The 115343-nt window shown below is 63.8% G+C and carries 100 protein-coding genes and 2 pseudogenes (1 of these 102 running past the window's edge); 44 read left to right on the top strand and 58 right to left on the bottom strand.

Features of this window, described 5'->3' with window-relative positions; translation table 11 throughout:
• Positions 1 to 1414, top strand: the 3' portion of a protein-coding gene (locus tag P9220_RS21005) for a malate synthase G (RefSeq protein WP_309767396.1). Its footprint begins 761 nt before the window's first position; only the last 1414 of its 2175 coding nucleotides appear in the window; its start codon lies beyond the left edge, outside the window; its stop codon occupies positions 1412 to 1414.
• A gap of 47 nt (positions 1415 to 1461) precedes the next feature.
• Here the strand turns inward: P9220_RS21005 and P9220_RS21000 are convergent, their stop codons facing one another.
• From P9220_RS21000 to P9220_RS20980, 5 genes are all read right to left on the bottom strand, one after another.
• Positions 1462 to 1647, bottom strand: a complete 186-nt coding sequence (locus P9220_RS21000; protein WP_035960104.1) for a 4-oxalocrotonate tautomerase — start codon at positions 1645 to 1647, stop codon at positions 1462 to 1464.
• A gap of 24 nt (positions 1648 to 1671) precedes the next feature.
• Positions 1672 to 2448 (bottom strand): class II aldolase/adducin family protein, encoded by a 777-nt coding sequence (locus tag P9220_RS20995; RefSeq protein WP_309767394.1) that lies wholly within the window; start codon positions 2446 to 2448, stop codon positions 1672 to 1674.
• Positions 2411 to 3334 carry an urea transporter gene (locus tag P9220_RS20990; protein ID WP_309767392.1) on the bottom strand — a complete coding sequence of 308 codons (924 nt, stop codon included), beginning with the start codon at positions 3332 to 3334 and terminating at the stop codon, positions 2411 to 2413. The genes P9220_RS20995 and P9220_RS20990 overlap by 38 nt, the downstream gene beginning before the upstream one ends.
• Positions 3335 to 3427: 93 nt before the next feature.
• Complete coding sequence (locus tag P9220_RS20985) at positions 3428 to 3631, bottom strand: hypothetical protein (protein WP_309767391.1); 204 nt, start codon at positions 3629 to 3631, stop codon at positions 3428 to 3430.
• Between the two features lie 94 nt (positions 3632 to 3725).
• Positions 3726 to 4865, bottom strand: coding sequence for an iron-containing alcohol dehydrogenase (locus P9220_RS20980; protein WP_309767390.1), 1140 nt, complete (start codon positions 4863 to 4865; stop codon positions 3726 to 3728).
• A 96-nt stretch (positions 4866 to 4961) separates the two neighbouring features.
• On the opposite strand from P9220_RS20980, the gene P9220_RS20975 reads away from it, so the two are divergent.
• The 4 genes from P9220_RS20975 to P9220_RS20960 all read left to right on the top strand — a co-directional run bounded on the left by P9220_RS20975 (position 4962) and on the right by P9220_RS20960 (position 10473).
• Positions 4962 to 5900, top strand: a complete 939-nt coding sequence (locus tag P9220_RS20975; protein WP_309767389.1) for a LysR family transcriptional regulator — start codon at positions 4962 to 4964, stop codon at positions 5898 to 5900.
• 103 nt (positions 5901 to 6003) lie between these two features.
• The gene (yiaA, locus tag P9220_RS20970) at positions 6004 to 6423 is read left to right on the top strand and encodes an inner membrane protein YiaA (protein WP_309767388.1); all 420 of its coding nucleotides are present in this window, start codon (positions 6004 to 6006) and stop codon (positions 6421 to 6423) included.
• A 123-nt stretch (positions 6424 to 6546) separates the two neighbouring features.
• A complete protein-coding gene (locus P9220_RS20965) occupies positions 6547 to 7731 on the top strand; it encodes a GGDEF domain-containing protein (protein ID WP_309767387.1) in 1185 nt (394 codons plus the stop codon).
• Positions 7732 to 7953: 222 nt separating this feature from the next.
• Complete coding sequence (locus P9220_RS20960) at positions 7954 to 10473, top strand: PAS domain S-box protein (protein WP_309767386.1); 2520 nt, start codon at positions 7954 to 7956, stop codon at positions 10471 to 10473.
• A 6-nt stretch (positions 10474 to 10479) separates the two neighbouring features.
• Here the strand turns inward: P9220_RS20960 and P9220_RS20955 are convergent, their stop codons facing one another.
• Positions 10480 to 11253: a DeoR/GlpR family DNA-binding transcription regulator gene (locus tag P9220_RS20955; RefSeq protein ID WP_309767385.1), complete on the bottom strand. Its 774-nt coding sequence runs from the start codon at positions 11251 to 11253 to the stop codon at positions 10480 to 10482.
• A 278-nt stretch (positions 11254 to 11531) separates the two neighbouring features.
• Here P9220_RS20955 and P9220_RS20950 point away from each other — a divergent pair, with 278 nt between their 5' ends.
• From P9220_RS20950 to P9220_RS20935, 4 genes are all read left to right on the top strand, one after another.
• Positions 11532 to 12539, top strand: coding sequence for a 2-keto-3-deoxygluconate permease (locus tag P9220_RS20950; protein ID WP_309767383.1), 1008 nt, complete (start codon positions 11532 to 11534; stop codon positions 12537 to 12539).
• The gene (locus P9220_RS20945; protein ID WP_309767382.1) at positions 12536 to 13849 is read left to right on the top strand and encodes a four-carbon acid sugar kinase family protein; all 1314 of its coding nucleotides are present in this window, start codon (positions 12536 to 12538) and stop codon (positions 13847 to 13849) included. Before P9220_RS20950 ends, P9220_RS20945 begins: the two co-directional genes overlap by 4 nt.
• A 10-nt stretch (positions 13850 to 13859) precedes the next feature.
• Positions 13860 to 14861 (top strand): 4-hydroxythreonine-4-phosphate dehydrogenase PdxA, encoded by a 1002-nt coding sequence (pdxA, locus tag P9220_RS20940; RefSeq protein ID WP_309767381.1) that lies wholly within the window; start codon positions 13860 to 13862, stop codon positions 14859 to 14861.
• Between the two features lie 73 nt (positions 14862 to 14934).
• Positions 14935 to 16314: a CoA transferase gene (locus P9220_RS20935; protein ID WP_309767379.1), complete on the top strand. Its 1380-nt coding sequence runs from the start codon at positions 14935 to 14937 to the stop codon at positions 16312 to 16314.
• Here P9220_RS20935 and P9220_RS20930 read toward each other — a convergent pair whose 3' ends face one another.
• The 5 genes from P9220_RS20930 to P9220_RS20910 all read right to left on the bottom strand — a co-directional run bounded on the left by P9220_RS20930 (position 16315) and on the right by P9220_RS20910 (position 20528).
• Positions 16315 to 16665 (bottom strand): DUF1801 domain-containing protein, encoded by a 351-nt coding sequence (locus P9220_RS20930; RefSeq protein WP_309768210.1) that lies wholly within the window; start codon positions 16663 to 16665, stop codon positions 16315 to 16317.
• Between the two features lie 29 nt (positions 16666 to 16694).
• Complete coding sequence (alr, locus tag P9220_RS20925; RefSeq protein WP_309767378.1) at positions 16695 to 17804, bottom strand: alanine racemase; 1110 nt, start codon at positions 17802 to 17804, stop codon at positions 16695 to 16697.
• A gap of 115 nt (positions 17805 to 17919) precedes the next feature.
• Positions 17920 to 19578, bottom strand: a complete 1659-nt coding sequence (locus P9220_RS20920) for a PQQ-binding-like beta-propeller repeat protein (protein ID WP_309768209.1) — start codon at positions 19576 to 19578, stop codon at positions 17920 to 17922.
• Positions 19579 to 19891: 313 nt separating this feature from the next.
• Entirely contained in the window at positions 19892 to 20215 is a 324-nt protein-coding gene (locus P9220_RS20915; RefSeq protein WP_309767377.1) for a hypothetical protein, read from the bottom strand.
• Positions 20216 to 20279: 64 nt separating this feature from the next.
• Positions 20280 to 20528 (bottom strand): hypothetical protein, encoded by a 249-nt coding sequence (locus P9220_RS20910; protein WP_309767376.1) that lies wholly within the window; start codon positions 20526 to 20528, stop codon positions 20280 to 20282.
• Positions 20529 to 20836: 308 nt separating this feature from the next.
• Here P9220_RS20910 and P9220_RS20905 point away from each other — a divergent pair, with 308 nt between their 5' ends.
• Entirely contained in the window at positions 20837 to 21040 is a 204-nt protein-coding gene (locus P9220_RS20905; protein ID WP_309767375.1) for a hypothetical protein, read from the top strand.
• 21 nt (positions 21041 to 21061) lie between these two features.
• Here the strand turns inward: P9220_RS20905 and P9220_RS20900 are convergent, their stop codons facing one another.
• Together P9220_RS20900 and P9220_RS20895 are read right to left on the bottom strand one after the other, a co-directional pair.
• Positions 21062 to 22258: an amino acid aminotransferase gene (locus P9220_RS20900; RefSeq protein WP_309767374.1), complete on the bottom strand. Its 1197-nt coding sequence runs from the start codon at positions 22256 to 22258 to the stop codon at positions 21062 to 21064.
• A gap of 34 nt (positions 22259 to 22292) precedes the next feature.
• Positions 22293 to 23696, bottom strand: a complete 1404-nt coding sequence (locus P9220_RS20895; RefSeq protein WP_309767372.1) for an amino acid permease — start codon at positions 23694 to 23696, stop codon at positions 22293 to 22295.
• A gap of 354 nt (positions 23697 to 24050) precedes the next feature.
• Between P9220_RS20895 and P9220_RS20890 the strand changes: the two genes are divergently transcribed.
• Together P9220_RS20890 and P9220_RS20885 are read left to right on the top strand one after the other, a co-directional pair.
• Positions 24051 to 24302, top strand: coding sequence for a hypothetical protein (locus P9220_RS20890; protein WP_309767370.1), 252 nt, complete (start codon positions 24051 to 24053; stop codon positions 24300 to 24302).
• A 50-nt stretch (positions 24303 to 24352) separates the two neighbouring features.
• Positions 24353 to 24514 (top strand): hypothetical protein, encoded by a 162-nt coding sequence (locus P9220_RS20885; RefSeq protein WP_309767369.1) that lies wholly within the window; start codon positions 24353 to 24355, stop codon positions 24512 to 24514.
• A gap of 19 nt (positions 24515 to 24533) precedes the next feature.
• On the opposite strand, the gene aroQ is transcribed toward P9220_RS20885, so the two are convergent.
• The 9 genes from aroQ to P9220_RS20840 form a co-directional block, all read right to left on the bottom strand.
• The gene (gene aroQ, locus P9220_RS20880; RefSeq protein ID WP_309767368.1) at positions 24534 to 24971 is read right to left on the bottom strand and encodes a type II 3-dehydroquinate dehydratase; all 438 of its coding nucleotides are present in this window, start codon (positions 24969 to 24971) and stop codon (positions 24534 to 24536) included.
• A 103-nt stretch (positions 24972 to 25074) separates the two neighbouring features.
• Positions 25075 to 28368, bottom strand: a complete 3294-nt coding sequence (locus tag P9220_RS20875) for an ATP-binding protein (protein ID WP_309767366.1) — start codon at positions 28366 to 28368, stop codon at positions 25075 to 25077.
• On the bottom strand, positions 28368 to 29033 hold the full coding sequence (locus P9220_RS20870; RefSeq protein WP_309767364.1) for a response regulator transcription factor: 666 nt from the start codon (positions 29031 to 29033) through the stop codon (positions 28368 to 28370). Before P9220_RS20870 ends, P9220_RS20875 begins: the two co-directional genes overlap by 1 nt.
• Positions 29034 to 29330: 297 nt before the next feature.
• Positions 29331 to 29678 (bottom strand): hypothetical protein, encoded by a 348-nt coding sequence (locus tag P9220_RS20865; RefSeq protein ID WP_309767362.1) that lies wholly within the window; start codon positions 29676 to 29678, stop codon positions 29331 to 29333.
• A 401-nt stretch (positions 29679 to 30079) separates the two neighbouring features.
• Positions 30080 to 31849 (bottom strand): methyltransferase domain-containing protein, encoded by a 1770-nt coding sequence (locus P9220_RS20860; RefSeq protein WP_309767360.1) that lies wholly within the window; start codon positions 31847 to 31849, stop codon positions 30080 to 30082.
• 7 nt (positions 31850 to 31856) lie between these two features.
• Positions 31857 to 32090 (bottom strand): hypothetical protein, encoded by a 234-nt coding sequence (locus tag P9220_RS20855; RefSeq protein ID WP_309767358.1) that lies wholly within the window; start codon positions 32088 to 32090, stop codon positions 31857 to 31859.
• Positions 32091 to 32092: 2 nt separating this feature from the next.
• Complete coding sequence (locus P9220_RS20850) at positions 32093 to 33829, bottom strand: ShlB/FhaC/HecB family hemolysin secretion/activation protein (protein ID WP_309767357.1); 1737 nt, start codon at positions 33827 to 33829, stop codon at positions 32093 to 32095.
• Between the two features lie 263 nt (positions 33830 to 34092).
• Entirely contained in the window at positions 34093 to 35979 is a 1887-nt protein-coding gene (locus tag P9220_RS20845) for a peptide transporter (protein ID WP_309767356.1), read from the bottom strand.
• A 278-nt stretch (positions 35980 to 36257) separates the two neighbouring features.
• Entirely contained in the window at positions 36258 to 36905 is a 648-nt protein-coding gene (locus tag P9220_RS20840; protein WP_309767354.1) for a hypothetical protein, read from the bottom strand.
• Here P9220_RS20840 and P9220_RS20835 point away from each other — a divergent pair.
• A complete protein-coding gene (locus P9220_RS20835; RefSeq protein WP_309767353.1) occupies positions 36890 to 37693 on the top strand; it encodes a hypothetical protein in 804 nt (267 codons plus the stop codon). The genes P9220_RS20840 and P9220_RS20835 overlap by 16 nt on opposite strands.
• Here the strand turns inward: P9220_RS20835 and P9220_RS20830 are convergent.
• The 13 genes and pseudogenes from P9220_RS20830 to P9220_RS20770 form a co-directional block, all read right to left on the bottom strand.
• The gene (locus tag P9220_RS20830; protein WP_309767351.1) at positions 37641 to 38867 is read right to left on the bottom strand and encodes a filamentous hemagglutinin N-terminal domain-containing protein; all 1227 of its coding nucleotides are present in this window, start codon (positions 38865 to 38867) and stop codon (positions 37641 to 37643) included. The genes P9220_RS20835 and P9220_RS20830 overlap by 53 nt on opposite strands.
• 619 nt (positions 38868 to 39486) lie before the next feature.
• Positions 39487 to 40170, bottom strand: a complete 684-nt coding sequence (locus tag P9220_RS20825) for a response regulator transcription factor (RefSeq protein WP_309767349.1) — start codon at positions 40168 to 40170, stop codon at positions 39487 to 39489.
• A gap of 387 nt (positions 40171 to 40557) precedes the next feature.
• Complete coding sequence (locus P9220_RS20820) at positions 40558 to 42882, bottom strand: EAL domain-containing protein (RefSeq protein ID WP_309767348.1); 2325 nt, start codon at positions 42880 to 42882, stop codon at positions 40558 to 40560.
• Position 42883: 1 nt separating this feature from the next.
• Positions 42884 to 43492, bottom strand: a complete 609-nt coding sequence (locus P9220_RS20815; protein ID WP_309767346.1) for a methylamine utilization protein — start codon at positions 43490 to 43492, stop codon at positions 42884 to 42886.
• Entirely contained in the window at positions 43489 to 43923 is a 435-nt protein-coding gene (locus tag P9220_RS20810) for a group 1 truncated hemoglobin (protein ID WP_309767344.1), read from the bottom strand. The genes P9220_RS20815 and P9220_RS20810 overlap by 4 nt, the downstream gene beginning before the upstream one ends.
• An 8-nt stretch (positions 43924 to 43931) precedes the next feature.
• Complete coding sequence (locus P9220_RS20805) at positions 43932 to 44825, bottom strand: DUF3034 family protein (RefSeq protein ID WP_309767343.1); 894 nt, start codon at positions 44823 to 44825, stop codon at positions 43932 to 43934.
• Positions 44826 to 45018: 193 nt separating this feature from the next.
• Positions 45019 to 45627 carry a CDP-diacylglycerol--serine O-phosphatidyltransferase gene (pssA, locus tag P9220_RS20800; RefSeq protein ID WP_309767341.1) on the bottom strand — a complete coding sequence of 203 codons (609 nt, stop codon included), beginning with the start codon at positions 45625 to 45627 and terminating at the stop codon, positions 45019 to 45021.
• 248 nt (positions 45628 to 45875) lie between these two features.
• On the bottom strand, positions 45876 to 46097 hold the full coding sequence (locus tag P9220_RS20795) for a hypothetical protein (protein ID WP_309767339.1): 222 nt from the start codon (positions 46095 to 46097) through the stop codon (positions 45876 to 45878).
• The gene (locus P9220_RS20790; RefSeq protein ID WP_309767338.1) at positions 46094 to 46492 is read right to left on the bottom strand and encodes an ester cyclase; all 399 of its coding nucleotides are present in this window, start codon (positions 46490 to 46492) and stop codon (positions 46094 to 46096) included. The genes P9220_RS20795 and P9220_RS20790 overlap by 4 nt, the downstream gene beginning before the upstream one ends.
• A 108-nt stretch (positions 46493 to 46600) precedes the next feature.
• A complete protein-coding gene (locus P9220_RS20785) occupies positions 46601 to 48733 on the bottom strand; it encodes a DNA-binding protein (protein ID WP_309767336.1) in 2133 nt (710 codons plus the stop codon).
• Positions 48734 to 48856: 123 nt separating this feature from the next.
• Positions 48857 to 49891, bottom strand: a complete 1035-nt coding sequence (locus P9220_RS20780; RefSeq protein WP_309767334.1) for a PDDEXK nuclease domain-containing protein — start codon at positions 49889 to 49891, stop codon at positions 48857 to 48859.
• Positions 49892 to 49998: 107 nt separating this feature from the next.
• Entirely contained in the window at positions 49999 to 50421 is a 423-nt protein-coding gene (locus P9220_RS20775; RefSeq protein WP_309767332.1) for an NUDIX domain-containing protein, read from the bottom strand.
• 191 nt (positions 50422 to 50612) lie between these two features.
• Positions 50613 to 50987, bottom strand: a pseudogene (locus tag P9220_RS20770) (SDR family oxidoreductase); the annotation flags it as partial.
• 85 nt (positions 50988 to 51072) lie between these two features.
• Between P9220_RS20770 and P9220_RS20765 the strand changes: the two are divergent.
• Positions 51073 to 52278: a DUF6402 family protein gene (locus P9220_RS20765; protein ID WP_309767330.1), complete on the top strand. Its 1206-nt coding sequence runs from the start codon at positions 51073 to 51075 to the stop codon at positions 52276 to 52278.
• Positions 52278 to 52760 (top strand): hypothetical protein, encoded by a 483-nt coding sequence (locus P9220_RS20760; protein ID WP_309767327.1) that lies wholly within the window; start codon positions 52278 to 52280, stop codon positions 52758 to 52760. Before P9220_RS20765 ends, P9220_RS20760 begins: the two co-directional genes overlap by 1 nt.
• Before the next feature lie 118 nt (positions 52761 to 52878).
• On the opposite strand, the gene fabG is transcribed toward P9220_RS20760, so the two are convergent.
• The 3 genes from fabG to P9220_RS20745 are packed head-to-tail and all read right to left on the bottom strand — an operon-like array spanning position 52879 to position 55969.
• The gene (gene fabG, locus P9220_RS20755; protein ID WP_309767325.1) at positions 52879 to 53619 is read right to left on the bottom strand and encodes a 3-oxoacyl-[acyl-carrier-protein] reductase; all 741 of its coding nucleotides are present in this window, start codon (positions 53617 to 53619) and stop codon (positions 52879 to 52881) included.
• A gap of 29 nt (positions 53620 to 53648) precedes the next feature.
• Complete coding sequence (locus tag P9220_RS20750; RefSeq protein WP_309767323.1) at positions 53649 to 54983, bottom strand: MFS transporter; 1335 nt, start codon at positions 54981 to 54983, stop codon at positions 53649 to 53651.
• Positions 54984 to 55030: 47 nt separating this feature from the next.
• A complete protein-coding gene (locus P9220_RS20745) occupies positions 55031 to 55969 on the bottom strand; it encodes a 3-keto-5-aminohexanoate cleavage protein (protein WP_309767321.1) in 939 nt (312 codons plus the stop codon).
• Positions 55970 to 56136: 167 nt separating this feature from the next.
• Between P9220_RS20745 and P9220_RS20740 the strand changes: the two genes are divergently transcribed.
• From P9220_RS20740 to P9220_RS20700, 9 genes are all read left to right on the top strand, one after another.
• Positions 56137 to 57162 carry an AraC family transcriptional regulator gene (locus P9220_RS20740; protein ID WP_309767319.1) on the top strand — a complete coding sequence of 342 codons (1026 nt, stop codon included), beginning with the start codon at positions 56137 to 56139 and terminating at the stop codon, positions 57160 to 57162.
• Between the two features lie 197 nt (positions 57163 to 57359).
• Entirely contained in the window at positions 57360 to 58166 is an 807-nt protein-coding gene (locus tag P9220_RS20735; protein ID WP_309767317.1) for a class I SAM-dependent methyltransferase, read from the top strand.
• Positions 58167 to 58482: 316 nt separating this feature from the next.
• On the top strand, positions 58483 to 60729 hold the full coding sequence (locus P9220_RS20730) for a polysaccharide biosynthesis tyrosine autokinase (protein ID WP_309767315.1): 2247 nt from the start codon (positions 58483 to 58485) through the stop codon (positions 60727 to 60729).
• Positions 60730 to 60800: 71 nt separating this feature from the next.
• A complete protein-coding gene (tviB, locus tag P9220_RS20725; RefSeq protein WP_309767313.1) occupies positions 60801 to 62078 on the top strand; it encodes a Vi polysaccharide biosynthesis UDP-N-acetylglucosamine C-6 dehydrogenase TviB in 1278 nt (425 codons plus the stop codon).
• A gap of 23 nt (positions 62079 to 62101) precedes the next feature.
• Entirely contained in the window at positions 62102 to 63187 is a 1086-nt protein-coding gene (locus tag P9220_RS20720) for an SDR family oxidoreductase (protein WP_309767312.1), read from the top strand.
• Between the two features lie 85 nt (positions 63188 to 63272).
• On the top strand, positions 63273 to 64568 hold the full coding sequence (murJ, locus tag P9220_RS20715) for a lipid II flippase MurJ (protein ID WP_309767310.1): 1296 nt from the start codon (positions 63273 to 63275) through the stop codon (positions 64566 to 64568).
• Positions 64565 to 65731, top strand: coding sequence for a glycosyltransferase family 4 protein (locus tag P9220_RS20710; protein ID WP_309767308.1), 1167 nt, complete (start codon positions 64565 to 64567; stop codon positions 65729 to 65731). The genes murJ and P9220_RS20710 overlap by 4 nt, the downstream gene beginning before the upstream one ends.
• Positions 65732 to 65753: 22 nt before the next feature.
• Positions 65754 to 66929, top strand: coding sequence for a glycosyltransferase family 4 protein (locus P9220_RS20705; protein WP_309767307.1), 1176 nt, complete (start codon positions 65754 to 65756; stop codon positions 66927 to 66929).
• Entirely contained in the window at positions 66926 to 68122 is a 1197-nt protein-coding gene (locus tag P9220_RS20700) for a glycosyltransferase (RefSeq protein ID WP_309767306.1), read from the top strand. The genes P9220_RS20705 and P9220_RS20700 overlap by 4 nt, the downstream gene beginning before the upstream one ends.
• Before the next feature lie 95 nt (positions 68123 to 68217).
• Here the strand turns inward: P9220_RS20700 and P9220_RS20695 are convergent, their stop codons facing one another.
• The 3 genes from P9220_RS20695 to P9220_RS20685 all read right to left on the bottom strand — a co-directional run bounded on the left by P9220_RS20695 (position 68218) and on the right by P9220_RS20685 (position 71459).
• Positions 68218 to 68457 carry a hypothetical protein gene (locus P9220_RS20695; protein WP_309767304.1) on the bottom strand — a complete coding sequence of 80 codons (240 nt, stop codon included), beginning with the start codon at positions 68455 to 68457 and terminating at the stop codon, positions 68218 to 68220.
• A gap of 196 nt (positions 68458 to 68653) precedes the next feature.
• A complete protein-coding gene (locus P9220_RS20690) occupies positions 68654 to 69757 on the bottom strand; it encodes a right-handed parallel beta-helix repeat-containing protein (protein WP_309767302.1) in 1104 nt (367 codons plus the stop codon).
• A 559-nt stretch (positions 69758 to 70316) separates the two neighbouring features.
• Complete coding sequence (locus tag P9220_RS20685; protein ID WP_309767300.1) at positions 70317 to 71459, bottom strand: GNAT family N-acetyltransferase; 1143 nt, start codon at positions 71457 to 71459, stop codon at positions 70317 to 70319.
• 386 nt (positions 71460 to 71845) lie between these two features.
• Here P9220_RS20685 and P9220_RS20680 point away from each other — a divergent pair, with 386 nt between their 5' ends.
• Positions 71846 to 72940 carry a GNAT family N-acetyltransferase gene (locus P9220_RS20680; RefSeq protein WP_309767298.1) on the top strand — a complete coding sequence of 365 codons (1095 nt, stop codon included), beginning with the start codon at positions 71846 to 71848 and terminating at the stop codon, positions 72938 to 72940.
• Between the two features lie 54 nt (positions 72941 to 72994).
• On the opposite strand, the gene P9220_RS20675 is transcribed toward P9220_RS20680, so the two are convergent.
• Both P9220_RS20675 and P9220_RS20670 read right to left on the bottom strand, forming a co-directional pair.
• The gene (locus tag P9220_RS20675) at positions 72995 to 74077 is read right to left on the bottom strand and encodes a hypothetical protein (RefSeq protein WP_309767296.1); all 1083 of its coding nucleotides are present in this window, start codon (positions 74075 to 74077) and stop codon (positions 72995 to 72997) included.
• Positions 74078 to 74165: 88 nt separating this feature from the next.
• Positions 74166 to 75080, bottom strand: a complete 915-nt coding sequence (locus P9220_RS20670) for a right-handed parallel beta-helix repeat-containing protein (protein ID WP_309767294.1) — start codon at positions 75078 to 75080, stop codon at positions 74166 to 74168.
• 207 nt (positions 75081 to 75287) lie between these two features.
• Here P9220_RS20670 and P9220_RS20665 point away from each other — a divergent pair, with 207 nt between their 5' ends.
• Together P9220_RS20665 and P9220_RS20660 are read left to right on the top strand one after the other, a co-directional pair.
• Positions 75288 to 75842 carry a DapH/DapD/GlmU-related protein gene (locus tag P9220_RS20665; protein ID WP_309767292.1) on the top strand — a complete coding sequence of 185 codons (555 nt, stop codon included), beginning with the start codon at positions 75288 to 75290 and terminating at the stop codon, positions 75840 to 75842.
• 422 nt (positions 75843 to 76264) lie between these two features.
• On the top strand, positions 76265 to 77392 hold the full coding sequence (locus tag P9220_RS20660; protein ID WP_309767291.1) for a glycosyltransferase: 1128 nt from the start codon (positions 76265 to 76267) through the stop codon (positions 77390 to 77392).
• 24 nt (positions 77393 to 77416) lie between these two features.
• Here the strand turns inward: P9220_RS20660 and P9220_RS20655 are convergent, their stop codons facing one another.
• Positions 77417 to 78436, bottom strand: a complete 1020-nt coding sequence (locus P9220_RS20655; RefSeq protein WP_309767290.1) for a polysaccharide deacetylase family protein — start codon at positions 78434 to 78436, stop codon at positions 77417 to 77419.
• A 187-nt stretch (positions 78437 to 78623) separates the two neighbouring features.
• On the opposite strand from P9220_RS20655, the gene bluB reads away from it, so the two are divergent.
• Complete coding sequence (bluB, locus tag P9220_RS20650) at positions 78624 to 79292, top strand: 5,6-dimethylbenzimidazole synthase (protein WP_309767288.1); 669 nt, start codon at positions 78624 to 78626, stop codon at positions 79290 to 79292.
• Positions 79293 to 79295: 3 nt separating this feature from the next.
• Here the strand turns inward: bluB and P9220_RS20645 are convergent, their stop codons facing one another.
• The 5 genes from P9220_RS20645 to fae form a co-directional block, all read right to left on the bottom strand.
• Positions 79296 to 80510: a YeeE/YedE family protein gene (locus P9220_RS20645; RefSeq protein ID WP_309767287.1), complete on the bottom strand. Its 1215-nt coding sequence runs from the start codon at positions 80508 to 80510 to the stop codon at positions 79296 to 79298.
• Positions 80511 to 80958: 448 nt separating this feature from the next.
• Positions 80959 to 82056: a carotenoid 1,2-hydratase gene (locus P9220_RS20640; protein WP_309767285.1), complete on the bottom strand. Its 1098-nt coding sequence runs from the start codon at positions 82054 to 82056 to the stop codon at positions 80959 to 80961.
• Positions 82056 to 84617 carry an FtsX-like permease family protein gene (locus P9220_RS20635; protein WP_309767284.1) on the bottom strand — a complete coding sequence of 854 codons (2562 nt, stop codon included), beginning with the start codon at positions 84615 to 84617 and terminating at the stop codon, positions 82056 to 82058. Before P9220_RS20635 ends, P9220_RS20640 begins: the two co-directional genes overlap by 1 nt.
• Positions 84614 to 85309, bottom strand: coding sequence for an ABC transporter ATP-binding protein (locus P9220_RS20630; RefSeq protein WP_309767283.1), 696 nt, complete (start codon positions 85307 to 85309; stop codon positions 84614 to 84616). The genes P9220_RS20635 and P9220_RS20630 overlap by 4 nt, the downstream gene beginning before the upstream one ends.
• 114 nt (positions 85310 to 85423) lie before the next feature.
• Complete coding sequence (gene fae / locus P9220_RS20625; protein ID WP_309767282.1) at positions 85424 to 85957, bottom strand: formaldehyde-activating enzyme; 534 nt, start codon at positions 85955 to 85957, stop codon at positions 85424 to 85426.
• A 268-nt stretch (positions 85958 to 86225) separates the two neighbouring features.
• On the opposite strand from fae, the gene P9220_RS20620 reads away from it, so the two are divergent.
• The 6 genes and pseudogenes from P9220_RS20620 (at position 86226) to P9220_RS20595 (ending at position 91363) form a co-directional block, all read left to right on the top strand.
• A complete protein-coding gene (locus P9220_RS20620) occupies positions 86226 to 87254 on the top strand; it encodes a toxic anion resistance protein (RefSeq protein ID WP_309767281.1) in 1029 nt (342 codons plus the stop codon).
• Between the two features lie 24 nt (positions 87255 to 87278).
• A complete protein-coding gene (locus P9220_RS20615) occupies positions 87279 to 88064 on the top strand; it encodes a VWA domain-containing protein (protein ID WP_309767279.1) in 786 nt (261 codons plus the stop codon).
• 14 nt (positions 88065 to 88078) lie between these two features.
• Positions 88079 to 89116, top strand: a pseudogene (locus P9220_RS20610) (DUF475 domain-containing protein).
• 32 nt (positions 89117 to 89148) lie between these two features.
• Positions 89149 to 89814 (top strand): TerD family protein, encoded by a 666-nt coding sequence (locus tag P9220_RS20605; RefSeq protein ID WP_309768208.1) that lies wholly within the window; start codon positions 89149 to 89151, stop codon positions 89812 to 89814.
• 62 nt (positions 89815 to 89876) lie between these two features.
• The gene (locus P9220_RS20600) at positions 89877 to 90737 is read left to right on the top strand and encodes a hypothetical protein (RefSeq protein ID WP_309767278.1); all 861 of its coding nucleotides are present in this window, start codon (positions 89877 to 89879) and stop codon (positions 90735 to 90737) included.
• The gene (locus P9220_RS20595) at positions 90734 to 91363 is read left to right on the top strand and encodes an HAD-IB family hydrolase (protein WP_309767277.1); all 630 of its coding nucleotides are present in this window, start codon (positions 90734 to 90736) and stop codon (positions 91361 to 91363) included. The genes P9220_RS20600 and P9220_RS20595 overlap by 4 nt, the downstream gene beginning before the upstream one ends.
• 3 nt (positions 91364 to 91366) lie before the next feature.
• Here the strand turns inward: P9220_RS20595 and P9220_RS20590 are convergent, their stop codons facing one another.
• Positions 91367 to 92752 (bottom strand): sensor histidine kinase, encoded by a 1386-nt coding sequence (locus P9220_RS20590; RefSeq protein ID WP_309767275.1) that lies wholly within the window; start codon positions 92750 to 92752, stop codon positions 91367 to 91369.
• Positions 92742 to 93419: a response regulator gene (locus P9220_RS20585; protein WP_309767274.1), complete on the bottom strand. Its 678-nt coding sequence runs from the start codon at positions 93417 to 93419 to the stop codon at positions 92742 to 92744. The genes P9220_RS20590 and P9220_RS20585 overlap by 11 nt, the downstream gene beginning before the upstream one ends.
• Before the next feature lie 163 nt (positions 93420 to 93582).
• Here P9220_RS20585 and P9220_RS20580 point away from each other — a divergent pair, with 163 nt between their 5' ends.
• The 3 genes from P9220_RS20580 to P9220_RS20570 are packed head-to-tail and all read left to right on the top strand — an operon-like array spanning position 93583 to position 96299.
• Complete coding sequence (locus P9220_RS20580; RefSeq protein ID WP_309767273.1) at positions 93583 to 94617, top strand: ABC transporter substrate-binding protein; 1035 nt, start codon at positions 93583 to 93585, stop codon at positions 94615 to 94617.
• 8 nt (positions 94618 to 94625) lie between these two features.
• Positions 94626 to 95414 (top strand): ABC transporter ATP-binding protein, encoded by a 789-nt coding sequence (locus P9220_RS20575; protein ID WP_309767272.1) that lies wholly within the window; start codon positions 94626 to 94628, stop codon positions 95412 to 95414.
• A 24-nt stretch (positions 95415 to 95438) separates the two neighbouring features.
• On the top strand, positions 95439 to 96299 hold the full coding sequence (locus P9220_RS20570; RefSeq protein ID WP_309767271.1) for an ABC transporter permease: 861 nt from the start codon (positions 95439 to 95441) through the stop codon (positions 96297 to 96299).
• A 76-nt stretch (positions 96300 to 96375) separates the two neighbouring features.
• Here the strand turns inward: P9220_RS20570 and P9220_RS20565 are convergent, their stop codons facing one another.
• Both P9220_RS20565 and P9220_RS20560 read right to left on the bottom strand, forming a co-directional pair.
• Positions 96376 to 97038, bottom strand: coding sequence for a hypothetical protein (locus P9220_RS20565; RefSeq protein ID WP_309767269.1), 663 nt, complete (start codon positions 97036 to 97038; stop codon positions 96376 to 96378).
• A 649-nt stretch (positions 97039 to 97687) separates the two neighbouring features.
• The gene (locus tag P9220_RS20560; protein WP_309767267.1) at positions 97688 to 99958 is read right to left on the bottom strand and encodes a multicopper oxidase domain-containing protein; all 2271 of its coding nucleotides are present in this window, start codon (positions 99956 to 99958) and stop codon (positions 97688 to 97690) included.
• Positions 99959 to 100064: 106 nt separating this feature from the next.
• On the opposite strand from P9220_RS20560, the gene P9220_RS20555 reads away from it, so the two are divergent.
• The 3 genes from P9220_RS20555 to P9220_RS20545 all read left to right on the top strand — a co-directional run bounded on the left by P9220_RS20555 (position 100065) and on the right by P9220_RS20545 (position 102318).
• Complete coding sequence (locus P9220_RS20555; protein ID WP_309767265.1) at positions 100065 to 100265, top strand: hypothetical protein; 201 nt, start codon at positions 100065 to 100067, stop codon at positions 100263 to 100265.
• A 501-nt stretch (positions 100266 to 100766) separates the two neighbouring features.
• Positions 100767 to 101876: an NADH:flavin oxidoreductase/NADH oxidase gene (locus P9220_RS20550; RefSeq protein WP_309767263.1), complete on the top strand. Its 1110-nt coding sequence runs from the start codon at positions 100767 to 100769 to the stop codon at positions 101874 to 101876.
• Positions 101877 to 101925: 49 nt separating this feature from the next.
• Positions 101926 to 102318 carry a hypothetical protein gene (locus tag P9220_RS20545; protein ID WP_404980299.1) on the top strand — a complete coding sequence of 131 codons (393 nt, stop codon included), beginning with the start codon at positions 101926 to 101928 and terminating at the stop codon, positions 102316 to 102318.
• 25 nt (positions 102319 to 102343) lie between these two features.
• Here the strand turns inward: P9220_RS20545 and P9220_RS20540 are convergent, their stop codons facing one another.
• Positions 102344 to 104368 (bottom strand): glycogen debranching N-terminal domain-containing protein, encoded by a 2025-nt coding sequence (locus P9220_RS20540; RefSeq protein ID WP_309768204.1) that lies wholly within the window; start codon positions 104366 to 104368, stop codon positions 102344 to 102346.
• A 163-nt stretch (positions 104369 to 104531) separates the two neighbouring features.
• Here P9220_RS20540 and P9220_RS20535 point away from each other — a divergent pair, with 163 nt between their 5' ends.
• Entirely contained in the window at positions 104532 to 104708 is a 177-nt protein-coding gene (locus P9220_RS20535; RefSeq protein WP_309768262.1) for a hypothetical protein, read from the top strand.
• Between the two features lie 228 nt (positions 104709 to 104936).
• Here P9220_RS20535 and P9220_RS20530 read toward each other — a convergent pair whose 3' ends face one another.
• Both P9220_RS20530 and P9220_RS20525 read right to left on the bottom strand, forming a co-directional pair.
• Positions 104937 to 107645 (bottom strand): ATP-dependent Clp protease ATP-binding subunit, encoded by a 2709-nt coding sequence (locus P9220_RS20530; RefSeq protein WP_309767261.1) that lies wholly within the window; start codon positions 107643 to 107645, stop codon positions 104937 to 104939.
• Positions 107646 to 107775: 130 nt separating this feature from the next.
• Positions 107776 to 108945, bottom strand: coding sequence for a zinc-dependent alcohol dehydrogenase (locus P9220_RS20525; protein WP_309767259.1), 1170 nt, complete (start codon positions 108943 to 108945; stop codon positions 107776 to 107778).
• A 379-nt stretch (positions 108946 to 109324) separates the two neighbouring features.
• Here P9220_RS20525 and P9220_RS20520 point away from each other — a divergent pair, with 379 nt between their 5' ends.
• Entirely contained in the window at positions 109325 to 110200 is an 876-nt protein-coding gene (locus P9220_RS20520; RefSeq protein WP_309767256.1) for a manganese catalase family protein, read from the top strand.
• 179 nt (positions 110201 to 110379) lie between these two features.
• On the top strand, positions 110380 to 112770 hold the full coding sequence (locus P9220_RS20515; RefSeq protein WP_309767253.1) for an ATP-binding protein: 2391 nt from the start codon (positions 110380 to 110382) through the stop codon (positions 112768 to 112770).
• Positions 112771 to 112848: 78 nt separating this feature from the next.
• On the opposite strand, the gene P9220_RS20510 is transcribed toward P9220_RS20515, so the two are convergent.
• Positions 112849 to 114000, bottom strand: coding sequence for a porin (locus tag P9220_RS20510; RefSeq protein WP_309767251.1), 1152 nt, complete (start codon positions 113998 to 114000; stop codon positions 112849 to 112851).
• Positions 114001 to 114463: 463 nt separating this feature from the next.
• Here P9220_RS20510 and P9220_RS20505 point away from each other — a divergent pair, with 463 nt between their 5' ends.
• Positions 114464 to 114667 (top strand): CsbD family protein, encoded by a 204-nt coding sequence (locus P9220_RS20505; RefSeq protein WP_309767250.1) that lies wholly within the window; start codon positions 114464 to 114466, stop codon positions 114665 to 114667.
• Between the two features lie 21 nt (positions 114668 to 114688).
• Here the strand turns inward: P9220_RS20505 and P9220_RS20500 are convergent.
• On the bottom strand, positions 114689 to 115343 hold a 655-nt coding region (locus tag P9220_RS20500; RefSeq protein WP_309767248.1), incomplete at its 5' end, for a RecQ family zinc-binding domain-containing protein.

Here is a 115343-nt window from a genome sequence, read left to right as displayed (position 1 = left end):
TGCCCACGTCAAGGACGTGCTGATGGAAGCGGCCGTGAGCACGATCATCGATTGCGAGGATTCAGTCGCCGCCGTCGATGCCGCCGACAAGACCCAGCTCTACCGCAACTGGCTCGGGCTGATGCAAGGCCAACTGTCGGAGCAGGTCACGAAGAACGGCAAGAGCTTCACGCGCAGCCTGAACGCGGACCGCGAATACACCGCGCCGAACGGTTCCACGCTGAAGCTGCATGGCCGCTCGCTGCTGTTCATCCGCAACGTCGGCCATCTGATGACCAATCCCGCCGTGATCGATCGCGACGACAACGAGATCCCCGAAGGCATCCTCGATGCGGTGATGACCACGCTCGGCGCCATGCACGATCTGAAGAACAAGATCAACTCGCGCACCGGCTCCATCTATATCGTCAAGCCGAAGATGCACGGCCCCGCCGAAGTCGCATTCTCCGACGAACTGTTCACGCGCGTCGAAGACCTGCTCGGGCTGCCGCGTCACACGATCAAGATGGGCATCATGGACGAGGAACGCCGCACGAGCGTCAACCTCCGGGCGTGTATCGCGGCGGCGAAGGCGCGCGTCGCGTTCATCAACACGGGCTTTCTGGACCGCACCGGCGACGAGATGCATTCGTCGATGGAAGCCGGCCCGATGATGCGCAAGGGCGACATGAAGTCGTCGGCATGGATCGCCGCATACGAGCGCAATAACGTGCTCGTCGGGCTCAACACCGGCTTGCGCGGGCGTGCGCAGATCGGCAAGGGCATGTGGGCGATGCCCGACCTCATGCGGGCGATGCTCGAACAGAAGATCGCGCATCCGAAGGCCGGCGCGAACACCGCATGGGTGCCCTCGCCCACGGCGGCGACGCTGCATGCGCTGCACTACCATCAGATCGACGTGCAGCGCGTTCAGCAGGAAATGGAAAGCATCGACTATGAAGGCGTGAAAAGTGAGCTGCTCGACGGCCTGCTGACGATTCCCGTCGTCGAAAAGGCGACGTGGTCGGAAGACGAGATCAAGAGCGAGATCGAGAACAACGCGCAGGGCATTCTCGGTTACGTGGTGCGCTGGATCGATCAGGGCGTCGGCTGCTCGAAGGTGCCGGACATTCACGATGTCGGCCTGATGGAAGACCGCGCGACGCTGCGCATTTCGAGCCAGCACATCGCGAACTGGCTGCGGCATGGCATCGTGACCGAAGAGCAGGTACGCGCGACGCTCGAACGCATGGCGGCGGTCGTGGATCAGCAGAACGACGCCGATCCGTACTATCGCCCGATGGCGCCCGCGTTCGATAGCTCCTACGCGTTCAAGGCCGCGTGTGCGCTCGTCTTCGAAGGACGCACGCAGCCGAACGGCTACACGGAACCGCTCTTGCACAAGTTCCGTCTTGCCGCAAAGGAAACGATGTAATCGTCATCGAAACGCGGCGGCGCCGTGCCGTCGCGTTTTTTTCGGCGCTATTGATCCGACCAGAGCTTGCCTGCGGTCGCCCAGTTCTCGCGCTTCACGTCCGTCAGGATGATGTCCACCGAGCCCGGCTCGCAGCCGAGCGTCTCGCAGGTCGTGCGCGTGATCGCTTCGACGAACTTGCGCTTCTCTTCCGCCGTGCGGCCTTCGAAAAGCTGGATGTTGAAAGTCGGCATTGCGTTGATTCCTCCCGGAACGTGTTAATCGCGATATGAAGCATCGATGCGCTCGAGCTTGCGCAGAAGCGCGGGCCATTCCAGCGCGCCTTCGATGGCGTCGTCATCGTGCAGTTGCGCCGCCGTGCGGGTGACGACCTCTGGCGTAGGCACGAGCATCTTCCCCACGCCCGCCAGGGCGCGCAGTTGAATATCGCATGCCTTGACGAGCATATCCATCAGCACATAAGCCTCGGCAACCGTACGCCCGAGCGTGAGCGGCCCGTGGTTGCGCAAGAGCATCGCGCGATGCGCGCCCAGACTCGCGACCAGCCGCTCGCCTTCCGCGCGCGAGAACGCGAGTCCCTCGTAATCGTGATACGCGAGATGACCGTGAAAACGCATCGCGTGCTGAGACGCCGGCAGCAGACCATGCGGCTGCGTCGATACCGCGATCGCCTCGCGCACATGCAGATGCATCACGCAGGCCGCATCCGCGCGGGCGGCATGCACGGCGGCGTGCAGCGCGAAGCCCGTCGCGTTCACCGGATGCGCGCTTTCGCCGATCACATTGCCGTCGATATCGATCTTCACCAGATTCGACGCGGTGACTTCATCGAACGCAAGCCCGAACGGATTGATCAGAAAGCGGCCCGGCTCGTCCGGCACGCTTGCGGAAATATGCGTGTAGACGACATCGTCCCAGCCGTTCAGCGCGACGAGCCGGTACGCCGCCGCCAGATCGACGCGCGTCGCGGTTTCGGCGGCCGAGCGCGGTCCGCTTTCATCGATCCTGCGCTCGGACGTGTGGGTGAACGACATGCGATTCTCCTTTCGATGTTCTTTCGATGCGCCTCGCCACGGCGATCGCCGTCCACGACGCAAGCACGAAGGGCGCGGTCAGCGCCGCGATGCCGATGCAATCCGCGATGCGCTCGATCGATACCGCGAGCGCCATCGCGATGAACGCGTAGCGCGCACCGAGCGATGCGGTCGCGAGCGCGGCCAGCGCCGCGTTGAAGCCGCACGCGCCGGAAAGCACGACGGCGTCGCTCGCACCGCACAGTGCGTGCAGCGCCGCGCCGATCGCGCTGCCCGCAAGCGCCCACGCCGCGCGTGCCGGACGCGCCGCAAAAAGTCCCGCCGCGATGAACGCGCCCGCCATCGCTCCCGATGCGAACACGATCGGCGCGAGCCCCGCGAACGCGGCCTTCGTCAGTGCGGCGCCGCCGGACGAAACCGGCCCGAGCGCGCCGACTTCGCCGCGATCGGCGAGAAACGGCATCCAGCACCAGGTGACGATGATCGCCGGGCTGGAAAAGATCGGCAAGGCGCGAAGCGAAAGAATGCGGGTGAGCCGGCCGGCGAGCAGCGTGGCGAATGCCGCCGAGAGAATGGCGACGGCCGCCGCCTGCGATGCATCGCGAATGAAGGTGAACGCAGCAAGCGCGGCGAGCGCGCCGTTGAAGCCGTAGAGGTCGTCGCGGATGACGGGCGATCCGGCGTCTTCGGTGATGACCGCGATCACGTTGCCGACTATCGCGCCGATCACGAGCGCGCACGCGAGGCGCGGGCTAGCGCACGCGACGCCTGCGAGCAGCAGCGCGCCGGTCGCGGCATTGCGCTGAAGCACGATTTGCCCGATGGAACGGGCGAAACGGAGGAGCGAATCGCCGGGTGCGGCGTCGGTGTGGGAAGCGAGGGACATGCGCGGCGGCTACGCAAAGGAAGCCGCCAGCATAGGGGAAGCCGCGCGCGTCGTGCGACGCGGGGCCGTATAGCGAATATTCGGGGCTACGGGTTAGTTGAGCGCCAGCGGCATCATCGTGGAGCCGTCGATGGTGGCGGTCGCGTAGTTCAGGTCGGAGTTCATTTTCACGAATTCCGTGACGTTCTCGCGGAAATTCGGGTGCTTTTCCCACGTGATGTAGCTGGCATCGACGACGGCAGACAGCGTGAGCAACGTAAAGGCGATTTTTTCGAGAATGACGTAACGGGTGCGCATGACAGTAAATCCGGAATTTGCTGCGCATTGTAACAAAGACTAGGGTTTTCCCCTAGTCTTTGTTGCAATGCCGCAAATCGTCATGCGCCCGGCCTTACATCGATGCTTCGAGGATCGCGGTGTAATCGTCGCTCGACGCGTCGCGCGGATTCGTCTTGTGGCTGTGATCCTTCAGCGCGCCCGCAATGATGCGTGGGAACAGATCGCGCGTCACGCCGAGTTCCGCGAGACCGCGCGGCAAGCCGAGCGCCGCGGTCATCCGGCGGATGGCGTCGCCGACGTCGTCGCCGGCGGCGAGACCCATCGCCTGCGCGATGCGCGCGAGCTTGTCCTCTTCGACCATCGACGATGCCGTGCTGTTGAAGGCAATCACCGCCGGCAGAAAGATCGCGTTGAGCGTGCCGTGGTGCAGCTTCGGATTGATGCCGCCCAGCGAATGGCTCAGGCTGTGTACGCAACCCAGGCCCTTCTGGAACGCCAGCGCGCCCTGCATGGATGCGCTCATCATGTTCCAGCGCGCGGCGCGGTCGGAACCGTCGCGGGTCGCGCGCTCGATGTGCCGCCACGCGCGCCAGAGGCCGTCGAGCGCGATGCCGTCGGCGGGCGGGTTGAACGCCGGCGCCATGAAGGTTTCGAGGCAATGCGCGATGGCGTCCATGCCGGTCGCGGCCGTGAGCATCGGCGGCAGGCCGAACGTAAGTTCCGGATCGCAGATGGCGACCTTCGGCACCACATGCGGAGAGATGACGCCGACCTTGCGGCCATCGTCGAGAATCAGGATGGCGCCACGGCCCACTTCGCTGCCGGTTCCCGCCGTCGTCGGAATGGCGATGACCGGCGCCGTCGCCGCCGTGATGCGCGCGAGGCCGCCCTCGATCACCGCGAAGCTCGACATCGGGCCTTCGTGCGTCGCGCAGACGGCGACGCCCTTCGCCAGATCGATCGACGAGCCGCCGCCCGCCGCGATCACGCCATCGCAATCGTTCGCGCGATACAGGTCGACGGCCGCGCGCACCGCGGCTTCATTCGGGTTCGGGGGCGTCGCGTCGAAGACCGGCGCGGTGAATTGCGGACCGAGCGCATCGACGACCTTGTCCAGCAGACCCGCCGCGCGGATGCCCGCATCGGTCACGATCAGCGGGCGGCGAATGCCGAAGCGCTCGCACTCGCCGGCGAGCAGGCGCACCGCGCCGAAGTCGAACTGGATCTGTGTGATGTAATTGATGAGAGCCATGGTGGAATGACGAAAGGTTATAGCGCTTAACCGAGTATACGAGCGCATCCCCGTCCTCGATACTGACGGCATGTGATACCGGTATAACTTTCCCTCATGACGCCGTCGCTCAACTCTATCCTCTCGCGCCTGCATGTGCGGCAGTTGCGCTTGCTGATCGCGCTCGAAGAACGCGGTTCGCTGCTGGGCGCGGCGAAACAACTCGCGCTGACGCAGCCGGGCGCGAGCAAGGCGCTGCATGAGATCGAAACGACCTTCGGCACGCCGCTTTTCGTGCGGACACATCGCGGGCTGGAGCCGAACGCCGTCGGCCATTGCGTGATCCGCTATGCGCGGCTCATTCATACGGATATCGCGCATCTGCGGGAGGAGATCGTGGGCATCATGCGCGGCTATGGCGGGCGCGTGTCGGTCGGCGTGATCATGGGCGCGGTGCCGCTCGTCACCGATGCGATCACCGCAGTCAGCACGCGTCAGCCGGAGATGTCGGTGGAGATCGTCGAGGATACGAGCGCGAGCCTGCTCGGCCTCATCGACGCCGGGCGGCTCGATGTCGCCGTGTGCCGTACGAGCGTCAGCCAGACGCCGTATCTGTACGACAGCGTCATCGTGCAGCAGGAGACGCTTGCCGTGATCGCAAACGTCGATCATCCGCTCGCCAGGCGGCGACGCGTGGCGCTCGCCGACCTCGCGAAGCATCGCTGGGTGGTGTATCGCGCGAACATGCCGATGCGCCTGCTGCTGGAGCGCGAGTTCCACGATGCGGGGCTGCGCTTTCCATCGCATCTGCTGGAAACCACCTCCGCATTCGCGACGCTCGCGCTCTTGCAGAAGAATCCGTCGCTGGTCGCCCTCGTGTCCGTCGATGTCGCGCGCTTTTGCACGGCGCATGGCGTCGTGTGCACGCTGCCGCTTGCGTTCACGTCGAAAAGCGAGCCGTACGAGATGGTCACGCGCCGCGATGCGCAACTCTCCGCGGGCGTGCGCCTGCTGATGGATGAGATCGTGCAGGCGGGTAGCAGCGCGGGCGCGTGAAAACACCAGAACCGTAGCCTTTCTCTCATAAATCTTCCCTGTTAGAGTGCCAGCCCTTAAGCCGGCTTGCCGGCGTCTTTCGGGCATTCAAGGAACTCAACAAATGGTTAGCATCCCTTCGCAACGCCCCTCTCCCGCCTTCGTCGCTGCTTCGTGGGGCGCGCTGTTCGCGGGTTTCGCCGCCTATCTGGTCGGCCTGTGGAATGCGGGCATGCAGTTGAACGAGAAGGGCTATTACTTCACGGTCCTGGTCTTCGGCCTATATGCGGCAATCTCGTTGCAAAAGACCGTGCGCGATCGCACCGAAGGCATTCCGGTGACGACGCTCTATTACATGCTGAGCTGGATTGCGCTGACGCTCGCCGTCGCGCTGCTCGTGGTCGGCCTCGTCAATGCGACGCTCGAACTGAGCGAAAAGGGTTTCTATGCGATGTCCTTCGTGCTCGCCCTGTTCGGCGCAACGGCCGTACAGAAGAACACGCGCGACATTCAGGCGGCAGCAGAGCCATCCGCAAACGATTGACCATCGATTCGAACACGCACCGAACCGCGCAACCATAAAGTTCGATCCTTTCATTCCGTTATCCGATGTGTGGGACAAAGCTCCCGAAGGCCATGCACTTGCACGGCCGCGCACATCGCAGACATGGACCAACAGATCGAATCATTTACCCTCCCGCGCGGGCGCGCCGCGACGTGGCTGCTGCACGCGGGCCCGGACATTCCGCGTGCGATCCGCGCCGCGCTCGTCGGCAGCCTGTTCGGCACGCTGCCGATTTTCGCGGGCGGCGTGTTCAATACGATCGCGGTCGCGTGGGTGCTGCAGCGGCGGCATCCGTCGTTCGCCTTCGACGCCTGGCTCGCGCTCGAAATCGCCGTCTGCGTCGCGCGGCTCGCCGTGCTGATCGTCGCGCGCCGCCGCGCCCGCGCGGGCAAATCGACGCTCACCGACACGTACGTGCTGCTCGCGCCGCTGTGGGGCGCGACCGTCGGCTACGGGGCGCTCGTCAGCGTGCTGTCGGGCGACTGGGTGGCCGCGACGCTGTCGTTTCTTTCGGCGGCCGCGATGGTCGGCGGCATATGCTTCCGCAATTTCGCCGCGCCGCGTCTCGTCGCGGTGATGATCTTCCTGTCGCTCGGGCCGTGCTGCATCGGCGCACTGCTTTCGGCGGAACCGACGCTTCTTCTGACGCTGCTGCAAATCCCGTTCTATCTTTTCGCGATGAGCGCCGCCGCGTGGCGTCTCAACCGCATGCTCGTCTCGACGATGAAAGCCGAGCAGGAAAACGACCGCCGCGCGCGTCACGACGAACTGACCGGCCTGCTCAACCGCGCCGGGCTGTTTCAGGCGGTGCGCTTTCGCATGCGCTGCGGCCGTGCGGACGAACACGCGTTCGATGCGCTCCTCTATCTCGATCTCGACGGCTTCAAGGCGATCAACGACGCCCGCGGCCACGAAGTCGGCGATACGCTGCTCGCGCTCGTCTCGCGCCGCCTGCGGCAACTCGCGGGCGATGGCGCGCTGGTCGCGCGGCTGGGCGGCGACGAGTTCGTGATCGTCGCGCCGCCGCACGCCGATCCGCTCGCGCTCGCGGACCGGCTCGTCGTCGAATTGGGCAAGCCGTTTCATACCGATGGCGACGGCGAACTCACCATCGGCGCCAGCATCGGCATCGCCATGTTCGATCAGCATCACACCGAACTGGACGGCGTGCTGCGCGATGCGGACACCGCGCTCTACGCGGCGAAACGCTCCGGCAAAGGGCGCTGGGTGGCGGCGAGCCGCATAGAATCGACCTCCGACGCATCCGGCGAAACCGCGCTTGCCTGAGAGGAGGCGCCATATTGTCCGATGGACTGACGGAATGCGTCGTTATTACCGGATTGCAATGCCTGCGCGCCGCATTAAATCAGTACGCCTTTCCCCCTGACTTTCATGCGGACGATAAAAAGTACCCGTCGCATTATTAAGCAAACGTTTGACTGCCTTTTGTGTTTCAATTAGCGGACGATATACCGCTGCTAATCTCCGCGATTGAATCGCGTTTCACCGATGCATAAACGGGCCATGCGTTTTCAGTACGAGACTTCATCACCGGATAGAAGAACCAAGGCCCAACACAATCGTCGCGCTCATTTCGAGCGGTGGTTCGCCACGTTCGCGAGCCTCGCGCATTCCCGGCTGCCTCTGCCGGACTATCTGCAAAAAGTCACCGACACGCTGCGCGAAGTCGCGGGCGTCGCATCGTCGGTCATCGAATGGATCGAGGGCGACGAGCTTGTCTATCGCGCGGCGAGCGGCGCGGCAGCGAGACACGTCGGCACGCGACTGCCGTCCGCCGGCAGCCTCTCGGGGCTGTGCATCGCGCGGCAGGAGGCGCTGATCAGCCGCAACACGGCCACCGATCATCGCGTGGACCGCGCGGCGTGTCAGGCCGTCGGCGCGGCCTCGATGGTGGTCGCGCCCGTCATCTATGACGGCCGCTCGGTCGCGGTGCTCAAGCTCATCTCCAGCGAGCCGGAACAGTTCAGCCAGGCGGATATCGCGATCCTCAACGCGTTCTGCGCGTGCATCGCGGAGACCATCGCGCGCGAGGAAATCGCACAGGAGCATCGCCAGCTCGTCGAGCAGCACGCAAGCGTCAGCGCGACGCTGAGCGTGGAATCGTCGCTGCGCGTGGAGTTCGAGAAAAAGCTCGCGGATGCCCTGCGCCGCCGCCGGACGGTGCTCGACAACGCGCACATCGCGTTCGTTTCCATCGACGAAGCCGGCATGGTCATCTACTGGAACGAGGCGGCGACGAAGCTTTTCGGCTGGCGCGCGCAGGAAGTCATGAACCAGGACCTCGCGCTGTTCATCGTGCCGGAACGCCACCGCGCCGCGCATCGCGCCGGTCTCACGCGCTATCTGGCGACGGGCGAGGCGCGCGTCATCGACACGCGCGTCGAACTTCCCGCGAAGCGCCGCGACGGCAGCGAGTTCACCGCCGAACTGACCATCAGCGAGGTCTGGTACGAAGGGCAGCGTCAGTTCACCTGCTTCATCCACGACATCACCGACCGCCTGCGCGCGACGGAAGCGAATCATCGCCTGCGCCTGCTGATCGATTCGGTCAGCGACTACGCCATCTACATGCTGGATCCGAACGGCATCGTGCGCTCGTGGAACGACGGCGCGCACGCGCTCTACGGCTATACCGCCGACGAGGCCATCGGCCGGCATCTCGCGCTCTTCCATCCGCCCGACGAACTGGGCCGCGACCGTCCCGGCGACATCATCCGGCGCGCGAGCGAGCACGGCCGCGTCGAGCACGAAGGCTGGCGGGTGCGCAAGGACGGCTCCGAGTTTTGGGCGCACGTGACCTTGAGCGCGATGCCGTCCAAGGAGGGCGGCGCGCAGGATTTCGTCGCGATCACGCGTGACATGACCTCGCGCCGCCGCCTCGAAGAACTGGAGGCGTCGAGCCGGCGCATGAACGAGTTCCTCGCGCTCCTCGGCCACGAACTGCGCAACCCGCTCGCGCCGATCCGCAACGCGGTGAGCATTTTGAAACTGAAGGCATCGGACGATGCCGACGTCATCCGCAGCCGCCAGATCGTCGACCGGCAGCTCGCTCACCTGACGAAGCTCGTCGATGACCTGCTCGAAGCGGGCCGCGTGAGTTCGGGAAAGATCCGCCTGACGACCGATATCGTCGATATCGCGGAGGTGGTGCATCTGAGCGCCGAAGCCAGCCAGCCCTCGTTCGATGCGCGGCAGCAGCGGCTCGTCGTCGAGGAAAGCGGGCAGCGCGTCTATGTCAACGGCGATCCGACGCGGCTCGTGCAGGCGCTCAATAACCTGCTGAACAACGCATCGAAGTTCAGCCCGGCCGGATCGACCATCACGCTCGAAGCCGGCGCGCGCGGCGGCACGGCGCTGCTGCGCGTCACCGATCAGGGGCGCGGCATTTCCGCCGATGCGCTCGGCGCCGTGTTCGATCTCTTCGTGCAGGAACATCCGCCCGGCGCGCATGCGGACGAAGGCGGTCTGGGCATCGGGCTGACGCTCGTGCGGGCGATCGCCGAACTGCATGGCGGACACGTCGAGGCGCGAAGCGACGGGCCGGGCAAGGGCAGCGTCTTCAGCCTGTGGCTGCCGCTCGCGCAGGCGACAGCGCACGAACCGCCGAAGCCCGCCGCGCCGGAAGCGTCGGCGAACCGGCAACTGGAAGTGCTCGTCGTCGACGACAACCGCGATTCCGCCGACAGCATGACGCTCGTCGTCGACATGCTCGGCCATTCGGCGCGTTCCGCCTACGACGGCCAGGAGGCGCTGCAGCGCTTCGACGAACGGCGGCCCGACGTCGTGCTGCTCGATCTTTCGATGCCGGGCCTCACGGGCTTCGACGTGATTCGCGGCATTCGCGAGCGGGCGCAACAAGGCGGCGCGCACGTGGTCGTCGCCGCGATGACCGGCCTCGGTTCGGACGAAGACGTGGCGCGCACGGGCGCGGCGGGCTTCGACGCGCATCTGACCAAGCCCGTCGATCTCAACGAAATCGAAGCGGTGCTCGCGCTCGCCGCGCGATGAGCGCGCCTACTGCGCGTCCATCTCCGCCCGCTCCACCTTCACGCTGCCGCGCTGCTCGAAGCGTTCGATGGCGGCGTCATCGGCAAAGGAATCGGTGACGAGCGTCCACTCCCGCTCGAGCGGCGTCCAGTGCTGCTGGCTCGCGCGCTCCAGCTTCTCCGATGTCACCAGGACGAACACGCTCGCCGCCTGCGCGACGATGCACTCCTTCAGGAACGCCTGCTCCGCCGTCGCCTCGCATAGCCCTCGCCCCGCGACGACGCCATCTGCGCCGAGGAACGCCTTGTCGAAGGTAAGCCGCGATAGCGCGACCTGAGCGATGGGCCCGAGCGTGCTCATGCTCGAAGGCCGCACGTCTCCGCCGATGAGCGTGACGCGCACATCCGCCGAGGCGAGCGCACTCACCGCCAGCAGATTGTTCGTGATGACCTGGATCGCCTTGTGCCCCGCGAGACATCGCGCGAGCGCGGCGGTCGTCGTGCCGCCGTCGAGAAACAGCGTGTCGCCGTCCTGCACGTGCCGCGCCGCCGCCCGCGCGATGGCTTCCTTCTGTTCGCGGAAGCTCTCGCGGCGCGTATCGAGCGATTCCTCCGGTTCATGCACGCCGACCGACGCCGCGCCGCCGTAAGTCCGCACGATCCGGCGTTCGTCGGCGAGCGCGCGCAGATCGCGCCGCACCGTCGCTTCCGACATGCCGAAGTGCTCGCACAGCGCGGCGACATCGTTCATGCCGGATAGCACGGCCTGCAGCATCGCCTCGCGGCGTTTCTCGACTTTCATGCGATTCCTGTGGTTGGGCGTTGAGCGTTGCGCCTCGCGGGCGGCGAGCCGCCAAGTGTATCGAATCCCGCGCCACTCCCAGGCCCGCGCGATGCTGATACGGAGAAAGTGTCGCCGTGATCGTTCCGATCATTCATTGCGCAGCAAGTGCGCGATTCGATCAGTGTAAACGCTTAGACACCGATAATTGCGCGCGATCCGCGCAATCATTACACTACGGTTTGATTGCATCGATCATTTTCTGATCGGATCGACAGAATTCCTTCCCGGAGACACCCATGGTTCAGATTCCCATCAAGCGCGCAGTGGAGCGCGTACCCGGCGGCATGATGATCGTGCCGCTTCTGATCGGCTCGCTCATCGCAACCTTCCTGCCGGGCATGCCGAAATTCTTCGGCTCGTTCACGAATGCGCTCTTTACCGGCGCGCTGCCGATCCTCGCGGTCTTCTATGTCTGCATGGGCGCGGGCATCGACGTGAAAGCCACGCCGTACCTGCTCAAGAAGGGCGGCGCGCTCTTCGTCACCAAAGTCGGCATGGCGATCATCGCGGGCATCGTGCTCGGCCACTTCCTCGGCGAGCAGCCCATCAGCTCCGGCATGTTCGCGGGCATTTCGACGCTCGCCGTCGTCGCCGCGATGAACGACACCAACGGCGGCCTGTACATGGCGCTGATGGGGCAGTACGGCCGCAAGGAAGATGTCGGCGCGTACACGATCATGTCGCTCGAATCCGGCCCGTTCCTGACGATGGTCACGCTCGGCGTCGCGGGTCTTTCGGCGTTTCCGTGGCCCACGCTCGTCGGCAGCATCCTGCCGCTCGCCGTCGGCATGCTGCTCGGCAACCTCGACCGCGAGATGCGCGATTTTCTGGGCCGCGCGGTGCCGGTGATGATCCCGTTCTTCGCGCTCGCGCTCGGCGCGGGACTCGACCTGCACAAGGTATGGCAGGCGGGCCTGCTCGGCATCGGCCTGGGCCTCGCGGTGGTCGTGTTCACCGGCATTCCGCTTTATTTCGCGGACCGGCTGACCGGCGGCACCGGCGTCGCAGGCGCGGCGGCGGCGAATACGGCGGGCAATGCGGCGGCGGTTCCGGCGCTGATCGCGGCAGCCAATCCGGTCTATGAAGAAGCGGCCAGGTCGGCGACGCTGCTGGTCGCGGCCTGCGTCGTCGTCACGTCCATCGTCACGCCGATCCTCACGGCGGCGATTGCGAAGCGGGTGAACGCCCGCAACGACGCCCGCGCCACGCTCGACGCAAGCGCCAAGCGCGGAGCCGCTCAATGAGCGCGCAGTCCACGAGCATCCTGATTCTCGCCGACGACCTCTCCGGCGCCGCCGATTGCGCGATCGCGTTCGCCGCGGCAGGCCGCAAGACGGTCGTCACGCTGGACCCGCACGCGCCGGACGAAGGCGCGACGGTCATCGCCGCCGATACCGACACGCGCCGCCACGCTCCCGCCGATGCCGCCGCGCGCGTCGACGAGGCATTGCAGGCGCTGCGGGCGCCCGGCCGCCGCCTGTACAAGAAGATCGATTCGACGCTGCGCGGCAACTGGACCGCCGAAGTCGCGGCGCTCGCACGGCTCGCCGGTTGCGCGATCGTCGCGCCCGCGTTTCCGGCGACGGGCCGCGCGGTGCGCGATGGCGGCGTCTTCGTGCACGGCGTGCCGCTCGACGCGACGGAAACGTGGCAACTGGAACACGCGGGACAAGACGCACGCCTCGGCGCAATGCTCGAGGCAGCGGGCCTGAAATGCGCGCACATCGGGCTTTCGACCTTGCGCGACGCGCCGCACACGCTTGCCGCCCGCATTGCGGCGGCGGCGGCGGAAGGCATCAGCGCATTGATCGTCGATGCCGAAACAAGCGACGATCTCGCCGCACTCGCGCGCATCACGGCATCGCTCGATACGCCCTTCTTCTGGGTCGGCTCCGGCGGCCTCGCGCGCGAACTCGCCGCGCTGCCCGACCTGTTTGATGCGCCCGCTGCAACGACGGCGCGGCCCGCATCGGCGGATGTGGCGCACGGGCCGGTGCTCGCGCTCGTCGGCAGCCTGTCGGCGGTTTCCGAGCGGCAATGCGCGATGCTGCGCAGCGAAGCGGGCATCGCGGAGCTGATCGTGCCGCCCGCGGTGCTGCGCGACGGCGCGCGTCATCCGCAATGGAACGCCTGGGGCGACGACATCGGCTCGCGGCTGCGTGGCGGGCATGACCTGATCGTGCGAATAGGACGCGACGACGCCTTCGATCCCGCCGAAGGCGCGCATCTTTCGAACGCGCTCGCCGCGCTCGTCGCGCCGCACTTCGATACGCTCGGCGGGCTGATCGCGACCGGCGGCGAAACCGCCCGCGCGATGCTCGCGGCGGCGAACGTCGGCAGTCTCGAACTCGTGCGCGAGATCGAAGCCGGCGTGGCGCTGGGCCGTGCGACCACCGCGAACGCCGCGAACGCCGCCAACGGCGCGGCCATCGTCACGAAAGCCGGCGCGTTCGGCAGCGAGCACGCGCTATACGGCGCGTACCAGCATTTACGCGGACAGCCCGCCGTGGCCGAAGCCGCGCGGAAACAGAACGCACGCGAAACCTCTATCTGAACGAACGACCATGACCAACTATCTCCCCGTAATCGGCATCACGATGGGCGACGCAAGCGGCGTCGGCCCGGAAATCGTCGTCAAGAGCCTCGCGCATGAAGCCGTGTACCAGCAGTGCCGCCCGCTCGTGATCGGCGATGCGCGCCGTCTCGAACGCGCGATCGAAATTACCGCCGTGCGCGCGACCGTGCGGCGCATCGAGGATGCGTCGCAGGCGCAGTATCAGCCCGGCGTGATCGACTGCATCGACCTCGAACTGATCCCCGACGATCTGCCGTTCGGCCAGCTTTCCGCTGTCGCGGGCAATGCGGCCTACCGCTACATCGCGCGCGCCGTCGAGCTTGCGCAGGCCAATCAGATCGATGCGATCTGCACCGCGCCGCTCAACAAGGAAGCGCTGCACGCGGGCGGTCACAAGTTCCCCGGCCACACGGAAATGCTCGCGCATCTGACGGGCGTGGACGAAGTGTCGATGATGCTCGTCGCGCCGAAGTTGCGCGTGATTCACGTGACGACGCACATCGGCATCATCGATGCCATCCGCAAGATCGAGCCGGGCCTCGTGCGCCGCACGATCGAGCGCGGCAACGCGACGCTCGTGAAGGCCGGCATTGCGAAGCCGCGCATCGGCGTATGCGGGATCAACCCGCACGCGGGCGAAAACGGCCTCTTCGGCTACGGCGAGGAAGAAGAGAAGATCATTCCGGCGGTGAAGGCGCTGCAGCACGAGGGACTCGACGTGACCGGCCCGCTGCCCGCCGATACGCTGTTCTATCGCGCGGGGCGCGGCGACTTCGATCTCGTCGTCGCGATGTATCACGATCAGGGCCACGGGCCGGTGAAGGTGCTCGGGCTGGAAGCAGGCGTCAATGTGACGGTCGGGCTGGATGTGATCCGCACGTCGGTCGATCACGGCACGGCGTTCGATATCGCGGGCAAGGGCATCGCCGATGAAGGCAGCATGCTCGAAGCGCTGCGGCAAGGCGCGGAACTGGCGACGCGGCGCGGCTGAACTGCGCCGATCGGGAACGCGTCGCCATTCGGGGCGACAATGCGGCATCTCCCACGCCGACGCGATCCCGACCATGCCCGACTCTTTCGAGACACTGACGCATCTCTGGCAGCTCGCCGGCCTTCCCGGCGACGCGCTTTCCTACGCGGAATTGCCGGGCGAAGACCCGGTGTTCCCATCCACGTTCGCGGTCGGCACGGCGGCACAATCGACGATTGCAGCCGCCGCGCTCGCTGCCTGCGAACTCGCGCATGCGCGCGGCGTGGCCCGTCAAAGCGTGACCGTCGACATGACGCATGCGGCGGTCGAATGCACCGGCCACTTCATGCTCGACGGCAACGCGCCCGAAACGTGGGGCCCATTCTCGGGCCTTTACCGTTGCGCTGACGGCTACGTGCGCATTCACGCGAACTTCGCTCATCATCAGGACGGCGCGTTGCGCGTGCTGGGCCTCGATCCTGGCTCGGCCACGCGCGACGACGCCCAGCGTGCCCTGCTCGACTGGCGCGCCAGCGATTTCGAGGATGCCTGCGCCGGGCGGGGACTCGTCGTCACGATGCTGCGCAGCTTCGACGATTGGGACGCGACGGCGCAAGGACGCGCCATCGCCGCGCAACCGCTGATGACGATCACGCGTATCGGCGATGCGCCGCCGCGCGAATTGCCGGCGCTGTCGTCGAACGATCGCCCGCTCGCCGGCGTGCGCGTGCTGGACTTGACGCGCATTCTGGCCGGTCCGGTCGGCGGGCGCGCGCTCGCTGCGTTCGGCGCGGACGTGATGCTCGTGAACTCGCCGCATCTGCCGAACATCTCCGCCATCGCCGATACGAGCCGCGGCAAGCGCTCGGTGCAACTCGACCTGCGCAGCGGCGATGACCGCGCGGCGCTTTGGCGTCTCATCGACGACGCGCATGTCTTCTCGCAGGGGTATCGGCCGGGCGGGCTGGCGGCGCTCGGCTTCGCGCCGGAAGCCGTGGCGCAGCGCCGGCCGGGGATCGTGTATGTGTCGCTGACGGCGTACGGCACGCAAGGACCGTGGTCCGGGCGGCGCGGTTTCGATTCCCTCGTGCAAACCGCGATGGGCTTCAACGCAGCCGAAGGCGAGGCGGAAGGCGCAGGCAAGCCGCGCCCCTTGCCGATGCAGATGCTCGACATGGCAAGCGGCTTTCTGATGGCATTCGGCGCGGCGGCCGCGCTCTGGAAGCAGCAGCGTGAGGGCGGAAGCTGGCATGTGCAGGTGTCGCTTGCGCAGACGGGGCATTGGCTGCGCGCGCTCGGGCGGATCGAGGGCGGTCTGCGCGCGACCGTCCCCGATTTCGCGCCTTATCTCGAACGGCAGGCATCCGGTTTCGGCGAGCTTGAAGCGGTGCGGCCGAGCGCGCAGCTTGCACGCACGCCGGCCGGCTACGAGCGCGTTTCCGAGCCGCCGGGAACGTCCGAGCCGCGGTGGTGATCAGGGCTTCTTCTTCGCCTTGCTCCGATTCAGGTCGATGGCCGCGCGAACCAGAGCTTGGAGGCCGTCCACATCCACTTCGTCGCCTTCGAAGTAATCGATCGCGCGCCGCGTGTTGCCGTCCAGCCCGGCGTTGAAGAGCTTGCCCGGATCGGCGAGCATCGCGCCGTGCGCGAACGTCAGCTTCACCTTGCCCTTGTGTGCATTCGCGACGGCGATCATCCCGTCGCAATACCACACGGGGCTGCCCATGTACTTCCATTCTTCGACGATGCCGGGATCGGCTGCGAGAATCGCCTTTCGCATGTTCGCGAACGTCGCGCCGCGCCAGTCCGCGAGTTCCGCGATCATCCGGTCGATGCGTTCGGTCGCGTTCACGATCAGGCCTCCGCGGGCAGATCGACCGCTTCCGTCGACTGCACTTCGACGGGCACGCGCCGCGCGAGCGCGCACATCAGTTCATAGCCGATGGTCCCGGCCGGCTCCGCGACCTCATCGACGCGGACGTGATCGCCCCACAACTGCACCGGCGAACCGATGCCGGCCGCCGGGCACGGCGTGAGATCGACGGTCAGCATGTCCATCGACACGCGCCCGACGAGGCGCGTGCGCACGCCATCGACCGCGACCGGCGTGCCGGCGGGCGCGTGGCGCGGATAACCGTCCGCATAGCCGCACGCGACGACGCCGATGCGCATCGCGCGGTCCGCCGTGAAGGTGCGCCCGTAGCCGATGGTTTCGCCCGGCGCGAGCGTCTGCACGCCGATGATGCGGCTCGAGAGCGTCATGGCCGCGCGCAGCGGCAAGCCTTCGATGTGCCGCGCGCTGCCCGTCGGCGATGCGCCATAGAGGATGGTGCCCGGCCGCACCCAGTCGCGATGCGCGCGCGGATGCCAGAGCACGGCCGCCGAATTCGCGAGCGACCGCGTGCCGGGCAGGTTCCGGGTGGCGGCGTCGAATTCGTCGATCTGCCAGTCGATGCCGCCATCGTCCGCGTTGGCGAAGTGGCTCATCAAACCGATGCCGCCGATCTTGCCGATGGACGCCATATCCGACGCCCGCCGCCAGGCGCGGCTGAAGGCATCGGGCCGGAACCCGAGCCGGTTCATGCCGGAGTTCATCTTGATCTGAATGTCGATTGGCTGGCGCGGTCCGGAGGCATCGAGCAGATCGAGTTGCTCGTCGCAATGCACGGTCACCGTCAGCCGATGACGGTCCGCGATGTCCACGTCGCGCGCATCGAAGAGGCCTTCGAGCAGCAGGATGGGCTTGGTCCAGCCGAGTTCGCGCACGCGCACCGCTTCGTCGAGATCGAGCAGCGCGATGCCGTCGGCCTGCCCGAGCGCCGGGTAAATGCGCTCGATGCCATGCCCGTATGCGTTCGCCTTGACGACCGCCCACACGCGCGACGACGACGCCGTGCGCCGCACGAAAGCGATGTTCTCGCGGATCGAATCGAGGTGGATGCGCGCGGAAATCGGGCGAGGCATGGGCGGAACTCCTGTTTGGCTCGTTGTTAGTCGATTGTGCGATCGTATCGAGTCAAACGGAGTTCTTGTTATTCTTGTGCGGGGGGTTTTTAGGGGAAACGACTGCGCGCGACACCTACCGCCCAAGCAACCCGAACACCGCCACCCCGCCCTTCGTCCCCACATAAACCTTGCCATTCGCGATCGTCGGCGTGATGAACTTGTTGCCCGGACCGAACTGATCGCGCGCGCCCGCCTGATTGCTGTCGTACAGCGACCGCGCGAGATTCGACGCGTCGTACGCGTGCAGCGTCGCAATCGTCCCGTTACGCGCCGCCCACACGATGCCGTTCGCCGCGCCGTTCGCCGATATGCTCGGCGTCGCGCCCGGAAAGCCGAACGTGGTCGGCGTCTGGCTCGCGGGCGTGGCCGAGAGCCGCGCGTTCGTGATCGTGAACGCCTTGATGTTGTCGCCGATCGCGCCGAAATACACCGTGCGATTGAAGTACGCGGGCATGCCGAACATCGCGCCGCGAATCTGCCCGACCAGTTCCTGATAGATGTGATCGGCGTTCGAATCGAACTTGCCCATCGAATCGCGGTTGACCACGTAGATCACCGCGTTCTTCCCCGCCCCCAGCGCGAGCCGCCGCACCGCGCCGCTCGCGTCGGCCAGGTCGGGCAGCACGAGCGCGCCGCCCGAACCCAGATCCTCGTCCGCGTTCGACTGCTGCACCGTGTTCGACGGCTGGAAATAATCGGTGACGGCGAGCGCCGGCGTCGTGCCGAGCTTCAGAAAACCATTGCCGAAGTTGCCGTGAAGCGGCATCTCCTGCGCGTTCAGGGTAGCGTCGAACGTGCCGTTGCCATCGAGAAAATAGATCGACGCGCCATCCGACGCGAGCCCCGCGCCGCTCATCCAGATCGCGCCCATCTGCCCGTTCGGCGTCACGTTCAGCACGCTCGCCTGCTGCAGCGTGGCCGCGTCGTAGCCGATCACCCAGCCGGTGTAAGGCATGAAGTCGCAATGCGATGTCCACGCCGTATAGACGACGCCGTTCAGCAGCAGTAGCGACGCGCGCTCCGCATACTGGCCGGGATCGAACACCACGCGCCCGTTCTGACTCGCCGCGCCCGTCCCCGGATACGACGCGGCGATCTCCGTCGGCCCGCCGAACAACTCCGCGCCCGTCGCGATGTCGAGCGCGTGAATGCGCTGGTGATAGCGGCCCGCGCCGTCCTTCGACATGCCGACGACGTACATCGCGCCGTTCGGGCCGCGCGCGCGATCGATGACCGGTGTCGCGGTGATGCCGATCGTCGGCGTGATCTGCCCGCAGCCGTGATCGTCGCTGGGCGATTCGCCGTCGGCGAGCGTCGTGGCCTTCCAGAGCGTCGCGCCGGTGTCGGCGTCGAAGGCGTAGACGCTCGCGTTCTCTGTTGCGACGTACAGCACGTCATGCGTGCCGCCCGCAATCGATACGCTGGCGAGAAAGAGCGGCTGCGCGTCGACGGGGCCGTCGACCGGATAGACCGCGAGCTTGCCGAAAGTCGTCGAATTGACGTTGGCGGGCGTAAGCACCGTTTCCGCGAGTTGCTGGCCGGTGCGGCCGATATCGTTGTGGTAGGTGACGACGTCCATCGCGTTGGCGACGGCGCCCGAAGCCGCCGGCGCGCCGGATGCAGCCGGCGGCGCGGATGCACCGGCGCCCACGTTCGGCGAAGACGAGGAAGAGGAAGAGGAAGAGGAAGACCCGCCCCCGCTGCATCCCCCGGCAATAGCGAACGCGGTCATCAAAGCGAGCACCAGCGAAAGCAGGACGGCACGACCCGACAGATGCGGCTTCACTGCAGTCTCCTTCTCCCGACCGGCACGAACGATTGCGGCGTTTTGCCATCTTCCGACGCCTTTGCGGCGTTGCAATCAACCGTGCTAATATAGGGAAACTACCTAGGTAGTTAACCTAGTCTCACAGTTAATCAAGGAGTTGCGTCATGGGAGTGTTCCTTCCTTTTTTCTCGATGTTGTCCGCTGCGGTCCGCGACGCCCTTAAGGCACGCGCCAAGGTCAGCGCGTTGATGGCCGAGGCCTACCGCCGCGCGGGATACTAAAGCGGCCGCGGCCAGCGGCCGCCGTGAACGGTCGTCGCGTGCGCGTCCGAAAGCAGCGCGGCTTTAAGGTCTCGCCGCTCGGAGAAGCGCGGCGAGTCAAACCACAGCAGAAGTTCCTCGCGCCAGAAGCCCCAGGCGTTCTCGTCGAAATCGAAGTCCTCGTCGATGCAGCCGTTGTCGCGCAGATACGCGCCGACCACTTGCGTCCCGTTCCAGTACGCGACGGCCACATCGGTCAGATCGGCGGTCATGCCGCGCGGCAGATCGCGCAGCAGCATGGCGAGGTGCGCCCTGAACGATGCGAAGTTGGTCGGTCTCATCGCGTGTTCCGCCTCAAAAAGTGCGTTGTAAGACGATGCGGCGCGCGTTCTGTCCACGGCACGATCAGCCGAATGCGCCCTTGTTCAAGTCTTTCTCGAACATGGTCACCCATGCGGTGCCGTGCCCGATGCGATATTCGCGCTCTTTCAACGTCGAGCGCCGCACGATCGTGACGTGTCCCTGCAACGGATAAACATCGTCCACTACTTCGGATTCCCCCGCTTCCTGCACGAGAAAATCGTCCGCATCGATGCGATGCCGCGCGAGAATCGCCAGAAAGTCCGCTTTTTCGTCCGGTGCGATCACTGACATGGCGGCCTCCACGATCGAACGCTGCTGCATTCAAGGTAGCACACGCAAGGACGAACGGCGATGCCAATTGCCACACCCGTGGCACGCGCGCGCCGCACGCGAATTGCTTGCACTCGCGCGATGATTCGATGGAGACGCTCGCCGATGACGAACCCGACCTTTCGCCGCGCGCTGTGTTGCGCGGCGCTCGCCGCGTCCGCGCACGCACATGCGCAGGACCCGGGTTGCGGCGTGCTGCAAGGCGCGTCGGGCAATACGCTTTCGTTGCGCGAAGGTGAACGCGCCGATCTGATCCAGGGCGGCACGCCGTGCATGGCGCGCTGCATGTGTATGCCGACGGCGCGGTGTATCGCGTGTACTGGCAACCGGACGGGAGCGCCGAGCAATATGTGCTGGCGAATGCGGGAGAGAACGGCGTGCGGCTGGTTTCGACGCCGCCGCGCGGAACGAAAGTGGACGCGGGACCGGGCACGCTGCCGCCGCAGCAGGTGCAGTCGTGTCCCGCGTTGTGAAGCCGATCGTTGTAACGCCGATTACTTTGCCAGCACCTTGCCGATCGCATCGGCGACGGTCTGCACGTTGCTGTCGTTCAGGCCCGCCACGCACATGCGGCCCGAGCGCAGGATATACACGCCGAACTCTTCTTTCAGGCGATCGGCCTGCTCGGCCACGAGCCCCGTGTACGTGAACATGCCGCGCTGCTTCAGATAGCGCGTGAGCATTTCGCCGCGCACGTGGTCTTTCAGGCCATCATGAATGGCGCGACGCATCCGCGCGATGCGCTCGCACATCGCCGCGAGTTCATCGCGCCACGATTGCGCGAGTTCGGGCGTCGTCAGCACCTTCGTGACGATCTTCGCGCCGTGCGTCGGCGGATTGCTGTAGTTCGCGCGCACGGCGCTCGTCAATTGGCCGAGCACGCGGTCGGCTGCGGCGGCATCGTCGCAAATCACATGCAGGCCGCCGCAACGCTCGCCATACAGCGAGAAATTCTTCGAGAACGAATTGGCGATGAACGCCGGCACCCCGCGACGCGCAAGCTCGCGCACGGCGAACGCGTCGTCGTCGAGGCCGGAGCCGAATCCCTGATAGGCCATATCGACGAAGGGCAGCAACTCGCGCCGCTCGAGCACGTCGATGATCTTGACCCACTGCGCTTCGTCGAGATCGACGCCCGTCGGATTGTGACAGCACGCGTGCAGCAAGACGACGCTCTTCGCGGGCAACGCGTCGATGGCGTCCAGCATCGCATCGAAACGCAGGCCGCCGGTGGCTTCGTCGTAGTACGGATACGTGTTCACTTCGAAGCCCGCGCGCTCGAAGATGAAGCGATGGTTCTCCCACGTCGGATCGCTGACCCACAACTTCGACGCCGGAAAATAGCGCTTGATGAAATCCGCGCCCACTTTCAGCGCGCCCGAACCGCCGAGCGTCTGCACGCTGGCGATGCGGCCGTCGGCGCGCGCCGGGCTGTCGTTGCCGAACACGAGCGCCTGCACGGCATCGCGATAATGCGCGAAACCGGCCATCGGCAGATACGGCTTCGGGCCGGGATCGTTCAGGATCGACAGTTCGGCTTCGCGCACGGCCTGCATCACGGGCAGGCGGCCGGCGTCGTCGAAATAGATGCCGATGCTCAGATTGACTTTGTCGGTGCGCGGGTCCTTCTGAAAGTTTTCGTTGAGCGACAGGATCGGGTCGCCGGGGTAGGCATCGATATGTTCGAACATGGTGTCGGAATCGGATCGGAAGCGGAAGGAAGGATCAGCGAGACGGCGCACGGCGCGGCGCGCCCGCGTCGTCGCCGCGACTTTTGAGATAGTAGCCGATTCCCAGAACCGCGAGCCAGATGGGGATCAGGTACACCGACAGCCGCAGCCCCGGCGTCTCGAACATCACCCAGACGATGCCCGCGACGAACGCAAGGCAAAGATAGTTGGTGAGCGGAAAGCCGATGCTTCTGAACGACGTCGCCACGCCGCGTTCGCGCTTGTCGCGGCGAAACTTAAGGTGAATGACGCTGATCATCGCCCAGTTGATGACGAGCGCCGACACCGCGAGGCCCATGAGCAATCCGAACGCGCGGCCCGGAATGAAGTAGTTGATCAGCACGCACGCCGCCGTGACGAGCGCCGACACACACAGCGCCGCGATCGGAATGCCGCGCGCGTTCACGCCGCAGAGCGCACGCGGCGCATTGCCCTGTTGCGCGAGGCCGTAGAGCATGCGGCTGTTCGCATAGACGCCGCTGTTATAGACCGACAGCGCGGCGGTCAGCACGATCACGTTCAGCACGTTCGCCACGAGCGTGCTGTTCATCTCGCGAAAAATCAGCACGAAGGGGCTGCCGCCCGTCGCGACCTTGTCCCACGGATACAGCGACAGCAGCACGCCGAGCGCGCCGATATAGAAAATGAGGATGCGGTAGATGACCTGGTTCGTTGCGCGAGGAATGCTGTGCGACGGGTCTTCCGCTTCCGCCGCCGTGATGCCGACCAGTTCCAGCCCGCCGAACGAAAACATGATGACGGCCATCGACATGACGAGCCCGCTCACGCCGTAGGGGAAAAATCCGCCGAGCTTCCAGAGGTTCGTCACGCTGGCTTGCGGCCCTGCGTGACCTGAAACCAGCAGGTAGCCGCCGAACAGAATCATGCCGACGATCGCCGCGACCTTGACGATGGCGAACCAGAATTCGAGCTCGCCGTAGGACTTCACGCTCGTCAGGTTGATCGCGTTGACGATGACGAAGCACGCCAGCGCCGATACCCATGTCGGCAATGCCGGCCACCAGTACTGCATGTAGATGCCGACGGCGGAGAGCTCCGCCATGCTGACGAGGATATAGATGGCCCAGTAGTTCCAGCCGGAGATGAAGCCCGCCGCGCGGCCCCAGTACTTGTCGGCGAAATGGCTGAACGAGCCGGCGACGGGTTCGTCGACGACCATCTCGCCCAGTTGCCGCATGATGAAGAACGCCATGAGCCCGGCGATCGCATAGCCGAGCAGCACCGATGGGCCCGCCAGCCTGATCGTCTCCGCGACGCCGAGAAAGAGTCCGGTGCCGATCGCCCCGCCGAGGGCGATCAACTGGATGTGGCGGCTCTTGAGTCCGCGCCTGAGTGCTTCGGGCGATGTCGCCGTCGCGCCTGTATTGCCTGAAACCATGATCGATGCCTGCCTTCACTGCCCGTCCGCGCGTCGCCGCGACGCCCGCCGCCGCAACGTCTATAAAAACGCACGAAGTGTTGTTTTTCTGCGAGGAGAAATTCCCGCCGCCCCGCCATACGACCGCTTCGCTTCCCTTTCCGCCCGGACCAAAGTACGCGATTTTACAGCCCCACCGCCCGCAAAGCCTTGTGGAGCGGACTTGCGGCGGATTTCTAACCGTTTCGCGCCGTGCGTCGCGCGCGCCCCAAGCCGCGAAGAACAGGAAGTGAGGCCGGAATTGGGGCTTTTTCGGAGGATTGAGTTCGGGACCCGGCGCGCAGAATCACTTCATCCACTCAACGGGGAAGCGCCATGTTCCAGACGATGCAAAAAAACGCCGCGCCGCATCACATCGCGAATCTGAATGCATACGCGCACCTCGGCGCCCCGGCGGCCGAAGCCGATCTGCTTGCCCAGCTTCAGGCCGCCTCCGACAACGTGCTGCGCCTCGCCGGCGAACTGCATGCAAACGCGGACGCCGACGCCGATTCCCTCACCGAGCAGCACGCCATCGCGCAACGGCTGATCGGCCAGTTGCTCGCGATGCCCGCATCGCAACGCTGATTCATCGCCGCACCGCTCATCGCTCATCGCACTGAAACTGGAAGAACGAAATGAACTACTTGACCATCATCGCGGTTGTCTGGACGGTCTGCGCAATCTTCGCGGTGCTGTTCATCCGTGGAGCGACGGCGCAGGAACGCAAGCCGGCGCGCGTCGCCGCTCGCCGGGAGCGCGCTGCGGCCACGGTCAAGACGGCCGCTCGCATCTCCTGAGCGCGTTCCTGAAGCGGCATCACCGAATCGCGGATGCCGCCGCGCGCAAGCCGAGCAGATAGCTGTCCACGCCGAAGCCGCAGATTTGCCCCTTCGCGATTTCGGCGAAGACCGAGTGGTGACGGAACGGCTCGCGCGCATGAACGTTCGACATGTGCACTTCGACAATGGGCACGGTCAGAATGGCGAGCGCATCGCGAATGGCGACGCTGTAATGCGTCCACGCACCCGCGTTGATGACGACGGCATCGACCTTCTCGGCGAAAGCCTGGTGAATGCGCGCGCACATTTCGCCTTCGATGTTCGTCTGATAACACTCCACCTCCACGCCCAGTTCCTTGCCGAGCGCGTTCAGTTGCTCGTCGATTTGCGCGAGCGTCGCCGTGCCGTACTGCTTCGGATCGCGCTTGCCGAACATGTTGAGGTTGACGCCGTGCAGCGTCAGGATCTTTGCCATGATGTGTCCTCGAAGGTGGATGCCGCAGGCTGTAACGGGCAGATTCTGCAGTCCGTGACGCGCGATGACAATAGCCTCGACCCGGCGCCTCGCAATGCCGCCGCTATTTGTACTGCGCCTGCAGCGATGCGTGCAGCATGTCGCGAAGCTCGATCAGGTCGCCGCGCAGCAACGCGGTGAACGTGTCGACGTCCTCGACCCACTGGCCCGACTCCCGCAGCACCGTTCTCAGCTCTTCGCACTGGTCGTATAGCATCGACGGACCGAGCACCGTCATGCCGCCCGCCAGCTTGTGCGCCCATCCGCGCAATTGCTGCGGGTCCTTCGCGCGGCAGATGCGGTCGAGCGAAACGATATCCTCGTCCAGTTGCGTGACGAGATCGCGCATATACGCGGCGGGGATCGTCGGAAAGCGCGGCGGCAGGTCGTCGTCTTCAGCGTCGTCGAGCCGATGAATGTCCGCTTGACCGGCATGCTCCGCGCGCGCTGTCTGCAACACCCCTGCGAGCACGGCGAGCGGAAGCGGCTTCGTCAGATAATCGGTGAAGCCGCGAGCGCGGCCCGCTTCCACGTCCTGCGTGCTCGCGCTTGCGCTGACCGCGTAGACGCGCATCGACGGGTCCAGCGCGCGGGCGGCGACGAGCAGTTCCGCGCCCGACATCTTCGGCATGTCCATGTCGGTGAGCACGATATCCACGCGATTCTTGCGCAGCAGATCGAGCGCCTCTTCGCCATCGGCCGCCTCGAGCACGGTTGCGCCGAGCGTGAGCAACTGGTCGCGCAGCAGCCCGCGATTGAGCCGGTTGTCTTCAGCAATGACGACGGTCGGGCCTGCCGTGCGCCCGGACGGCACAGGCGTCGCATGGACGATGCCGGGCAGCGTGACGCCGCGCTCGCGTCCCCGGAGAATGTCGACCGCGTCCTTGAATCCTTTTACGCTGAAGATGCTCACTTCGAGCACGCCGTCATCGCTCTGCACGGGAACGAGCGGCCCGTTCTGTGTCATGCGGATCAGGCGTGCGGTGTCCTTCCAGGCCAACTGGATCTCCTTGTCAGTGAACTCGTCGGTGGCGATCAGATAGTCGCAACCGTCCGTCGACGCAGCGCCCGGCTGCGACATGAACGTGAGCGAGCTGCGTTCCGGGTCGTACAGATTCTCGAACCATTCGCGATACTCGTTCGCGCGGCACAGGATGGCAGGCCGGCCGCCGAGCATGACCGCATCGCTGGCCGCGCTCGCCGATACATCGACGGCGAGCGGCAGCGACACACGAATACGCGTGCCGACGCCTTCCGTGCTGTCCAGTTCGATGCGGCCTTTCATCAACTGGCAAAGCCGCACGCAAATGGATAGCCCGAGCCCGGTGCCGCGCGCCTGCGAGAGACGATGGGCGTCGCCCTGCATGAACGGCTGAAAGAGCTTTTCGCGCTGCGCTTCCGGAATGCCGATGCCCGAATCCGCGACGCTCAGCGCGAGCGCACCCTCGGCCCAGCGCGCCCGCACGACGACCTTGCCCGAATACGTGAACTTGAGCGCATTGCCGAGCAGGTTGTTGAGTATCTGGGAGACGCGGATCGGGTCGAAGAACAGCTTCGCCGGACACGAGCGGTCGATCACGACGAAGAGCCGCAAGCCCTGCCGGTTCGCGAGCGGCGCATGCGCGATCATCACGCGCACGACGAGATCGCGTATCGAGCCCCACTCCTCGGCGAGCTTCATTTCGCCGATATCCATCTTCGAGAAATCGAGGACATCGTTCACGACTTGCAGAAGCGCGCTCGCGGATGCCTGCATCGCCTGGACGCGCGCTTCCTGTTCGGCGACGAGCGGCCCGAGCGCGACGAGCTCCAGATTGCCGACGAGGGACGACAGCGGCGTGCGAATCTCGTGGCTCATCGATGCGAAAAAGCTCAGCTTGGCCTTCGCGGCGGCATCGCTCGTTTCCTTGGCCGCACGCAGAAGGCGCTCGACTTCGTGGTGCTCGGTGATGTCGGCGATTGCGCAGAAGAGCACATCCGTCTTGTTCACCACCGCCGACGCATACGAAATCTTGAGATGCACCGTCGCGGCGTTCGGCTTGTCGAGCGAATACTGAAGCTGTCGGATCATGGCTTCTTCGCCCTCTTTCGCCGGCGCGATGCCGTTCGCTTCGAGCGCTCCGCGCAGGCCTGCGGGCAGTCGCATGGACGCGTCGGTCAGATCGAGCACCGAGCGCGCGACCTGGTTCGCCGCGATGACGTTGAAATCGCTGCGAAGCGCGATGCACAGGCCAACGGGGGTAGCGTGTACGAGAAGGTGATTGAGAATGTCGCCTTCCACCGCGCGGCACGCCTGTTCGTAAGTTCGCGTGAGGAAGCGGTAGTTCCAGTATCGGTACATCGCGATCAGCATCGCGATGAGCGTTCCCGTCACGAGCGCGATGATGATGGCCGGCTCACGCTGCGATGCAAGCCGCGTCTTGATGGGCAGCACAGCGACGATATGGCCGATGCCGAGCGCGAGCGGTTCGAGCCGCATGCCCCATCCGTGGCCCGGCAGCCAGTGGTAGGAACCGACCTGACTCTTGGCCAGGCGTGCGTTGGCGTATCGCGTGTACTCGGTGTCGTCGCCGCCGATCACGCGTCCGTCCGCAGCGAAAACCGCAACCTGCGATTCGAGCGCGCGGGGCGCCACGCGGCGCAGCGCGACATCCGGCGCAAGGCTCGTGAACACGAAGCCGAACGGCTGCTCGTCCCGCGCGACGACCACGAACAAAACCACCGTGGGCTTGAGAAAGCCCAGCGATGGCGGCGCGAGGAACCACATGACGCGCCGGGCGTGCGCCGCATCGAGCGGTGCGATCTCGTGCGTGCTCATGTAGATCTTCGCTAACTGTACGAGCGCGGCGAGTCTTTTGGACGGAGCCACCTTGTCGTCGGTTTCTTCGAACACGCCGAAACCATGCGAGACGCTTCCGTCGAACGACACGTACTGAAGTCTCGGCGGCGTGCTTTCTTCCGGAATGAGTTGACGCGCGGCCTCGCATGCTTCGGCGAGCAGCTTGTCTTCCCGGCCGGAAGGGTATGCGTGGCAGCGGGGCTTGTTGGCCAGTGTCTGAACGTCCAGCTTCGGCGGGACTGCGCCCACTTCCAGCAGCAGGCTGCCGGGCGTGAGCATGTTGTAGCGGCTGAACACCGAGACGTTGATGCCGCGCATCGCGGCCTGCACCGCGTCCTGGTCGGTCTTCAACGAGGCGGTCAATACGAAGACCGCGGTCGCGGCGGCGCCGCACAGCGCGGCAAAGATCAGCAGCGCGACGGCGATCGCGAAGATGCGCCGCTCCCGCTTGAGGTTGTTTTCCAGCATCCGCAGCATCTGCAGAGGCGAGTTCTGCGATGCGGCGAAGAAACGCTCCATCAGGCCAGTCCTGTCTTGGCGGCGTACTTGACGAGGTCTACGTGGTTCTCGACATGCAGCTTGCGCATGGCGGAGCGCTTCTGAGTCGCGACCGTCGGCACGGACCGGTTGAGGGTGCGCGCGATCTCCGTGACCGAAAGCCCTTGCGCGAAGAGGCGCACGACTTCGAGTTCACGCGGAGAGAGCGGCTGGGCGCGCGCAAGGTCTTTCGTCGTCGATCCCTCGCGGGCCAGGCGATGCTGAATCTTCGGCGAGATGATGGTTTCCTTCGTGGCGAGCGCGCGCAGGCTGATCTGCGCGAGTTCGCTCGCAGGCTCTTCCTTGCTCACGATGGCGGCAACGCCCAGCTTGCACAGTTCATGGAACATGCCGCCGCTCGTGGTCATCGTCAGGATAACGAGCGGAATGTCGGGATAGGAGCGGCGCAGCCTGCTGACGAGGCGCAATCCGTCGAGTTCGACTTCCGCATCGCCCTGCATGACGAGGTCGGTGATGATGAGATCGGCAGGCTGCTTCTCGAGCACGCGGATGAGCTCCGCGCCCGAGTTCACCGTTGCGGCGATCTGATAGCCGGGAAGCTTCGCGAACTGGTCCGAGACGGCCATGAGAACGATGGGATGGTCGTCTGCCAGCACCACTCGGACCGTGCGGATGCTTTCGTTCATGCGCGCACCGTCGGGGAGGCTCTCAACGTCTGTATCGGAACCCGAAACAGACGCAGGGCTTCCCGCGAAAGAAGCAATAGACGAACAGGCCGGTTCATCAGTACGTCCCCCGAACGAGTATGCGCATTCAGGATTCATTCTAGGATAGCGCGCATCGCATTGAAAGACGTGCAGACACGCTCTCATACGTGTCATTTTGGCCCCTTCATCATGGACTCTTTTCATTCCGGTGTTCACAGTAAGCTCCACAAGTCTGTCGGTGAGACACGAGACGCACTCGCCGTTAGGGCAAAAGCTTCACCGCATGGGCAAGCCATTGCGTGATGCGTCGTTGTTCTTGCCCTTGCTGCCGTGATGCGCGCTGGACTGTCCGAGTTCATGAAGCGGCATGGATGTGATGCGGCGCGTCTTGTCCACTTTGCCTCGCCTGCTTTGCGCAAACAGCACGCACGTAATAAGGAGCATGCAGGCGATGAAGCCTGTCGCGATGGTCAGCACCGGCCACGAACGCCAGGTATCGAGTGCGAACACCGCAAGAAGGAAGAAGGACATCGCGAAGAATACCGGGACGAGCACCATTGAAGCGATGCCTGCAGCGTCGAAGGCCTTTTGCGCGATTCGGCGAATCGAATGGATTACGGACATACTGAGCACCCGGGAAGGAACGCGACAGGCGGCCGTTCGTGACGCCTGTCTGCAGAAGAGCAACGCAATCTGTAGTATCGAAACCTTCGCCGTACATCGACCGCGATCTTGAGTTGATTCGTTGGCTCGCAAAGCTTGACTGTATTCAACTGAGCAAGGCCGTTATATCGAAGAATGTCGAACCTGGTCCGCGTGCGTCACCCGCAAGCCTCGTTTTCGACCGGTCGGCGCTTTGCAAAAAAAAGCCGCCTGGACGGCGGCGAAAAGGGTCGATCGGTGATGAAGCCAGCGCGTCGCAGCGCCTCCTTGGGGGTCGGTCGCGCAGCTTTAAAGAACAGTTACATCTTCGCGCTTGACACCCCTTGCGGATATAGACGGAATTCGAAACACGCCGCTAGACATCAAGCTGTGAGCGTGCGTTCCGACTTCTCCATCACGAGTTGCCGCATGTGCCCGCCGATGCGCGCCACGACTTCCGACCAGTCGCATCCGAAGCGGCGGCGGAAAAGCCGCATCGTCGGATACCACGGACTGTCTTCACGCGTGTAATGCCAGCGCCAGTCGCCGAACGCGGGCAGCATGAGCCAGACGGGCTTGCCCATTGCACCAGCCACATGAGCGACGGATGTATCCACGGTCAGCACGACGTCCAGCGCTTCGATTGCGGTCGCGGTCTGCGCCATCGTGTTCAGGGCCGGGCCGATGTCGTGGAAGTTGCGATAGAGCTCGCCATAGCGTGCGGCTTCGTCTGCGCCTGCGCCTTTTTGCAGGCTGAAGAACTCCACGCCAGGCAACTTGATGAGGTTGTCGAGCACGCCGAGCGACGGCAGTGAACGCTGGCTGTCGTTCTCGTGCGTCGGGTTGCCCTTGAACACGAGGCCCACTTTCAGCTTTCGCGCATCCACGGACGGCAGCTTCGGCTCGATGCCTTGCGGCGCGCGCAGATAAGGAACCGTGGACGGCAGTTTGTCCAGGCTGAGCGGCAGATGCGCCGGAATGGCATGCGGGAACACCCAGTAATCGATGGCCGGCATCGAAGAGACATTGTTCACGTCGATGACGTCGTCCGCCGTGCCCGATGCTTCGTACAACTCGACGAGCGGCGACTGGCAGACGACGACCACGCGCTTCGCGCCGCATCGCTCGCGGAAAATCTTCGCGAATCGAAGGAAGAAGATTTCGTCGCCGAGACCGAACTCGCTCCAGATGGCGATGGATTTGCCCGCAAGCAGTTCGCCGTTCCATTGCGGAACATCGCGCGGCGGTTCGGCCGTGGTGCGGCGCTTCCAGCCCAACGGGCCCATGAGCGATTCGCGCAGCGCGAAGCCTTCCTGCAACTGCCCGCGGCCGATCGTGTGGAGCGCCTGATACAGCCGCGGCAGATGCTCGCCCGGCAGACGTTCGACGCATTGCTTCCAGAGCGCGTCGGCGGCTTCGGGCGTGTCCCAGCGCAGTGCATCCATCAGTCCGCGATGGTACGTCTCGAAGCGATACGGATACAGCCGCATGGCCGCCTCGCTCGCCGCGAATCCTTCCTCGCGGCTTCTGGCGATCCCGATGGCTGCGACCATTTCACCCGCCGTCGGCACCGCGCGCTTGCGCAGCACGATTTCGATCGCGCATTCGGCGACGCCATCGGCCGTCTGATCGGCTTGCGGGCGGCGCGCATCGTAGCCGTCGCGCACGAGCGTAATGCGCTCGCAGTCGGCTACCGGCGACATCGCCTGCACGAGTTCCAGCACGTTGATCGATTTCGGCAGCCGCTTGTCCGCCTTGCAAATGGTGAAGCTCGCCTTGTGCGAAGTATTGAAGCGGCTCGGCCACACGCCCTTGCCATAGAGGTCTTCGTCGGGCAGCGTGACGATTGCATGACCGCCGGGCTTGAGCACATCGAGCCAGCGCGCGAGGGCCTTGTGCGGATTGTCCTGCTCCGCCAGCAGATGGCTCGAATGAACGAAGTCGAGCGACGCGTCACGGATGCCATCGAGCGTCGTCGCGCTGCCTTGCGCCGGCGTCCACGACACGACCTTGCCGATCCGGGGAAACGCTTGTGCATGCGCCGAGAGAGGATCGTCGGCAGGGCCGATGTCGAGGCCGTCGCCGACCAGATAATGTTGTGCGAATGCGGTCTCGCGCGAGCGGCGCAGAACGGCTTTGCTGGTTTCTTTCATGATCGTTTCACTCCACTGCCGCTACGGGCGTTGCGTACTGCGCGTTACCGAGACGCGCGTCGATAAGCTCGCGGAATGTCGAGGTCGTCCCTCGGGCGAGCAGCTTGGGAAGCTCGCGGCTCGCCGACTCATCGTCGCGACGCTTGCCAGCGTATTCGTATCCGTCGATGCTGAATTGCGTGATCTTCTTGCGATGCTTGCCGCCAACGCGGCAAGCCCTGTCTGCGATGAACTGCATCACGATCAGTGGCTCCAGGTCACGGAGAGCCAGTACTGCGTCGGTCGCTTACCGGGTTCGATCCACGAGGTTTCGGAGAATCGATAGGGCTTCGAAACAGCTGCCGAGACGGTCGCACCGATCGGCGTGAGCCAGTCGACGCTCACGCCGTAGCCCGCGAGCACGCGATTGTTCGTCACGCCCGGAACGCCCGGATAACTCTTCTCCCAGCCATCCCACGGAGAATGGTTCACGCGTCCATAAGCGAAGTCGTTGAAGACGCCGAACTGCAACTGGTGTCCGGCCGCAACCGGCACACGCTGATACAGGCCCAGGCTCGCCACCGCGCCTTCGTCCGCGGAACCTTCATCGGCGCGATAGGCACGCACCGCGTCGGGACCGCCGAGACCGAGCTTCTCGCTCCCGTCGAGATTGCGGCTTGCCAGTTGCGTGCTGATGCGCGCCGACATGAAGGTGTTGCCGCTCTTCGACAGCGCATACGTGCCGAATGCGCTGCCCGCGAGCTTCGCGTAGTTGCCCGCGTGATGCACGGTGGATTCGAACGGGTCGTCGTTGCGTTGATGGCCGAGCGTCAGTGCAATCTGTCCGGTCGCGAGATTCGTGCGCATCGCGCGGGCGCGATCGCCGTTATCGGCTGTCAGCGAAAGTTGCAGCGAGTCGAGCTTACTGTGCGTGGCCGAGCTGTACTCAGGCAGATCCGTCGATGTCTGGCTATGCAGCACCGATGCGCCGCCCCACACGTTGGCGTCGAGCCCGCGTGCGAACGGGTATTGCACGCCGAGCTGGCCTGTCGTCGCGACGCCCTTCACCGGCGTGCCCGCATTGATGAAATACTGCTGGCGCGTGACGCCGCCCGTCATGCGAAGGCCATCGTCGAAAATGGGCACGCTGCCGGTGAGCGAACCCGTCCACATCTTCTTGTTGGTGCTGGTGATGGTGAACGCGTAAGCGTCGCCCTGGCCGAAGAGGTTATTCGCCGATGCCGTCACGCCCGCGCGATACGAGCCCGTCGACTCGACGCCCTTGTTATCGAGGATCAGATCCGCCGACACCGGCTTGCCGTTTTGCGCGATCTTGAACACGACATCGACATCGCCGACGCCTGCACCCGGCGAGAAGCTCGGTGCGCCATCGATTGCGACGCCGGGAAGGTCCTGAAGCAGCTGCGTCGCGCGTTCGAGATGCGACGTGCGCAACAGGCATACGTTGTTGATCGTCTCGCCGCCGCACAGTGCATGCGAGATGAGGCGTTCCAGCCGTGCATCCTTCACGCGCGACTTGTTCTTGACGACGATATTGCGGATACGGCCGGGAAAGACAGTGAATTGCACCTCGCCGCCCTTCTGCGCGGCCTGCCAGTCTTCCTGCGTCATCAGCACCTGGCCGAGCGGAAAGCCGCCCTGACGCAGCGCGACCGTCAGCACTTGCGACCAGTGATCGACGTCCTTCAGCGTCGCGGGAGCGTTGCCGAGCTTCTTGATGTCCGCGTCGAGCATCTGCTTCACCAGCAGCGCATCGGCGCCTTCAGCCGGCACGACCTTGACATCGACCGTGCGGATATCGGTGACCGGAGCCTGTTCCGCTGTTGCGGCGACAGGCGACTGAACAACAGGCTCCGCTTCTACCGCATCCACCGCTTGCGCCGCACCCGCGCGTTCGGCGCTTGCCACGCCCGCCAGCACCACTGATCCGACGCATAACATGCGGCGGACGGTCATCGCTATTTCGCTCATCTTCAACATTGCACGTATCCTTGCATTCGACCAGACGTTGGAACGTTCGCGCCTGGCTCATCGACTCTTGTCTGCGCATCGTTCTCAAATAGAAGGTTAAGGATTCGCTTGCTTCATTCGAATAGAACAAGTTCTAAAGTGGCGCGACGGCCCCGCGAAACGCGATGTTTCGGCACGCGAAGAAGATCGCCATGCGCACGCCCAATGAAGAAAGCCCGGCACGTGGCCGGGCTTTTGTTCGAATCGAAACGCAGTCGTTTCGATGCAGGTGCTTACGCGGTCTCCACTGCGCGCTCCGCCTTTTTGGCGCGGCCACGCGGCTTCGCACTCGGCAGTTGCTCCTTCCACAGCGCTTCCATGCGCTCGCCGAGAATCTCCGGACGGCCTGCGAAGATGAGCTTCTCGATGGCTTGCGGACCAGCGAGCTTCGCGGACAGTTCGAGACGCTCCTCCGCGTTTTCGATCAGACGCAGCGCCGATGCCTTGTACTCTTCGTTCGTCTTCGCGATCATCCAGTCGGGGAAGCCCAGGCGGCGGAACATGCCTTCGTCGATATGCTCGTGTACTTCGCGCCCGGTCTTGCACACGCCGACGAGCCCGGCCCATACCGTATCCACGATGCCGTTGGTATTGCCGAACGGGAACGGATTCAGGAACAGGTCGCAGCCCGCGATCACGTTCATGTAGCTGCCGTAGTTCTGATGCTTGTGCACAGTGGCCTTGTCGCCCATGAGGCGGCGCACCAGGTTGCGCACTTGCGGATAGATCAGGCCGTTCGCTTGTCCCATCAGGAAGTGGAAGTGCACCGGCACCTTGGAATCGCGTGCGATTTCGGCACACGTGTTGAGGAAGCCCGGGTTCTGCTTGATCGTGGTGCCCGCGACCGCGATTTTCACGACGCCATCCGACGGCTGCTTCTCCGGCAACTGAAGCTCGAGCAGCGCGGCCGGTGCGCGGTACGGCATGCCGTCCTTCGGCAGCTTGAGCAGCTTCTCGCTGAAGCAGGCTTCGTCGCCGACGTAGTCTTCTTCGACGACGACATAGTCCATTGCATGGCCGTGCGTGGTGGCCGGGTGGCCGAGCGCCATCATCTGGAGCGGCGCGACGCGCAGGCAGGCCAGCACCATCGTGATCGGGAACATGCCGACGCTCGGCATGTACATCATCTGCGCGTTGCGCGTTTCGCTCGTCTCACGCACATGCTTCGCGACTTCCCACAGATTCCCGCCTTGCAGCGGAATGAATTCGTGGAACACGGCTTTGCCCGCATCGTCCACGCGGCCGTCATAGCCCATGCCGACGAGATGGAACCTGTCGCGCATCGCGACCATCGTTTGCGAGTGCGTGCGATAGATCGAGTGATTCTTCGAGAACCATTCCAGCACGACGAGCACGACCGGCTTCTCGCCCTTCTTCGCCGGTTGCGGCTTGCGTTCGACGTCGTGGATGTCGAGGCTCTTCAGCTTGCGGCGGATGAGCGTGTTGATCGGCTTCTTGATGTCGTGCTTGCCGGAATAGTCAGCATAGCTCGAGTGCATGTACATGTCGTGGAAGACGCCCATCGGCAGCACGTCGAGGCTTTCGACTTCCGCGAGACGCTCGGGCAGCCAGCGCAGCAGCATTTCGCGCTTGGCATGAGCGGAAGGCGTGGCGAGAAAGCGTGACGACATGATGGTCGTCGCCATGCTCGCGGTCATCACCTTGTCGTGCTTCCACAGCAGGTCCCAGTCGAGACGCACTTCGGACTCGGGCATGTAGAAGAGCTGGAACTTGCGGAATTCACTGTTTCGCAGATTGATCGAGTTGCGCGATTCTTCGTCCGCGCTGAACGAACGCAGCACGTGGTCCGCGTTGCGGAACGGACTGGCGGCGAACATCGCGGCGAGCCAGCGCTGGAACAGCATGAGGCGGCTAATGCCGTGATCGGAGATGGTGAATTTCGGGTCCGAGACCAGCGTGCTGATGGCGGACGTCAGACGCGTGAGCAGGTGATCGTCCATGATGTCGAAGGCTTCCGCGGATTGCGCCCAGGTATCCACGTCCATCAGAACGCCGTAATTCTGGTCGATCTTGTTGAGCAACTCGATGAGCATCCGGCTCGCCGCTTCGTGTTCACGGCGATAGCACAAGTGTTCGAACTTTGCGATGCTGAATTTCATGTTTCGGTTCCTGAGTGGATTGATCTGGCGCGACGCTTGATCGCGATCCTGCTGGAGCCAGTTGCGTCCGGCTCTTCAATCTCGGATTCGCTCTAGCGCCCTCAGAAAGAAGATTAAAGTTTTGCCCGGTCGGATCGAATAGAAGAAGTTCTAATTTGAGAGAACACGCTTGCGCCGGATCGGCGTCAGAATTGAAAAAGCCCGGCGCTTAAGGCCGGGCCACTTACTGCTCGATGCTGGCGGAAGGCGGCGTTGCACCGCCTTCGCTTCGCCGATGCTTACTTCGCTGCGGCCTTCGCCGTTGCGTGCGCATGCACCGGATTCAGCGCGCCGGGCTTCAACCAGCCGTGCGACTTCACGACGTACGGCTGGCCGTTCTTCACGCCGCTTTCCGTGTAGAAGTACTCACGCGTCTGCATGTTCACCGCGAGATCCGCCTTCGTGTCCGACGACTTGTCTGCGTACGAATAGTGCTTCACGCCGTCAGCGCCGTCACGGTACGACATGTGACGCGACAGATCGCCCGAGCGGGTCACCAGGTTCACGTCGGCGGTCTGCGTTTGCAGATCGACCCACACTTCGTCGATGCTCGCATCGGCCCAGAACGCGGCATCGCCCGATTCCATCGTCAGCGGCAGCACTTCGTCCAGATACATGTGCATTTCGCTTGCGTAGATCAGGTACGACACGCCGCCTGCCACCGCGATACCGCCCGCCACCGCCGCCGCTGCGCCTGCGCCCGAGCCCGAGCCGCCGTGCGAAGTGGTGCCCTGGGCGGTGGTGCCGCCGGTGCCGGTGTCGGTCGCCGTACCGGTGCCGGTGCCGGTGCCGGTGTTGGCCGTACCGTTCCGCGCATGGCGACGGCGGCTTCGTGGAGACGTCGGGTCATAGTCTCGACGTGCAAGGTCAGGTGAGCGCAGCGGCACCGGAAGGCAAGGCTGGCGAGTGGCTGATCGATCCGACGGACGTGACGATCAGCACGGGCGCGGATGCCGGCTATAGCGGCAATGTCTCCGGCGGTACGGGCACGGACATCAACGGTTCGATCAACACGACGGATAACGGCACGATCAACATCTCGGGCAACAGCACGGATGGCACGGGCGTGATCGTCGACCCGAACGGCTCGATCAACACGACGGACAACGGCACGACGAACATCTCGGGCAACTCGACCAACGGTAGCGGCGCGGACATCAACGGCTCGATCAACACGAGCGGTAATGGTTCGACCAACATCGACGGCAACTCGACCGACGGCACGGGTGTGATCGTCGATCCGAACGGCTCGATCAACACCACGGACAACGGCACGACGAATATCTCGGGTAATTCGACGAACGGTGACGGCACGGACATCAACGGCTCGATCAACACGAGCGGTAACGGTTCGACCAACATCGACGGTAACTCGACCACTGGCAACGGTACCGTGATCGAGCCGAACGCGACGATCAACACGACCGACAACGGCACGACGAACATCTCGGGCAACTCGACCGATGGCACGGGCGTGATCAACGACGGCACGATCAACACCACGGACAACGGCACGACGAACATCTCGGGCAATTCGACGAATGGTGCGGGCGTGAACGATGCGAACGCGACGTACAACACCGATGAAAACGGCACGGTCAACGTGATCGACAACGGCGTCATCATTCACACGACGGGTGGCAACCCGGCGGTGAACGGCGGCAACCCGCGTTGATCGTCGCGCCCGCATCGACTTGCGTGAAGTTCGCGAACTGCACGCCGTCCTGCAGCATGCCTTGCGCTTGCGTGCCGTCGAGCTTGTGCAGGCTGTCGCCGCCCAGGATCACCTTGCCGCCTTCGGTCGCGCCGCTCGCATCGATCGATGCATTGCCGAACACGCCCACGCGGTCGCCCGACAGCACCACCGTGCCGCCCGCGCCCGTTGCGTTCGATGCATCGATCTTGCCCGTCACCGCCACATCGCCCGTGTTGCCGGCATCGGCCACGACCGTGCCGGCGCGCGTCACGCCCGACATATTCACGACCGTGTCGAGCAGCGTGTTCGTGCCGCGTGCGGTCAACAGCACCGAGCCGTTCTCGGCCTTGATCGTGCCGCTGTTCTCCACCAGCGCGTTGGCCGTCGCATTCGTCAGCGTCAACTGGATGCCCTGGCCGTTCGGCAGTGCAACCGTTGCGCTATCGCCTGCCGCGAGCACCACTTGACCGCCTTGCGCCGTCTCGATGGAGCCCGAGTTACGGACCTGATCACCGACCAGCGTCACATAGCCTTGCGCCTGAATCGCGCCGTCGTTCACGACGCTTGCATTCGTGCCCGTCGAGCTCAGTTGCAGCGAGCCGCCTGCCATGAAGGCATCCGGATTGATCGACTTGGTCGTCGCGAGCAGCGCGCCGACGTTGACCACCGAGCCCTTGCCGAACAGCACGCCGTTGGCGTTCTGAATCAGCACCTGACCGTTCGCGAGCAGCGAGCCCTGAATGTTCGATGCACCCGCGCCCGAGACGCGATTCAGTGCCTGCGACTGCGCGTTCGGCTGATTGAACTGAACCGTGTTGCCCGCGCCGACGTTGAACGAGTTCCAGTCGATCACGGTGCGCTGGCTACCCTGATTGATGGTCATCGTGTTGCTGTTCTGCGAGATCGACGCCTGGCCGGCGGTGACCTGACCACCCGTCGGCAATGCTTGCGCGAAGCTCACGCCGGGTTGCGTCGCAAGGATGGCGACAGCAAACGCCGTCATCGCGGAGACGACGCCGAGGCCCTCAGCCGACGATGCCTGCGGACCTGCGCCTTCGCCGGGCGCCTTGCCCTGGCTTGTGACGTCCTCGGCTACAGCGACCAACATACCAAGCCGCTTGCTAAACACGCGGCGAAACCGATTCTTGTTCATGAGAGACAGAATTAAGAAATAGAAGAACGTTCCGCATTGACTGATCAACGCAAAACCCAACGCGCCGGGGCGCGATTCCGGGAAGCAATGCAGGCCCAGACGCCTTGACACGTCTGGATTCGACGACGCCCTTGAAGGGTCTATTGATGCGCCCGGCGGCGTACGACTGACTCACACACCGATGACGGCGGTCATCTTGGAGAGCCGTTTTGCCGGGACTGCTATGCGAATCCAACGACGAATGCTAGGAAGAGACGAGTGAGTTCGATATAGAAGAAGTTCGAAAGAAGCGCGAAGCGAACGGCGCCACAGTTACGCAATGCTTTCGAACGATCCACCGATGCTTTTTTGCCACGCGGCAATGAAAACAACGGCGGGAACGACGATGAAGAGGGATTAATACAGCGTCCCGTATAGAAGAATTCCGAATGAATGAATGCGCGAAACAAGAACCGACTGATTAGAAGTATTTCTAGGAAACTTAATCCAATCAGTCAGCCTTATCAATTGAAGAGGCGCGGAGCCTGCGAGCGCGGAGCGTGATGCAAGGTGCTATCAACCTGTGCGCCGGCAGTATTCTCGATGTGGTAACTGGAGCAAGTGGCACCAAAAGAACAACTCAAGCCGCCCTCAAATCATGCTCGGATGACGAAGACCGATCCAGCCACAACCCATGTCCCACAGCAAACCGGTACATCTCCGATTCCCCGGAGAAGCCCAACCGCCGGCAAGCCTCAGTGCGCTGCGCACTAATGGTATTCACCCGCCGATGCAATAAGCGCGCCGTTTCGCAGACGGAGAGACCGCAGAGCATGAGGCCAGTCACTTCCATCTGCCTGCGCGTGAGCAGACCGAACCGCTTATACTCGGGCAGCGCCTCGAATTGCCGAAGCGATCCCTGAGCGACAGAAGAGAGATAGCGATCGCCGCGCGCGAGCGCCCGCACCGCCGCGATCACTTCGTGCATTTCATCGCGCTTGCTGACGAATCCGGCGACGCCGCGTTGAACCAGACTGCCCACGAGGAAGGGATCGTCGAACTCGCTATAGACCAGCACCGGCACTTCAGGAAAGTCACTCGAAACCGAAGCCAGAAACTGCCAGCCGTCGAGCCCCTGATCGCCGGGGCGCGAGTAATCCGTCACGACGACATCGCCTTCCGAGGCACTCAGCAATTCCACTAATTCATCGGGACTCGTGACCGTGCCCGATACATCGAAGCCCGCGTCCTCGAGCGCCTTCCGAAGTCCGCATAGCACGAGCGGATGATCGTCGACGACCGCAACTTTCGTACGTTTCATCATGGTTATCTCCTGACAGGCCTCTCGCGGCCCTCATCAACTGCTGTCGCAGGCCTCAGCGTTCGGCCCGGCTGCAAACGAGCGTCGAGCGCGGAGACGATGAACATTCGCTGCCACGTCGTCACGCCGGCAATCATTCAGTGCCTTTCAAAGACTCGCCTTCTCGCGAAAAGCTTTATTCGTGACTTGCTCAAACGATACAGCCGCGAAGTGGACCGTCATATAGAACGATGTTGAAAACCCATCGCAATGGTCCTTAAGCACTGAATCGAACAGGAGAGCGATGAAACAGCATCGCAATCAGTAATTATCCGGAGACGGACTGAACGGTTCGCTGATTGGGCCCGATTGTTATACATCGTTATACGGGCACGCAGCGAAGGGGATGAGTCAGACCGGCATCGGCAATGCGGCCGCCGGCCACGCAGCGAGCCAGTCGACAAGTTTCGCAGGCGGCAAGGGCCGACTCAGGTGATACCCTTGCGCGAGATCGCATCCGAGCGCCTTGAGACGCAGCATCATCGCTTCGTTCTCCACGCCTTCTGCCACGACCTTCATGCCCATGTTGTGCCCGAGGTCGATGGTCGATCGCACGATGGTCTCGTCGTCCTTGTGATGCGTCATGCCCATCACGAACGACTTGTCGATCTTCAGTTCGTCCACGGGCATGCGCTTCAGATACGAAAGCGACGAGTATCCCGTGCCGAAATCGTCGATGGAAAGGCGAATGCCGAGCGCATGCAGGCGGTCGAGTGTTTCTATCGCGTGATTCGGATCGTCCATGATCGCGCTCTCTGTAATCTCGATCCAGATGCAGTCCGGCGAGACGCCATGCTTCACGAGCAGGCTCTGAAACATGTCCGGCAGCGACGACAGAATCAGTTCGCGCGCCGACACGTTCACCGACACGGCAAGCTCGATACCCTGCGCCCGCCACGCCGCGCACTGCGCGATGGCCTTGTCCGCGACCCAGCGCGTGATGGTCTTGATATAGCCCGTCTGCTCCGCGAACGGAATGAACTGATCGGGCGACACGAAGCCGCGCGTCGGATGATCCCAGCGCACGAGTGCTTCGACATACTTCACGCGATGCGTCGCGAGATCGACTTTCGGCTGATAGTAGAGCGTGAGCTGATCGTGTTCGACGGCCTGCCGCAACTCGCCCATCAGCGACAGACGCTCGGCGCTGTTGTGATCGTGCCGCGCGTCGTAGAGCGCATGGCCGAGGTTGGCTCGCTTGGCTGCATACATCGCGATATCGGCGCGTCGCATCAGCACGTTGATGTCCGTGCCGTTGTCCGGAAAACTCACGATGCCGATGCTCGCGCCCACATCGACGAGTTGCCCTTCTATCGTGATCGGCTCTTCGAGCGCACGCAGCATGCGCGCCGCCACGCTGCGCGCCGCCGTGAGATCGCCATCGGGCAACAGCACCGCGAACTCATCGCCGCCGAGCCGCGCGACCGTATCGGTCTGCCGGTGCAGCGTCGCGCGCAAACGGCCCGCCACTTCGCACAGCAGCATGTCGCCGATGGGATGCCCCAACGTATCGTTCACGAGCTTGAAGCGGTCGAGGTCCATCATCATCACGCACAACGGGTGACGCTTCTGCGCGGCAACGGCAATCGCCTGTTGCAGACGGTCGTTGAACAACGCGCGATTCGGCAAGCCGGTGAGCCGGTCCATGTACGCGAGTTCCGTGATGCGCCGCTCGCGTTCGACAATGCCCTCCTGCATCTGGTTGAACGCGTTCGCAAGCTCGCCGATCTCATCCTGATGACGCACGTCAATGGACCCGCTGTAATCGCCACGCCCGACGCGCCGGGAAAACTGCGCGAGCGCCGCGAGCGGCCGCGTGACCGAACGCGCCGTCAACATGCTGCCGACGATAGACACGATCACGCCCAGTATTGTGATCAGCAGCAACGTCGATTGCAGCCGATGGAATGGCGCGAGCGCCTGGTTCAGCGAACGTTCGAGCAGCACCGCCACCGTGCGCCCTTCCGAATGCAGCCGGACGACGCGCGTGGCGTAACCATCGTCCGCGAGTTGGGCCTGATCGGTGAGCTTCGCGCGCGACGCATCGGGCAGCGAGCTTGCGACAACATCCCATCGGCCGCGCGCATCGACGGTGAGGAAGGACACATCGAGCGATGTGAGCGAGCTCATCTCCCGGGCGAGGGCGTCGTCGATGGCGAAACCCATCACGACCCACGCGATGACAATGGGCGCCTTCACCGGCACCGCGACCAACTGATACGCCTTACCGCCGATGATGCCGAACGACGACGCATCGCCCTTCTTCGCAACCGCGCGGATCAGATGCGGAAACGAAAAGGCCATGCCTTCGTGCGCCGAGCCTTCGTTATCGGCGACGAGCTTGCCGTCGAGATCGACGAGCATGACTACGTCCGCATGAATGCGGTCGCCGTGATTCTGCAGCGCGGACGCCACGGTCTTGCTGTCGTGCGTGGCGACCGCCTCGCGAAATCCGAAGTCGGACGCGGCCACGCTCGCGGCCTGCGTCAACTGCTGGCTATTGCTTCGCAACACTTGCCCGAAGACGCGCTCGGCCACCGACAACTGCTCCTCCGCGTTCTCGTGCGCATTCTTCAGGATGACAGAATTAATGACGACGTAAGCCGCAGCCTGCGCAGCAAGCATCAGAACGACGAACACCAGCGCGATGCGCGCTCGCAGGCTGTGCAGGCGCATGCTATTCGGCGGCCCTCAGTTGCAATGCGAGCTTCACCGGCGCGTCCGTGGCAGCGTTGATCTTCTGCGACGGCAACGCGTTCGGATCGCCGAGGCGGTAGTGCCATGCAGTAAGCTTCAGCGCATCGGCAGGCACATTGTCGATGACGGCCACGCCCTTTGCATCGGTCTTCGCGAACCAGGGAGTATCGACGATCAGCAGATACGCCACCATTTCGTCGTGGATATTGCAGCCCATCACGACGAGGCCCGGCTTGTCGAACACGACCGGGTTCGCCGGAATGCCGTGGTACAGGTTCAACTCGAAACGCTTCGCGGGCGAGAAGGAGTACACGTCATGCTCGATGTTGTCCTTGTTCGGAAACGTCACCGACGCGCCCGTCTGCACGACGGAGACGCGCGGCACGAAGCGCCGCTTCACCTGATCGATGATCGCGCCGGCAGGCTTCGTCGCGGGCGGCTTGCCTGCGACGGGCGTTGCATAGACCACGGCATCGGCGACGGGCGCGCCCGCCTGATCGACCACCTGAACGTGAACGCTCGCTGCCTGCGCAAGCGATGCGAGAAGCGCCAGCAAGGGCGCGAGGAAGAATCGGTAGGCTTTCATCATTCACGGTCCTGCACATCGCGGTACATCGGCGCGAGTTTCGCGAGCAGCTTGTTTTGCGCGTGAAACGGCACGCCGTTCTTGTCCATCGCGGCCTGGAGGTCTTCGACGAGCGCATTGAACGCCGCGCGATCGATATTCTGGCCTTCGTGCGTGCGCTTCATCGGACGGCCGGTATAGACGCACGGTCCATCGAGCAGCACGCAGAACTGCTCGACGAGCTTCGTCTTGATGCGCCGTATCGGGGCGTTCTCGAAGTACGGCGCGGTGCGAGGATCGACGGTCACGGTCGCGTACATGTCGTCGACGATGCGCGTGAGCCCTTCTCTTTCGCCGAATTGCCGATACAGCGCGTTGTCCTCTGCATGCGCGTTCATGCTTGCCAGCGCGGCGAGCAGGCAGCAGGCCGCGAGCGCGGCGTGTCGAATAGTCATGGTCATGATCAGAAGCCCGCCTGCAGCGAAACATAGAATCCGCGCTGATTTCTGATGGTCGCGATATCGCCGAGCGATACATACGCGGCCGTCAGCGAGACATGCTTGTTCGGCGCCCACGCGATGAACGCATCGTAGGCGTCCTGTTCGCGGGCGAACGAGAGGTTGTCGGGCTTCATGCGATATTCGGCCCCGACGGCGATGTTCTTCGTCAGCAAGTACGCCACCGACGATTCGAACTCCGGCTTGTAAGCGTTGGATTTGTCGCCGCCGAAGCCGAGCAGGCCGAACTGGTTCGCTTTCGTCAGGCGCACCGCGCCGTTGAGAAGCAGGCTTTGCGCGAGCAGCAGCTTCGTGGCGGACAGATAAAAGTCCGTGCCCGAATTGCTCGCCGCGCCGATCGCCTTCAAGACGCCGCCTTCTTCGTTGTGCTTGAACTGGATGCCGGCTGCGATCTGCGGCATCCACGTGTCCTGATCGAGCACGGCGTCGCCCAGCAGGCGCACCTTCAGGCCGAAGATGTTCTGACTGAACGCATAGCCCGCGCCCAGGCCGAGCTTCGCGCCGGCATCGCGTGTGTCGAAACGCTGGCGGGCGAGCGACAGCTCGACGCGGTTCGCCACGCCCACGGTCAAGCCCCATGAGCCGAGCGCGTAGTCCTGCGTGCGGATGAGCGTGCCGTGAGCGTTGGCGCCGAGCTGGCCCGCCGTGCCGTAACCGCCGATCACGGCCCACGGCGCGAGACCGCCGCCCGCCGCGCCTTCGATCTGCGATACGCCGCCCGTGAGCAGCAGCTTGCCGCCGGTGAGCGGGACGTTCGGCGATTCGGGGGCGTCGTCGGCCAGCGCGGACGGCGAATACGCCGCGAGCGCGGCCATTGCGCAGGCCAGGCTCGCGGTCATGCGAGAAAAGTGCATTACGTGGATGGGCTCTCGAAACGGGTCCATGAGATTCCCGTTCATCGCCCTGGGAGTGGCGCGTGCGACGTCGTGCGTCTACGCGGCGAGCCTGGCGCTCGGGGACGGACGCGGCTTCATGCGCCGCGCCGCTTCATCCACGTGTATACGGCGGGGCTGGTCGAAACTTGATGGAAGCCTAGGGCTTCGGAATGCGGATGCGGCTGATCATCAGCGAACCGGAGATGGCGTAGACAAAGACGAGCGGATGCAGCGTGAACCCGGCGATGCGCCATTCGCCGAACCACATGCGCGGCCCCAGTGCATCGAACCATGCGGCGATGCCGAGCATCAGCACGATGGCGAACGATGTCGGAATGGGCGTGCCCTCGAAATGCGTGACCTTGCCCGTGCCGGCCGACATCTCTTCGGTCGTGACGTTATAGCGCGCGAGACGGGACACGCCGCACGCGACGAAGTACGCGAGCATCACGCGGTCATAGAGGCCGCGCATGCCGCATCCGTAACCAATGATGGCCGGCGCGACGCCGAACGAGATCACGTCGGCGAGCGAATCGAGTTCCTTGCCGAGCAGCGACGCCTTCTGACGCCACCGGGCGATGCGGCCGTCGAGCACATCGAACACGAGCGCCGCGAACACGAGCGCGCACGCCAGATAGATATGCATGACGTCGGAGTCGTCGATATAGCTGATCGTCGAGAACAGTGCGCCCGTGCCGCAGACCGCGTTGCCCAGCGTGAACCAGTCGGCGAGATGGAAGTCGCGAATCATCGAGAAACGTTTCATGCTTGTTGTCTTTGCTGTTCTTGCTGTTGTTGCGTTGGATTCGGGCAGCGCCAGGCGGGCGGCCGCAGGACGGATCGAGTCTATCATTACGCCTCGCCGTCATCGCCGCACGCAAGAGTCGGACCGCATCAGTCGACCGGCTCGCCGTTTCTGAGAACGCGCGCGTTGGCGAGCGCCTCGTGCGGCATCATCCGCGTGTTGACGCCCATGACCGGCCGGTCCGGATCGACCGCGCGCCAGTGCGTGACTCATCCGCACGACGCGCAGCGATGAAACACGAGCCTGCGCGCCCCCCACGTGTAGGTATCGGCCATGCCGTTGCCGGGAGCGAAGCGCACGCGCGACGGGTCGTAGTAGGCCCGGGGCACGCCGTATCGACGGCACAGGGAGCAATCGCAGTCGTTCACTTCGGCGGGCGCGGCATCGACGGTGAAGCGCACTGCGCCGCAATGGCAGGAGGCATCGATCATGGGAGCGTGCGAAGCTGGGCTTCGATGGCGGCTTTATCGATCACGGACCACACCTGCGCGATCTTCCCCTCGCGGAACTCGTAGAACACGTTCTCCGCAAACGAGACGCGCCTGCCGTCGATGGCGAGGCCGAGGAAATCGCGCGCCGGCGTGCAGTCGAACCACAAGCGGCACGCGACGAAAGGCGGATCGGCGGCGAGGAGCCGGATATTAAAGCGAAGGTCGGGGATTTGCCGGAAGTCCCGTTCGAGCATCTGCCGGTAATCGGCAAGGCGAACGGACTGGCCGTTGTAATGGAGGTCGTCGTGAACGAACGTGCCGAGCATCGGCCAGTTCTGTTCGTTCAGGCAAGCGATGTAGCCGCGATAGACGCCGGCGAGGTCGGTTCTTTCCATATGAACGGTCCTTTGCGAGGCATGGCTCGTTCGTATGGTCTCACATCGGGTTCGCGGCGCGCACCGCTCGCGTGACGAGCTGTGGCGATGCGCGCGCGACGCCGGCTTTCAGCCTTCGATCTTCGACATGACCGCCGTCGCCGGATCGTAGCGATAGCCTTTCTGCGCGAGCTGCTGCGCGATCTTGTCGCCGATCACGCGTTGCTGCGCCTCGCGGAACACGAGTTCGTGATCGGGCTTCAGGCGTTCGAGTTCGGTCGACAGGCGACGCAACAGCGCGACTTCGCCGGTGCTGCGGGCGTCGATGAACAGGATCTTTTCGTTGGCCACATCGAGGCGCTGCTTGAGATCGCGTGCATACATGACCCACTGCTCGGCGTTGGAACGAAGCTCGTCGTAGGCCTTCGCGTGCGTCTGCGCCTGAGCGGAGATGCGGCGCTGCAGTGCGGCGAGTTCCTCTTCCTTCGCCGCGCCTGCGGTCTGCAACGCGATCTTGTGATCGCGCAGCTCGTCGCGCATGGCGGCTTCGCTCTTTTCGCGCTCGGCGAGTTGTTCCGCGAGACGCGCGGCGTGCTGCTGCGCCTCTTCCGCACGCGTCAGCGCGGCGGTGGCGTCCTCGGACACACGCGCCAGCTCGGCTTGCACGGCAGCCCTTTCCTCGCTGACGGCGTTGAGTTGCGCGCGGGCTTCGTCCAGTTCACGCGCGATGCGAGCCAGCGCCTCTTGTCCCGCCGATGCCTCGGCCTGGCGCGCCGCGTTCGCCTCGCGATCCGCCGCGAGTTCGGCTTCGAGCGACGCGACACGCGAACGGCTTTCCTCGATTTGCGCGTGCGCTTCCTCGAGTTCGCGCGTGGCGCGCTGCAACGCTTCTTCCCGCGCCGATGCCTCGGCGTGGCGCGCCGCGTTCGCCTCGCGATCCGCCGTGAGTTCCGCTTCGAGCGACACGACGCGCGTGCGGCTTTCCTCGATCTGCGCGCGCGCTTCCTCGAGTTCGCGCGTGGCGCGCTGCAAGGCTTCTTCCCGCGCCGATGCCTCGGCCTGACGCGCTGCGTTCGCCTCGCGATCCGCCGCGAGTTCCGCTTCGAGCGACACGACGCGCGTGCGGCTCTCTTCGGTCTGCGCGCGCGCTTCCTCGAGTTCGCGCGTCGCGCGCTGCAAGGCTTCTTCCCGCGCCGATGCCTCGGCCTGACGCGCCGCGTTCGCCTCGCGATCCGCTGCGAGCTCGGCTTCGAGCGACACGACACGCGTGCGGCTCTCTTCGGTCTGCGCGCGCGCTTCCTCGAGTTCGCGCGTCGCGCGCTGCAAAGCTTCTTCCCGCGCCGATGCCTCGGCCTGACGCGCCGCGTTCGCCTCGCGATCCGCCGCGAGTTCGGCTTCGAGCGACATGGCACGCGCCCGGCTTTCGTCATTTTGTGTGCGCGCCTCGTCCAGCTCGCGCTTGACGCGCTGCAATTCTTCGTCGCGGGCGGATGCATCGGCGTGGCGGGCCGCGTTCGCTTCGCGTTCAGCCGCGAGTTCGGTGCGCGCCGTCTGCAAGTCGGCTTCCAGGGCCGCCATGCGGGCGGCGCTTTCCTCGCGCACCGCGTCACGCTCGCGAGCGATGCGGTCGATTTCCGCGCTCCTCGCCGTCACCTCGGCCTTGAGGGCTTCGCGGGAATTACGTTCCTCCTCGAGCGACACCCGCGCGGCGGCGAGCACGGCGTCCTGCGTCGACGCGCGCTCGGCCAGTTCGGCCGCGCGCGCCTGCGATGCCTCGGCGCGCTCCGTCGCGCCGGCGACCTGCGCGTGCAGCCGCGCGACCGTCTCCTCCGACGCCCGAAGCGCGCGTGTCAGCTCGTCGTGCTGCAGGCGGATGTCGGCGGCGGCGCCTTCGGCGGTCTGGAACACGGCGAGCGCTTCGTCGCGTTCCGCGAGCGCCGTTTGCAGCCGCTGGCTCAGGCTGTCGGCGTGCTGCCCGATCGCGTGTTGCGCGTGGTCCCACGACGCCTTTCTGATGCCGTGCGCCGCGTTCAACAGCGCGTCGGCGAATTCCGGGGGCATCTCCGCCGGCAGTTGCGCGGCAGGCATCGCGGGCTGGCGGGCGTCGCGCCAGCGCTGCAGTGCGGCCGCGATCGATACGGCCGATCCGCGGCGCACCTCCGACCAGACGGTGACGGGGGTGACCGGCCGCCCTTCGTCGGTCAGACGCTGGGCGATCGAGATGATTTCTTCATCGGTGATGGTGTCTGCTTCAGTGAACATAAACGCCTCGTGTTACAGGCATCGGGCACGGCGTGCCGGACGAGAGGAATGATTATCCAACAACTTGGCAAGGCTTCCCGATTTTGCCCGACGAAAACGTTGCACATGCGGCGAAAGAGGAACTTATTCCACATTTTTTTCGAGCAGCCGGGATCGCGCCGCCGCGATCGACTGCTGCAGCTTCGCTTCCAGCGTCTCGCGCGGCGGCAGCACCGTCAGATACTCCGCGACGTGGATGCCGCTCTTGTCCAGCTCCAGCAGCTCGATCTGCTCCTGTTTCTTGCCCGCGCACAGGATGATGCCGAGCGGCGGCAACTCGTCGGGTTCCTGTTCGTGCCTTGCGAGCCAGCGCAGATACAGCTCCATCTGGCTCTTGTATTCGGCCTTGAACGCGCCGAGCTTCAGTTCGATGGCGACGAGCCTGCGCAGCTTGCGGTTGTAGAACAGCAGGTCGATGTAGAAATCGTCCTCGTCGATCTGCAGGCGCTTCTGCCGCGCGACGAACGTGAAACCGGCGCCGAGTTCGAGCAGAAATTGCTCCATCTCCCGGAGAATCGCGTCTTCGAGGTCTTTTTCGAGATAGTGGTCGTTGAGCCCGAGAAAATCGAGCACATACGGGTCTTTTAGCAGCGTTTCGGGTGTGAGGCGGCCTTCGTCGCGCATGACGGCGATATCGTGCGCGATGGCGTCCTGCGGTTTGCGGGAGATGGCGCTGCGCTCGAACAGCATCGACTGGATGCGTTCCTGCAACTGCCGCGACGACCAGCGTTCGACGCGCGCCAGTTCGATGTAGAAGTCGCGCTTGTGCGGATCGTCGATATAGATGAGCGTCTTGAGGTGCGTCCAGCTCAATTGTCTCCGCACTGCGGAGACACTCGCCTCGTCGGCGAAGACTTCGGCGAGGCGGATGCAGTGGCGCAGCTGCTTGTCGCTCCAGCCGCGGCCATAGCGGGTGCTCAGTTCGTGCGCCAGCGTCGCGACGACTTGCCGGCCATATTCGGCCCGCTCGCCGCGCAGCACTTCGGCGCGGACCCGGTTGCCAACCTGCCAGTAGAGCAGCGTCAGTTCGGCGTTGACGGCGGCGGCAGCGCGTTCGCGCGCTGAATCGATCAGCCGTCTGACTTCATCGAAAAGGGAGGAAGGAATGAGGTCGGTCATGGAGCAGGTTCGGATCGGCGGTGATGATTGTCTCCGCGCTGCGGAGACAATTCCCGTGAAGCGCGATGCCCCGCGCATAAACCGATCCTAACGCAAGCGCCGAATCCTCAGAAACCCGGCGACGCCCCCGCGCCGCCGCGCCAGTCGGGCCGCGACACCGTGCCGGTCACGCCGGCCGCGCGTTCGAGGATCGCACGGGTGCCGGGCGTCACCGACATCCGCGCGAGCTGCGATAGTTCGACCCAGCGTACATCGTCGATGCCGGCACGCACGTTCGCACGCGGACGGGCATCGGCGGGAATCGCGACGCGGAAGACCTGATGCATGTGATGAGCCGACACGTGCTGCCACAGGAAAGCGGCCGCGCTTGCTTCGACGCATGTTTCTTCGTGCAGCTCGCGGATTGCGGCGGCCATCGCCAGTTCGCCCGGCCGGAGATCGCCTCCCGGCAGAAACCACGGGCCGCCACGTTCCTTCACCAGCAGCACCGCGTGTTGGCGCACCAGCAGCGCCGTTGCCCGAACCCTCATTCCCCCGTCTCCAAGATGAATTGCCGCGCCAGCGTGTCAACGCGTGCGGCGGTGTGTGCCAGCGTCGAGCGCCCTTATGGTCGGATTGTTGTAACGCATAAGGGGCGCATGGCGCAATCGGTTACACCGCTATTTCGGCATCGCAATGGAGAAGTTGAGGGAGGTGAATGCGGCGTCAATCGTCTGCTGATTTACAGGTACTCGACGTTGCCATCCACGCTGATGGCCTGCCCCGTGATGTTTCGCGCCGCCGGCGATGCGAGGAATAGGGCCATTGCGGCGATATCGTCGACGGTCACCATGCGTCGCAGCGAAATGCGCTGCAGGTACTGCGCGCGCATTTCATCGAAACCGATGCCGAGCGATTCCGCCCGCGCCGCGATCACGCGATCCATGCGCTCGCCCTCGACGACGCCGGGAAGGATCGCGTTGACGCGGATATCGATCGGGCCGAGTTCGACGGCAAGCGACTTCACGAGCCCGACGATGGCCCGTTTCGTCGCCGCGTAAGGCGTGCGGAAGGCATAGCCGAGCCGCCCGGCCACCGACGCCATCGCGATGATGCCCACAAAAATGACAGTCGGAAGGAACTGAAAACCGAGACGGCGTTGATAAGGTATTCGTAATAAGAAAATCTGCGAGAGAGACCCGGTGCGAATTTCCGACTTTACGATTCCATACTACAGTTCCGACTTCCTGCGACGCTGGAAACGGCGCGACGGATGCAACGCCATTCTTGGCTTGAACGTTTCCCTTCAGCGCCAACCGCCCGACTGCCAGTTCCACGTTGCACCGCCGCCACCGCCCCCTCCTCTCGCAAAGCCTGACCCGGCAATCGCTTTTATCGACACTCTTCAGAAGGTCTACGATTTCTTCCACGAGCCGCCGAAGGCGCGCCCGCCTGCTCCGCCGAAACCAGCGATTCAAATTCCGCCGTTCGATTTGCAGGAGATCCCTGGGGCGATGCGCATGGTGAATATGCCGATGTCGGCCAAGCTCATGGAACGATGGTTCGCTGGCGCACTCAATTATTCGCCGACTGAGGACGATGAAAAGGCGCTGGTAAATCAAGACGGCAACCCGTATCCGCCGTCGATGTATGAAATGTCGATGGTTAAGCTCGATTGGGTACTGAGTTTTCCGCGCGCCAAAGAAGCCCATGATCAACTGTTGAGCCGAAGCGTGCTAGCCTCGCCTCGGGCACTGGACGGTTTGCAAAGCATTTTGGCTCCTTTTAGTGCGGCGGACCGTTGTTTCAACACGCTCGCTCTGTGTAACGGCAGCCTCATCGAAACGCATAAGCGCTTCCAATATCAATATCGCTCCGTCGAGTCGTCGTTCAATCAAAAAATACGGCAATTCGCGAATAGAGAATACGCATTTCGGGGCGTTCCTGATGATCTGACAGGTGCGTTGGGGTCGTTCAATATCTACGCCGCGCCCAGTGACGTCCGATTTAATTGGAACGGAACTGAAGCATCGATATCGAGCGTGGTGGTTTATGTGAGAGACAACTATACGTTCACAGATAAGGCGGGCGATGACTCGCAGTATCTCGGTCACTGGAATCGAGACCGCATCATCGTTGTTCCCTATAACATCGCGATGAGCACACTTAGCTGGCATCTGCCGGGGGTGGGCGAACTTCAGCCTCCCGATGAGGTGAACTTTAACTCGCTTTGGGCCAAAGCAGCGGTGGCCGTTGCCGATCCGCGCAAGCGCGGGAATGTTTATTACCCGGTCTATAACTCATCGTATCGTGATTGGCAACGCACACATAAGCGCGGCGGCGACTTCGTGATCTTCACGGATTACGAGACGATCAGGCTTAATCCCCCACTGGCGGTGAAATTCTGATGCAGGGAATCGGAAACTATGCGGTGACGCGGGCAATCGTGGCTCTTATATTCATCGCGGCGACCATCGTAATCGCCGTAGCCTACTATTCAGTGAAACATGGACTGCGGGAAACGGTGAAGCGAACTCTGCTTGCGATCTTGCTGCTTGTAGTGGCAACCATCGTCATCAACTACTCGCTAGAAGCTCGGACGCGCGCACGGATTGTCACCGCCAAGTGCGCGAAGTCGGTGTCTCCGACTTCGCGATACGTCGCGCGAACATGCTATTCGGGCGGTCGAGTGGTGTTGCGCGTGTTGACGGCGGATGAGTCGAGCTTGCTGGCAGAAAGGACGTTCTGGAGCTACGGCGACGACCCTGCCCGGTTGTATTGGGAGGATGGCAGGCTGAAATACGGGGATGGCGACGAGAACGGTGTCCACTTCAGCTCAATCACATTACCCCCCAATCTGAAAGATCGGCTGCTCGCTCATCTTCCGTGAGACTAAGCGCCGTCCACAATCACTATGAGGTTCGCGCCGCGCCCGACACGACCACGCGCAGTCCTGGCGCGGGCTTCAACAGATCGAATGTATTCATACTGCCGATGCCTTTTGAAAATCAGAGCGTCATGCCGCCCGACGCTTCGATCACCGCGCCGTTGATATAGCTCGCTTCGTCGCTCGCGAGGAACGCATAAATGTTCGCGATTTCCTCGGGCTTGCCGAGACGCCCGAGCGGCACTTGCGCACGCATCTTCGCGAGCACTTCCTCGGGCATGGTGGCGAGAATGGGCGTGTCGATGAACCCCGGCGCGACCGCATTCACGCGCACGCCCTTCGGCCCCAGCTCGCGGCTCCACGTCTTCGTGAAACCGATCACGCCGAACTTCGCGGCGGCGTAATTGGTCTGCCCGAAGTTGCCGTAGATGCCGACGACCGAACTCGCATTCAGGATCACGCCCGCGCGCTGCGCCACCATGTGGTCCGCCACGGCCTGCGTCGCATGAAACACGGCGCGCAGATTCACGTCGATGACCGCATCGAACTGCTCGAGCGTCATCTTCTGCAAGCGCGCATCGCGCGTGATGCCGGCGTTGTTCACGAGCACGTCGATCCGTCCGTACTGCTCGCGCACCGTCGCCACCATCTCGTCAACGCGCGCGCGATCCGACATGTCGATGCAAAACGCACTCGCCTGTCCGCCCGCCTCGCGGCATGCATCGGCGACACGCGTCACGGCATCGTTGTTCAGATCGCACGCCGCGACGATCGCGCCTTCGCGTGCGAACTTCAGTGCCGTCGCCGCGCCGATGCCTTGTCCCGCTCCGGTGATGATCGCTATTTTTCCTTGTAACCGCATCGTCTCAACCCTGGTCGTTGGTCATACGTTCATGAGTGGGCACCCGCGGCCGCGCCGACGGCCGGCCGCGGGGCCGCTTCGCGCCTGATTGCGCGACCCAGCAAGGGTACCAGCAGCAGGCCGAGCACCGATGCGACGACGATCACCATGAAGCCCGAATCGCTGCGTCCCGTCGCCGTCTCGGTCATGCCGAAGAGATACGGGCCGACGAATCCGCCGATCAAGCCGATCGTGTTGATGAACGCCAGTCCCGCCGCGGCCTGAATGCCTTGCAGGCGCTTCATCGCGATGGCCCAGTACGAAGGCAGCACGCCGCCCGCGAAGAATGCCGTCACCGCGAGCAGCACCATGCGCGCCGCCGGGCTTGCCGTCGCGACGAACGCGCAAGCGCCGGCGACCAGTCCCGCAGTCAGCACGCCGAGATAGACGCAGTCGTTCCCATAGCGCCGATGAATGCGCGGCAGGATCAGCACGCCCAGCAGAAACCCGATGCCGACGCTGCTCGACAGCAGACCGACGATGAAGGGCGTCTTGATCTGCATCTGCTGGATCATCGCGGGCGTGAAGAAATACAGGCCGACGAACGCCACCTGGTTCAGGAAGTAGATGAGCCCGATGAGCACGGTCGTCGGGCGCTTCAGCGCAGCGATCCAGTCTGCCGACGTGAGTTCGGGATGCCCCTGTGCATCGATGACGGCGCGCTGTTCGAGCGCATCGACTTCTTCTTTCGAGAGCCAGCGTGCATTGCGCGGCCGCTCCGGCAGCTTGAAGAACAGCACGATGCCCACGATGACGCTCGGAATGCCTTCGATCATGAACATCCACTGCCAGCCGTGCAGCCCGCCGATGCCGCCGAGTTGCATCAGCGCGCCGCCGAGCGGATTGCCGAGCATCAAGGCGAGCGCGGGCGCGGTGTAGATCCAGCCGACCGCAACGGGGCGGTCCTTCGGCGCGAACCACAACGTGACCATGTACATCAGTGCGGGAAAGAGCCCGGCTTCCGCGATGCCGAGCAGCACGCGCAGCACATAGAACGACCACACGCCCTGCACGAACATCATCGCGGTGGACAGGATGCCCCACGTGACTGCGATCCGCGCGATCCACCGTCGCGGCCCCACGCGATGCGCGGCCAGGTTGCTCGGCACTTCGAGCAGCGCATAGCCGATGAAGAAGATGCCCGAGCCGAGTCCGAACGCCGCCGCGCTGATGCCCACGTCGGCCGCGAGTTGCGCCTTCGCGAGCGCAACGTTCGTGCGGTCGAGGAAAGACATGAAGTAGATCGCGCACATCAGCGGGATGAGGCGCAGCATCGCCTTGCGTGTGGCGATGCGGTGAGTTTCGTCGATCGATAGGGATGTCATGGTGTCTCCGTATATGTCTTTATCGTTATGCCTCGTTCGATGTCAGGTCATGGCGTGACCTTGTCGCGGCCCTTCAGGCCGAGCATCTCGCGCGCGTCGTCGGGCGTCGCGATGTCGAACGACAGTTCCTCGAGAATCCGCCGGATCTTGCGCACCTGTTGCGCGTTTGATTCCGCCTTCACGCCCTTCGCGATATACACGCTGTCTTCGAGACCGACGCGCACGTTGCCGCCCATGATCGCGCCCATCGTGACGAGCGACATCTGATGCCGCCCCGCGCCGAGCACGGAGAACTGGTAGTTCTCGCGTCCGAACAGACGGTCGGCCGTCGAACGCATCACGGTCATGTTCTCGGGGTCCGCGCCCATGCCGCCGAGAATCCCGAACACGGACTGGATGAAAAACGGCGGCTTCACGAGCCCTTCATCGACGAAATGCGCGAGGTTGTAGAGATGCCCGAGGTCGTAGCATTCGAACTCGAACCGCGTGCCCTTGCCGCCGAGTTCGAGCAAGATGTGCCTGATATCCCGGAAGGTATTGCGAAAGATCATGTCCTCCATGCCTTCGACGTAATCCTTCTCCCAGCCATAACGCCACGACGAAATCTTCGAGGCGAGCGGGTGAATCGAAAAGTTCATCGAGCCCATGTTGAGCGAGCACATTTCAGGCGCCGCGAGCAGCGGATACGCCAGGCGCTCGCCGAGCGTCATGCGCGTGCTGCCGCCTGTCGTGATGTTGATGACCGCATCGGTCGCTTCGGCGATCTGCGGCACGAACTGCCGGAAGATATCCGGGTTCGGCGTGGGGCGTCCGTCCTGCGGATCGCGTGCATGAAGATGGATGATGGCCGCGCCGGCTTCGGCGGCTTCGATGGCCTGCGTGCGGATATCCGATGGCGTGAGCGGCAGATGCTCCGACATCGACGGCACGTGGGTGGCCCCTGTGACCGCGCACGAAATGATGACCTTGCGGCCCTTGGTGTTCATCTGGCGTCCCTCCGTCCCTATCGTCCATGCCGCGCATTCGTCGCGCGTGACATCTTGTGAGAGCGATATTAGTGGGATAGCATCGCGCTGGTAAGGTCATTTTCGGACACGCGAAAGTCCGCCGAGGACAACGCGCAATCCCGCTCACAGCAGCGAAGAGAGATGCCGTGGCAACGAGCCGCCCGCCGTACAACGAGCGCATCTACGCGCCTTACAAGATCGCCGCGCTGGTGGAAGTGCTGGCGGAGCAGGGCATCGCGCCCGCCGACACCCTGCGCGGCACCGACGTGCGTCCCGACCAGATTTACGATGCCGCCGTGCTGACATCGGTCGCGCAATACGCGACGGCATGCAGGAACGCGGTGTCGCTATCGTGCGATCCCGCCACGCCGTTCAAGGTCGGCACGCGGCTGCATCTGTCGGCTTACGGGATGTACGGGTATGCGCTGATGTCTTGCCTGTCGCTGCGTGAGTACTTCAAGCTCGGCGTGAAGTATCACCGTCTCGCGACCCCGACCGTCGCGATCGAATGGACCGAGTATCCGGACCGGATGGTCTGGACCTTCCCCGATGCGTTCGTGTCGAGCCCTTCGCGCGAGTTGCGCGAGTTCATCATCGAGCAGCAGTACACGCAGCATGTCACGCATCTTCAGGATGTCGCCGGAAGCCGCTGTCCGCCGGTCAAGGCGTGCTTCTCCTATCCCGCGCCCGCGCATGCCGACCTGTATTCGAAGTATCTCGACTGTCCGTGCTTCTTCGACCAGCCGCAATGCGAGCTCATTTATGACAGCACGATTCTCGACCGCAAGCCGCAGCTCGCGCACAAGCTCACGGCCACGCTGTTGCAGGAGACCTGCGACCGGCTGATCGGGCAGGCGAAGACATCGTCGGGCGTTGCCGGTGAGGTCTATCAAATTCTGATGAGCACGCCCGGCACCTTCGCCGGCATGGAGGCCGTGGCCCGGATGCTCAACATGACGACGCGTACGCTCAGGCGGCGTCTGGAAGCGGAGGGCACGTCGTTCCTCGCTATCGTCGATGACGTGCGCCGCTCGCTCGCGCTCGAATATCTCAAGACCACGAAGATGAGCACCGACGACGTCGCGATGCTGCTCGGCTTCAGCGATGCCGCGAACTTCCGCCGCGCGCTCAAGCGCTGGACCGGCAAGGGGCCGGGCGAGCTGCGTCGCTGACGCCGCCTTTGATACGGACTGCGATTCGACGCATCCATTCCTCACACGAACCGCGTGCCGAAGCGCTCTGTGCGCAAAGGCACATTCACGAAAGTAACTGAAAGCTATAACGTGCGAAGCCCGCGCGCTGCCGGCTAATCGTTGATCCCGTTCGTCCGTAAGCAATCCCCTTGCGACCACTCACCGAGGCATCGGCAATGAACACGTCTTCGATTAGCGGATTCAAGACGCGCGTGAAGCGCAGCATCAAATGGCCGTTGATCGCTGCAGTCGCATCGCTTCCGGACTCGGTGCAGACGCTGCTCTTCGCGCCGTCAATCCGCAAATACGCGCAACGCGTGCCGATACTCAGGGTCGTGTATTCCGGCTGCTATCGCACGCATCCCATCGACCGTTTGCTCGGCACGAATACCGGCGGCATCGAGCCGCCCGAAGCGATTTACGGTGACGGCGTCGATGCGACGAGCTTTCCCTATATGGGCTCGCAACCGAGCCTCATTCGATGCGCGCTCGCTCAACTCGGCGACTTGCGCGATCACACTTTCATCGACATCGGTTGCGGCAAGGGCCGGCCGATGATCGTCGCCACCGAGTTTCCGTTTCGCGCGGTGATCGGTTATGACCTCGCCGCGCATCTCGTCGATATCGCCAATCGCAATGCGCAGATCGTCGCGCGACGCTTTCCCGACCGCGTGCCGATGCGCGCTCATGCCGCCGATGCGCTCAAACTCGACTTTCCGCCGGGCAAGCTGGTCGTCTTCATGTTCAATCCTTTCGGCGCGCAACTGATGGCGCGGCTGCTCGAGAATCTTTCGTCCGCCTTTACGCGCGGTTCGATCGAAGCGTTCTCGGTCATCTACTTCAATCCCATTTGCGCACACGTGTTCGATTCATCGCCATTGCTCGAGCGCCGCTTCGCTTCGGCGGTCGACTACGCGCCCGAAGAAATAGGCTATGGCGCGGAAACACGCCAGGACGTATTCATCTGGACAACGAAAGCCTGAATGTTTAGATGAAATGTCCGATACGGATAAACACCGATACTGAATGCGCTTGCTTCTGTCACGAGAAATAGATTAGGCATACCCACATTAATCTATTTCTCAATCAATTTTTACTGCCGAAACTCAACCGCGGGTCGCAATGTGGTCTTCCGCGCATACCGGCAAAATGCAGGCTGATACGGTTTCACCACGCGCAATTTTCTCTCACGCATCCGGGCTTCGATCATTTGCTTTCCTTATGAAACTGAATGGGAAAAGCATCGCAACACGTGCCCAATCCGTTTGAGCCAACCACACGCGCCGGGACCTGCTCAACATGATTTCCAAAGTCAAAACGTCTGACGAAGCCGCTTCGGATAACGGCGATGAGATTCCCTTCGCGTCGCTGATCGATACGATGATCAACCATCGCGTATTGATTGCGGTGGTGGTCGTGTTCACCGTGCTGCTCGGCGCCGCTTACGCATATCTGAGCCCGCCCATCTATCAGTCCGCGATCCTGATCAAGGTCGAGGACAACAAGGACGTTTCCAATTCGCGCCCCGGCGATCCGCTCAGCAACATGCTGCCGACGCTGGACGACCGCTCGTCGGCGGAAGGGGAAATCCAGGTGCTCGGTTCGAAGCTCGTCGTCTCGCGCGCCGTCGATGCGCTCAAGCTCTATATCAGCGCCTATCCGCGGCGTTTTCCGGTGGTCGGCAACCGGCTCGCCCATCGTGACGGCAAGCTGTCCGAGCCGGGCCTCTTCGGCTTCGGCAACTACGCGTGGGGTGACGAATCGATCACGGTTCCCGACTTCGACGTGCCGCGCCAGCTGGAAGGCGCGAAGTTCATCGTCATCGCGCGCAAGGACGGCCAGTACGAGCTCAGCAACCCCGCGCTCGGCACGCCGGTGGTCGGCACCGTCGGCGAAGTGCTGCTCGTGCAGACGCCGCAAGGTCCCGTGCGGCTGCTCGTCACCGCGATGAAGGGCAACCCGGGCGTGGGCTTCGATGTCGTTCACTATTCGCGGCAACTGACCATCGACGCGATTCAAAGCCAGCTCAAGATTTCCGAACAGGGCAACAAGTCGAGCGTGCTCAAGGTGACGCTGGAAAGCGCGGACCCCGTGCAGGTCGCCGCGACGATCAACGAAATCGGACGCCAGTATGTGAGGCTGAATGGCGATCGTAAGGCGGTGATCGCGGAAAACTCGCTGACCTATCTGCAAAAGCAGTTGCCGGTATTGAAGCGTCAGATGGAAGACGCGGAGAACGCGTACAACTCGTATCGCGACAAGAACGCGATGCTCGATACCGACGAGACCAATCGCCTGCTGCTGAAGCAGACCGCCGATGCGAACGCGCAACTGCTGTCCTTGCGCCATACGCGTGACGATCTCACGACCACGTTTTCGAGCGCGCACCCGCGCATCACATCGATCGACAAGCAGATCGCCGCAACGGAACAGTTCCTCGCGAAGCTCAACGACCGCACGCGCTCCATGCCGATGGAAGAGCAAGGCGCGCTGCGTCTCTTGCGCAATGTCCGCGTAAGCACGGACCTTTATACGGCGCTGCGCAACAACATCGAAGAGATGATGCTGATCAAGGCGGGCAAGGCGGCGTCGGTGCAACTGATCGATACCGCCGACGTGCCGGAGCTGCCGGTCAAGCCGATCAAGTGGCTGGCCATCGCGATCGGGCTCGCGCTCGGACTGTTCCTCGCCGTCGGCCTCGCGATGCTGCTCGACCGCATCTTCCGCGGCGTCACCGATACGCAGGAGATCGAGATCGAGACCGGCCTCAGCGTGTTCGCGACGATTCCGCAGAGCGCGCGCCAGCCGGCGCTCTCCAGCGTCGTCAACGGCACGGCGCCGCGTCAGGCGGTGCTCGCGTCGCAGTTTCCGAAAGACCCGACTGTGGAGGCACTGCGCATCCTGCGTTCCGCGCTGCAGTTCACGCTCGTCGGGGCGCGCAACAACGTGGTGATGATCGCCGGTCCGCTGCCGGGCGTCGGCAAGTCGTTCCTTTCGGCGAATCTCGCGACGGTGCTCGCATCGGGCGGCACGCGCGTGTTGCTGATCGATGCGGACTTGCGCAAGGGCTATCTGCATCGGCAATTCGGGATTCCGCAAGGGCCGGGGCTCGCGAACATCCTGCTCGGCACGCATGCGCTCGAAGGCGCCATCCATCGCGAGGTGCTGCCCAATCTCGACGTGCTGCAAGGCGGCCCTTATCCGTCGAGTCCGGCCGAGCTGCTGCTGAGCGCGAAGTATCGCGACGTCATTCAGGAGGCGTCATCGCTCTATGACATCGTGCTGGTCGATGCGCCGGCCGTGCTCGCGGTCTCCGATGCCGGCGCGATCGCCCCTGCCGCGGCATCGATCTTCCTCGTCGGCCTGTATGGACAGACGCGCGTCGGCGAGATCAAGGAGTCGATGAAGCGGCTCAACCAGACCGGCGCGCGCGTGACCGGCGTGCTGCTCAACGGCGTCTCGCTGCATACGGCGAACAAGGCGCTCGCGGGACGCTATGGCAGCAGCGCCTACGTCGCGCACAACTACGAATCCGCGCCCGAATAAGCGCTTTTCGCGCGAAGCAGGCCATCCGCAGCATCCTATCTACGCGTAGCTTCGAGACTGGAGAGACCTTCATGCGTTCGCTTACTGACCAGAAAATCGCTGTGATCGGCCTGGGCTATGTCGGCCTGCCGCTCGCCGTCGAGTTCAGCAAGCATCATCAGGTAGTCGGATTCGATGTGAACCGCCATCGCATCGACTCGCTGCGCGAAGGACACGACGCGACGCTCGAGGTCGCGGACGACGAACTGCGCGCCGCCGAATCCCTCGCCTTCACCGACGATCCCGCCGCGCTCAAGGACTGCACCGTGTTCATCGCGACAGTGCCGACGCCGATCGACCGTCACAAGCGCCCGGACCTCGGCATGTTGCTGCGGGCGAGCGAAACCATCGGTTCGGCGCTGAAACCGGGCGACGTGGTCATCTATGAATCGACCGTGTATCCCGGCGTGACCGAAGAAGAATGCGTGCCGGTGCTCGAACGCGTGTCGGGGCTGCGCTTCAACGTCGACTTCTTCGCGGGCTATAGCCCCGAGCGCATCAATCCGGGCGACAAGCTGCATCGCCTGCCCGATATCAAGAAGGTCACGTCCGGCTCCACGCCCGAAGTCGCCGATGCGGTTGATGCGCTCTATCGTCAGATCATCACGGCGGGCACGCACAAGGCCAGCAGCATCCGCGTGGCCGAAGCGGCGAAGGCCATCGAGAACACGCAGCGCGACGTGAATATCGCGCTCGTGAACGAGCTGTCGATCATCTTCAACAAGATGAACATCGATACCGAAGCCGTGCTGCTCGCAGCCGGCACGAAGTGGAACTTCCTGAACTTCAGGCCGGGGCTGGTCGGCGGGCATTGCATCGGCGTCGATCCTTATTATCTGACGCACATGGCGCAGTCGATCGGCTACAACCCCGAGATCATCCTTGCGGGACGGCGCCTCAACGACAGCATGGGCACGTACGCGGTGTCTCAGCTCGTCAAGGCGATGACGAAGGCGCGCATCTATATTCCCGGCGCGCGCGTGCTGGTGATGGGTCTCGCATTCAAGGAGAACTGCCCGGACATGCGCAACTCGCGCGTCGTGGATATCGTCACCGAATTGAAGCAATACGGCACTAACGTCGATGTCTACGACCCCTGGATTTCGCGCGAGGACGCGTTCCACGAATACGGCATCCAGCCAATCGAAGAGCCGGCCCAAGGCGTGTATGACGCGATCGTTCTCGCGGTATCGCATCGCGAGTTCGCGGAAATGGGCGCAGCGGCGCTGCACGCGTTCGGCAAGGATCAGCACGTGGTCTATGACCTCAAGTACGTGCTTCCCGCCGAAGCCAGCGACCTGCGCCTGTGATGCCCGCAAGTTCGGAGAACCCGATGCCCGACCGATACGACTCCGTATGCGAAGCGTTGCGCGCCCGTCCGCGAACATGGCTCGTCACCGGCGTGGCCGGCTTTATCGGCTCGAATCTGCTGGAAGCGCTGCTCTCGCTCGATCAGCATGTCGTGGGACTCGACAACTTCGCGACCGGGCATCAGCGCAATCTCGATGAAGTGCGCGGCGTCGTCGATGAGCGGCAATGGCGGCGCTTTCGTTTCATCGAAGGCGACATACGCAGCCTCGACGATTGCAGACGCGCGACCGAAGGCGTCGATCACGTGCTGCACGAAGCGGCGCTCGGCTCGGTGCCGCGTTCCGTGCGCGATCCCATCGCGACGCACGAGGTGAACCTGAGCGGCTTCCTCAACATGCTGTGCGCCGCACGCGATGCGCAGGTCGAGAGCTTCACGTATGCGGCTTCGAGCTCGACTTACGGCGACCATCCGGGCTTGCCGAAAGTGGAAGACCGCATCGGGCAACCACTCTCGCCGTACGCGGTGACGAAGTATGCCAACGAGTTATATGCATCCGTCTTCGCTCGCGCGTATGACTTTCATGCGACGGGGCTGCGTTATTTCAACGTGTTCGGCAAGCGGCAGGACCCCGAGGGCGCCTACGCGGCGGTGATTCCGAAGTGGACCGCCGCGCTCATCGAGGACGAAGCCATCATCATCAACGGCGATGGCGAAACGAGCCGCGACTTCTGCTTCATCGACAACGTGGTGCAGGTGAACATCCTCGCCGCTACGGCGGACCAAGAGGCTAAGGGCCAGGTGTACAACGTCGCGGTCGGCGATCGCACGACGCTCGGGCAGTTGCATCAGGAACTCAAGCGGGCACTCGCGAACCATGGGATAGAGAGCCGCCGGGGAGCCGAATACGGGCCGTTCCGCGCGGGCGACGTGCGTCATTCGCAAGCCGATGTTTCCAAAGCCGAGCGCCTGCTCGGTTATGGGCGCAAGGTGACTTTCGCGGAAGGCGTCGAACGAGCCATGCCGTGGTACATCCGCTTCCTTTCAGACCAAGCTGATCGCGAGCCAATCGGCGCACATGCGCTTTCGGCCGCACGCAGCGGGACATGAGGCCGATGCGTTGATCTCACAATTCGCTGCACTGAAGAATCGCCTCTTGCAGCTCCACCCGGATCACCTGCGCGCGGCGCGAGGGATGGCACGGGTCGCCATCTTCGTTCTGCTCGGGCGTTGCGCGGGCGCGGCGAAGGAGATGGTCATTGCATATCGCTACGGCATCAGCAACGTGGTCGATGCCTATCAGATCACGCTGACGCTCGTCTCGTGGCTGCCCGCCGCGTGCTCGGCCGTGTTCGCGATCGTGCTCGTGCCGGTGTTCGTCGATCTGCGCCGTCAATCCACCGACGAAGAGACGCGCTTTCTCGGCGAACTGCTCGCGTGGGCGATCCTCGTCGGGGTGCTGTTCACCGCGATCATCTACACCGTCTGGCCATACGTCATCGACTTCATGGCGGGCAATCTGTCCGTGCAGACGCGCGAGATGGCGCATCACATGATGGTCGTCATGGCGCCCATCGGCGTGCTCATCATGGTGATCACCGCGTATTCGACGCGGCTGCAATCGCGCGAACGTCACATCGCGACGCTGCTCGACGGCCTGCCCGCCGTGATGACGCTGCTTCTCGTGCTGTTCGTCACCGGCAACACCGCAATGACGCCGCTCATGTACGGCACGCTGCTCGGCTATGTCGCGCTCGTGGCCGTGCTGTGGCCGCTGGCGGGCAAGGTGCATGGCCAGTACAGCCACCTGAGCCTGACGTTCCGGTCGCGTCGCTGGCAGCCGATCTATCACGCGGTGCGCGTCTATATGCTGGGTCAGCTCGTCGTGTGCTGCTCGCCCGCGATCGACCAGTATTTCGTCGCGCATCTCGGCGATGGCGCCGTCGCCACGCTCGGCTATGCGAATCGCGTGTTCGGGCTGCTGCTGAGCATGGGCGCGCTCGCCATCGCGCAAGGCACGCTGCCGGTGCTGTCCGACATCCTCGGCAAGGACGACATCAATCGCGCGCGTCATACCGCGTTCCAGTGGTCGCTGGTCGCGCTCGGCGCGGGGGCGGCCGGTGCGGTCATCGCGTATCCGCTTGCGCCGTGGGTCGTCGAAGTGCTGTTCCAGCGGGGCGCGTTCACGGCACAGAACACGGTGCTCGTCGCCGACCTGATGCGCTTTGCGCTCGTGCAGTTGCCGTTCTACTTCGCGTCGCTGGTGATGATGAACCTGCTGTCGGTCGAGGGCCGCTACAAGGACATGGCCATCGTGACGGCGCTCGGCTTCGCGGTGAAGGTTGTCGCGAATGCGGTGCTCACGCGATGGATCGGCATGCCGGGCGTGCTCGTCGCGACCGGCTTCATGCACGCGACAGTGTTCTTCGTGTCGATGACGATCACCCGGCGCGTCCCGCCAGCCAATCTCACCGGAGGCACGGTCCGATGAACATCACGCTGCTGGTCAGCTCGATGGGAAGCGGCGGCGCCGAACGCGTCGCGGCCACGCTCGTCAATGCGTGGAGCGAACGCGGCGACGATGTCACGCTGATCGCCACGTATAGCCGCAAGCGTCCGTGCTTCTATGCGCTGTCGGAGAAGGTGCGCTTCATTCATCTTGCCGATCGCGTCGGCAAGCGTCGCGGCGGCGTAGTCGGTTATATCGAACGTCAGCTTGCCTTGCGCACGCTGATACGCGAAAGCCGCGCGGATGTGGTCGTCTCTTTTCTCTACAACGTCAACGTGGCGAGCGTGCTTGCGACGATGGGCCAGCGCGTGCCGCTCATCGTATGCGAGCACAACGACCCTTCCGCCGACGGCCGCTCAGCGTTCTGGAAGCTCGCGACGCGCCTTGCGTACCCCCACGCGGACGCCGTCACGGTGCTGACCGAGAACGTCGTCGAACCGTTCCGCGCGATGGTGCCGGGCGTTCGGCACATGACCGTCCTGCCGAATCCGTTGCCGCCGGAACTCTTCTCGCAGCCCGCGCCCGCTGCGAGCGTGGATGGGCGCTTGCGCCTCGTATCGTTCGGGCGGCTGCATCCGCAGAAGAACTACGGCTTGCTGATCGATGCGTTCGCATCGGTGGCCCAACGCTTTGCGCACTGGGACCTGACGATCTGGGGCGAAGGCGCGGAACGCGCTCTATTGCAGGCGCGAATCGATGAACTCGGCCTCAAGGATCGCGTGTTCATGCCCGGCGTGACGAACGAACCGTGGCTGGAAATGCGACGCGCGCAAGCGTTCGCGATGTCATCGCGTTTCGAAGGCTTCGGGCTCGCGCTTGCAGAAAGCATGGCGCTCGGCGTGCCAGCGGTGGCCGTCGATTGCCCGAGCGGCCCGCGCGACATCACGCGCGACGGGCAGGACGCACTGCTCGTGCCGCCGAACGACCGCGAAGCGCTCGCGGACGCGTTGGCCCGATTGCTCGGCGACGAAGCCTTGCGCGGGGAACTCGCCCGCAAGGGCGCGCAGTCGATCAGGGAGCGCTACGCGGCGAGCGCGATCCTGCGCATATGGGACGACCTCTTCGCGCGCATCGGCGCATGCACCGGAAACGCAGAGCAGCCGGCGTCGATGAGCATGGGAAGTCATCAGCGGCAGGTGCTTTGAACGCAGAACGGAGATCCGGGCCATGAACAAAGTCATCCTCTTTGCCAACACCGACTGGTATCTCTACAACTTTCGCCTGTCGCTCGCGTATCGCTTGCGCGACATGGGTCACGAAGTCGTGCTGATATCGCCGCCCGGCGAATACGGGCCGCGTCTGCGGGAACTCGGCTTTCGCTGGCATGCCGTGCCGATGATTCGCCGCAGCCTCAATCCGCTTCGCGAACTGAATCTCGTCTTGTGGCTCGCGCGATTGTTTCGTGAGGAACGCGCGACGCTGGTGCATGGCTTCACCATCAAGAGCGCGGTGTACGGCTCGCTCGGCGCCAAGCTCGCGGGCGTGCCGGCGCGCGTGAACTCGGTCGCGGGACTGGGTTACGTGTTCACGAGCCGCGATATCAAGGCGCGGCTGTTGCGCCCGGTCGTTCGCCGCGTATTGCGGCTCGCGCTCGACGGCGACGGTTGCGCGCTCATCCTGCAGAATCCCGACGATGTGCAGATGTTCAGGAAAGCGCGTCTCGTCGACGACACCGCCGTTCATCTCATCAAAGGTTCCGGCGTGAATTGCGCACGCTTCAAGGCGCGTCCCGGCGATGCCCCGCTGTCGCGCGAGCCGCTACGTGCGTTGCTTGCCGCGCGCATGCTGTGGGACAAGGGCATCGCCGAATTCATCGACGCGGCGCGCGCATTGAAGCGCGAAGGCCGCACGATCCGCTTCATCCTCGCGGGAATGCCGGATGCGGGGAATCCCGCCTCCATCGATCGCGCGACGATAGAAGGTTGGGTCTCCGAAGGACTGGTCGAATGGCGCGGCCACGTCAGCGACATGCCCGCGCTGCTCGCCGACACCGACGTCATGGTGCTGCCGAGCTATCGCGAGGGCTTGCCGAAATCGCTGATCGAAGCTGCCGCGTGTGCGCTGCCGCTCATCACCACCGACGCGCCCGGTTGCCGCGAAGTCGTCAGCGTGAACGGCGAAGATGGACTGATCGTGCCGGTGCGCGATGCCGTCGCACTCGCCGATGCAATGCGCCTGATCGACGACGATCGCGCGCTCGCACGCAAGCTCGGCCTCGCCGCACGCGACAAGGCGCTGCGCGAGTTCGACGAAGCGATCGTCATCGACAAGACGCTCGGCGTGTATCAGACGCTTGCGCCGGTGCGCCAGGCCGCGCCTTCATCCGTCGGCATCGCGCCGTGAAGATCGTTCATGTCATCACCGCGCTGCCCGCGGATGGCGCGGAAATGCTGCTGTACCGGCTGATACGCGCGTCGCGTGAAAGCGGCGTGCGGCACACGGTCATCTCGCTGTCGTCGGAGGACACGCTCGCTGCGCGCATCCGCGAAGCCGGCGCCGAAGTGCGCATTCTCGGCATGCGGCGCGGCGCACCGGGACCGGCGAAGTTCGCGACGCTCGTGCGCTGGCTCGACGAGCTCGATCCCGATATCGTGCAGAGCTGGCTTTATCACGGCGATCTGATGGGCGGCCTCGCGCTGCATGCCGCAAACGCATGGCGACGTCTGCGCGGCTCGCGCGCGCCGCGTCCCGCGCTCGTGTGGGGCATTCATCACACGGACCTGCGTTCGGCCGGCAGCAGCCGCATGACGCGCTGGGTCACGAAGGCGTGCGCGCTGTTATCCGCGCGCGTGCCCGACTCCATCGTGTGCTGCGGCGAAGCGGCGTTGCGATCGCACGTGGAAGGCGGATACTGCGCTGCAAAGATGACCGTGATCCCCAACGGTTTCGAACTGGATGTCTTCAGGCCGATGCCCGATGCGCGCGACGCCTTGCGCCGCGAGCTCGGCTTCGATGCGGCTGCGCCGGTGATCGGCATCGTCGGGCGATACCACGCGGTAAAGGACTATCCGAACTTCATCGCGGCGATGCGCCGCGTGCTCGACGTGCTGCCCGAGTGCCGCTTCGTGATGGCGGGCCGTGGGCTGGATGCCGGCAATCGCGCGCTCATGGCGCTGCTGGATGACGCGGGTATCGCGCATGCGGGGCGTCTGCTCGGCGCGCTGCGCCATCCGGAGACGATGCTCGCCGGGCTCGATGTGTTCTGCCTGTCGTCGCGCAGCGAAGGACTGCCCACGGTCGTAGGCGAAGCGATGGCCTGCCGCGTGCCTTGCGTGGCCACGGACGTGGGCGACACCGCATGGCTTATCGGCGACACGGGGTTGATCGCGCCGCCTGAAGACGCGGACGCACTGGCGCGCGCGCTCATCACCATGTTGACGATGCCCGCGAACGAACGGTCGAGACTGGGGCTGGCCGCTCGCGAGCGAATCGAACGTGTTTTCTCGATCGAAACGAGCTGGCGCCGCTATGAAGAGACGTACGTCCGTACGGCGAATGCGTTGCGCGCATCGCGTGCCGAACGACTCAGCGCGTGATTGCGTCGGATATCGGCAGACAGACTGAGGATTGAGGCAAAGCTAGCGAGTGCGTCGCGTGCGCTGCGAGGACCGCAGAATTTGCACGTCGCAAGTCATTTGTGATGACCCGAGCGCGACGAGTGCCCCGCTTCCTTCGGATTGAGTTCGTCCGACTTGTGCATGCGGCCGCGCAAGCCCCAGAGACCGGATGATCTCTCGCCGCCGCCTTCGTCGCTGCCTTTGCCGCGCCGATGCCGCCGCCGCGAAGGCAGCAGCACATCGGCCGCCGCCAGCAAGGCGAGCGCAACGACAGCGAAAAACACTATCGTGCCGACAGTAGTGGCGAAGTCCATTCCCTCTCCAGACGAATCGACGCTGGGTAATCCCGCAGCCGGGACTACTTAGAGCAGCATCCATGCCATTAGTTTTCGGCATTTTCCGCCGAAAGTTGAGGCCCCGTACAGGTGATTGTAAGAAAAAGACACTTGCGCAAACGAGAGCGCGGCGCCGGCGGGCCGCTCTCTCGTGCCCGGCGATGAACCGCTTCGCTTAACGCGTGTAGGTCATGTTCGTCACTTCGACCGACGGACCTGCATTGTCCCAGTCCGTCTTGCTGAAGCCGAGCGCCGAGTGCAGATAGACCGGCTTGTCGCTGCTGATATGACCCGTCACCGAATAGCCGTTCAGTTGCAGGCCGCCCACTGCATACGCCACGTGATAGGCGGCATTGTCGTGATGGTTGGTGATATCGATCGACACGTTCTTCGCCACCGGCCCCGGCAGCATGCCGAGATACACCAGGATGCCGTAGCGCGTGTTGTTCGTCGTCGGGCTGATGATCTTGATGTTCTGCAGCACCGCGTTGTTGTTGTTCGGCTCGATGTCGAGTCCGGCCGAAGGCAGCGTGCCCTTCGTGTTCGACCACGTCGGCGTATCGAACGTGATGTTGCTGCCGCTCGTGATCGTCGCGCCCTGGCGACGGTTTCCGTCCGCGAGGTGCTTGGTGATGGTCACGCCATTGCTCGGCGTCGTGCGCGTGCGATACGAATTGCCGATGTACACGCCATCGCCCCAGCAGTTGATCGTCGTCGGCGACGTGATGGTGACATTGCTCGCGCCGGCGATGGAAAGGCCCATGCCCTGGCCGCCATCGTTCGGATCGTTCGTCGCGGAGTTGAGCTCCTTGCTGCCGTCGAGATACGCGTTCTCGATCTGCACGTTGTTGACGTCCCACATACGCATGATCTGGTAGCTCGCCGCGTTGTGCGCGAGCAGCTTGATCGACGCGCCGCTTGCGAAGCGGATATGCGAATTCGAGCGCAGGTCCACGCCCGCGGAGTCGATGCGCACCTTGCCGGAGATCAGCAGGATCTTGCCGACGGAACCGTCGATGGCCTTCTGAAGCGCGACGCGGTCGTTCGTGACGCCGTCGGCCTTCACGCCGAACGAGCTTGCGTTGACGACCGTGCCGGACGTGGCCGTGGTGGCCGCCGCTTGCGTCGACGAGGCGACGTCCGTGCTCGATGCCGCCGTTGTCGTGGCGGCCGAGTTGCGGCGCCAGCGCTTGTCGGTGGCGGCGAGATCATCGGCGCTGCCGCCGCCGCATGCGGCCAGCACCATCACGCCGGTGCAGGCGGCAATTGCGTTAAGCAATTTACGACGTGTGAAAAGGGGATTCTGGATTTGCTCGGAAGAAAGAAGATTTTGTCTGGAAAAGGGCATTGTGCTTGACGTTATTAATAGGCGACTGGGAAAAAGAATGTCCGTCGAGACCGTAACTCGGACGAATGCGGAGCGTTTAACCGGGGCCGAAAAGTTGCCCAAAGCATGCAAGGCCGCGAATGCCGGTCAAACTTACTTCATAACGCTTGCGCGCAAAGTATCTAATACCGATACCGGGTCCGTATGATACAGAACGTGGTATGACAATTCGGAACGTTTCGTAACGCGATGTAACAATCGGGCGGGAACAGGTCGAAATGGCGGGAACGTACGTTCGCTCAATCCCCCGCCAGGCGGGGGATTGAGGAAACCGTTTGCATAATGATCGGACGATTAAAATAAAATCGCCGCAGACGCGAATATGAAGCCGTCGTTGCTACCGAACCACGGGTTTCACGTATGAAGAAAAGAGAATATCTTGCCGTTTATATTGCTCGTATTAAACGGTCGCCAGGCATAATGGATTGCTTTATTCCCCGAAAATGGGCCTTCAAAGTTTTTCCGACGCGACTTCTGCCTTTCCACGCCGCATCCCTGCCCGGATCGCCGCGAGCCTCGTCAAGCCGTCGTTCATGGCGAATGCCACGCGCCCCCAGGACGACTGCGCAATCTGAGCACTCGACGCTGCCGACATATTCCCCTTGCTCCAATACGGCTTGAACGTCTCCGAGCCGACGCCCAGGTCGAAATCCATGCTGTTCTCGACGGCCCAGCGCACCCACGCTTCGGTCGAGATCGCACCCGGCGCGAGCTTGCTGCGCTCCCGGTCGAATCCGGCCATCACGCCGAGCATGATTTTTCGGCCGAGGCCGACCATGTTCGCGGCGATCGGCGCGCCGTCGAGCAGCAGCACCATGACGCGGGCGTAAGGCCTGCCGTCGCTGTCCGCCGGATGATTCGCAAGAGCGACGAGATAATCGCGGAACGCCTGCGAATAGAGCCACGCCCCCTTCTTGTCGACGCGTTCGGCCCAACTGCGCTTGCACGCGAGCATCCAGTCGATCATGCGTGCGTTCTCTTCTTCGTCGTCGGGGCCGAGAAAGCGCATCTCGACCTGGCCCTGACGTTCGAGCTTCCTGAGCAGCGCACCCGGCTTCTTCCCCGACAACGTGCCGAGCGATGCCGCGAAGCTTTCCCAGTCCTTCTCACGAGACAAACGCGCGATGGCATAAGGATGCTCCTTCGACGTCATCAGTCCGTCATGCGCCATGGCGAGGCGGAAGAGCGTGTCGTCGTGATCGAGATAAGGCAGCAGGAAGATATCGGACGGACAACGTTCGAGCGCGGCGCGCCAGATCGATTCAATCAGTTGAACTGAAGCATGGTCAGGATCGATCAGCACGGTCGTATAGTCAGCCGATTCCGGACTCAATGGCCGCAGCACGGTCCACAGCCGGTTGCGCGAACGAACGAGCGGCCACACGGCAATGAGCCGCTCACCGCGACGCACCGCGATGATGCGAAGCGATCGTCCGATGGGCTTCGCCACGCGCTCCCAGCTCAGCCAGCAAGTCACGAAGGACTCGTGATGCCGGCCGTCGGCGCGACGCCATAGCGCGTGCCATTCGTCGCCGAGCGCGCGAAATTCCTCTGTCGTTTTGATGATGTCGATACGTTGGGCCGGTGCAATCATGAATCTCTCTGCGACGATGCAAGGGTTACGATGGCAGCGCTCGAATGAAGTCCGCCACGAGTATGGCAAGCAATCCATTGGCTGTCCTGCGCTTGGCGCATCTTGCATCGCGGAGCAACCGGCGCAACGTGCGATGCCGTACAGTGGTGCACGCGAGTGGTCAATTACCCTCCGGTAAGCTCCTGTAATAAGTCGCGCGACGACTCTGCTTGACATCGTCGAAACTTATGCATTGCCTCTTCTGACATACGACGTCGACACCGCTTCTTCACTCTGTCTTCGCCAGCATCCGAGCGCTGTCGACTGCGTGCGAACGCCTGCGTTTCAAGCCTTTCGCGGATTTAAACGCGTAGCGAACTGCATCATGAACCGAGTTGCGAGGGACAATGGATAACGAATGCTATTCAGTCAGCTCTTCACCTGTTGCGACCAAGCCGAAGCCGGCGAAAGCGAAACCGAATAAAGCGAAGGACAACATCAACACCGTGGTCGCGGGCAATATCAAACCCCAAGGCCTGACCGCACGATCGATCTTTCACGAACCGTGGTGGCTCGAAGCAGCGACCGACGGCAAATGGGGCATTGTCGAAGTCAAACAGGGCGATGACGTCATTGGTGAAATGCCCTATATGCTGGAACGCAAAGGCTTGTGGCGCATTTGTGAATTGCCGCCGCTGACACGCACGCTCGGTCCCGTCATCAAGCCGCAACGCGCAGGCGGCAGTGAGCGTGAGTGGTGTTATCGCATGGAGATCGCGAATCAGCTCGTCTCGAAGCTGCCAGCGTGCGCGCACTTTCATCAACTGATGGACACGCGCATGTCGGAAGCGGAGGCCATTGCCTTTTCGCTGCATGGCTACGATGTGTCCATCGGCTACACGATGGAGATCCCAGCTGAACGCACGGAAAGCGAAGCGTGGTCGGCCCTGCGCCGCAATACGCGCAACTGGGTGCGGCGTGCGACCGAACGCCTCACGATACGAGAGATTGCGAGCCCCGATAGCTTCGTCGACTTCTACGACAGCAACCTCGCCGTTCGCAAGCGCAACAACGTCTATGGCTCGACGATCATGCGGCGCGTGCTCGGCGAAGTGCGCGCGCGCAATGCGGGCGTGATGCTCGGCGCATTCGACGACAACGGCACGCTCGTCGCCGAAACCGCGCTGGTCTGGGATGACCGTGCGGTGTATTACATGCTGTCGTCGCGCCGCGCGGATGCACACGGCGGCGCAATCAGTCTTCTGATCTGGGAAGCGGCGCGTATCGCGCGCGAGAAGAAGCTCATCTTCGATCTCGACGGCATCTCGACCGCGACCATCCTCGACTTCCTGTCGGGCTTCGGCGGACGGCTCGTCACGCGCTATGAGATCGAACGCATGCGTGCCGACTACGGCGCGCTGCGCACGGTGCTTCGCGGCGAAAAGATGGCGAGCAAGACGGGTGCGAAACGCCTGCGCAAGGCGCCGCTCGAGAAGACCTGAAGCCGCGTCGTCATCGGCGGCCGATGCCGTCGATGACGTATCGTTCGATGTCTTCTAGCTGCCGATGAAGTAGGCGTACACGCCTTCGTAATAGCTCTTGATGACTTCAGCGGACAGCACCAGCATTATCCCTACTACCCACCATATCGAGAATGCGTTTCGAAAGCGAATCTGCGGCATGATGAAAATCATCATGAGCGGGATGCAATACCATACACGCCCCTTGCCGAACGGAAACAGCACGAACGCAAGCAGCAGATAAAGCACCAGCACGATATGCATCGTGCAAAGCTCGGTCCATACGGTGGATTTCGCCGCCGGCCTGTTCTTCCACTCGGAATAAAGAAACACGATGGAAGCCGTCATGTAGATGACGAGCAGAATCACCAGCTTGATCGTGAAATCGTTCTGATAACCCGAGTATTCCTCGATCCGCCTGCCCCCGAAGTTCCTGAACAGGAAGCCCGCCGACGAGACGAGCACGAAGGCCATCGCGCTCGCGCTCGCGAACGCAAGGCGCCTGCGGTCGCCGCACAGGCGGATCGTCAGCAGCAGCAGCGCGGGTATCGCGAAGGTCGTATGAACGAAGCATGCGAGCACCCATCCGGTGACGGGGCGGTGATAGCGCAGTGTGAACAGCATCGCGATGCCGAACGCCATGCCCTGCCGGATCTGGAAAGTGCCGACCGTCGCGAGCGCCATCGGCACGACCGCCCAGAGAACCAGGCCCAATAGCGGCCGCCGGACTTCGAGCAGTGCGATGAACACCAGCGCATTGAGCATGACGACCGTGATGCGAACGCCGGTTTCGGGCGTGAAGCCGAGCGCATTGAGCCCCACCACCCACGCGCGCCAGCCGAACTCCTCGGTGACCGTGCTGATGATGAACGCGAGCGTCGACGTCCGCGCCTTATAGGTACTGACGAACCAGTCCCACGTCGTTCGGCGGAAATACTCGAGATAATTGTCCTGGTCGAGCACGGCCGAAACGTGCCGCGGGCTCGTCGCCATGATGACGAGAATGACCACGGCGAGCGTGACGAAGAGCCATCCGCCCGGCGTCGCGAGAAAATGTTGCCCACGATGCACGACACGCGAGGCCGATGCGCTTCGACCCTGCATCGCTCTTGCTCTCATCGAAGAATCCTCGCGTGAATTGTGGCATCGGACAGCGTGCGGCGATGCGTGCGCGGAGTCTGTGCGCTGTCCCACAGCATGTGAGGCTCTAGCGAACCAGCCGCAATCCGGTGACGACGATAGCCGGCCCGCGCTTGTCATAGTCGATGCTTTCCACGGATGCGAGCCGCGAATCCACCCATGTCGGAGAGCGGCTCTCCACGCGGCCTTTCACGATGAAGCCCTTCGTATCCAGACCGGACACGCTGAAGGCATTGTCGGTCGAGCCTTCATCGCGATGACCGCTGATCGAGATAGTCACCTGCTTCGCGAGCGGCCCGGGAAGCTCCGCGAGAAAGACCAGAATGCCGATATGGCAATTGCGCGTGACGGGATCGACGACGCGGATGTTCTCGAGCACGTCGCGATTCGAATTAGGCTCGATATCCAGTCCCGCCGATGGCGCCGTGCCCGCGATGTTCTGCCACGTACAGCGCTCTATCGCGATGTTCCGGCCGCTGATGATCGAGACGCCCTGCCGCCTGCAATCGCTCGCGTGATGTTCGATCAGGCGAATGTCCTCGGGCGCGACGGAAGGCGAGCGATAACTGTTGGCGATATACACGCCATCGCCCCAGCAGCCGGTCGTGGTGGCCGAGCGAATGGTCACGTCCGTGCTGCCCGCGATGGAAATGCCCATGCCGTAACCTTCCTCGCGACGCTTCGGCTTTGCCGCGTTCAACTCCTTGCTGCCGTCGAGCATCGCGTTTTCCAGTACCACATTGGTCACGTCCCAGAGGCGAATGATCTGGTAAAAGGGCGTATCGTGGGCGAGCAGTTTGATCGACGCACCCGGCTCGAAACGCACGCGCGATCCGCTGCGCAGATCGAGGCCCTTCGCGTCGATTCGGCAGCGTCCTTCGATCAGGAGCGTCTTGCCGACGGCTGCATCGATAGCGGCCTGAAGGCGCAGGCGGTCGTTGGTCGTCCCGTCGCCCTTTACGCCGAACGCACTGGACCTCACGATGTCCGCGGCGTGAACGGGCACTCGAGCAAGGGTTTGTACCAGCGCACCGGAGGCAATCAGCTTTAACGCAATCCTTCTTTTTCGCATGACGCGGCAGGCTCCTTGGCGTCGTTCGGGTACATCGAATGAAATGTGAGTTCTCAAACTTATACGCGATGAACGGCCCGTTACGCTACCGCGCAACGCATCTTCCTTAGGTTACCGATGAAACCGATCGATCTGATCAGAAGCGACCTTTACCGTTATGCGGGCGCGGCGAACGCGGGCGCGCTCGTGCGAAAGTTCGTATCGTCGGAGGGATTCAATTATTCCGTCTGGTTCCGTCTTGCATCGTCGAGACCGCGTGGAATTCTTGGCGTAGTCCTGAGGATCATCCTGCGTCGCAAGCAGAGACAGTTCGGCATCGTCATTCCGCCTGGGACAGCCATTGGCCCGGGACTATTCATCGGGCACTTCGGCAATATCGTGATCAACGAAACAGCCGTTATCGGCGCGAATTGCAATCTGTCGCAAGGCGTGACCATCGGCTCGAATCACGGCCAGGCCGCGACGATTGGGGATAACGTGTATATCGGCCCGAATGTATGCATTGTCGAAAACGTCGTGATCGGCGATTCGGTGACCATCGGCGCGGGCAGTGTCGTGACCGCCGACGTCCCTTCCAACGTCACGGTTGCAGGCGTGCCGGCGCGCGTGATGAGCGACGATCTCGCGCGTAACCGTCAGGGCCGGTATGTTCTTCGCCGATGGACTGCCTGACTTCGCGATGCCCTCGACGAGCAGCTATACGTAAAGGCGTCGTCATCATATCGACATACGCTATGTGTCAAGTGGCGCCAATGCACAAAAGAAGGCTTTCAGGAGCGTCCAATTCTTAACCAATACGCGGCCTAGCCAACATTTCATCAACAAAAAAACGTGCCATCGAAAAGTCGTGTCGGGCGATGATATTCGGACTCCCAACGTGATTCGTTTAGCGGGATATCCCTGATTAATCATAAAAAACGCGGGAATAAGAAAGGGTTATCGCACGTTTCTCGATTTGCATATCCGCAATATCGCTGGGTGCAGTCGCTTCATCGCAGGACTCGTGGGCCGAAGCACCGGCCTGCTTCAACGGGCTTGGTTTCCATGACTCATTCCGATCGACCGTCCGCGCTGTTGACCATGAGCACACGACAATGCTGAATCTTGCCCTCGGCTGCCTGACATCGTTTTGTCTGACCCTCTGGATCGTGAAATATACGTCTCGTGCCGGTTCCCGCTGGCTCGATTCCGATTTGAAGGGAGTACAGAAGATGCACACCGTCCCGGTCCCGCGCGTGGGCGGCGTGGCGATCATGGGCGGAACCGGAATCACGTTTTTCATAGGCGGCATATTCGACGCCAACCCGCCCGGCGAGTCGATGCTCCTGCTAGGCTGCGCCGCGATACCGTTTCTTGCGGGCTGCATCGAGGACATCACCAAGCGTGTGAGCCCGCGCATTCGGCTGCTCGCTGCGATGGCCGGCGCGATCTGCGCGGTCTATGCATTGAACGCGGTGCTCGGCCGCGTCGATCTGCCTATCGTCGATCGCGGGCTTGCGCTGATGCCGGTTGCAATCGGCCTCACGGTGCTCACGGTGTCGGGACTGACCAATGCCATCAATCTGATCGACGGCATGAACGGACTTGCGTCGGTATCGGCCATACTCATCTTCGGTTCGATCGGCTATGTCGCGCATCAGGTCGGCGACTGGCTCATCATGAGCGTCGCGTTGACGATGATCGGCACCATCCTCGGCTTCGCGGTGTGGAACTACCCCGGCGCGGCAATCTTTCTCGGCGACGGCGGCGCATACTTCATCGGCTTTCTGATGGCGGAACTGCTCGTGCTGTTGATTGCGCGGCATCCGAACGTTTCGGCGTGGTATGCGGCCGTGGTGGCGATCTACCCGCTCTTCGAGACGATCTTCTCCATCTACCGCCGCAAGTTCGTTCGCGGGCGGCCCGTCAGCGAGCCGGATGGCGTGCATCTTCATACGCTGATCTATCGCCGTATTGCGCTGCACGGCGCCGATTATGGCGATGCCCGCCAGCGCGGCCGGCGCAACGCGCGGACATCGCCTTATCTGTGGGCGCTGTGCTCGGTCGGCGTCGTGCCCGCGTCGTTCTTCTGGAACGAGCCGGTCGTGCTGTTCGCCACGGACATCGTGTTCGTCGGCGCGTACGTGTGGTTCTACGCGTGCATCGTGCGATTCAAGACGCCGCGCTTCCTGCTCGGTCACGCTTCCATCACGCCGGCCACGTCGCAGGAAACGCGCCGCTGACGCCGATCCTCGATACCGTCGCGTTCAGGCGGCGGTTTCGAGCGCGCTCGATGCGCGGCCGTCCGCGTGGTGGCGTTCGCCGAGCGCGCATAGCTCTTCCATGTTCAGCGACACGAAGCCGTATCGCTCGCGCAGTTCGACATAGTGGTCCGCGATACGCTGCAGGAACGCGATGTTCTGCGCCGTATCGCGTCCGAAGTTATGCGGATGCCACCACAGGTGATACAGCCGCTTGTGGATCGCGGCGTGCGTCATTGCATGCTTGATGCGGTTGAGGCGCAAGTGGTCGAATACCGCCAGCCTGCGCTTGAAAGGCCGTAGGAAACTGCTCGCAGGAAAGTTGAACGGCGCTGTGCGAAAGCAGTCTTCAAGCGCGTGCGTGTTGTGCCCGGACACGTTGACGTACGCATCGAGCAGGCGGCTCGCGCGCATCATGCGGCTTTGCCCTGCCTTGTCCGATGCCGCATAGGCGTGCCCGCCTTGCGTCCCGCGATAACACAGAATGCCGTGACGAACGAGCACGGCGAGATAGGCATCGTTGCATTGATTGCGCGGAAACACGATGCTCTTGATATCGACGCCCGAGCGCCGCGCCACGTCCACCGCGCATGCGATGTCCTCCTCGAACTCGCGCACGCCCTGCCCCTCTTCGAGACAGTAATAGTGCGAGTACGTGTGCGTGCCGATGGCCTGCCCCGGCTGTGCCGCAATGCGCGCAATCAGGTCGGGCGCGAAGTGATAGAGCGGATCGAGTTCATGCGCGGCATCGATATATTCATACGGCGATATTCCTGGCCGCTTGTAGTGCGGACGCGTTTTCGGAAGGCTTGCTTTCAGTTCGGCGGCATCGCGATGAAACATGAAGCCGACGGTCGCCCATGTCGCATGAATGCCGCTATTCTCGAAGACGTTGAGCATCTGCGGAATGGCGCGCCGCCCGCCTCGCAGATTCTCTCCATAGCTTTCGATGGTCCGCGTCTCGCGCACGCCCCAGAGCAGTTCGAAGTCGAGCGAGACGGTGAATACGCCGTGATCGAAGGTCATGTGCCTGCCTGGTCGATGAATATGCGGACGGTGAGCGTGTTCCGAACGGCATCGGGCATGTTCGCCGATTTTCCCGCGCGCGATGGTGGTCTACCGCACCGTGATGCACGTTCGCGCCCGGCATCGCTGTGCACGATTGCGCGATGCGGATACAGTTGCGCTGCCGCGCATTCCACGACTATCGACGATGAACGAGACTTTCAGCGAGACTTACAGCGAGACTTTCAGCGAAGCAGAACGAAGCGCGGTCTACCGCGCGATTGCCGAGCGGCGCGACATGCGGCACTTCGTGAGCGATGCCGTCGCGCCGCAAGTCATGCAGCGCCTCATCGACGCCGCCCTGCACGCGCCGAGCGTCGGCTACATGCAGCCGTGGCGGATCGTACGCATCACGTGCGCGCAGCTTCGGCAGCAGCTTCAGGCAGCGGTGGAGCGCGAGCGGCTTCTGACCGCCGACGCGCTCGGCGAACGTCGCGATGCGTTCATGAAGCTGAAGGTGGAAGGCATGCGCGAGTGCGCGGAATTGCTCGTGATGGCGCTGATGGATGGCCGCGAGCAGCACGTCTTCGGCCGACGCACGTTGCCCGAGATGGACCTCGCGTCGGTGGCGTGCGCGATTCAGAACATGTGGCTCGCGGCGCGCGCCGAGGGCATCGGCATGGGATGGGTATCGCTATTCGATCCGCGTGAGATCGCCGAATTGCTGGCGATGCCGGCCGGTGCGCGGCCCGTCGCGATTCTGTGCATCGGCCATGTCGAACGGTTTTATGACGCGCCGATGCTCGAAACCGAAGGCTGGGCGAAGCGTCGGCCACCGGAGGAATGCGTCTTCGAGAACCGGTGGCCGCGCGAGTGACGGTCAGCAGGACGTGGGCTTGAGCCGCTCGACTTCGAGCCCGAACATGGGGCGCAGCCGCGTGCCGAGCACGTTGCCGAAGAACGCGGCGACGAGCCAGAGCCAGCCGTGCAGGCTGCCCGACACGATGCCGCTGAAATAGGCGCCGATGTTGCATCCATAGGCGAGACGCGCGCCATAGCCGAGCAGCAGACCGCCGACGATGGCGGCAATCAGCGAGCGCATCGGCACGCGCCACACGGGCGCATAGCGTCCGGCGAGCGCGGCGGCGAGCATCGCACCGAGCACGATGCCGATGTCCATCACCGAGGTCACGTCATGCGAGACCGGCGCGGCGAGTGTCGCGGCGTTGGCCTTGCTCATCCAGTAGGGCCAGCTTGCGACATCGACGCCCATCGCCGCTGCCGCTTTTGCGCCCCACAGCGCAAACGCCGATGTAACGCCCCACGGCCGTCCGGACAGCGCGAGCGTCGCGAAGTTGAGCACGGCGAGCGCGAGCGCGCCGGCGATGAGCGGCCACGGTCCGTGCAGCCACGGCGACGTATGCGCGGGCTGCACGTGCGCCGCGACGAGCTTGCCGTGCCGGCGCTTTTCGACGAATACGGTCAGTGCCGCGATCAACGCGAACAGAATCCAGTTGAAGGCGAGCGCGGGTGCGAGGCCCATCGACTTGACGAGCGATATCGGCTGAAGCGATGGCATCGCGGTCCAGAACGGCATATGCGCGGTCGCGATCACCGATCCGGCGATGAACGCGAGCAGCGTCACGATCATGCGCGTGCTGCCGCCGCCGACGGTGTACAGCGTGCCGGATGCGCAACCGCCGCCGAGTTGCATGCCGATGCCGAAGATGAACGCGCCGACGATCACCGAGGTGCCTGCGGGAGATACCAGGCCGGTTACGGGCATGCCGAAGAGGGAGCCTGCTGCGAGCGCCGGGAAGAACAGCGCGACACCGACTGCGAGCATGAGCATCTGGGCGCGGAGCCCCGCGCCGCGGCCATCGGCGATGAAGACGCGCCAGGCAGACGTGAAGCCGAACGCGGCGTGATAAAGCGCGATGCCGAGCAAAGCTCCGACGATGTAGAGCGCGGCCTGGCGCGGGCTGGCGGTTTGCGCGAGGTACCACGCGCCGGCTAGAAGCAGCAGTGCTGCTATGCCTAGCGGTTTGGGATTGATGTCGCTGCGGCGGCGGAGGGGGCTGGTTAGGTCGGACATGGCTTTCTGTGACGGGTTAACCCCTACATTGTCGCGGTTTTGGACGCGGTTTGCAGACAAGTGGGGCGGCGCTTTCGTGAAAGCATTGCGTGTTCCGCACACGGGCGTGGTTGGGGCAAGCCGCTCGATGCCTGACCTTGGCCCACTGTGCAGCGGCGTGCGATGCTTTGATTGCGGTACTTTGCTCGTCTTGGGCGTATTCAAAATCGCGCGGCGGCGGCCCGAAGACGCTCGGAGTCAGTGTTGTCAGTCTGCGAGAAAAACCAAGAAAAGCAGCATCCTTCCGAACCGCCCAATGCGCTACCTAATATCCCCAATCCATAAAGCATCGGTAGCAATCGAGTGAATCAGCCGCCGCTAATGCGCTTCCGCCCCCGCTGAGCGCCACGTCCTCGAGCCCTTGACTCGTCAGCCCCGGCGAGAAGCAAAAACGCAAGAGCACGATCATTCACCGCTTCCCCGCCTCCACCGCCTTCGCATACCCGGTCAACTCGAGATACCCCCGCCCCCGACGCCCCGCCCCCTGCGCTTCTCCCGTCACCGTCACCGCACCTTCCCAATACACCGCCCCCGTCGATTCCCGCGAGTCCAGTTCCTGATCGTCGATGAGCGGCGCCAGGCGCCAGCGCGTCGCACCGACGCGCACGGTCATCGCCACCGGATACTCCGTGTTCGTGCGCGGCGATCGCCACTGGCGCTCCGGCACGAACTCCACATCGCCGGGGCCGTATTGCGTCGTGCGGCCATCGCGGCCGCGCAGCGCGGCATGCGCCCACACCGCGCGGCCATCGCGCGAGCGGACCTTGAAGGCCATCAGCGCCGCGCCATCGTCGAGATTCGCGCCGAGCCAGTCCCAACCCGACGCATCCGCCGAAAGCAAAGTGCTCGACCACTCGTGATCGAGCCACGCACTGCCCGTCACATCGACCGTCTCGCCCTTGCCCGATGACGACGGCCGCGTCACCTTCCCGCTCACCTGCAACTGCGGCTCACTGTAGTAATAGCTCGCCTGCTGCGGCTGCGGACCCTTGCGCGAATAACCACCCTCGCCCTGAATCATCGGCGGCTGCGTCGGCGCAAAGACGAGATGCAACGCAAAACCGGCGGCGTCGGCGTCGACCGCGTAGCGGCCATCCGCGTCGCGTACCATGCGCCACGCATCCAGCTTGACGTCCGTATTGCCCGCGTTTGCGTACGCCAGGCCGAACCCTTGCCGCGCGATGTTCTGATCGTGCACGAGCCGCCCATGAGCCGGATCGGACAGCGCGGCATGCGCGACGATCAACTGCGACGGATCGAACGCGCCCCCGCCGTTCCCCTTGCCGGTGTTCGAGCGGAAGAACGTGATCTGAAAGCCGAGCGGCTTGTGGTCCGGCGTCTCGAGCCAGCCGGTCGCGTACCACCATTCCGTGCGATACCCCGAATGCGCGCCGCTGTCCTGCGGCCACTCGATCGGCCGCCCCGGCGACACCGCCGCGAACTGTGGCTCGGCGGCGAGCGAGGTCGTCGAGAGAAGCGCTTGCAGCAGCATCGATAACGCGCGCATCACCAGTCCTCCCGCACGGCGCGCACCGCATCCACGGACACCGCGCGCCGCCCCGCCAGCACCGCCGTGGTACACGAAGAGACCAGCATCACGCAGCCGATGATGAAGAGCATCGACCACGGCACGTGCAGCGACATCGTCCAATGGAAGCTTTGCGGGTTCACCACGAACACGAGAATCAGGCTGATGGCGAAGCCGAGCACGCAGCCGACCGCGATGCCGAGCACCGTCAGCAGGCCGCCTTCGGAGGCAAGCAGCGCAAGGATCTGCTTCCTCGTCACGCCCACGTGCCGCAACATGCCGAACTCCCGCGAACGCGCGAGCGTCTGCACCGAAAACGTCGCGGCCACCCCGAACAGGCCGATGACGATCGCCACCGCTTCGAGCAGATACGTGACGGCGAAGCTGCGATCGAAGATGGTCAGCGTGCGCGCGCGAATGTCGCCGGGCTGCGAGAACTCGAGCGCATCGCCGAACGGCAGCTTCTGCAGCGCCGCGATGACCTGCCCGGCCGACGCACCCTGGCGCAGCGTAATGGCCGCATCGGTCGCGCCCATGTCGCCGGTCAGCCGCCGATAGTCCCCGAGGCGAATCTGCAGCGCGCCGGTCTGCCGGACATAGTCGCGCCAGATGCCCGCGACGACGAAACGCTCGCTCGCGCCGCCGACCGGCAGCGTGAGCCGTTGCCCCGTGCGATAGCCGTACAGGTCCGCCATCGCCTCGGACGCCCACACCGGCGTTTCGTCCGTACGCCACGATTGCGGCGGCAGCGTCGCGCCGGTCATCTGCAGCATCGCGCCGGGATCGGCCTCGTTGATTTCGCGGGCGATCAGCGCAACCGGCGGCTTCGATGCATCGAGCGTGATCTGCGATGCGCGCGAGAACGCCGCGTGCGCCACGCCGTTCGTCCCCGCAATCCGCGCTTGCTGGTCCGGCGTGAGGCCGCCGGTGTCGCCGCTCGACGCCACGCGCGCGTAGACATCGGCGGAGAGAAGATGCTCCAGCCAGTCTTCGACGGATACGCGAAAGCTCGCCACCATGATCGCCATCGCGACGATCAGCGTGAAGCTCGACAGCACGCCGCCCATCGCGATCGACGCCTGCCCCGGCGCGTTCGCAAGCCGGGCGAGCGCGAGCGTCGCGACCGCGCTTCGCTTGCTCTTTGCACGCAGCCACGCATGCGCGGCGCTGGCCGCGCCGAACACAATGGCGGTGAGACGCGGCATCAGCGCGATACCGCCTATCAGCAGCAGCGCGACAGCGGCATAGCCGGCGAAGGGCGCATGGTCGATGGGCGGCGCCTGCGTCAGCGCCGCGCCGAGCGCGAGACAGAGCAGCGCGGGCCACGGCGTCGACAGGGGCGAGAGCGCGGCTTCCTCGCTGCCCGCCTTCAGCGCCGGCGCAGGCCGCGCGCGGGCCGCTTCGAGCGCGGGAACCAGCGTGCCGGCGAGCGCCACGCCGATGCCGAGCGCGAGAAAAATCGCCGTCGAAACAGGCTCGAAGTGGACGCGCGGCTGCACGCCGGGGAAGTAGCCGCCGCCCAGGTCGCTGCCGAAAAAGCGCAGTGCGATGCCCGCGACCGCGAAGCCGAGCGCGATGCCCAGCACCGCGCCCGCCACGCCGAGCAGCGCGCCTTCGGCCATGATCTGCCGCACGAGATGCCCGCGCGTCATCCCGAGCACGCGCAGCATCGCGAACTGGGCGCGGCGGCGCACGACGCCCGCTGCCTGCGTCGAGAACACGAGGAACGCGCCCGTGAACAGCGCGACGAGCGCCAGCACGTTCATATTGATGCGATACGCCCGCGAGAGCCGGTCCGTGCGGCTCTCGATGTCCCGCGTCTGCCCGACGACGATGCGCGCGCCGAGTTCGTCCTGCAGCGCGCGCTGGAACGCTTCGCGATCGACGCCGCGCGCCAGTTGCAAATCGATGCGCGTCAGTCGGCCCTGCATGCCGAAGCGCGACTGCACGGCGGCGATGTCCATCACGCCGATACGCTGCCCCGGCAACGCGCGCACGACGCCGCCCGCCACGCGCAGCGGCACCGGCTGCGTGCCGTTCTGCAGATCGACCTGCAGGCCCACGCCGGTATGCAGCCATTGCTGCGCGGCGGTCGAGAGAAAGATCGCATCGTCGGACAGCACATCGAGCGGCGCTTGCGGCGACGGCGCGCCGATCAGATCGGGCGCGATGCGTTTCGCCCGGAACACGTCGATGCCGAGCACCTTGAGCGGCGCGGTCTGCTTCGGCACGGCGACATCGACTTCGAGCACGGGACTCGCCATCGCGACGCCGGGGCGCATTGCGAGGACCGGATAAAGGCGCTCGTCGATGAACGGCTGCACGCCGCGCACCTGGAGGTCGGCCTGACCCGACAGGCTGCGCGCGGCGGCGGAGAACTCGTTGAACGCGGCGCTGTTGATGAGTTGCACCGCATAGCCGAGCCCCACGCCGAGGGCGATGGTGAGAATGGCGACGAGCGCGCGTCCGCGATGACTGCGCCATTGCGCGCCGAGCAGCCAGCGCGACAGCAAGCGATGAGCGGCCGGGCGCGCCGTCATCGTGCGCGCGCTTCGTTGAACGCCGCGAGCGATGCAGCTTCGTGCAGGGCGCCATCGGCGAGAATCAGCACGCGGTCGGCAAACGCCGCTGCCGCTTCCGAGTGCGTGACCATGATCGCGGCGGCGCCGGTCGCGCGCGTCTCGGTGCGCAGCAGGCCGAGAATTTCATGCGCGGTCTGCGGGTCGAGATTGCCGGTGGGTTCATCGGCGAGTATGAGGCGCGGCCGGTGCACCAGCGCCCGCGCGATCGCCACGCGCTGCAGTTCGCCGCCCGAGAGCTGGCGCGGAAGATCGTCCTGACGATTGAAGAGGCCCACGGCCGCGAGCATGCCGTGCGCCGGTGCGAGCGGCATGCCGTTGAGCAGCAGCGGCACGGCGACGTTCTGCACGAGCGTCAGATGCGGCAGCACGTGAAACGCCTGAAACACGAAGCCGAGTTTCTCGCGGCGCGTCCGGGTGGCGGCTTCGTCGCTCAGGGCGGAGATGGACACGCCGTCGATCAGGATTTCGCCGCTGTCCGGCGCGTCGAGGCCCGCGATGAGATTGAGCAGCGTGGACTTGCCGACGCCCGAGTCGCCCATGATCGCGATGAATTCGCTTGATCCGAGCGTGAAGTCCAGTCCCGCGAGAATGGTTCTGCCAGAACCGAAGGTTTTATGAAGGCGGCGGCATTCCAGTGCGGGGCGGGTCATAGGCAGGCGCGTTCCGGTGTCCTCGGGTGATGCCTATTATGCCTAGGTGTTTCGTCGGATGTGAGACGAAGACGCCGCCCGTTTCGTTCCGTTAGGACGCCATTGCTGTTTCGCTCAGCTCCAGTCGTCCATGTCGTGCTTGATGCTGTGCCGGTTCGCGATCAGCGTCTCCACGCTCGGCTCGTTGCTCATCGCGCGCTGGATGGCGAGCTTAGTCGCTTCGTAGTTCGTGCGGTACATGTCCTTTTTGTCGAGGTTGGCGTCGGCGCCGCAGCGCGGATCGATCCACACGAGGCTGATGATGCACAGATCGTCGGCCTGGTCCTTCGGCAGGATGCCTTCGATAAGGCAATCGACGACGGCATCGGCGGTGGCCGACTGCACCACGCCGCCGAACAGCTCGATGGCCGGCATGTCCTTGAGCGTGACCTTGGGGACGATCATCGTCGCGGGGCGGACCATCTGATTGCACGCGCGTATCGCGAACATCGCGGTATGTCCTTTCGACTGCGCCATCATGTTTGCGAATGCATGGCCGACCGGCCCGTCGACGCGGCCGATCAAGATCTCCGGCATGGCGTCGGTGGCCTGGCCGGGAGCGGCGAATACGGTGGCTTCGCCGGCGCGGAATTTCAAATCTACGGACATGAGCGGCTCCTGGGTCGTCGGGTATGCGAAGTGACAAGGGCATGCAAGGTGGATGCCATGCGTGCTGCCACAACGAAAGCTCCCGCCACGCGTGACACTTTGCTCAATGCGTCGCCGCCGAACAATTCAGCATTTCTGGCTCAAAGTGTCTCCGCTCTTGCGATTCCCTTTCGTCCATCGTCCAATGCCGCCTTCTATCCGCGTAATTCAGAGGCGTTTTACGCGCGGTTCGATCAGCATGACTGAAAAGAACAACGAGATAAGAACGATGAAGCCACTATTCGGCGAGAGCCGCGAGGCCCGCGCCCCGGCCTCGCGCGACGATGCCGCCGTCGCCAAACTCCTGACGGAGGATGAAATTCACGGCCTCGGCGCGAAAGCCGGCGAGCGCGTGGCCGGCCTGTCCCAGCGCATCCTGTCGGAGGTGCGCGCATCCGACGCCGACCAGTTTGGGGCGAAGCTCAACGAACTCATCGTGACCGCGAAGGGTCTCGATCCGGCATCGCTGGGAAAGCGCGGCATCGCCGGGCGCATCGCGGCAATGTTCCGTTCAACGAAAGAGCGCCTGCTCGCGCAATTCGATTCGGTCGAGAAGCGCATCGGCACGCTCGTCATCGAACTGGAAAGCAACGCGAACCGGCAAAAGCGCGATATCGCCGAGCTCGACCAGATGTACGCCGACAACTACGACACGTTCCGTCAGTTCGAAGACGCGCGCGCGCTCGGTCAGGCATCGCTCGAAGCGTATCGCGCGGTGCTTGCAGAGCCGCACGAAGCCGCCGACGCCTTCGCCGCGCAACGCACGATGGACCTGCGCCGCTGCGCGAATGCGCTGGAACAGAAGATCGACGACCTGTCCCGCGCCATGCTGATGTCCGAACAGCTTGCGCCGCAGATTCGACTCGAGCAGGACCACAAGCGCACGCTCATTTCGAAGTTCGCCACCGCGAAGACGGTGTTGATTCCCGCCTGGACCAATGCGTTCTCGCTCTACATCAAGCAGTTGAGCACGAAGAAAGCAGCCGATCTCGTCAACGCCACCTTCGATGCCGCCGACGCCGCGCTCCGCGCGCAAGCCGACCAGTTGCACGCGAACGCCGGCGCGGTCGCCACGCTGGGGCAACGGCCGGTGATCGCCACCGAGACGTTCCAGTACACGCAGCAAAAGCTCTTCGATGCAATCGACGAAATGTCGAAGATCATCGAAGACGGACAGCGGCGGCGTCGCGCGGACGAGCCGCGCCTGCGCCAGCTGGAACGCGACTTCGTCGCCCGCTTCAACGACGCAAAGAATTAAAGACGCCCTATCCAAAAGGCCAAGATGAGCACCATCAATCTGCACAAGCCCGCGCTGGCAAGCCGTGGCGAAACCGTATCCATCGTCCTGTCCAAACGCAGGCTGCCGCGTCCGCCCATCGTGCGGGTCGCGGCCGCACTCGATATTTCCGGCTCGACACAGCCGCTTTACGACTCCGGCGTGATTCAGGAAACGCACGACCGGATGCTCGGCATCGCGATGAAGTTCGACGACAACGGCGAAATCGATACCTGGACGTTCACCGAAGGCTTCGATCGCCTGCCGACGGCCACGCCCGAAAACTATGGCAGCTACATCACCGAGCACGTGCTCGGAAACAACGGCATTCGCAAGTGGGGCGGCACGATGTACGCGCCCGTCATGGCCGATATCGTCAACTTCTTCTTCGCGCCGCCGGAATGGCCGCAAGCGAAGCCGAAGGACAAGCGCGGCTTCTTCGCGCGGCTCTTCAGCGCGCCGGGCGCTGCGCCCTCGCCGCTGCCCGCGGAGCCCGCGAGCACGATGCCCGCGTGGGTGCTCTTCGTGACCGACGGGCAAAACACCCCACGCGATCGCACGGATGTCGAAACGCTGCTGCGCGATACGCGCAAGTTCCCGATCTACTGGTCGCTCGTCGGGGTGGGCGATCCGCGCGAGTTCACCTTCCTTCGCGACCTCGCGAACGACTTCCCGAACGCAGGCTTTCTGCATCTCGAATCGCTCGATATACCGGATCAGCAGATCTACGAGCAGCTCATCACCGAGGAATTCTGCGACTGGGTTCGCGGCAGGGAACAACCGCGCGCCTGACCCGCGCTCAACGCATCCTCCAGGCATTTCGACTCAAGCTCCAACATGAAACTCTTCAAGATCCGCTCGCGCTGACGTTCATCGCGCTCGTGGCCGCGCTCGCGATCGGCGGCGTCAAGGACATGATCCTCGTCGCCGTGCTGTGCATTCTGGAAATATCGCTCTCGCTCGATAACGCCGTCGCCAACGCAGCCGTGCTTCGCAACTGATCGCAGAAATGGCGCGACCGCTTCATGACCTATGGCCTGCCGCTCGCCGTGTTCGGCATGGGCCTCGTGTTTCCGTTGCTGATCGTGTGCATCGCGGGGCATATCGGCTTCATCGAAGCCGGCAGGCTCGCGCTCGAAGCGCCGCAGCAATACGCGGCCATCCTCACGTCCGCGCATCACGAAGTATCGGCATTCGGCGGGGCGTTCCTGCTGATGGTCTTCTTCAAGTTCATGCTCGATACCGACAAGGACGAGCACTGGATCGCCATCATCGAGCGGCCCCTGACGCGCCTCGGACGCCTCACCGCAATCGAAACCGCGCTCACGCTCGCCGTCATCGCGCTGGTGTCGCTGCAATTGCCGGAAGGCGAGCGCGCGTCGTTTCTCTTCGCAGGCGGCGGCGGCGTGATCGGGTTCATCGTCGCGCACGGCATCGGCGATCTCGTCGGCGGTGATGAAACCGGCGAGCGCGTCGTGCGCGAAGGCGTCGCGGGCTTCCTCTATCTCGAACTGCTCGATTCGTCGTTCAGTTTCGACGGCGTCATCGGCGCGTTCGCGCTGACGAACAACGTGTTGCTCATTGCGCTGGGACTCGGCGTCGGCGCGGCCTATATCCGCCAGATGACGCTGATCCTGCTGCAGAAAGGCACGCTCGCGCAGTATCGCTTCCTCGAACACGGCGCGTTCTGGGCCATCGGCGCGCTCGCGGTCATCATGCTTTGCGTCACGGTGGACGTTCCCGAAGTCGTCACCGGCCTCATCGGCGCGTTCACCATCTGCGTGGCCGTGGTGAGCTCGATCATCGTGCAAAGGCGCGAACAGGCAGCCGCATCGTCGCACTAACCACTCATCGATTAAGCATCAACATCATGTCAATGATCAATCTGTCCAAAGGCGGACGCATCAACCTGTCGAAAGAAGCGCCCAACGCGACCCGGTTCAAGGTCGGGCTCGGCTGGGACGCGAACGCGACCGACACCGGCAACGACTTCGATCTCGACGTCTCCGTCTTTCTCTGCGACTACGACGCGGAGAACAACCCGAAGCTGATTTCGCAGAAGCACTTCATCTTCTACAACACGGAGATCCGCACGCTCGACCGCCAAACGACGTTCTTCCAGCCCGGCGACGAATGGCCGCGCAAGGGCATGTCGGCGTCGGAGTGTCTCGGCGTCATTCATAGCGGCGACAACCAGACCGGCAGCGGCGGCGGTGACGACGAAGTGCTTTTCATCGACACGAAGAAGCTCGATGCGGCCGTGAATGAAATCTCGGTGGTGGTCACCATCGACCGCGCGCAGGAGCGCAAGCAAAACTTCGGGCAAGTGCGCAACAGCTACATCGCCATCTCCGAAGAAGAATCGGGCAAGGTGCTCGCGCGCTATGCACTCGAAGAGGACTTTTCGATGGAAACCGCCGTGCAGGTCGGCAGCTTCTATCGCCGCGACGGGCAGTTCATGTTCAAGGCCGTGGGCATGGGCTACAACCGCGGACTCGCGGACTTCGTGGCGGCCTATGGCGGCCGTGTGGACCGCGCCTGATCGATAAGGCCAACGGGCATCGCCTGACGCGATGCCCCTGATTTCGCGTATGAGAAGCCTGCGTGTCACGCGATAATTTCCAGCCCCGGCCGCTCGATTTCGGCGACGCGCGTCCGGAACCGCGCGTGCTGCGGTTCCCGGAAAAGAGACCCGCCGAACCGCCGCAAGTCGCCGCGCCACTATTCGACGAACGCAGCGCGCGCAAGCCCGCGCCGCGCGGCGAACCGGGACGCGCGCTCTTCGGCGAAAGCGGTCACCCGCTGCTCGACCGTTGCTTCGAACTCGCGATGCAGCGATTTCCCGAGCTGTATCCGAAGCATCGGGCGCGCATCGAACGCGCGATCCGGCAGTTGATGCCGCCGAGCGTGGAGAGCGCGGCATCCATCGCCGATGCGCCGCTCAGGGCTTGCGGCGAATCCGTCGAAGCGCTCACGCGCATGACGCGCGACTTCGCCGACCTCGACGCGGCCGGTATCATGGCCAGCTTGCTCGATCGCGCCACGCAGAAGCCGGGGCTGATGAACCGCATCGCCGGCCGATACCTTGGCGTGCGCGAGCCCGAGCCGGATTACCGCGCCGCCCTCACGACGCTCAAGGTTTCGCTGCAGTCGTTCTCCGCGCGCATCGACGCGTTGCAGAAGACCGTGATGCAGGCGCGCGAAGGGCTCTGCATCGGTCTTGCGGCCCTGTGCGCCGTTGCCGATGTCGACGGCGAGCCGAACGACGCGACCGCGTCCAATGCGCTTTACGACCGCCGCGCGATCGTGCAGCAGGCGTTTCAGCAACTCGAACTGCTCGCGCTTCAGGCGCGCGGCTTCGAAGCCGAAATCGTCAACCTGCTGTCGCGCACCGATCAACTGATGAACGTGACGCTGCCCGCCGCGCTCGCGGCCCGGCAGACCACCAAGCACACTTTCCGATGACACGACGCGCAAGAACCATCGCCGCATTCGATTTCGACGGCACCATCACCACGGGCGACAGCCTGAAGGCGTTCGTGGTTCACACAGTCGGGATGGCACGATTCCTGGCGGCAGGCGCGCTCGCCGGGCCGCAAATGCTCGGCATGGCCGTGGGCACGTGCGACCGCGGCACGGCCAAGGCCGCCTTTCTGCGACACGCGTTGCGGCGCATCCCGCGCGCCGAACTAGAACGCGCAGCGCGCACCTTCTGCACGGCGCGCCTGCCCGCGATGATCCGCCCCGAGATGATCGAGCGGGTCAACGCGCATCGGGCGCTCGGACATGAGATCGTGCTCGTGAGCGCGTCACCGTCGTTATATCTGCGGATATGGGCGTCGGAGATGGCGGGCATCGGCACGTTGCTCTCGACGCAACTCGAACTCGACGATCGCGGCTTCACGGGCCGTTTCATCGGCCGGAATTGCTGGGGGCCGGAGAAAGTGGCGCGGCTCCAGGCATGGTGGCGCGACGATCCGCCCGCGAAACTCTTCGCCTATGGCGACAGCCGTGGCGACAAGGAAATGGCCGAACTGGCGCATGTCGCGTGGATTCGCGGAACCGGCCCGCTGCCGCCGCTCGCCCCCTGACAATCACGCCGCCGCGAACTGCACCGCCACGATCACGCCGCGCCCCGAAGGCTCGCTTGCCGTGATCGAAATTTCACCGCGATGCGCCTGCACGATCTCACGGGCGATCGCGAGTCCGAGCCCGGTGCCGTCCGTTTCCGCCGACGCGCGATAGAACGGCTCGAACACGCGGCTGCGCGCTTCGGCCGGTATGCCCGGCCCGTCGTCGGTGACGGCGAGCGTCACCCGTTCGCCCTCTCGCGCCACCGCGACAGTCACATGCCCGCCCGATTGCGTATAGCGCACGGCGTTTTCCGTCACGTTGAACACGAGCGCCGCAAGCAATCCCTCGTGACCGATGATCCACGCCGCATCGCCCAGTTCCGCGCCGAGATCGATGCCGCGCTTTTGCGCAACCAGCGCGAGATCCTCGACCACATCCTTTGCGATGCCGGACAAGTCCGCCTTCTGCGTGGCGAGCTGCGTGTAATCCGCCGCTTCGGCCTGGGCGAGCAGCAGCAGCTTGTTGGTCAAGCCGACCATCGAACGCGTACTGCGCTGCATCGCGGCGAGCGCTTCCGAAAGCGACGGCGTGAGCGGGCGATGCTGCCGCGCATATTGCACCTGCGTCTCGAGCACGGTCAGCGGCGTGCGAAGCTGATGCGCCGCATCCGCGATGAAGCGGCGCTGCGCCGCCACCTGCAGGCCGAGCCGCGCGATGCACTGATTGATCGCGTCGACGATAGGCCGCAACTCCGCATGCAAGCGCTCGACCCGCAGCGGCTCGAGCTGCATCGGATCGCGGTCCATCACCTCTTCCTTGATCTTCAGTAGCGGGCGCAATTCGAACGTCAGGCCGATGCACGCCAGCGCCACCGCGAGCAACACGATCTCGATCTGCCTCACGAGCTGGGGACGCCACAGCTCGCGCACCATCGCATCGCGCGATGCCTGCGTCTTGCCGACCGATACGAGCACGCGGCGAATCGACCCGTTGTCGTACATGCGGCGCACATAGCCGATCACGCGGATGGACGCGCCGTGCAAGGTCGCGTCGTAGTAGATGGGGGTATCGTGCGTGGCCGCCTCCGCCGCCGCGCGGTTCGACGGGAAATCCGGCAGGCCCGCGAGCAGGCGGCCATCGTCGACGCTGACGTGGTAATAGACCTGATCGCCATGAGGCGACGCAAACACTTCGAGCGCCGCTGGCGGAACGTCGACGCGCAACATGCCGTCCGACCACTCCACTTCGCCCGCGATCATCCGCGCCGATGCGAGCAGCGTGTTTTCCTGCAGGAGATCGGCCGTGTGGCGCGCGTTGTCGTACGCGGCCTTGCCCGTCACGAACACGTACAGCGCGAGCGGCACGAGCAGCCACCACAACAGGCGAACGCGCAGGCTATTGGTCATCGTCCTTCTTTCGAAGCAGATAGCCGAGCCCGCGCAAGGTCACGATCGCAGCCGAACTGCCGTCGAGTTTCTTGCGCAGGCGCGACACATAGATTTCGAGCGCGTCCTCGCTCGGCTGATGCTCATGCGTGAAGATGGCATCCAGCAGCGACGCCTTCGAGACCGTCTTGCCGAGCCGCAGCACCAGCGCCTCGAGCACGCTGCGCTCGCGCGGCGTCACGTTGAGCGGCGCGCCTTTCAACGCGAACTGGCGCGTGTCGATATCGAACACCAGATCGCCGCACGACACTTCGTTCGCCGTCGCGGCGCTGCGCCGGCGAATCATCACCTTCACCCGCGCAATCAGCTCGCGGACTTCGAACGGCTTGACGAGGTAATCGTCCGCGCCCGCGCCGAGCAGCTCCACTTTCTCGTCGATGGAACCGCTCGCCGTGAGGATCATCACCGGAGTCGCGTCGCCGCGCTGGCGCATCCGCCGCAGCACGTTCTTGCCGGAAAGCCGCGGCAGGTTGAGATCGAGCAGCACGACGTCGTAGTGACTGGCGCGCAGCAGTTGATCGGCCGCTTCGCCGTCCTGCACCGCGTCGAGCGCGAACGCCTCCTGTTCCAGCATCTTCGCGAGCCAGAGCGAAAGCGTCGGGTTGTCTTCGATCAGCAGCAGCTTCATGCCGCGCGATTGTAGGGCGTCTCGCACATGCGCGATGCATCGGGTTAACACCCATGCTCCGGCGCCGGCTCAGAAAGCTGGCAGAAGGTTTGGCGTTCCTATAATCGGCGCACACATTCGAAAAGCGGGCCGCGCACGACGGCCCATCTCAAGGAGACACCCCATGCGTACTCTGCGCCAGATCGCTGGCTTGACCGGTATCGCTTTTGCGCTTGCCGCCGCTTCCGTGTCCGCTCACGCGGAAAAAATATCGATCATGGTCGGCGGCGCGACCAAGATCATCTATCTGCCCGCCAAGCTGACCGAGCAACTCGGCTACTTCAAGGACGAAGGGCTCGACGTCGAAATCCTCTCGCAGCCTGCTGGCGTCGACGCCGAGAACGAACTGCTCGCGGGCGCGGTGCAAGGCGTGGTCGGCTTCTACGATCACACCATCGACTTGCAGAGCAAGGGCAAGGAAGTGCAGGCGCTCGTGGTCTTCGGTCAGGTGCCGGGCGAAGTGGAAGTGGTCTCGACCAAGGCTTCGGCGACGCTCAAAAGCATGGCCGACGTCAAGGGCAAGACGCTCGGCGTGACGGGCCTCGGATCGTCGACGAGCTTTCTCACGCAATACCTCGCGCAGCGCGCGGGCGTGACGTCGAAGGAATACACGCTGCTGCCGGTCGGCGCGGACAACAGCTTCATCGCGGCGATCAAGCAGGAGCGCATCGATGCGGGCATGACCACGGAACCGACGGTTTCGCAACTGCTCAAGACCGGCGACGCGAAGGTGCTGGTCGACATGCGGACCATCGAAGGCACGCGCGCCGCGCTCGGCGGCACGTACCCGGCGTCGAGCTTCTATGTGCAGCGCGCGTGGGCCGAGTCGCACAAGGCGGAGGCCGCGAAGCTATCGCGGGCGTTCGTGAAGACGCTGAACTTCATCGCGACGCATAGCGCCGAGCAGATCACCGAGAAGATGCCGAAGGATTACTACGCGAAGAACAAGGACCTCTACGTGGCCGCGCTGAAGGCCTCGCTGCCGATGTTCACGAAGGACGGCAAGATGCCGGCCGATGGCCCGGACACCGTGCTGAAGGTCCTGGCAGCGTTCAATCCTTCGGTCAAGGGCAAGCATATCGATCTCGCGCGCACCTATTCGAACGAGTACGTGTCGGGCGCGGCGATGGCGTCGGCATCCGCATCGGCCACCAAATGAGGCCGGCGATGAACCCGACACGACAACCCGCCATCGAGCTTCGCAACGTTTCCTGCCGCTTCATTTCGCCCGATGGCCGCGCGACCGTCGCGCTGCGCGACTTCAGCATGTCGGTGGCGAAAGGCGAGTTCGTCGCGATCGTCGGTCCGACGGGCTGCGGCAAGTCCACGACGCTCGGCATGATCACGGGCCTGCTGAAGCCGACCACCGGCGAAGTGCGCGTGATGGGCGCGCCCGTCGATGGCATCGATCCGCGCATCGGCTTCGTGTTTCAGGCCGATGCCGTGTTTCCGTGGCGCTCGGTGCTCGACAACGTCGCGGCGGGGCCGCTCTATCGCGGCCGCTCGAAGTCCGCAGCCTACGACGAAGCGAACGAATGGCTGCGCCGCGTGGGCCTCGACAAGTTCGGCAAGCACTATCCGCATCAGTTGTCGGGCGGCATGAGAAAGCGTGTGGCGCTCGCGCAGACGTTCATCAACAAGCCCGAAATCCTGCTGATGGACGAGCCGTTCTCCGCGCTCGACATGCAGACGCGCACGCTGATGCAGGACGAACTGCTGCAGCTCTGGTCGGCGAATGCGGGATCGGTGGTGTTCGTCACGCACGATCTCGAAGAAGCCATCGCGCTTGCCGACCGCGTGTTCGTGCTGACCGCGCGGCCCGCGACGCTCAAGAAGGTCTACGAGATCGACTTGCCGCGTCCGCGCATCACGTCGGAGATTCGGTATCACCCGCGCTTCATCGAAATTTCACGCGATATCTGGCACGACTTGCGCGAAGAAGTGCAAATCGGCTGAACCCGTCCGAAAGGAACCTCGAACATGTCAACACCTCAACAGACGATGCCCGCGGGCATCGACGCCGGCGCGCTGGCGCAAGTCGAACGCGAGGCGCAACGGCGCATCCGGCAGCGTCATGCGCTCGTGATCGGGCTGCGCATCGCGGTGCTGGTCATCGTGCTCGGCGGCTGGGAACTCTCCGCCCGGCTGCACTGGATCGATCCGTTCTTCTTCTCGATGCCTTCCGCAATCTATGAACAGATCGTCGAATGGTTCGTCGACGGCACCTCGCAAGGACCGTTGCTCACGCAAGTCTGGGTGACGCTCGAAGAGACCGGGCTCGGCTTCATCATCGGCTCGGTGGCGGGCGTGGTCTGCGGCATCGTGCTCGGGCGCAACAAGCTGCTGTCGGACGTGTTCAGCATCTACATCAAGATTGCGAATTCGATTCCGCGCGTGGTGCTCGGCTCGGTGTTCGTGATCGCGCTCGGCCTCGGCATGGCGTCGAAGGTCGCGCTCGCCGTCGTGATGGTGTTCTTCGTCGTGTTCGCCAATGCGTTCCAGGGCGTGCGCGAAGCGGACCGCTACATGATCGCGAACGCGCAGATTCTGGGCGCATCGCGGCGGCAAGTGACGACCTCGGTGGTCATTCCGTCGGCGCTCTCGTGGATTCTCGCGAGCCTGCATGTCAGCTTCGGCTTCGCGCTCGTCGGCGCGGTGGTCGGCGAATTTCTCGGATCGAAGCAGGGCATCGGGCTGCTGATCTCGACGGCGCAAGGCGCGTTCAACGCGAGCGGCGTCTTCGCGGCGATGATCGTGCTCGCGGTCGTCGCGCTCGCGGCGGACTACCTGCTGACGGCGGTCGAGCAGAGGCTCTTGAAGTGGCGGCCTGCTGCTACCTGACACGCTCGCTGCTGTTCCAAAAGCAAAAACCCCACGCGCGGCGCGTGGGGTTTTTTGTTTTCTGAAGGACGCCGGATCAGGCGCCCGAATCCGCTTTCATCTGCTTTTCCCAGCCGAACGCGTGAACCTCGGACACCGGCCGGTCTGTCGCGACGACGCCGCGCAGTTCGCCGGGCATCGGCAACAGAAGGCCATGCCACGTCGACGATGCCGCGCCCTCGCCGCGCCCTGCTCTTTGCCTCGCGATATGCGCCGCTTCGACGAGCGCGATCTGCGCGCCCCGTGCGCCCGGCGCATCGACGCTGAGCCCGATTCCCACGTCGGCGGACGCCACCGCCATCACGATCCAGATGCCCGAGTACGACACATCGACGCCCACGCTGCGCTCACCGGCCGCGTCCTTCACGACGATGCGCTCGTCGGGCGCATCCTCCACGCGCACTTCCTGCGGGCGGCATCCGAACATCTGCGATACGACGAGCCGCAGCGTCGCCCGCGCGACGCCGAAGCGGCGGCCGATCGCCGAGTTGGGATAAAGCCGCGCGCGCCTGCGCTCCGCGACGCTCAGCCAGCTTCCGATATTCGACGCCGACGCGAAGCGGAATTCGCTCGTGATGAGCCACAAGCCAATTTCGCCCTCGGCGGGCGGCTTGTCGACGGTGCGCGACTTGGCGAGATCGTGGAAATGCCACGGAACGTTGTCCGCGAATTCCAGCGGCAGGGAGACCGGGCCCTGCATCACGCATTCGGTCCCGCTGAAACGACGATTTGATGCGGCATGGCGGCGCTCCTTCGGTTGTTCTTTGGACGATGTGCGCCCCGGGCGGACAACTATCGATTCTCGACAATGAATTCTTAAGAAATGCTTAGGCGCATGGGATAGCTCCGAAGTGGAGCAGGGAGAAGCCTGAAGGGTCACGCCTTGGTGGCCGTCGATTCGTGCGCCGTCGAATGCCGCCGCTGCATGGCCGCACCGGCCGATCAGGCGGAATCGACAGAGGAATGGTTCGACTCGAAGCGATCTTTTTGCGCGACCGCCGCCGACCGGTCGTGCGCGAAATATGCCGTTCGTCGCAGTGCAGCCGGCGTGCCGGCGTGCCGACGGGCCGCTTAAGCGCTCTGCGAGCAAGCACACATTCAAGGTGATTGCTACGTAAAGCCGCGTGAAGCGGTTCGCAGGCGGCATCGCGAAGGCGGTGGCCGAATCGTGCTAGACGTCGAAGGAATCTTTCGAATGGAAGTTGTGCTCGCCGCAGTTCTGCTCATCGGCATGACCGTGTGCATCGATGTCGCCGCAGACGAAGCATCTGACGTTGAACGAAGCAAGCGGCTCATAAAAAACGCGCCCGCTGCCTGGTTCGCAACGGGTGCGTATCAGGCGTCGTTCATCACCGCTTCGCGTAGTCCTTCGACGAGCACAGCGAAGCGGACAACGCAAGCTGCGTCTCATCGCGGCCGGCGAGCTTCGCAAGCCAGCGGCTCGCATCCTTCGTCATCGCGGTGATCGGCGCGGTCACGCCACGCAGATAAGCCGTCGTCGGCGACACGATGCTCACGTTCTCCATCATCCCGCGATCCTCGTGATCGAGGATATGACAGTGCATCACGAACTCGCCGGTGAAATCCTGATAGATGGTACGCATTTCGAGCGTATAGCCGGCTTTCAGGAAGAGCGTGTCGCGTATGACGCCCTGCAGGTTGCAGTACTCCGTATCGGCGCCCTCGTCCGCGATGCATCCGCCATTGCCGTTGAAGATGGATTTACCCGCGCCGTTCCTGATGTCCATGATCTTGAACGGATTCGTATGGATGTGGAACACGTGCGTAGCAAGCGCTGAAGCCGATACATTCCACTGGTCGATGTTGCCGAGCACGCCCGTATAGCCGATCTCGTCCGGCTTGTACGCTTTGCCGCTGATCAGAAAAAGCGCCGGTGCGGGGAAGGTCTGCGGCACGATCTGGAACTGCTTCTCGACCACGTTCGCCACTTTGCCATCGACGGGAATCGTCGGTGCGAACGCGCGCAGCGTGAGCGACTGGAGATCCGACTTCGCCGGCTGCGCGAGCGCCGGATTGGCGGCGACGAGCTGATCGCGAATGTACTGCCAGTACTTCGAATGATTGCCGACGGTCGTGTCCGGAATGTTGACGCCGGGGCCCACGCGAGCCAGCGACAGCAGCCGGCGATCCTTCACCTTCGTCGCGTTCGTGCGGAAGTTGATGGTCGCGGAAGCATCGGCGGCTTCATCGAGGATGCAGTACAGCCCGGGCCGGGGAAAAGCCACGAGTACGTCGCTGCGGTAGCCGGGGTTCATCGAGTTGACGTCTTTCTCGACCATCGCGGACATCGTGATGCCGTCCTCCGCGAACTCCAGTTGCTTGACCACTTCGCCGCTGCACAGTGAATCGAGCGTCAGGGTCTGCGACGACTTCGTACGATTCCTCGCAAGCGCGGATGCCGCCGCGCTCGTCGCCGTGTTGACCTGCGCCGCCGACAGCGATGGCGAATCCGCGAGTCCGAGCGCCGAAAGATTCGCGCGCACGATCTTCACGTTGATGGTGTCGCGATTGCCGCCGTGCACCATGCGCAGGCGGCGGACATCGCCTGCGGGCACATAGCCGATCGCGCTAGGAAATACGGGCTGCACGACGCCATTGATCTGCGTATAGCGGCCCGAGATGATCCACGTTGAATTGAGCTGGCCCGTGTGACCCGGCCGCGGATCGGGGATGAACCCGAGCTGGTTGTTATAGCCGCGAATCTCACCGACGCTGCCTTGCGGGCAGACCCATTCGGCAGTCGTCGGATCGGCGAGAGGGACATCGGAAGTCGCGTTGCTGAAGCAGCCGTATTCGATCTGCTGGAACAGCATCACATGTTCGCGCAGGGGCAGCGAGAGCAGGAACAGCCGGCGACGCAGGATCGTATCGATATCCGCGCCGCCGTTGGTCATCCCTGGTTTCGCTTGCCGCGAGCCGCGCACGATCAGCACGCCGGCCATGCCGCTCGCGACATCGATTGCCGTCGATCCATGCAGATGCGCGTGATACCAGAACGTGCCGGACGGATGATCGGCGGGCAGCCTGAAGCTGTAGTCCTGCGACTTGCCCGGCAGCACGGTGAGCAACACGTTATCGGCGTTGCCGGATGGCGATACGTGAAAGCCATGCGTGTGCAAGTTCGTGTTGTTGTAGCAATGCGGCGTCGAATGATCGGGATTGTCGGGGCAGTTCGACGGCGGATCGTTTGCGCCGAGCGTGTTCCTCAGCGAGACCTTGAGCGTTGCGCCTGGCTTGATGCTGATCGTCGGGCCGGACGGGCAGCCGTTGTACGAACGCATCGAGACCGTGTCGAACGAATCGGTCGATGGGTTATAGATCCGGTAACTGGCCTTCTGCACCTTCAGCGTGACCGATCCCGAATTGCCTGACGGATTCAATCCCTGCAGACATTGCAGGCGCTGAAGAACCGACGACAGACTGCCTGGCGTGGAGACGGCGGAATTATCGGTGGATGCCTCGGACTCGTCGCTCAGATCGCTGAACGAACGCGCCGTCAGCGACGTGGTGCTTTGTGCAACGCCCGGCGTCGGGACTAACACTAAGGTGAACAGCATGGCCAGCCCCATCCTGACGACCATGTGGACGCGCGTTTTCATGTCCTCTCCTTGCACTGTCGTTGGTGTTAGTTCATCGCAAGAGGACATTAGGAGATCAGAAACCGTCACGTATCCCTAATCGATCCGGCTGTGTGCGGTGTCGCACATGATGGTTTCGGGCGCTTTTCAAGAGCCTTGCAACGCGCAAAATCTTCCGGTTCGGGCCTGGCTGATGGCGGGCACGCGCGCCGTTCTCGTTCGCAGTCCGGTGAAAGCCCTGCATCTGGTTTCGATGCCGCGCCGGTTCAACGCGAGCGACGTTTTCGCCCGCGAAGCATCCAAGAATTCACGCTTGATCGGCGAGTGAATCCATTGTCGGATGCCATCGCCTGCGCCATTTCCGTCGGCCGTCGTTTCCGGATGAATCGCACGTCATCCTGATTAAATTGAAACGTGGGGAAAGTCTCGAGGCCCACAACATCTTGGTCGCGGCGGGCGGCTGCATGCCCCGTAGCGTCTTCGCGCAAGACAGCGTTACCTTGAATCGCAGAAACACGGTACGAGTGACGGGCGGCTATGCCAATTGATAACGGCAAATCCGCCTGCAACTTATTTTCTCCCGCGTGAGAGCAGCGTCGAGTTCGGCGGCGAATAACATACAGGCGCTCGACACAGCGTGCTCGATCGATCGTGCGTCGCTCCGCGTGGCGTTGCAGCACGCATTCGATATGGTTCGCCGGCAGGCTCAGCGCCGCTCCGGTTGCCATGCCGCCCGGCCTTCTAGCGCAATGCGCCGGAATAGCAATTGCTGCCTTCCGCCCGACAGCATCGCCCTGCCGGCGGCGCTGAAAACGAACCGGAGAATCGCATGGCACAACCACCCGCACTCTTCACACCGGCGCGCGTTCGCGGCCTGGAACTCGCGAACCGCATCGTCATTGCGCCGATGTGCCAATACTCGGCCGAAGACGGCTGCATGAACGAATGGCATCTGATCCATCTCGGCCAGCTCGCGCTGTCGGGCGCAGCGCTGCTTACGATCGAAGCGACGGCCGTGCTGCCCGAAGGACGCATAACCTGGGCCGACGTCGGCTTGTGGAACGATGAAACCGAAGCCGCCATCGATCGCACGCTCAAGGGCATTCGCCGCTGGTCGGACATGCCGATCGCGATTCAACTGAGCCACGCTGGACGCAAGGCATCGACGGAAGTGCCGTGGGAAGGCGGCGCGCAGATTTCGCCCGACGATCCGCACGGCTGGCAGACCGAAGCGCCATCATCGACGCCGTTCGAAGCCAGCGACACGCCGCCGGTCGAGCTCGACCGCGCAGGGCTGGAACGCATCCGCGATGCGTTCGCCGCATCCACGGAGCGCGCCGCGCGGCTCGGCATCGACCTGATTCAGATTCACGCGGCGCATGGCTATCTGCTGCATCAGTTTCTCTCGCCGCTGTCGAATCGGCGCGAAGACGAATACGGCGGCTCGCTCGAGAACCGCATGCGCTTCCCGCTCGAAATCTTCGACGCGGTGCGCGGCGCGTTCCCGGACGATCGCCCGGTGACGATTCGCGTGTCCGGCACGGACTGGGTCGATGGCGGATGGGATATCGAGCAGACGATTGCCTTCGCGCGGGCGCTCGAATCGCGCGGCTGCGATGCGATCCACGTGTCGAGCGGCGGGCTCGATCCCGCGCAGCAGATTCCGGTCGGCCCCAGCTATCAGGTGCCGCTCGCGCGCGCGGTGAAGGCGGCCGTGAAGATGCCGGTCGTCGCGGTCGGGCTGATAACGGGGATCGAGCAGGCGGAAGGCATCATCGGGACCGGCGACGCCGACATGATCGCGCTCGCCCGCACCGCGCTCTATGACCCGCGCTGGCCCTGGCACGCGGCGGCGGAACTCGGCGCGCATGTGCGGGCGCCCAAGCAGTATCTGCGCTCGCAGCCGCACAAGTACCGCGATTTGTTCGACGAGGATTGACGCACGGCACGCACGAATGCACCGGCGTGCTATCTTCAAAGCGTCGCGCGTGGATGTTGAAGCTGCCGCCATCATGAGTCATGTCCGCTATCCGCTCGGCCCGGACGATCGGGTGCATCTCCTGTGCTGGCTCACGTGCGGCTTTCTCGGCGCGTACTACCTCGAAGGCGCGTGGCCAGATCCGTCGTTTCAGGTGCGCGCGGCGCATCGCTGGCTCGAGCGGCACCAGCGCGCCGCCGACTGGATGGAGACCGCGAAACTCTCGGTCAAGGCGCAGGCGCTCGCGTCGCGCTTTCGTCCGGTTCTCGATACCGACGCCGGCCGACGCGCCATCGAACAGATGATCGATGCCGACGAACTCGATTACCAGAGCGTGATGGTGCAGCGCATCTTCAGCGCGTGTGTCATCGAGTTGACGGAGCGGGGACGGCCTTCGCGCTAGATCGTTAGGGTTCCGTATAGCTTCTTCAACTGCCGTTGATGGTGACGGTCGCGCCTTCGCTGCGCAACACATCGACAGCATATTTTCCGGACTTCTTTCGCGCGACCCTGACGCTGAACGACCCGGACCCGGCCTGCACGTTCTCGATGGTGATCGCGCCCCAGCCGTGCGGCAAGCCCAAAGGACTGATGGTCACATGAGCAGTTCGTCCATCCACGACGAGACCAAGCGCCGACTGGACGAGCGAAAACGGAACGCCGACCGTCCAGGCCTGAATCAGGTTCGCCGACTTGTATTCGACCGGGGGAATATCGCCGATGCGTTCGTAGCCGCAATACAGTTCGGGAAGGCGGTAATTGAAGGCGCGCGCGGCGGCAAGCGTTGCCGAAAGAATGCGCTCTACCGCTTCCGCCGACTTCGCGTTCGCTCCGCTCCACGCCGCGATAGCCATTTCATGCGGCCAGCAAGGTCCGCGGTGGTACAGGTCCGGCTTATAGCGCGCCTCGCCCTCCGCCAGCGTGCGAATGCCCCATCCCGAGAACAGCGGCGCGCTGAGCGCTTCCGCCATGATCGATCTCGCCCGGTCTGCGGATACGAGACCGCACCACGGCAAGTGAACCATGTTCGAAGCGCGTACCCGGCACGGCTTCTTGTCGCCGTCGAGTGCGAGCGCGTAGTAGCCTTTGTCTTCCTGCCAGAAGGCATTGTCGAAACGCGTCAGAATGACTCGCGCTGCGGCGTCGCAGAACCTGGCGCGCTCGGGCAAGCCCAGTTCCGTCGCCATCTCGCGGCCGGCCTGCCATGCCGCATAGGCGTATCCCTGTACTTCGCATAGCGCGATGGGTCCGCAAGGGAACGTACCGTCTTCATGCATGATGGCATCCCACGAATCCTTCCAGCCCTGATTCGCGAGACCCTTCCCGGGATCGGCCGCGTATTCGATGAAGCCGTCGCCGTCCTGATCGCCATAGTCGCTCATCCACTGCAAGGCGAGATCGACATGAGGCCAGAGACTGCGTAGCAGCGCGTGATCGCCGGAACGCACCCAGTAAGCGTGAACGCATATGACGAAGAGTATCGTCGTGTCGACGCTGCCGTAATAGCAATAAAACGGATTGAGTCTTGCCCTCGATGTCTCGCCGAGGCGCCTTTCATGCATGGTCTTGCCGGGCCACGCCTGCCGGAATGGGTCTGTCTGCGTGGCCTGGTACTTCGCATGATGAAGCAGCACGCCTTTCATGATTTGCGGGCTGAACAGCAGCGTCTGCAATCCGGTGATGAGGCCGTCGCGTCCGAACGGCACCGCGAACCACGGCAGCCCGGCGACAGGGTAAGGGCCGGTTTGCTGGGGCACGGTCATGATCGACAGATCGGCTGCGGCTCGCGTGAGCCATCGATTCACGTCCGCATCGGTGGAGCGAACGTGACAGCTTCCTTCGAACGGCGCCTGCCTGCCTCGTTTGAGTGTTTCCCATGCCTGCGTCCACGAGCCTGCTTTCGGCGTCGTTACGCCCGCGCCCGCCTGGAAGACGAGCGTCCACGGCTCCCCTGCTTGAACGCTTCGCATGAAGCTCATGCTTCCTGCGCGAGAATGAGCCGCCGGTTCCGAGGCCTCGATTGCGCTGCATAGCCGACGCCCGTCCAGCGTGTCGTACTCGATGCTTTGCCCGGAGATTCCGGTCTTCGCGGGATGAAGCGTGCCGCGCGGACCTCGCGGGGGGAACCGCACGTAGAAGGTATCGAAGAAGTCGGCTGCGAAATCGACATCCAGGGATACGTCGCAAATTTCAGTTCCGGTGTTCGTGGTGTCGAGCTTGATCCACAGACTCGATTCCGCGAACGTATAAGTCACCGTCAATTCGACATGATCGAGCGTCGCTGAGCGATAGCGGAAGGAGAATTGCGACAGCGTCGAATCCTTACTGGAGCTTTCCAGCTTGCATGCCGCGCCGTTGAGCCGGAACCGGAACAGTGAAACGATCCTCATGTCGTCGACATAAAATCCGGTCTCGCCGTTCCTCGAACTATCGATATCGCCATCGTTGGAAATGACGACCAGCGCCGTTGCGCCCGCGCGACTGATAAACGAAGTCGAGACAGCGCGCTGAGGGTCCGGCTGGTCATCGCCCGCATTGCTTAGTTTTCCGAATACATCCCATTGAGCAAGCGAGGCTTCGGGAGCGGACTCGGAAGCCTTGCGCGGGATATCGGGAATGTCGTCGGAATCGGAAATGCGCAGTCGGGCGACCCTGGCGGACGGCGAACCTGCAACGGCCTTCGAGATGGCCCAGCGCGATGGCGACGACCAGCGACGGGGGTCACGGGAACGCCAGCGCGTGCGCAAAACGGGTATTGGTAATTTCGGCATTCAACACGCCCCCGATGACTGATTGAAATGATCGAGGGAGGAGCCCTGCGATGCATGCCTATCGCGCCTTTCGTTCAGGCCATGAAGAAACATCAATCTGACCGCGTGATTCGAGCGATGCGTTGCCAACGGGCCTTCGCGGCAACGCAGCTTTGCAGAGTGTAGAACAGCCTCGCCGCGAACAGCAAGGCGATTACCGGTAGTCAGGCCGGTTAATCGTCACCGGCCCTCACCGATAAAACGATACGCCTCAGGGCGTAGGCGGCGTGCCAAGATCCCCCGCGCTGGACCGCTGCGCATCGAACACGATTCGCCGCGTATCGGCGTCATATCGGCAAAGCACGCGTGCGCCATCGACGATATCGCCCTTCAGCAATTCTTTCGCCAGTTCGTTCTCGATGAGTTGCCGAATCTGCCGGCGCAACTCGCGCGCGCCGAATTCCGGCCGATACCCCGCCTCGGCCAGATGACCGATCACCGATTCATCGAACTCCAGTGCAATGTCCTGGCTATGCGCCATGCGCTTCACCTGCTCGAGTTGCAGCCGAACGATATGGCCGATCTCATCGCGCCCGAGCGACTTGAACAGGATGATGTCGTCGATACGGTTCAGGAACTCCGGCCGGAAATGCTGGCGCAGCACGCTCATCACGCCGCTTTGCAGCGATGCGTCCGCGTCGGTGTCCGTGCTCGTGAAGCCGAGCGTCGCGCGCCGCTGCCCCGCGATCACATCGGACCCGAGATTGCTCGTCGCGATGATGAGCGTATTGCTGAAATCGACCACACGTCCCTTGCCGTCGGTGAGGCGGCCGTCGTCGAATACTTGCAGCAGCACGTTATAAACGTCGGGGTGCGCCTTCTCGATCTCGTCGAGCAGAATCACGCTGTAAGGGCGGCGGCGCACGCGCTCGGTCAGCTGCCCGCCTTCCTCGTAGCCGACGTATCCCGGCGGCGAACCGATGAGCCGCGCGACCGCGTGACGCTCCATGTACTCGCTCATGTCGACGCGAAGCATGGCGTCTTCATCGCCGAAGACGACGCCTGCGAGCGCCTTCGCGAGCTCGGTCTTGCCGACGCCCGTCGGTCCGAGAAACAGGAAAACGGCAATCGGGCGGTTGCGTCCCTGCAGGCCGGTGCGCGCCCGGCGCACCGCGTCGCTGACGGCGCTCACCGCTTCTTCCTGGCCGATCACGCGTTCATGCAGACGCGCTTCCATGTTCAACAGGCGCTCGCGCTCCTGTTCGGTGAGCTGCGTCACGGGAATGCCCGTGAGCGTCGCGACGATCTCCGCGATCTGCGTCACCGTGACATCCGATGTGTTCGTGCCGATGCGCTTCTTCCAGTCATCGGTGCCTTCGCCGAGCTGCTTTTCCTTCGCGGCGATCTCGGCATCGAGCGCATGCGCGCGATCGAACTGCTTGCGCGATGCCGCATAGTCCTGCTCGCGTCGCAACTGCGCGAGTTCCGATTCCAGTTCGAGGATGGCCGCGGGCCGCGAGGTCGCCGAGAGATTGACGCGCGCCGCCGCCTGATCCACGAGATCGATCGCCTTGTCGGGCAGGAAGCGCCCGGTGATATAGCGGTCCGACAACTCCGCCGCGCCGACGATCGCATCGTCCTGAATCGTCACCTTGTGGTGCGCTTCGAGCCGGTCGCGCAAGCCGCGCAGAATGTTGATGGTTTGCGCGACGCTCGGCTCGGAAACCAGCACCGGCTGGAAGCGCCGCTCCAGCGCGGCGTCCTTCTCGATGTGCTTCTGATATTCGTTGAGCGTCGTCGCGCCGATCAGATTGAGCTCGCCGCGCGCCATCGCCGGCTTGAATACGTTGGCGATGTCGAGCCCGCCCTCGCCGCCGCCCTGCCCCGCGCCGACGATGGTATGCACTTCATCGACGAAGAGCAGCAGCGACTCGCGATTCGCGGTGATCTCATCGACGATCTGCTTCACGCGCTCTTCGAACTCGCCGCGATACTTCGCGCCCGCAACGAGCGCATTCACGTTCAGTTCGACGAGACGCTTGTCGCGCAGCGATTCGGGCACATCGCCGCTGATCATGCGCTGCGCGAGTCCTTCGACGACCGCGGTCTTGCCGACGCCCGGCTCGCCGATCAGCACCGGATTATTCTTGCGCCGGCGCGCGAGCACTTCGACCATCGTTTCGATTTCCGTCGCGCGGCCGATCACCGGATCGAGATGGCCTTCGCGAGCGAGCGCGGTCAGGTCGCGGGCGAACTTGTCGAGGTGCGGCGTGCGCGAAGGCGGTCCGTCGCCGCGCGGGGGCCCGCCCGCGCCGACCGTCTGCGCGGTTTCCCGGCGCAGCGTCTGCGGATCGACGCTCATCTTGCGCAGCAACTGGCCGGCGAAGCTGTCGGGCACTTCCGCAAGGCCGATCAGCAGATGCTCCGGCGCGACATAGCTATGCCGCAACTGCCGGGACGCGATGAACGCGCGATCGAGCGCGCTCTTGAGACGCGGCGACACGCGGATCGTGCCGTCGGCGGGCGGCGGGCCGCCGTCGCGGCGCTGCGCGGTCGTATCGATGACCCTGCGAAGCTCGGCCGGGTCGATACCCATGCCCTTCAGCATCGCATGGATGACTTCGTTATCCGCAAGTTCGTAAAGCAGGTGCTCCGTGTCCACTTCCGGCCGACCGAACTGCGCGGCGCGCTCGGCCGCGCGCATCAGCATTTCCTTCGCGCCGTCGCTCAGATAGCGTTCGAGGCCGACGCCTTCCGCGCCCGTCGAACGTTCCGTGGGCGTCTGCTGCGCGGGCGGGACGGGTTGCTCCGGCATGCCGCCCATGAACAACGCTTCGAACGGCGAGAGCGCGCGCTGATGCCGCGTGAGCTGCGCGTAGTGAAAATCGCATACATCGAGGACGTGCCGGCGGCCATCGCGCAGCACTGCGAGCCGCACGGTCGCGGGACGCGCGCCGCATACGTCGCACATGTTGGGCATGGTGAATCTTCCTGTTCGGTGGGATAGGAAGGCGTGCAACCGCCATACCCGGTCGATGCCCGGGCACGCGGCGCATGGGGACTGCGAAGGTCGTTCACCCGCGCGCCGGACGACGCGCGGCCCGGCTGGTTCAGGGCTTCAGAACAACCTTGATGCACCCGTCCTTCTTGTCGCGGAACGTCTCGTACATGCCCGCGCCTTCGGAAAGCGGCAGCGTATGCGTGATCACGAACGACGGGTCGATCTGTCCTTCCTGAATGCGGCGCAGCAGGTCATCGGTCCAGCGCTTCACATGCGTCTGCCCCATGCGCCACGTGAGCCCCTTGTTCATCGACGCGCCGAACGGGATCTTGTCGATCAGACCGCCATACACGCCAGGCACCGACAGCGTGCCCGCCGGCCTGCATACATAGATCATCTCGCGCAGCACGTGCGGACGGTCCGTTTCCAGCATCACCGCCTGCTTCGCGCGGTCGTATATCGCGTCGATGGAGCGCGTCGCGTGCGATTCCATGCCGACCGCATCGATGCACTTCTCCGGGCCCTTGCCCTGCGTGAGATCGCGCAGGCGTTCCAGCACGCTCTCTTCCTTGAAGTTGATGACGATCGCGCCGCCCGCCCGCGCCATCTCGAGGCGCTCGGGCACCCAGTCGATCGCGATCACCTGCTTCGCGCCGAGCAGCACGGCGCTGCGGATCGCCATCTGGCCGACCGGGCCCGCGCCCCAGATCGCCACCGTGTCGGTCGGTTCGATGTCGCATTGCACCGCCGCTTGCCAGCCGGTCGGAAAGATGTCGCCGAGAAACAGCACCTGTTCGTCGGTGAGGCCATCGGGGATCTTGACGTGCGTCTTGTCCGCGAACGGAACGCGCACATATTCGGCCTGCCCGCCGGGATAGCCGCCCGTCAGATGCGTGTAACCGAACAAGCCCGCCGTGGTATGACCGAACAGTTTGTCGGCGACATCCTTGTTGCGATTGCTGCGCTCGCATACAGAGAAGTTGCCGCGACGACACTGCTCGCATTCGCCGCATGTAATGGTGAAGGGCACGACGATGCGGTCGCCCTTCTTCAATGCGCTGTTCTCGCTGCCGACTTCGACCACTTCGCCCATGAACTCGTGGCCCATGATGTCGCCGGATTCCATGCCGGGCATGAAGCCGTCGAAGAGGTGCAGATCGGAGCCGCAGATCGCGCACGTCGTCACCTTGATGATCGCGTCGCGCGGATGTTCGATCACCGGGTCCGGAACGGTCTCGTATCGAATGTCCTTCTTGCCTTGCCAAATCAGCGCTTTCATTGCTTGCCTCCTGCGGGAGTGAGTGGTCGTGTCGCGCGTGGGTCCGGTCCGCCGACAGTTTCAGGCTGCGACCGTACCCCGCTTTCAAGCAACGCTCGTTCCGCGCGGCAACGACACACGCCTTGCAAAGATGAAAGACAGCGGGAACGCCCGATGAAATGCAGAGGAACGCCGCGTGCGCCGCAGCAATGCGCCGTCGTGCGCCGCGATCCGCGTCGCATGTGACGGCTATCGATCCGATTGGCAAATTGAAACGCCGTGGGAATACGTACTGCTGCCGAGTGATTGCGCTCGCCGGAACGATGCACGCGACACGGCGGCGCTCCCGCATCGCCTCGTTCGATCCCTCGCACTCACAGTCCTAGTCAAGGAGGCTGCCATGTTTGTTCACAACAAACGCCTGCAATACACGGTGCGCGTTTCCGCGCCGAATCCCGGTCTCGCGAATCTCATGCTCGAGCAGTTCGGCGGCCCGCAAGGCGAGCTTGCCGCCGCCATGCGCTACTTCACGCAAGCAGTGACCGAAGACGATCCGGGCCGCAAGGACATGCTGTTCGATATCGCGACGGAAGAGATGAGTCACCTCGAAGTCATCGGCAATATCGTGGCGATGCTCAACAAGGGCGCGAAGGGCGCGCTCGCCGAAGCTGTCGAAGGAGAAGCGGAGCTGTATCGCACGATCACGAACAACGGCAACGATTCGCATACGACGTCGGTGCTGTATGGCGCGGGCTCGCCGCTGACGAATTCGGCGGGCGTGCCGTGGACGGCGGCCTATATCGATACCATCGGTGAACCCACCGCCGACCTGCGCTCGAACATCGCCGCAGAGGCGCGCGCGAAAATCGTGTACGAGCGGCTCATCAACGTGACGGACGATCCCGGCATCCGGGATGCGCTCGGCTTTCTGATGACGCGGGAAATCGCGCATCAGAAGTCGTTCGAAAAGGCGCTGCACTCCATTCAGCCGAACTTCCCGCAAGGCAAGCTGCCGGGCAAGCCGGAATTCACGAGCGTGTACTTCAACATGTCACAGGGCAACGATATGCGCGGCCCGTGGAACGAAGGCGGCGACTGGCAGTATGTCGAAGAGCCGCAACCGGCCGTCGATGGCGGCGACGGCACGGCGAGCGTCACGGTCAGCACGGCCGAGGAGCAGGCGCTCACCAGCTTCGCGACGCGCACCGAGTCCAACCCCGCCGCCGATCCGGCGACCGGCGCGGACCTCGGGTCGGGGCAAGGCAAGATCGTATGACCACGGCCGGAAGAACGGCCCGTCGCAAGGCGGGCCCCTGACGAATCATAGACGCGCATCATCGTCGGGCGCATTCTGCCGCTCGCAAGAGATTTCGCGCGCGCTTCGCGGAGAAATCGTGCACACTGCGACGTTTCGCGCGCATCGAGTCCCGGTCGCGCCGCCTCTTCCCGACGATGATGGACAAAACCACCAGCGCACCCATCGCCGCTTCCGGCGCACTCGACGTGTCCGCGTCCGCCGAATGCGCCCGCGAGCCTATCCATATTCCGGGCGGCATCCAGCCGCACGGCGTACTCATCAGCGTGGACGCGCAGGGCGTCATTCTTCAGATCAGCGGCAACATCGAACTGGTTGCGCGCGTCACGCCGCAGGCATGTCTCGGACAGCCGTTATCGAACCTGCTCGGCGAACAGGCAAGCGAACGCGCAAGAACGCGGCTCGGCCAACTGACGCGCGACGGCGCCGCGATTCACGTCGGCAACGTGCGTATCGACGGATGGGCGCACAGCGGTCCCCTCGCGGTCGTCGTGCATCGGCACGAAGGGCTGTTGTTCGTGGAGGTCGAGCCTGCGCAGGACACCGCCGACCCGTTCTCGACGATGTATCCGCTCGTGCGCTCATTCGTCACCGAAGTGCAATCGATGCGAACGGTCGAGCAGATCTGCCAGTTCGCCGCGACGGAGATACAGCGCATCACCGGTTTCGGGCGCACGCTCGTCTATCGATTCGATGAGGAAGGCCACGGTCACGTGCTCGCCGAGGCTATCGAGCCGGGCTATCCGTCTTATCTGAACCAGTACTTCCCCGCGTCCGACATTCCGGCTCAGGCGCGCGAGCTGTATCGGCGCAACCCGATCCGCCTGATCTCCAACGCCAATTACGAAGCCGCGCCGCTCGTGCCGCCGCTGCATCCGCATACCGGGCGCCCGACCGATCTCACCTATGCGTCGTTGCGCAGCGTGTCGCCGGTGCATCTGCAGTACATGCGCAACATGGGCACGCTGGCTTCCATGTCGATGTCCATTCTCGTCGACGACAAGCTGTGGGGTCTCATCTCCTGTCATCACGCGACGCCGCGCCTGCCGCCGTTCGAAGTCCGCACCGCATGCGAGCACGTCGCGCAGATCGTCTCGCTGCAGATCGAAGCACGCGAGACGCAGGCCGAATCGCAGTACCGTCTGGAACTGCGGCGCATGCTGTCGAAGCTGCTTTCGTCGATGGCCAATACGGACAGTTTCGTCGATGCGCTCGTCAACGATGCACCCGACCTGCTCGGCTTCACGCGCTCATCCGGCGCGGCGGTGATCTTCGAGGGGCGCACGTCCCTGATCGGCCTGACGCCGAACGAGCAAAGCGTGACCGCGCTCGTGGACTGGCTCGATCATCAGAGCGAAGACGTCGTGATGTCGGATCGCGCGTCGGAAGACTGTTCGGTGCTGAAGGATTCTGCGGATATCGCGGGTTTTCTCGCGGTATCCATTTCGAAGGTGTATCGCAACTACGTGGTGTGGTTTCGGCGCGAGGTCGTGCAGACGATCGAATGGGCCGGCGATCCGCGCGCGAAGCTCACGGCGCTGGCCACTTCGCTTTCGCCACGCGTGAGCTTCGACACATGGACCGACGTGGTGCGCAATCGCTCATTGCCGTGGCGCGCCGCCGAGCGCGAGATCGCGCTCGAGTTCCGGGCGGCGATGCTCGGCATCGTATTGCGGCGCGCCGAGGAAATCGCGCAACTCGCGACGGAGCTCGGCCGCGCGAACCACGAACTCGAAGGCTTCTCATACACGGTGTCGCATGACTTGCGCGCGCCGTTGCGGCATATCGTGAGTTTCGCGGACCTGCTGCGTCAGATCGATGGCGACAAGCTCTCCGATCGCGGACGCGGCTATCTGGATCGCGTGGTGACGTCCGCGCGTTTCGGCGGCCGTCTCGTCGACGATCTCCTGTCGTTCGCGCAGCTCGGCCGCGCCGCGCTGCGTCCGCACAAGGTCGATGTGCACGCGCTCGTGCATACGGTCATCCAGAACGATATCGACGAAGAGAGCTCGTCGCGCGTGCGCTGGTCGGTCGAGGCCCTGCCTTCCATCGAAGGCGATCAGGTGTTCCTGCACGTCGCGTTTGCGAACGTGATCGCGAATGCGGTGAAGTTCAGCGCGCCGCGCGAGCAGCCGGCCATTCGGATCGGCGCGCACGAAGGAACGGGCGAACTGGTCGGCCACGAAGTCTATTTCGTGCGCGATAACGGCGTCGGCTTCGACATGCGATACGTCGACAAGCTCTTCGGCGTTTTCCAGCGCCTGCACGTCAACGAGCAGTTTCAGGGGACGGGCATCGGGCTCGCGAACGTGCGGCGCATCATCGAGCGGCACGGCGGCAAGGTATGGGCCGAAGGCGTGCTCAACGAAGGGGCGACGTTCTTCATGGCGCTGCCGAAGCAGTTCCGCCCGGAAAGCGGCGTGCGGCGCGATACGGCTGCATCCGCGCTCGCGCGGCTCGCGGCGGGCACGGGTGGCGCCGGGCACGACATCGAACAGCTCGTGAAGCGCTCGCAGCAGGACAAGAAGTAAGGCGTCTTCCTGCTGCACGAAAGAAAACGGCCGCGATCGTGACGATCGCGGCCGTTCGCGCTTCTGGGAAAAGCGTGCTTAGAAGCGGTGACGCAGACCCACCGTTGCGGCGACCTGATTCTGCGTGGTCGACGGCGACAGCGTGTTGATCATCGCGACGTTCGCGCCGGCATCGCCCAGCTGACCCGATGCGTGCTGATAAACGCCTTCCACATAGACATCCGTGCGGCGCGACAACGAGTAGTCCGCTTGCAGCGACACGGTATGCCACTTCGGATCGCCCGAACCGTTCGAGCCGCTCAGCTTGCCGTCGGTGTACGTGTACGCTGCATCGAGGTTCAGCGCCGGCGTCAGTGCGTAGCGGCCGTTCACTTCGAAGTTGTTCAGGTGCAGGTTCGTGCCGGTCGGGATCAGCAGCGAATTGCCGCCTTGCGATGCCGCGATCAGGTTGTCGTAGTGCGTGTTGGTCCACACGAAGCCGACGGTCGCCGGGCCATACGTGTAGTTCAGGCCCGCGCCGAACGTGCGCTGCAGGTCGGCGGTGAGGTTCGTCTTGTTGCCCTGTCCTGCCGACACCGCGCCGCCCGCATTGCCGTTGCGCGAAGTGTTGGTCTGCAGGTAAGCCGTGGCGAAGTTGAACGGGCCGTTGGTATACGATGCGCCCGCGCTCCATGCGCGGTTGTTCGCGAACTGGCCGGCCTGGTTGCTGAAGCCATACAGGCCGCCGAACGTGAAGCCGGCATAGTTCGCGCTGCGATACTTGACCGAGTTCTTGACCGAGATGGAGTTGTCGAGGTTGTCGTTGTCGAGCGGGTGCGCGGCCAGGTTGTTGCCGTAGCCTGCGCCTGCGTCCGACAGCGGCGCGAGGAAGTCGACCATCGAGTCGTATTGACGGCCCAGCGTGACCGTACCGAACTGGTCGCTCTTCAGGCCGACGTACGCCTGACGGTTGAACATGCCGTCCTGATCGAAGCCACCGTTATTCAGGTTGAAGCCGCTCTCCAGTCTGAAGAGCGCGTGCAACCCGCCGCCCAGGTCTTCGCTGCCGCGCAGGCCGAAGTATGTATCGGAGACGGAGCCGCTGCCTTGTTGCCAGTTGCTGTGGCCCGCGGAATTGTTGGTGTACACGAGGCCCGCATCCAGCATGCCGTACAACGTGACGCTGCTTTGCGCTTGAGCCGATGCAGCGAAGGCGCCGAGCACGCCCGCGATGAGGAGAGTTTTTTTCATGGTTGCTATGTGTCCTGTGTAGAGCAAAAGCTTCTCGAGGCGATGTCGCGCTTGCCCCGGGAAACCGGACACACTTTATGTGACTGCTTCAATCGCGTCGCGCGTTTTGAGCGGTATTCGTCGGAAAGAATCCTTTGCTAAAACTGGAATAGCAGTAGTCCGAACACTTATATGTCTTTACGCTCAGTCGCTTACGTTCGTTAGCCATCTCGTTAGCGCCGTTTCGATGTTGCGCATGGGCGACGCTATTCACGCCGCATTTGCAGAGGTGCCTTACGCCTCGCGGCCTTAATCGTGCCCGACGCGCTTGCTAATCTATGCGCCGTCTGAAGTCTTGACGACGAGTTGCAGCCTGAGGACAGGGGACGGTCTCGCGAGAGGAGGCCGTCCCGTTCGCGCTTTGAGTCGGGCATAACGGTTGCATCCTTCACGTGCGAATCACTTCTTTCTCGAAGGAGCGCACATGGACAAGGACAAGACGGAAGGCATCAAGGAGCAGGTCAAGGGCTGGGTCGATACGGCCATCGGCACCGTAACCGGCGACGAGGAACGCAAGCTGAAGGGCGACGTCGAAATCACGAACGGCGCGAGCCGCAAAGACTACGCCGACCAGAAGGACAACATGGAAAAGGGCGTGGAAGACCCGGGCGAGCCGACCAACACTTAAGCCCGCCGCCCGCTCGACACATCACGCCGCGCGCTTCACATAGCGCGCGATGAAGGTGCGCGTCTCGTCGTCCGGGAAGCGCACCGCCACGCGATCCCCGCTCACCATCTCGACCGTGCCCTCGCCATAGCGGCGCACGCGAACGCGCTCGCCCTGATTGAAGACCTGCACGTTGCGCCTGGGTTTCGCCTCCTCGACGGAGCGTTCCTGAGACATCGCCTGCTCGCGCAACTCGCGCGGACTTTCGATCACTTCGGGCGGATGGAGGCAGTTATCGCATGAGCCGCACGTGCCGCCTTCGAGTTCGTCATCGGGCGCCCGATACTCGACTTCCGTCTTGTTCGCGGCCTCGGCCGCGTGCGTATCTTCGGCATCCGAAGCGAAATAGTCGAGCAGCATGCGCCATCGGCAACGCGCACTCTGCGCATAACCGATCATGCGTTCCAGCACCGCGCGATCGCGTTCGGCGCGCGATGCGTAGGCTTGCGCGGCATCGTCCAACTGGATGATGGCCTTTCCGTCGTCGATGAGCTTCATGCCGCCACGACGCGTGCGGCGCGTGACGCCCATGTCGTTGAGGAGCGTGGCCGCCACGCGCAGCTTGTTTGCGCCCACGTGCGGCAGCGCTTCACGCAAGCGTTCGAGCGGCTTGTCGAGCGTCTGGCTCGCGTCTTCG

The sequence above is a fragment of the Caballeronia sp. LZ016 genome, assembly GCF_031450805.1.
Classification (GTDB): domain Bacteria; phylum Pseudomonadota; class Gammaproteobacteria; order Burkholderiales; family Burkholderiaceae; genus Caballeronia.
The sequence above is the reverse complement of the archived record's forward strand: the minus strand, read 5'-3'. Positions and strand labels throughout refer to the sequence as shown.

Coding starts and splice junctions, on each gene's coding strand:
- P9220_RS21000 (WP_035960104.1), bottom strand. CDS start 1,647: ATGCCGACTTTCAACATCCAGCTTTTCGAAGGCCGCACGGCGGAAGAG.
- P9220_RS20995 (WP_309767394.1), bottom strand. CDS start 2,448: ATGTCGTTCACCCACACGTCCGAGCGCAGGATCGATGAAAGCGGACCG.
- P9220_RS20990 (WP_309767392.1), bottom strand. CDS start 3,334: ATGTCCCTCGCTTCCCACACCGACGCCGCACCCGGCGATTCGCTCCTC.
- P9220_RS20985 (WP_309767391.1), bottom strand. CDS start 3,631: ATGCGCACCCGTTACGTCATTCTCGAAAAAATCGCCTTTACGTTGCTC.
- P9220_RS20980 (WP_309767390.1), bottom strand. CDS start 4,865: ATGGCTCTCATCAATTACATCACACAGATCCAGTTCGACTTCGGCGCG.
- P9220_RS20975 (WP_309767389.1), top strand. CDS start 4,962: ATGACGCCGTCGCTCAACTCTATCCTCTCGCGCCTGCATGTGCGGCAG.
- yiaA (WP_309767388.1), top strand. CDS start 6,004: ATGGTTAGCATCCCTTCGCAACGCCCCTCTCCCGCCTTCGTCGCTGCT.
- P9220_RS20965 (WP_309767387.1), top strand. CDS start 6,547: ATGGACCAACAGATCGAATCATTTACCCTCCCGCGCGGGCGCGCCGCG.
- P9220_RS20960 (WP_309767386.1), top strand. CDS start 7,954: ATGCATAAACGGGCCATGCGTTTTCAGTACGAGACTTCATCACCGGAT.
- P9220_RS20955 (WP_309767385.1), bottom strand. CDS start 11,253: ATGAAAGTCGAGAAACGCCGCGAGGCGATGCTGCAGGCCGTGCTATCC.
- P9220_RS20950 (WP_309767383.1), top strand. CDS start 11,532: ATGGTTCAGATTCCCATCAAGCGCGCAGTGGAGCGCGTACCCGGCGGC.
- P9220_RS20945 (WP_309767382.1), top strand. CDS start 12,536: ATGAGCGCGCAGTCCACGAGCATCCTGATTCTCGCCGACGACCTCTCC.
- pdxA (WP_309767381.1), top strand. CDS start 13,860: ATGACCAACTATCTCCCCGTAATCGGCATCACGATGGGCGACGCAAGC.
- P9220_RS20935 (WP_309767379.1), top strand. CDS start 14,935: ATGCCCGACTCTTTCGAGACACTGACGCATCTCTGGCAGCTCGCCGGC.
- P9220_RS20930 (WP_309768210.1), bottom strand. CDS start 16,665: ATGATCGCGGAACTCGCGGACTGGCGCGGCGCGACGTTCGCGAACATG.
- alr (WP_309767378.1), bottom strand. CDS start 17,804: ATGCCTCGCCCGATTTCCGCGCGCATCCACCTCGATTCGATCCGCGAG.
- P9220_RS20920 (WP_309768209.1), bottom strand. CDS start 19,578: ATGACCGCGTTCGCTATTGCCGGGGGATGCAGCGGGGGCGGGTCTTCC.
- P9220_RS20915 (WP_309767377.1), bottom strand. CDS start 20,215: ATGAGACCGACCAACTTCGCATCGTTCAGGGCGCACCTCGCCATGCTG.
- P9220_RS20910 (WP_309767376.1), bottom strand. CDS start 20,528: ATGTCAGTGATCGCACCGGACGAAAAAGCGGACTTTCTGGCGATTCTC.
- P9220_RS20900 (WP_309767374.1), bottom strand. CDS start 22,258: ATGTTCGAACATATCGATGCCTACCCCGGCGACCCGATCCTGTCGCTC.
- P9220_RS20895 (WP_309767372.1), bottom strand. CDS start 23,696: ATGGTTTCAGGCAATACAGGCGCGACGGCGACATCGCCCGAAGCACTC.
- P9220_RS20890 (WP_309767370.1), top strand. CDS start 24,051: ATGTTCCAGACGATGCAAAAAAACGCCGCGCCGCATCACATCGCGAAT.
- P9220_RS20885 (WP_309767369.1), top strand. CDS start 24,353: ATGAACTACTTGACCATCATCGCGGTTGTCTGGACGGTCTGCGCAATC.
- aroQ (WP_309767368.1), bottom strand. CDS start 24,971: ATGGCAAAGATCCTGACGCTGCACGGCGTCAACCTCAACATGTTCGGC.
- P9220_RS20875 (WP_309767366.1), bottom strand. CDS start 28,368: ATGGAGCGTTTCTTCGCCGCATCGCAGAACTCGCCTCTGCAGATGCTG.
- P9220_RS20870 (WP_309767364.1), bottom strand. CDS start 29,033: ATGAACGAAAGCATCCGCACGGTCCGAGTGGTGCTGGCAGACGACCAT.
- P9220_RS20865 (WP_309767362.1), bottom strand. CDS start 29,678: ATGTCCGTAATCCATTCGATTCGCCGAATCGCGCAAAAGGCCTTCGAC.
- P9220_RS20860 (WP_309767360.1), bottom strand. CDS start 31,849: ATGAAAGAAACCAGCAAAGCCGTTCTGCGCCGCTCGCGCGAGACCGCA.
- P9220_RS20850 (WP_309767357.1), bottom strand. CDS start 33,829: ATGTTGAAGATGAGCGAAATAGCGATGACCGTCCGCCGCATGTTATGC.
- P9220_RS20845 (WP_309767356.1), bottom strand. CDS start 35,979: ATGAAATTCAGCATCGCAAAGTTCGAACACTTGTGCTATCGCCGTGAA.
- P9220_RS20830 (WP_309767351.1), bottom strand. CDS start 38,867: ATGAACAAGAATCGGTTTCGCCGCGTGTTTAGCAAGCGGCTTGGTATG.
- P9220_RS20825 (WP_309767349.1), bottom strand. CDS start 40,170: ATGATGAAACGTACGAAAGTTGCGGTCGTCGACGATCATCCGCTCGTG.
- P9220_RS20820 (WP_309767348.1), bottom strand. CDS start 42,882: ATGCGCCTGCACAGCCTGCGAGCGCGCATCGCGCTGGTGTTCGTCGTT.
- P9220_RS20815 (WP_309767346.1), bottom strand. CDS start 43,492: ATGATGAAAGCCTACCGATTCTTCCTCGCGCCCTTGCTGGCGCTTCTC.
- P9220_RS20810 (WP_309767344.1), bottom strand. CDS start 43,923: ATGACTATTCGACACGCCGCGCTCGCGGCCTGCTGCCTGCTCGCCGCG.
- P9220_RS20805 (WP_309767343.1), bottom strand. CDS start 44,825: ATGACCGCGAGCCTGGCCTGCGCAATGGCCGCGCTCGCGGCGTATTCG.
- pssA (WP_309767341.1), bottom strand. CDS start 45,627: ATGAAACGTTTCTCGATGATTCGCGACTTCCATCTCGCCGACTGGTTC.
- P9220_RS20795 (WP_309767339.1), bottom strand. CDS start 46,097: ATGATCGATGCCTCCTGCCATTGCGGCGCAGTGCGCTTCACCGTCGAT.
- P9220_RS20790 (WP_309767338.1), bottom strand. CDS start 46,492: ATGGAAAGAACCGACCTCGCCGGCGTCTATCGCGGCTACATCGCTTGC.
- P9220_RS20785 (WP_309767336.1), bottom strand. CDS start 48,733: ATGTTCACTGAAGCAGACACCATCACCGATGAAGAAATCATCTCGATC.
- P9220_RS20780 (WP_309767334.1), bottom strand. CDS start 49,891: ATGACCGACCTCATTCCTTCCTCCCTTTTCGATGAAGTCAGACGGCTG.
- P9220_RS20775 (WP_309767332.1), bottom strand. CDS start 50,421: ATGAGGGTTCGGGCAACGGCGCTGCTGGTGCGCCAACACGCGGTGCTG.
- P9220_RS20760 (WP_309767327.1), top strand. CDS start 52,278: ATGCAGGGAATCGGAAACTATGCGGTGACGCGGGCAATCGTGGCTCTT.
- fabG (WP_309767325.1), bottom strand. CDS start 53,619: ATGCGGTTACAAGGAAAAATAGCGATCATCACCGGAGCGGGACAAGGC.
- P9220_RS20750 (WP_309767323.1), bottom strand. CDS start 54,983: ATGACATCCCTATCGATCGACGAAACTCACCGCATCGCCACACGCAAG.
- P9220_RS20745 (WP_309767321.1), bottom strand. CDS start 55,969: ATGAACACCAAGGGCCGCAAGGTCATCATTTCGTGCGCGGTCACAGGG.
- P9220_RS20735 (WP_309767317.1), top strand. CDS start 57,360: ATGAACACGTCTTCGATTAGCGGATTCAAGACGCGCGTGAAGCGCAGC.
- P9220_RS20730 (WP_309767315.1), top strand. CDS start 58,483: ATGATTTCCAAAGTCAAAACGTCTGACGAAGCCGCTTCGGATAACGGC.
- tviB (WP_309767313.1), top strand. CDS start 60,801: ATGCGTTCGCTTACTGACCAGAAAATCGCTGTGATCGGCCTGGGCTAT.
- P9220_RS20720 (WP_309767312.1), top strand. CDS start 62,102: ATGCCCGACCGATACGACTCCGTATGCGAAGCGTTGCGCGCCCGTCCG.
- murJ (WP_309767310.1), top strand. CDS start 63,273: ATGGCACGGGTCGCCATCTTCGTTCTGCTCGGGCGTTGCGCGGGCGCG.
- P9220_RS20710 (WP_309767308.1), top strand. CDS start 64,565: ATGAACATCACGCTGCTGGTCAGCTCGATGGGAAGCGGCGGCGCCGAA.
- P9220_RS20705 (WP_309767307.1), top strand. CDS start 65,754: ATGAACAAAGTCATCCTCTTTGCCAACACCGACTGGTATCTCTACAAC.
- P9220_RS20695 (WP_309767304.1), bottom strand. CDS start 68,457: ATGGACTTCGCCACTACTGTCGGCACGATAGTGTTTTTCGCTGTCGTT.
- P9220_RS20685 (WP_309767300.1), bottom strand. CDS start 71,459: ATGATTGCACCGGCCCAACGTATCGACATCATCAAAACGACAGAGGAA.
- P9220_RS20680 (WP_309767298.1), top strand. CDS start 71,846: ATGGATAACGAATGCTATTCAGTCAGCTCTTCACCTGTTGCGACCAAG.
- P9220_RS20675 (WP_309767296.1), bottom strand. CDS start 74,077: ATGAGAGCAAGAGCGATGCAGGGTCGAAGCGCATCGGCCTCGCGTGTC.
- P9220_RS20665 (WP_309767292.1), top strand. CDS start 75,288: ATGAAACCGATCGATCTGATCAGAAGCGACCTTTACCGTTATGCGGGC.
- P9220_RS20660 (WP_309767291.1), top strand. CDS start 76,265: ATGCTGAATCTTGCCCTCGGCTGCCTGACATCGTTTTGTCTGACCCTC.
- P9220_RS20655 (WP_309767290.1), bottom strand. CDS start 78,436: ATGACCTTCGATCACGGCGTATTCACCGTCTCGCTCGACTTCGAACTG.
- bluB (WP_309767288.1), top strand. CDS start 78,624: ATGAACGAGACTTTCAGCGAGACTTACAGCGAGACTTTCAGCGAAGCA.
- P9220_RS20645 (WP_309767287.1), bottom strand. CDS start 80,510: ATGTCCGACCTAACCAGCCCCCTCCGCCGCCGCAGCGACATCAATCCC.
- P9220_RS20640 (WP_309767285.1), bottom strand. CDS start 82,056: ATGCGCGCGTTATCGATGCTGCTGCAAGCGCTTCTCTCGACGACCTCG.
- P9220_RS20635 (WP_309767284.1), bottom strand. CDS start 84,617: ATGACGGCGCGCCCGGCCGCTCATCGCTTGCTGTCGCGCTGGCTGCTC.
- P9220_RS20630 (WP_309767283.1), bottom strand. CDS start 85,309: ATGACCCGCCCCGCACTGGAATGCCGCCGCCTTCATAAAACCTTCGGT.
- fae (WP_309767282.1), bottom strand. CDS start 85,957: ATGTCCGTAGATTTGAAATTCCGCGCCGGCGAAGCCACCGTATTCGCC.
- P9220_RS20620 (WP_309767281.1), top strand. CDS start 86,226: ATGAAGCCACTATTCGGCGAGAGCCGCGAGGCCCGCGCCCCGGCCTCG.
- P9220_RS20615 (WP_309767279.1), top strand. CDS start 87,279: ATGAGCACCATCAATCTGCACAAGCCCGCGCTGGCAAGCCGTGGCGAA.
- P9220_RS20605 (WP_309768208.1), top strand. CDS start 89,149: ATGATCAATCTGTCCAAAGGCGGACGCATCAACCTGTCGAAAGAAGCG.
- P9220_RS20595 (WP_309767277.1), top strand. CDS start 90,734: ATGACACGACGCGCAAGAACCATCGCCGCATTCGATTTCGACGGCACC.
- P9220_RS20590 (WP_309767275.1), bottom strand. CDS start 92,752: ATGACCAATAGCCTGCGCGTTCGCCTGTTGTGGTGGCTGCTCGTGCCG.
- P9220_RS20585 (WP_309767274.1), bottom strand. CDS start 93,419: ATGAAGCTGCTGCTGATCGAAGACAACCCGACGCTTTCGCTCTGGCTC.
- P9220_RS20580 (WP_309767273.1), top strand. CDS start 93,583: ATGCGTACTCTGCGCCAGATCGCTGGCTTGACCGGTATCGCTTTTGCG.
- P9220_RS20575 (WP_309767272.1), top strand. CDS start 94,626: ATGAACCCGACACGACAACCCGCCATCGAGCTTCGCAACGTTTCCTGC.
- P9220_RS20570 (WP_309767271.1), top strand. CDS start 95,439: ATGTCAACACCTCAACAGACGATGCCCGCGGGCATCGACGCCGGCGCG.
- P9220_RS20565 (WP_309767269.1), bottom strand. CDS start 97,038: ATGCAGGGCCCGGTCTCCCTGCCGCTGGAATTCGCGGACAACGTTCCG.
- P9220_RS20560 (WP_309767267.1), bottom strand. CDS start 99,958: ATGAAAACGCGCGTCCACATGGTCGTCAGGATGGGGCTGGCCATGCTG.
- P9220_RS20555 (WP_309767265.1), top strand. CDS start 100,065: ATGATGGTTTCGGGCGCTTTTCAAGAGCCTTGCAACGCGCAAAATCTT.
- P9220_RS20550 (WP_309767263.1), top strand. CDS start 100,767: ATGGCACAACCACCCGCACTCTTCACACCGGCGCGCGTTCGCGGCCTG.
- P9220_RS20535 (WP_309768262.1), top strand. CDS start 104,532: ATGTCGTCGGAATCGGAAATGCGCAGTCGGGCGACCCTGGCGGACGGC.
- P9220_RS20530 (WP_309767261.1), bottom strand. CDS start 107,645: ATGCCCAACATGTGCGACGTATGCGGCGCGCGTCCCGCGACCGTGCGG.
- P9220_RS20525 (WP_309767259.1), bottom strand. CDS start 108,945: ATGAAAGCGCTGATTTGGCAAGGCAAGAAGGACATTCGATACGAGACC.
- P9220_RS20520 (WP_309767256.1), top strand. CDS start 109,325: ATGTTTGTTCACAACAAACGCCTGCAATACACGGTGCGCGTTTCCGCG.
- P9220_RS20515 (WP_309767253.1), top strand. CDS start 110,380: ATGGACAAAACCACCAGCGCACCCATCGCCGCTTCCGGCGCACTCGAC.
- P9220_RS20510 (WP_309767251.1), bottom strand. CDS start 114,000: ATGAAAAAAACTCTCCTCATCGCGGGCGTGCTCGGCGCCTTCGCTGCA.
- P9220_RS20505 (WP_309767250.1), top strand. CDS start 114,464: ATGGACAAGGACAAGACGGAAGGCATCAAGGAGCAGGTCAAGGGCTGG.